Consider the following 113,779-nt stretch of genomic DNA (forward strand, 5'->3'; position numbering starts at 1 on the left):
GGTAACCCCCTGGCCTTCGGCCAGGGGGCTCGCGCCTTCGGCCCTTCGCAGGTGCGTACGGCGAACTCCCGTGCTTCGCACGGGAGTTGCGGGCCTCCGGCCCGCCGGGGTCGGTGGGCGGGGTGGGGGCCGAGGGCTGGCGCCCTCGGCGTGGCCGGGTGAGGCGCTCCGCGCCCTGGGTGGTGTGTGGTGGCAACTCCTCCGCTGCGCTGCGGAGTTGGGGTGTTGCGGGAGTGGTGTTCGGGGGCTGGCGCCCCCGAGTTGGAGTGGGTGCGGGGGCGCTCCGCGCTCCCGTGGTTGGTGGGTGGTCAACTCCTCCGCTGCGCTCCGGAGTTGGGGGATGGAGGGCTGTTTGCTGTTGGGGTGTGTGGTGGCTTTGCTTGTTGGTCACGTGGTGTAACCGTGTTGGGGTGGTGATCTTGGAGTGCTCCGCACTCCTGCCAGGCGGTGTGAGTGCGGCCGGGTGATGTCATTTCAGGCTCGTTGGACAGAGATCCAGTTGGGGCGCGTGCTCGTGAAGTCGTGGCGGGGCGTACGGTGTCGAGACTTGCAAGTTACCGAGGGGTGAGGGCGGGATGCGTCGAGCGGCGGTATATCCGGTGACGATCGCTGCGGAGTGCGGGACGCAGGCCCGGCTGAAGGAGCTGCTGGAGGCTGAGAAGTCGCGGGCGGCGGTGCTGTCGTCAGCGCCTCAATGGGGGACGTACGGGCTGCCGAGGGGCGCGGCGGCGGGGGTTCGGGCGCGGTGGCGGAGGGAGCATCAGCGGCTGCGTGCGGAGGGGCTGTTGCTGGATACCGGGGACGTGCTGGTCGAGTTCGGGGTGCTCGAGGAGCTGCGGGCGCGCGGCTGGGATCGCGAGTGGCCGGCGGCGCCGGAGGACGCGTGGGATCAGGGGCGGTGGCCGGGCTCGAGGGACGGCGGTTTCCCGGATCGGGTTTCTGCCCGTCTGGGCGGGGGCCTGGTCGAGCGCACCGTCGCGGCATGCTGGGCGACGTCGTGCGAGGCGATCGCGGCGCTGCGCCGGTGGCGGGATGACAACCCCGGGATCACTCCGCCTCGCGTCCGCGTGGACGAGGCCGGCCGGGAGCAGCTCGTCGGGCCGCTCGCTGAGTACGAACGGCTCTCCGCCCGCGTCACCACCACTGGGGAGATCTGGCGCGCGGGCCTTGCCCGCGGCATCGCCCACGCCGAGCGTCTCGCCCGGGAGAACGCCGCAGGTCAGTAGAGGGACACCACGGGCTGACTGCGCTGGGAACGGGTTGACGGCCGTTTCCCTGCGTGCTGCTGGGCTTCTGGTGGGGCCTTCGGCCCGTCGCCGGACATGACGTGTCGGCGGCGCGGTCGTTGAACCGTGCGGAGCGCCTTTCGAGCTGGCCCCGGTGCGGCAGGCGAGGGCCGGCTTGTTCAGGACGATTCAGGAGCCGACGGCGGCCGCGGGGCAGCGGTCTGCTTGGTCATCAGGACGCGCGTCTTCGGAGAGTCGGCCGCATCCCCCCGCGTCCATCCCTGGCGCTCCCAGAAGCGCAGCGCGCCGTCCCCGCCGGGCTTGCCCGCGTCCACCAGCAGGTAGGCGCCGCGGTACCCGTGCCGCGCCAGCTCCCGCAGTACGAACTCCTCCAGCCGCGCCCCATGCCCTGCGCCCCGTACGTCGGGCCGGGTGGCCAGGTACATCAGGTAGACCGGCCAGGCCCGGCCGGCCGCCTGCCTGTAGCGCGTGCGGCGCAGGAACTTCGCGGCGGCCACCGCCGCCACCGTGCCGCCCTCGTCGAGCACCCACACCCCGTACTCCGCGTGAGCGTCACCGCTCTCCTCCTGCTCCTGCAGGTACTCGCCCCACCGGCTGGCGTTGTTCTCCTCCGGCCACTCCTGGCCGAGGAGTTCGAGCACGGACGGCAGATCGGCCGAGGTGGCCCGGCGTAGCACAGGGGCAGACATCCCGCCAGTATGAACGCCCCGCCCCGCACGGCGCGTTGGTCACCTCCGCGGCCGGCCGGCGGCGTTCCCGGGCATCGGCCGGTGTCACGCTGTCACGCCACACCGCCGACTCTCTCTCATCCTGCTTTTCCGCAGGTCAGGGCCCTTTCTCGCGGGGTGTGACAGGCAGCGTGACGCGCTGCGTGACAGCGGCCTCGCCGGGCTCGACATGCCCAGCCCGGCGAGGCGGTGCAGGTGAGCCGGGGTGTGAACGGTGGGGGCCGGCAGCCCGCCCCTGTCCGGCTCACAGGCAGACACAGCGCGAGCCAATCACCACATATTGACGCGTTAAATTTGACTCACGATCCCTAGGTGAGTAAATTAGTACATACATGCTGGCGCTGTCAGCCGGCCCTCATCACCTTCCGGAGGAGCACCTTGACTGACCTGCGCACCCTCGACCTCAAGGCCCTCAACTCGGCCACGAAGTACCCGCAGATCGACACGTACCACGAGATCGACCGCGGGCGTCTGCTCGAAAAGACCGTCGCTTTCAGCGGCGAGGTCTACCTGACCGAGAAGGTCGACGGCACGAACGCACGCATCATCGTCGCCCCGAACGGCGACTACGTCCTGGGCAACCGCGAGCACCTGCTGCATGCGCGGGGCGACTTCATCGCGAACCCGGCCGAAGGCATCGTCGACGCCCTGCGCGGCCTCGCCGGCCGGATCACCGCCCCCGAGGCGGGCCTGCGCGTGTACTACCTGGAGGTCTACGGGATGCACAGCGGCGGCAAGATCACCCGGGCCAGCGCCGAGTACACCGGCTCCCAGGCCGTCGGCTACCGCCTGTTCGACGCGGTGAGCATCGCCCCGGACGTGCTGACGCGGCCGGTCGAGGCGATCTCCGCCTGGCGTAAGAACGGCGGCCAGCGCTTCCACACCGAGCAGGAGCTCAGCGCCGCCGCCGAGCAGAACGCGGTCGCGCTCACCCCGCGTCTGGGAAGCCTCCCGTCCAGCGAACTGCCCACCGGCCTCAAGGAGATGCAGGACTTCCTTGCCGAGCGGCTGCCCGCGACCCGCGCTGCGCTCGACGACGGCGGCACCGGCCGCCCCGAGGGCATCGTGCTGCGCACGGCGGACCGCTCGGTGATCGCCAAGGCCCGCTTCGAGGACTACGCGCGCACCTTCAAGAGCCGCACCAAGCGGTGAACCCCCTCAGGCCCGGCCGCACCCCATGCGGCCGGGCCTGTCCCGTTTCCCTCACCCTCCACCCGCCCGACCGGCAGCACACGGCCGGAGACACCGACCGATCGGGGACCGCACCGTGACCACCCAGACCGCCGAAACTCTCGCCCGGCGTCTGTACGACGCGCTGGTCGTCGAAGCCCGCAGGAACGCCGCCTACTGGCCGGAGCACCAACTGCTCCGCCACGTCGACGCGATGCGCCCGGCCGAAGCCCTGGACGCCTTCGCCGGCCAACAGTTCATCAGCACGGACCTGCTCGCAGCCGTCACCGGCGTCCTGCGCCACCTCGCCCCCGCCGACTACGTGGACCAGGAGGAAGCGGCAGAGCTGTCCGAGCATGACTTCATGGAACTGCTCGCCTTCTCGGCCCGATGCGAGAGCGCGGACTTCTGCGACGTCCGCGCGGACGCCCCACCGAAGTTCGAGAGCCCAGGTCTCCAGACGCTCGCCCAGCGACCGAGCGGGCTGGAGGAGCTGCTCGACCGGCACGAGGAGGCCATCAGCGCCTTCTTCAGGCAGCCCGACGCCTCCGAGCGTCTCAGCGCCCACACCGAGGCGTAGCCAGGCCCGCGCGGCAACGCTCAACTGGAGGCGTCTGCCCGTGAGTCCGACGCCAGCGCCGCAGGCCGGCAGGGGGACACCACGGGCGGCACGCGGGCGGCCTCCGCCCGGCCCGGCAGGCGGCGGAGGAACCCGCCCGCACCGATGAGCCGACCCAAGGCAACGCGACACGTTTAATTTGCACATAAGCCGCATAGTGTGTAAATTATCTATTAGCGGCACGGGGCAGCAGCCCGGCGATCCCACAGCACCGAGGAGCGGACCTATGCCGACCGACCAGACTCCCCTGGACACCAACGGCCACGACCTCCTGCCCCGGCGCGCCGACACCGTGGAGGTCCTCATCGGGGCCAGGAGCGGGGAGCCGATCGTGATCGGCGCCCGCTTCAGCTGCGCCAGCTGCGACCAGATGCCGACGTACGTCCTGCGCGAGGGCACCGTGCACGTCCAGGACCCGTGCCCCTACCCGATGGGCATCACCACTGAGACCACCCTCGACGTGCCCTCCGGGAAGCTGATCGTCACCGACGACCTGCGCGACGTCTACAACGTCGACTTCGAAGCGGGCGCCGACTACGGGACCGCCCTCGGTAAGAAGCAGGTCATCGAGGCGATGGCGGCCCTCGGATGCGCCTTCGGCATCGTGAGCAACACCGGTCCCGGCCTATACCGCGACGGGGCCGACAGCTACGTCATCGCCGCTCCGGTCCGCGACGACAACGACGTCCCCTCCCTGCCCGACGAGGCGCGCCTGGCACGGATCAGCACCGAGCTGTGGGCGTACTCGATCGCCGACTTCGAGGACTGGAAGGCCAAGGGCGGCCACCCGGGACAGAAGCGGCTCGGCAGGTACACGGTCGTCGACGTCACCCCGGGCACCTACAAGTTCACCTTCCACGGCGGCGAGCGCCGCTTCGACCACCACGCCGCCGACACCGTGGTCTTCGCGCACATCGAGCGCTTCTCCCCCGCCTCCTGACGAGCAGCACCCGCCCCCGGGGGCGGCCCCGCAGGCCGCCCCACCCCGCCCCCTCCACTCGGAAGGCTCCGCCCCATGTCCACCGCTCCCGCCGCTCCGAGCGGCCCGTTCAGCGTCATCGTCACCAAGCCCGGCCACGACACCGTCCGCGTCGGCCCGTTCACCGAGCTGGGGAGGGCCCAGGGGTTCGCCTACGTCCTCGACCACGGTGTCCGCGGCATAGGCGCCCCCGCCGGCACCCGCTTCGACGTCGCCGCCTACGACCCGCATCTGCCCCACCTCTGCGTCCCCGCCGACGACGCGGCCGGCCTCGCCCGGCAGATGAGTGCCGAGCCCGGCCGCGGCGGACCGGCCGGCTTCCCGGACCTGTTCACCCGCCTCGTCGCCGACCGCTGCTGGGAGGACGCCGCCCGGGCCTGGCTCGACGCCCTCGCCCACCCGGCCCCGGCCGCCGGGGCCGGGCCGGACACCGGCGAACAGCCGCCCGCCGCGAAGACGTTCACCGTCTTCGGGATCATCGGCCACCACGGCGCCACGACCTCGCTCGACGTCGCCGGCGTCGTCGCCGGCGAGAGCACCCGGGTCGACCTCTACGACCGGCCCTGGGCCTTCACCGACACCAAGGGCCGCTTCAGCGTCACCGTCCGGGCCGCCACCTGGCAGGACGCCGAGGAACAGGCCGTCGAAGGCGTCGAGTCCGGCGCTCTGCGCGAGCCCTGGCGCTGACCTGGTGCCCGGGCGCGCCGCCGGGCCGTCGGCTCCGGATCCCGGGCGGCGCGGCTACCGGCCGGGCCGGCGGCGGAAGGCGTCCAGCATCGCCGCGCGGGCCTGGTCGCTGGCCGCGAGGTGCGCGGGCGAGGCCAGGTACGCCTGCAGCTCGTCGAAGTCACGGCGCCGTTTCTCGGCCCACCGGCGGCGGAAGGCGGCCCGCTCCGGGCCCGCCGCACGCCGGACGGCCTCCTCGGCGACCTGGCCGTCCGGCGCCTCCCGGGCGTGCTCCAGCTCCACCGCCGCCAGGACCCGCTGGCCGTCCGTACGGTTCTCCAGCCACAGCACCAGCCCGGGATGCTCGGCGAACATCAGGCGCAGCCGCTCCCGGCCCGGCGCAACCGTGGCGAGCCGCACGAGCCCCGCCGGGAACACCGCCCGGGCGGGCGGCAGATGCAGCGACGGCACCGTCTGCCCGGCCAGCCCGAGCGCGGCCTCCACCGCTGCGGCCTCACCCTCCACACCGTCCTCTTCCCGCTCCCCCACGCCCGTTCCCCGCCCTTCGGTGACCACCGTCCTGACCAGCACCGCAGCCTAACCAGCCATCAGACGGCGGCCGCCCGCCGAACCTCACAGCCGCGCCCGTCCAGCCACGGGGCGGCCCTCCCCCGACAGCAACCCGGAGGTCCTCCATGTCCCTGTTCCCCCAGGCCGAGATCGACGCCGCGCGCCGGCGGGAGGCCGAGCGCGACGCGTCCCTGCGCGCCGCCACCGCCGGCGAGGTGCGCACCTGGCTCGCCGGCCAGGACGACGTCGCCGACGCCGTGATCCACCCCGGCACCCCCGCCGCCGTCGCGGTACGGCTGGCGGGCGGCCCTCTGATCGCCGTCACCATCTCCACCGACGACGTCCCCCCGGCCCCTGCCGCCCCCGGCACCGCGGTGCACCAGGCGCTCGCCGAGCGGATCAGCACCTGGCTCGCCGGCGAGGCCGGTATCGCCCGGGCCCGGACCGTTCCTGGCACCACCACCGCCGGCGTCGAGCTCGTCGACGGCACCGAGTTCACCATCACCGTCAGTCCCCGCGCCTGAACCCGCCACCGCCTGCCCGGGCGCAGCAGGACCGGCGGGCAGGGCGAGCGGTCAGCCGGCCGGCTCCGTGTCCCCGGGCCCGGGCGGCCCCTCCTCGGCGGCGGGCGCGAGGTGCTCGGCCACCAGCCGCTGCAGCGCCTCGAAGACGGCGTCGGCCCGCCGGCTGCGCGGGCTGCCGAAGTCCTCCCGCCGGGCCATCAGCAACAGATGCCAGTGCGCGCCGGTCATCCGCATCCGGGCGGCCGCCCTTACCGCGCCCAGCAGCCGCCGGCCGTCCGGCTTCGCCAGCGCCCCCTGCACCGGCGTCACCAGCTGGTGCGCGGGCATCCGAAGGCTCTGGCGCCACGCGAGCGGCACCTCGCCCCACGCCGGATCGTCCGCCCCCGGTAGCAGCACGCCCTGCGCGGCGCCGGTCTCCGCCCGCACCGGCGGCGCGCTGCCGGCCGCCGCAGGGCCGGCACGCCCCGCGCGGGCGACCGGCTCCGCGGGCTCAGTCTCGCGCCCGGCGGGCTCCCCCAGGCCGTCCGGCTCGGCGGCGCACCCGCCGCCCCGCAGGTGAGCGGCCAGCCCTGCCGCCGTCCCGGCGTACGCGCACCCCGCGCACCGCGCCCAATCCGCCTTCGCTACCGCCTCCTCGACGACCGAGCGCTCCGGCCCGAAGCCCGCCGCCACCAGCCGCTGCGGCAGGCTCAAGCCTTCGACGGCCCGCAGCGCCGCGGCCGCCGTGATGTCGTGCCCGCGCACGAACCAGCGGCCGATCTCCGCCTCTCCCCCGCACCCGCAGAAGCAGTCTCCGGTCGGCACCAGCCGCGATTTCCTCGTCACCGTCACGCCCCGGGACGGTAGCCGCACGGCCCAGCGCAGGTCAGCGAATCCGCACCGCCGACCACAACCGACCGAAAGAGACCACCTCTCGATCACGCATGACCAGCACGTCCTCATCGCGTGAGTGCTCTGCGCGTCAGAACAGCACGACAGGCCAGCATGTCCGAACAGCGCGCTGTCGTAGCGCGCTTGCACGGCCTGACCTGCTGCCTCGGCTGCTGGGCGTGCTGCAGGCCGCGGAGTAACCGCGCGCCCGGCCCGCGCGAGGACATGTCGTCCTCGTACAGCCGGATGACGCCCCACGCCCTGGAGCCGGGATCGCTGATCCGCCCCACCCGGTGCCCTGGTCTGCGCGCCCATACACGGAGGCCTTCAGCGCCCCCGCCTCGTCCCGGCCCGGCTTGGGCCGGGTTCTGGCGGTCGCTCCTCACGGCCGGACGGCGCAGGCCCCGGACGGGCCGACGTCACGTTGTCACGCACCGCCGCCGACACTGCCTCATTCCGTCTTTTCTGCAGGTCACAGCCGTTTTCGCTGGGGTGTGACAGGCGGCGTGACGCGCGGCGTGACAGCGGCCGTGACACTCCGGGGCGCCGACCGGTGAGGGGACACCACGCCACCGGTTCCCCGGGCCAGAACCATGCTCGCGCCCGCCGGCGGCGGACCCTGTCCACAGGTCACCACGCCGAGCCTGCGCCCATGTTCACCACCACTCAGGGCGCGCACGCCCTCTTCGCGGACCTGACCGAGAACGCCGGCCTCCCCCTCGCCCATGCGGAACTCCGGCGCTCCCCCCGGTTCCAGCAGCACGACCATGTCTTCTTCGGAGACCTCGCCCTTCGCCGCTACAAGCACAACAACCGCTGGGGGTTCGACGACCGCGACGTCCGCCGCGTCGGCCAGCTGCTGGCGGACATGGCGGTGGACTTCGACGACGTCGTCGAAGTCCGCTTCCCCGCCTACCCCGAGCTGCTGAACGGGACCATCCTCAACTGGCGGCACCAGGTGGCGACCTGGATGTACCACCTGGCCCGGAAGCAGCAGACGGAGGAGGACTGGGGTTTGGACAGCTGGAAGGTGATCGGTGCGAACGGCCTGCCCGGCACCCTGACATGGGAGATGTTCGTCGCGGTCGGCAACCAGCCCATCGTCGCCGGCACGCTGCCCCTGCAGATGCTGAGGTGGTCCGGGCAGAGCTGGCTCGCGCCCCGCTCCTACGTGCAGATGATGGACCGCTGGCAGGAGCGGGAGGCGGAGATGACCGCGACGTTCCGGACCTGCTGCTCCTGCGGCGCGCAGAGCCCGGGCTGGGGCCAGTGGCGTACCCCGACACCGGCGGGCTACGTCACCCGCTGCCCCGAGTGCTCCGCCGCGGCATTCCCGGCCTACACCGGCCAGCTCGACGGCGTGCTGTACGACTCCCCCCGCCAGCGCCGTGTGTCGCCCCGGGACTACCTGTGCCGGCTGTGCGGACTCATGCAAGCGTCGGTCTGGGACCACTGCCACACAGAAGGACACGGCTTCGTGCGCGGCCCGTTGTGCATGAGCTGCAACACCAGCGAGGGAGTGGGCTTCGCGGACAGGTTCCTGCGCGAGGGAGGTGCGGAGTACCTGCTGCAGTGCCGCGGCTGCCGCGAAGAGCGGACCCTTGCCTCCCGGTTCCACGCCGGCGTGGTGCACCTGCATGTGGAGAGCAGCCAGCGGCACGGGCGCTGCCGGCAGCAGCCGTCGGTGCGCGCCCTGGACGACGAGCCCGGCGTGTACCGGTACGCGCTGCGGTGTGCCTCTCACACGCCGGTACGGCAGTGGACAGTCGCCGTCACCGCCGAGGAAGCGGTCTCGCTCGTCGGCGCCTTCGTCGACGGCGTGCTCGCCGAGATGCGCCGCGGCACCGAAGGCCTCAGCGCGTAGGCACCACAGCCGTTGACCGGGCGCCCCCGGCAGCAGGGGCGGCGCCCGGCGTGGCCGGCCCTCGCCCGCTTCCAGGTCCTGGCCCGCGCCTGCGTGCAGGACCTGAAGTCGACGTCGGCATCGTGCTCCTGGTCGGCCGGCCCTCGCTCGGGGTGCGGACGTGGGGCACGAGGGTGCTGTGATTCAGCATCGTGCGGACCGCCGGAAAAGCGGAAAGGCCAGGCATCCGGATGCCTGGCCATCGCCTCTGTCGCATGAAGGACAGAAAGCACTCCCGCGGACTGTTTGCAGATCGTGCACCGCAGTGACAGCAACCCAGGGGCTACAGACCCCACATTACACGACTTTCCGAGATCATCAAGTTTTACGCGTCACAATCGGTTGGGGTCTTGCTCCGTCCGGTCGGACCGCAGGAACTGGCCGTGCCGCAGGGCTGGTTGTACGCGGCCGCCCCGGGACCCTCACAGCAAGGAGGGGGACACCACGGGCTGACGGCTCGTGGTGCCGGGCACCGGCCGCCGGTTGGAGCGGGTCCGGGGCGCGGTAAGCAGCAGCGGGCGCCTCGCCGGAGCGGGAGACGACTACACAGGCGGGACGGTTCGCGGAATGACGGCGCGGCGCACCATCGCCTCCAGCAGTGCCTGGGCCCGGTGCCGGCCGTTGATGCGAGGCGGGCCACCGCGAACTCCTCGAACACCAGCTGTTCTTCCCGCTCCTCGGGACACGGTCCTCCGCGACCGGGGGTGCCGGCTACAGGCCCGGCCGACAAGCCGGTGCAGCGCGGCTGTGCAGCAAGAGGTGGTGCAGCACGCTGCCCGGGCGGGCATCCCCGGCAGGCTGTGCAGCGCCCTCCGCCCACCGTGCCCCCGTGCTGCAGCAGCACGGGGAAGAAGCCCACGGGGGCAGCAGGGCGTGCAGCGGACGAAGAAGTTCCGGAGCAGCACGCGCATGCAGCATCGGCGGGCAGCACGGCATCACCACCCGCAGCAGCACGCCCCCGGGAGAAGCCGCCGCTGCATCTGAGGGTGATCACTCCCGCGCGGACCTGGTTCGCTGCGCGGTTCTCGCCCGGGCGGGCCAGCCGGCCTCAAGCGGCCGGCCTCGAAGGGTTCGACGACCGGGTCCGGGCGTAAGTACCTCGCGGTGGCCGCCGCGCCCGTCGAACCGTCCGGCTCGCCGGCGCGCTCCGCCGCGGCAGGCGCTTGAGCCTGCCGGGCGTACGGCTTTCCCCTCGCCTGCATGTCACGCTGTCACGCCTGAGCCGTCGGCGCGCCGGGAGGATCTATCCGCGCAGGTCAGACGCTAGTTCTGTCGAGCGTGACAGGCACCGTGACGGGTGAGTGTGACGCAGGGCGTGACAACAGGAACCGGTCCTGGAGGCGGGGACAGCACCACACCCCCGACAGGCCCCCGGCCGGCGTGACGGCGAGCGCCGTACGCAGGCCGGCAGTCCTCGAGCACCCACGCGCCCGCAGATCCGCCGGCTGGGCCCGTGCCGCCTGGCGAGCCGGTCGGCGGCCGCCACCCGGACGCGGCCGGGAAGCAGGCTGCAGCGGTACCGGCGAGCAGCAGGCGCTGTCGACAGCCGGCGGACAGCAGCGGGTTGCCGCACGAACTTGTGCAGCAGCAGCCGGGCTTCAGACGTCCGTGCAGCGGCACGCGAAGGCAGCGCGGCAGCATGCAGCAGCGGACCGGCCGGCTCGTGCAGCCGCTTCACCCCGCCGCGGCCGCTGCACACCCTCCTCCAGTGCAGCGGCCCGGGCGGTCGGAAGCAGCGCTGCAGCAGGCGGGACGACCCCGGGGAGGACGAGGTGCAGCAGCGAGTGCCGGGCGAACGCGGCCGTGCCATCCGCCTCCGTCGGCAAGACGTCCGCACCGGACCGCGGGCGCTCCCCCTCGGCAAAGAGTCGGCCGCTAAGCGGCTGGAGTGCCCGCGGCCCTGGTTTCACCCGCAGTCCAGGAGAGCCGCTTCCCCACGGTAGGCCGCGCCGGGCCAGGAGGTCATGCCCGCGGCGGAAGCGGGACAGAACTGCGGGAAACCGCCCGCCCCCGGCTCCGGTTCGGATCGCGCGCCGGCCATCGCCGACTCCCGGGCCGCGGCCTCCGGCCACCCGGGGCGGCCGTACCCGAGACCGGGCATCGCCGCTGGAACGCTGCCGCGCCCGCTCAGTCCGAGGCGGGCGAGAGCGGAACGGCTGGCCGGCACCGACCACTTGCCGCGCCCAAGGGGTCGGCGCGCGCCGGCCGTGTCACGTTGTCACGCCTTCGGGCCGCCATCCCCACGGATGCACATCTGCCCAGGTCAGAGCAGAAATCCGGTGAGTGTCACGGGGGGCGTGACGGGGAGTTGTGACGACGGCCGTGACACCCTGCACGCAGGGACACCACCAACTGGCCGGCCAGCCGGGCCTGTTCTCCCGAGGCCGGAGCGGAGGGCGGTGGGGCCCGGAAAGGGCAGTGGCGGCCGAGGCACCAAGACCTGGCGGGTCCGGCCGCCGGACGGGCCGGCCGCGGCTGAGTCGCCGGACCGGCCGGACCGGCCGGACAACTCCTGGACAACTCCGGACAACTCCCGGCGGTGTACGTGTGCAGGCCGAGGAGCCGCGCCAGCAGGCCGAATCCGCCCGCCCGACGCGACGAGGAAGGCATCGCCCGCCGGCGACAGACCGCACGGGCCGGCAGCCCGTTCACGGACGTGGCCCAGAAGCGCCGGACGCCAGAGCCTTGTGGCCCCGTTGGCCGACTCCTGCAGCACGCTGCACCCCCTTCACACTGTCCGCGGCCGCGCTGCACACCCGGCGGGCCGTCTCGGCGTGCGCAAGCAGCGCTGCAGCCGGGCCGCGGTACCGGCCGCTGCACGAGGCGCCCGGGAGCAGCGGGTGAAGCAGCACGCTGTCGGCGCCGTCGGCTACGGTGATGCCCTAGGCGAACTGAACGCCCATCCCGCTGTCGCGCGCCCACGCCGCGTGAGTCCCGGGAGAAGGTCCTTCGGGATCCAGATCTTCTGAACAGGCCGATCCTCTTCTTCCTTCACCGGCCGATGGCGTGGGCACGATGGCCGGCTTCAAGGAGACGATCGTGACCAGGCGCGACACCACCCAGCAGCGAGCCAGGGAGCTCCAGCAGGCTGAGGGAATCGGCTATCACGAAGCCCTGAACCGCGTGCGTGACGGCGAGCACCCCGGGCCGGAGAGCCGCCCCGGTGTCGTCCTGACCGACTCCACCCTCATCGCCATCGAGTCGGGCGACAACATGCGCTGCAACGCCTGCTACAAGACCGTGGAGCAGTGGGCGCTGCACCTGATCGACGTGACGTCTGACGGCGCCTTCATCCTCTGTCCCTCGTGTGCGAAGGCGATCGCAGACGCCGTCGCCCACATCCCGGCGACCCCTGCACCAGACCGCGAACCCTCGTACCGGATCCCGCTCCCTGCGGCGTCCGCACCTGATCAGGTCGTGGCCTACCTCTCGCCAAACCGTGTCCATCTGCTGTGCCCACGCCACAGCCCCACGGCTCCGAGCGACTATCTGCCCGTCACCCCCGGAGACCTGGAAAACCTGTTCCGCCCCGGTGGGGGCGGGCGCCACTGCAGTGTCTGCAACCTCGACGTGCTGCCCGCCTGACCCTCTTCGCACGGGTACCCCTCGGCGGCCGGCAGCCAGCCGGATCTCGCGGTCCGTACGCGCCGCTGGAAGTGAGCAGCCGGCGGCCGAAACGGCAGGGGACACCACCCGCCCGGCGGCGCAGGCGCTGGTGCGCAGGAACGCTGAGGGACCGGGACCGGGTGACGGCAGCTGGCCCGCAACTCCCCGCGAGGGCCTGCGCGGGAGAGGACCTGTCCGTACGGCGGGCCGGCCGACGCTTCAGGCTCGGGAGGCGTCGGCCGACGCCTCCCTGCGCCCGGGCCGGGGATGACGCGGCCGGAACGGGGCGCGCCCCGGCCGGTCAGTTGGTGAGGAGGTGGATGTGCGGGTGCAGGGTGCTGCCGGGTGGCGTACCGGACGTGCCTGATACCGCAAGCACGACGGGAGCGAGCGGCGGCCGCCCAAGCCGGTCGGGGCGTACGACGCCGACGTCGCCGGCCGGGAGAGCCGTCGCTCCGGACTCCGCCAGGCCATGAACGGATGCTGGCTGCTCCCGCCCGGCTGTGAGTCGGGCGGGAGCAGTGCGGTCCCCTCCGGTTTTCCTCAGCACAAGGGGCCCGCGGTGCCTTCCAGACAAGGAAGGTGCGATGCGTCCCTCATGATGCCCCAGCCATGCACGGGACGAGCACGATTGCGCGCACCGCCGACCAGTCGCGCACGCACGTCCGGGGGTGCCGTGGCCGGGCGCCTGGTCACGGCCGTTGACCCGATCCGCGCGGAGCCGATCCGGACGCCTCGCTGGACATCGGCAGCGGCCGGCGCAGCAACACCGCGGCGTTGACCGCCTCGTGCCGGGCCCCCTCCACGGGGAAGATCAGCGGATGCTGGGGAACGGGCGGGCGGTCCGAGCGAGTGCACGTGGTCGGCCGGCCCCAGCCGCTCCCCCGTCCGCCGGGCGCGGTAGGCCGTCCCGGCGTAACCCCGCCCGGGGCCGTACCGCCGCGGTGCCGTCGCCGTGGCCAGGACCGGGGGTGTGGGGGCCGAGCCGTCAGACCACCTCGGATCCGACGGCGTTGCGGTTCATCTCGTCACCCACCGGGCCGGTACGGGCGGGCCCGGGCGCCCGCTCAGCGGGTGAGGAGGTAGAGGTGGGTGTGCAGGGTGCTGCCGGTGGCGTAACGGACGTAGGCGCGACCGCCGAGCCGGTGGAACGTGATGCCCGCGCTGGCACGCCTCGTGCGGACGCCCTGCAGGGTGGCGCGCAGGTCGGCCAGGCGGAGGGGATCGGGGCGCACGTCCTTCCGGGGGACGCCCTGCTCGTTCCCGAGGAAGGCCTGCGCGCGGCCGAGGCTGACCGCGTACATGACCGCGCCAGACGCCGGGCGCAGCACCAGGTCGCGGATCTGCTCCGGGGTGGCGCACGCGGTCCCGGGCAGCTGCGTGTTCACCGGCGGCAGGAAGGGCACGAACAGCCACTCGCCCTGGCCCCCCAGGGCCGCTCGCACCTGGTCGTCGGTCCGCGTGCCGGTTTCCGGGGCAAGGGGGAACTGCTCCCACAGGCCCGGCGTACGCAGGCCTCGCCGCCAGGTGGCGCCCTGCGGGGACCGGACACTGTCCCCGTCCACGAACCGCAGCGGCTGCACCTTCGGAGCGGTGACCGTGCCGGCGCCGGTCTCAGTCTCGGTCATCACAAGCTCCCTCGGTCGCAACCATCCCAACACCGGCAAAATTACCCAAACCATGCGCTAATGTCAAATTATACGAGCCGCAATAGTTGCAGTTCGGGACTGCGGACGGACGGCTCCAATGCTCCGGCGACGCGGCCGCCGCTCGGCTGGCACCGCCGAAAGGGAGCGGACCTGCGGGGCATCGCGGTGAACACCGCCGAATATCAGCGAACATGGCCGAACACTGCCGAACAGCCGTTCGTCCGGGCTGACCGGTCTCCGGCCCGCCGGCAGGGGCCGGAGACCGGGACACGGCCGACGGGGCGCACGGAAGAGCGGTGTTGCCGCAGCCGCAACACCGCGCTCTCGCCGGCGCAGGGAGCCTGAGCGGGCAGGCGCGCGGAACGGACCGGCACCGCAGACCGGCCCGCGCCGCGGGCGCTACACCTCCGCTGGGGTAAATCCGCGCCCGGCTGCGGCCGATGACGTAGGCTGGGCGCACCGACGCGGGGTGGAGCAGCTCGGTAGCTCGCTGGGCTCATAACCCAGAGGTCGCATGGTTCAAATCCTGCCCCCGCTACTGAACATCCGGCCCCCTCCGACTTGTCGGAGGGGGCCGGAGTCGTCTGCGCCAGCGTGAGGATCGCCGAGCTGGACTGCGCGGTGCGGAACAGCGTCATCCCGGTCCACAGCGGCAGCCGGCACGCAGATGGGCGCGCGTCAGCCGGTGGTGTCTGGGTCGGTGCCAGTGGTGTCGGCGAAGTCGTCGATCAGACGGCGCAGTTCACCGGTGCGGCCTTCGGCATGGGCCTCGAATGCCGCGCGCAGGAACGCCTCCCGCCGCACCTGGGCCGGCCAGTCGGGTTCGGGCCAGGCGGCGATCGACGCCCGCAGCAGCGCGGCGAGCTGGCGCACGGCATCCTCGCCGCGGGCGTGGAGGGTGAACTCGTACCCCTGTCCGTCGGCCGGCGCGGAGGTGAGCCGCACTCCGGGGTAGGCCCGCTGCATCCGCTCGTCCGTCGGCGTCTTCGACCACCGGATCGCCTCGGCAACACTGTTCGGCTTCCCCTCGACGGCTTCCAGCGCCAGGCCCCACAGGTTCACGAAGTCGGCCGTCTCGGCAGGACCCGGGGCGGAACGCAGCGCGGCGCAGGGGACCGTTTCACCGGAACCGGTGAACTCGACGACCGCGGCGCGCATGCCCCGCACCCGCCGGTGGGCCGCCTCGATCAGACCGGGCAGCTCGGGGACCAGGCCGACGACGTCGCTACCGGTGGCCTCTCCAAGACCGTGGGTGTGCCGCAGGGGCGCGACGAGGTCTGCAACGAGTCGGGCGTGAGGGGTCAGGGCGATCACGGATGTCTCCAGGGTGAGCCGGGCACGTCCGGCAAAGGCGCACAGCGGGCGGATGGTCGTTGCAAGTCAGAAGGGGGACACCACGGGCTTCCGGTGCGCCTCAAGGAGCGACCCGCGTGACCGGCGGGCGGGGTCAGATGACGACGCGGCCGAACAACAGCCAGGCGGGCATGAGTTCGTCGGCGGTCACCGGGAGAGCATCGGCCGGTGAGATCCGTCTGATCAGGGCTGAATGGGCACCGCTACACGCCGACCGGGAACGAACCCTCTGGCGTGCTGATGCGGCTTCCCAGAACCATCCGAGCAAAAGCAGGGACCGTCAGCCTCGACCCAGAGGTGCTCAATCTCAATGAGGGCCAGCAATGCACTACAGGCATAAGCATCGCCGACCGGCAACTCACGCTCGGCAGCCTGGAGTTCGTACTGGGCCTCCACAATCTCCGGATTCTTGATCAGCATGGATGCCCCCTTCCGTGGTGGTCGGTGCGGGTCAGCGGCTGCGCAGGGAGCGCGGGAGCTCGCGGCGCCCGGCGTCGGTGATGCGGAAGAACACGCCTTCCCCGGCCTTGCGGACGTCTTCGACAAGCCCGGCGCGGGCGAGGCCTTCCAGATGCCGCACGGTCGTCGAGGTGTTGCGCGAGTACCAGCCGCAGCCGGGCCACCACTCGCCCCCGTTGCGGGAGGCCAGCGACTGAAGAACGTCGTACTGGGCGGTGCCGATGGCGCGGCCGGTCGCGCCCCGGGTGTACTGCCGTTGCATGGTCTTGCCGAAGCCCATGGAAACCCAGCGGGTCCCGCCGGGCGCGATGTACACCGCCCAGTACCAGCCGCAGCCGGGGCAGATGACCGTGTCGCCGGCCTCGACGCCGCGCCGGCCTTTCTGGCAGCACGGGGTCCTGACCCAGTTCGAGCCGCCCCACAGCTGGGTGCACGAGCAGGCGATGGTGAATCCCTTGCGTCCGGTGGCCGCGCCGTGGTCCTCGTAGCAGTGTCCGGCGGGCTGGAAATCGTGCAGCGTGGCGGCACGGCACTCGTCGGCGGCCCACCAGGACCGGTCGGCCACGACGAGCCGGGCGAGCTCACCGTGGCGGCGCTCGGTGCCGGTGACGCGGTCCAATCTGCCGTCGCCGCGGACGATGAACGTTCCCGGGGTGATCGCGTGCGGGACCATAGCGTCGGGTTCCTTTCAGCGGGGGTGAGGGATGCGGCGGACCTGCCGGTCTGAGGGCTCACCTGGCGGTTCCGGCTTGGTGGTGGTGAAGGTCGATGGCTTCCTCGGTGGAGGCCGCGGTGAAGCCGCACGACCGGGCGGACGCGGTGAGCGCCGGCTCCAGGGCTGCGGGATGGGGAGGGGCCGCCGGAACAGCCCGGTACGAAAGGCGCGGCGGTCGGATGCCGAGCCGTCGGGGTGGTGGATTACGGCGGCAGTCAACAGGACGGTGTGGCACCGCCGAGCGGTGTCGCCGCAGCCGCGACACAACCGGGGCGAAGGCGGCTTCGACCGGCACATGCGCGGGCAGCCGGAGGCAGGGCAGACCTGAGGCCGGATCACGGACACCACCGTGCCCACGCGGTGGGGGCGACCAGCCCAGCCAGCCGCCCCAAGCGCCCGTCGGCTACTCCGTCACCCGCAGCGAGCGTATGAAGGCGACCTGCTCTTCCGCGATGAGGGGGTCCAGGGTGCCTGCCCTCATCTGGGCGCGTACACCGTCGACCAGGTCCCGCTCGTCTTGCGCCGTAAAGCCGAACCTCTGGGCGAGGTCCTCCATCAGGCCCCGTACGCTCTGGTCCATCGCCCGCTTGGCCTTTATCTCCTTGAGCCACTGCTCAACTTCCAGGCCCACCTGCTCCTTGGTCACGCCAGCCCCTCCCTCATGTCGCGCACAGCCCCACAACCAGTAACCCGTAATTTACACTACTCGTGCCGTCGTGTCACATTTTACGAGTCATTGACGCGGCGAACACGGACCGGGGCCCGGCCGCCGCTGCCGCCGGTCCCCTCCGCGCGCACGGCACCGGACTCGGTCACCGCGGCACCCCGGCCAGCGCGCCGCGGCAAGCCATCGGCGGGACGCGGGCGTTCCGATCGGCGGGGATGCCTGGGCGGATCGGCCCCTCCTCGCCGTAGGGCTTCAGCGGGCAGAGCGGCCACCGGAAAGCCTCCGGCTCGGCGTCATCGGGGTGGGCCCGCACGTGACGGCCCGCAGCACGGGCCTGGCCGGGACGGTGATTCTGAGGCATCACCGCAGGCCCGGTGGGGGACACCACGGGCGTCCCGGGATGTCCCAAGGGCCGTGCCGACGGCCGGGGATCAGATGACGACGCGGCCGAACAGCAGCCAGGCGGGCGCGGATCCGCCGGTGGTCAACGGGAGCGCGCCGGCCGGTGAGGCCGTGTCGTAGCCGTGGAGCCTCATCAACTCGCCGGCGCGCAGCGAGGCTTCGCGTTCGGGGCGGGGCGGCTCGTCGAAGAGCTCGACCTCGGTCTTGCTGTAGACGGTCCTGGCGTACGGGCTGGTGCCGTGCTCGCGGGCCGCGTCGTCGCGGGCCCGCTCGAATGCGGCCTGCAGGGCCTTCGGCCCGGGTATGGAAGGAGCCGACTCCCATGAGCTGCCTCTCGCTTTGCCGGTGGGGGACGGAACAGGGCCGGTCGGCGCCGGTCGTCAACGGCGGGGCTCGCGCGCGGGTGGGCGGGCGAGGCCTTCGACGGTCGAGCGCGGCCGAGCCGCACCGTGCCGCGGGTGCCGCGGGTCAGACGACGGCGAGGGCGTCCTTGTGGGCCTTCAGCGCTGCGCGTACGACGGTGCCGAGGACGTCCCGCCCCGCGCCGGACAGCCACTCGGCGATGGTGGTCCCTTCCGGGGATTCCGACAGGGTGCGGGTGAGCACGCCTGCGTGGATGTACGGCTCGCCCGCGCCGTCACAGTCGGCCGTGTAGGTGCCGATCCCGGGCACGTGAGCGACGTACTCGCCGCCGGTGCTGCCGTAGGGGTCCTGCCACGCCTCGAAGACCGCAGTCGGTGCGGCGGCCCGGAGGTTGTCGACGAGCTCGGCGTTCGCGCCGAGTACGGCCTCCCGCTTTCCGTAGCAGTGACCCAGGTCGAGGGAGGTGGGCGTGGAGCCGCTGCCCCAGTCGGAGGTCATCTCCCCCTCGCCGAGGACGTCGAGGATCCGGGCGCGGTCCTCGTCGCAGGCGGCGTAGACGATCATCTGGAGGTCGGCGGTGTCGGGCATGGAGGTTCCTTCACTTCCGGTGGAGGTGGAACAGGGGTGCGTGGTCGGTGCCGGTCGTGCACGGCCGAGCCGGCCGGGACCCCGGGCCCGTAGAGCAGCCGAGACCTGCGGGCGCGGCGCGCAGATTTTCGTCCTGCGCGAGGCGCCCGGCCGGCTTCGCCCGCGTCCGGGGCCGGCACGCGGATGCCGGCTGACATTTGCTCGTGCGCGGCGCCGGTGACGGCGTGGGACGGTCAGGGCGGACTTCCCGGCTCTGCGCCGGGCGGGCCGTGAGCGTGACACCGTCCTGGTGCCCGCGAAGCTCATCCGGGTGCTCGCCGCGCAGAACGTCGCCGGCCCGAGTGCCCTGGCGTAGCGGGTCAGTGGGAAGGCGGCGCGGCCCGGAACGCCTTGACGACGCCCCGATGCTGCTCCTGGGTCGCGTTGGCGCCGGTGATGACCTCGGTGCCGCCCCAGCCGTAGCGGTAGGTGATGCGGGCCAGGCAGCGGCATTCATGGTCGAGTTCGACCATGTACTCGTAGCCGCCGTGCCAGACCTCCGTGTGATGGCCCAGATTGGTCGTCACCCAGTAGGCACTGGCAGCCGCGGCAGCGAAGACGGCAGCACGGGTATCGAGGTCGTCGATGGTGACCATGGGGTTCTTCTCCGGGGTGGAGGACCGGCGCCCGCGCGGGGTGAGGCGCTGGGACGCGGGACGGCGGAAGCCTGCGAAGTAGACGGTGCACGGGGGCAGTTGCCCGGGCGGGGCGCCGATGCGGCCGCGGTCAGGGCCAGCTGCCCGGCTCCGCGCCGAGCGCGCAGGCCGTGAGCGTGACGCCGTCCTGGTGCCCGACGAACAGCACATCCGGATGCTCGCCGAGCAGGACGTCGCAGGGGTCTCCCTCCACGCCTGACTGCCTCACCACGACCGTCAGGGTCACGTACTCGTCGCCCACGGCCTCCGCCGGCGCGGTGGTGCGGTCGTCGGAGCGCGGGGCGCAGTACGGGCGCAGCAGCCGTATGCCGAATCCCTTGGTGGGATCGCCGGAGTCCCAGTCCCAGTGCTGGGGGAATCCGGACGGCGCCAGGATGAGGCAAGGGGCGCCCCCTTCCTCGTCCCGGTCGGGGTCGATCAGGTCGTCCGGCAGCAGGTCGAACACCCCTCCGGCTGCCCTCAGTCGGCGCATCGCGTGCAGGAGCGCCCAGGCCTCCTCTCCGTTCGTTCCTCCCACGATGGTGGTGAGACCGGCGAGGACGGCTGTTGCCGCCGGGTCACCGAAGTCGGTGAGGACGCGCCCGTCGGCGCCGCGGATGCTGTCGAGGAAGAGGTTGTCGTCGAGGTCAGCGTCGAGATCGGAGTCCGTCCTGAACACGAGGTACGCGGCGGACGGAACCCGTGCGGTGAGGGCGTCCGCGACGGCGCGGGCGAACCCGCGGGCGGTCTCCTGCTGGGACTGGACGGCGGCCGTCCACTGCTCCAGCGTGGCTGCGGGCAGGGCGGATTCGGACATGATCCTCAGCTCCTTGACGGGTCGTCGGGCTGCCTGGCCTCGAACGGCGGGCGGACCCGTTCAGCGCCGGCTCCAGCGGCTATGGGGTGGTGAACTGCCGGGCACCTCAGGCGTTCAGCGACGGTGGTCACTCTGTGGGGCCCAGTCGGCCGGGCGCTGCGCGAAGTACGTGCAGACCGGCCCCGCGTCGTCGAAGGTCACGGTCACGCTTTTGGGGTCCTTGTCGATGTACACCGGCTGCTCCGCGTAGGCGCTGCGGATGTCCTCCTCGGTAAGAGGGTTCTCGGTGCGCAGATCGGCTCGGCTGACACCGAACACGCTCACGCGGACATACAGGTACTCCATGACTGCCTCCAGGGCCGGACGTGGCAAGAGTTCGAGTGATGCGGGGCGGGCAGGGCGGAAGGCGCCGGTCAGTAGTCCCAGATCGGCCCGTAGTGGTGGTGATGGAGGTCGATGGCCTCCTTGATGTCGGCCTCGGTGAAGCCGCACTTCTCGGCGGAGAGTTCGCCTGCGTAGAAGTCGAGGACGATGTCCAGCAGGACAGTCAGCAGGTCGTGGAGGTCGGTAGGCGCCAGGGTCAGGGTGTGGCGGGCGCTGCCGGGGAACAGCTGCGGGGTGATGAGGTGGGCCAGGCGGTGCCAGTACGGGTCCCATCGGTCCAGGAGGTCGGCGCAGGCGTGGCGGGCGATCGCGGTGGGGAGCGTGACGATCGGCGCGGCGAGCATCGCGTTCGGCCGGTTGCGGTAGCGGGCCACGGGGCGCTCCTTCGGGTATGTCCGGGCCGGGGGTGCCGGCCAGGCTGGCGGCAGCCGGCTTCCTCCGAGACGTGAACGTCCCGGAGGAAGCCAGGGGTTGGGCGATCGCGCCCCGGCAGGGGCCATCGCCTCTGTGCACCGGGATCGGCGCGACAGCGGCTCATCAGGCGGACGTACGAGGGGGACACACCGCCGAAGCGGTTTCACTCGTCCTCGTCGTCCTCGTCGTCCTCCTCAGCCCTCCAGGCGGCGAGTGCCTCCTCCACGGCCTCCTCGCCGTCGGCGGCCTCGAACGTGCCGCAGTAGCGCGACCAGTTCGCTTCCGTGGGCAGGGGCGTCCACTGGTCGTCACGCATGACGACGTCCCGCAGACAGGCGACGATGATCCACTCATCGACTTCGTCGTGCTTGAGGGCGACGACCGTGAACCGTGTTTCCCCTGTCGTTTCCCCCCGCCAGCGGCGCAACTGCGCGTGGCTGACGATGTGGTGGGAGCCCCACCCGGTCCTCACAAGCGCGCCGGAGCGGATCATGGACTGGATCAGCTTGCGGTAGCGGTCCGCGGTGCGCAGGCGCTCGATGTCCTTGTACCGCCACGCCTCGCCGGGCCGGACGGACCGGTAGAGGGCGACGATCAGCTCCCGGATCGTCAGGGGGTCCTCGGAACGGTCCAGCACGTCGAGCACTGCCTGCCGGTCCAGCGGTGGGTGGACCGGGGCCAGGGAGGAAGTCGGCTCGGTGACGGGCTCGGTGATGTCCAAGGGGACCTCCTCGGTCAGAGCACGGCGCAGGCAGGCGTTCGCTGCGGCTCGGCTCGGCGGGTGTCTACGGACCGGGCTCACGCGTGACGGCGGGCATCTCGGTCCGGGGCGGCGCCACACGGCGCCGGTGGGTGGCAGGGGTGACAGGAATCGAACCTGCGGCATCCGGCTTTGGAGACCGGCGCTCTGAACCTCTGAGCTACACCCCCACGGTGAAGTGGGTGATGGACGTGCGGGACGCAACCCCCGCTCTTCCCCACACGGGGAGTGCGCTTACACCAACGTCCCAAGCAGGGCGTCCCCCACTCTTCAACCCGACCGGGGATCAGCCGGTCGGGCCCGTACACGTGCCGGTGTGCGCCCTCTCAACGGGGCAGCGCCTCTGGAGGGGCGCACACCAGCACTTCGCGATCCGAGGGGAATTGAACCCCTTACCTTCCCCTTGCTGAGGGGACGCTCTACCGATTGAGCTACGGACCTGCCTGGCAACGCGGATCGGCCGCTCCTTGCTGCCCGGCATCAGCGGGTTCGATCGCCCCCGCTGATAGCTATAGTTTACCACTGATTAAGCACTGAGCGCAAACTTTACGAGTCGTGAGTGGTGAGAATTTCACGGCCGGCGCAGCTTCGCGGCATCACTCCCGACCGGCCGCCGATCCTCTCCCCAGCACTCCCCCGATTGCGTCTTGCAAGATACAAAATAGCTGGTCAGAGGCCATGTTGAAGTTGCGCAGCGCGGTGTGCGAGGAGTACGGTCCCAGGGCATCAGCGCCCTGCGGGCGCCAACTCCGGTGAAGGCGGTGGGATGTGACGCAGCAGCAGAAGGCCCCGGGCAGCGGGGCGTTGGCGGAGGCGGCCGGTGCTGCGAGGGTGCCGGGCGCGGCTGGCGCGCGGACCGCCGCGAAGGCGGGCAGGTCGGCGGTGGTCAACCGCGGGCAGCTGGCGGCCGAGCTCGGTGTCGAGCCGTGGATGGTCACCCGCGGCCAGGAACTCGGGATCGTCCCCGAGTGCACCAGTTCCCGCGGCTGGAGCCGTGAGGCGGCCGACCAGGTCGCCGGCCGCGTGGAGGAGCTGCGCGAGGCGATCGCCGACCGCCAGGGCCTGGGCGCCTACCGGCTCGCCGAGGAGATCCTCACCAAGGTGACCGCTCTCGCTGTCACCGCCGCCGACGTCGCCCCACTGGCCGAGCGCGGGCACCTGCGCGTCGTCGGCGACTACCACGGCCCCCTGTACTCGGTGAAGGACGCCCGCAGCCTGACACCCGCCGGACGTGAGGCGCTGGCCGCCGTCATCGGCGAGCGGCTTCAGGCGGAGGCGCGACGCGAGCAGGAGTGGAAGGCCTGGTGCGCGGTGAGCCTGCCGCCGTCCGAGGCCGCGCGGATCGGCTTCAGCCAGGCCGAGTTGGAGAAGGTCGCCCGTGAGGGCCGGATCACCGCCGGCCTGGGCGGCCGGTATCCGGTCGAGGGCCTGGACGCGCTCGCCGCCGACGAGGACCTGCGCGAACGCATCACCGGCGACAGGCTGCTGCGCTCCGACGAGGCGGCCGGCCTGCTTGAGATCCGCCCCAGCGACTGGACACTCGTGGTGAAGGCCGGCTGGATCACCCCCACGAGCACCGAGCAGGTCAAGGTCGGGCGGCGCCGGTGGATCGACGTGCCGTACTACACCCAGCGCGACGTCGAAGCACTGCGCGAGATGCCCGGCGTCGACTGGGAGGCGGTCCGCGCCGTACGGGCCGGACAGGTAAGCCCCCTGCGGGAGTTCATCTCCCGCGTCCCAGAGCGGGCCGAGACCGTCCACCAGTTCGCCGCCGCCCTCGCCGACCGCCACCAGGTCGACGTCTGGGCGCACTTCGACGACCTCACCGGCGCCTGGGAGCTCGACTGGAGCCACGACGAGCACGGCGGGCCGACCGCCGAGGACGTCGCCGCGCAGCTGCGCGGCGACCCGCTGGCCGGCCGCCACCACAGCGACATCCAGATCGGAGGCACCCGCTGGGGCTCCAGGGCCCGGTGGGCGCGGCCGCTGCTCGAAGACGGCGCCGCGGTCGTGCTGTGCACCCGGGCCGCTCCGGCGCCCGGCCCGGGCGGGGACACAGCCGGGGCGGAGCCGGGTGCGGAAGTGCTCGTGGAGGTCGCCGTCGTCGACGCCGCCACCGGCGCCGTCCTGCTCGACGCCGCCGTCGCCGGCCAGGACCCCAGCGCCGCGGCGGACCGGCCACGTTCGGGGGCGCGGGAGTGGGAGAAGGTGCTGCCCCGCCTGCGTGCCGTCACCCGCGGCCGGCTCATCGTCCCCGGAGACCCGGCCGGAGACCGCGCGCGCATCGCCGCGGCCACCGGACTGGCCGGCAGGCGGCTGATGCACCTCGGCGACCCGGACGCCTGGGCACTGGCCGCGGACGACAAGCCGATCACCTCGCGCACCGCGCGGCTGCCCGCCGCCGAGGCCTGCGCGTACGTACGCGACGAACTCCAGCGCCGCGCCCGCGGCCGCGGCCGCCACCACCCGCCCCGACCCAGCCGGCACGCGCGGGACTGAGCGGGTACCGGCCGGACCCGGGCCGCTGCGCCCCGGCCGCCGGCCCTCCCCCGCACTTCTTCGCGCGGGCGCCCTCAGCACCGCCCGCCGTGGGCGGGGACACCACAACCCGGGCCCGTCGTCACGGTGTTCACGCCCGACGTACGGACCGTTGCCCGACCCGCTCGGGCCTCACCCCCGACGAGGCGCACCAGACTGACCGCTTTCGTCCGCGAAGCGTCTCTCTGCTCACCGCCGTCCCTCCCCTGACACCACACCGGAGTCCCCCGTGCCTGACGCCACCACTCGTCCCGAACCGCGCGCCACCGCGTTCTTGCTGATCAAGATGACCGCCCATGGTGAGGCCGCTCACCGCCCCCAGGACGAACAGGGCTCTCCTCCCGCCGACTTCGAAATGTCCCGCGCCCTCACGGCCGCGCTGCAGGCCTGGCACACCGCCGGGACCCTCCGCGAGGACTCACTGCTGCTGACCGAATGGCTGGCGACCGAGTGGTGCGGCTACCGTCTCCAGCAACTCGGCCAGGACCAGGACCGGTTCGAGCGCTGGCTGCGCGACTTCGGTGACCAGGTCTGCGCGCAGCAGCGCCACGCGCACCCCGCCGGCCCGACCGCCATGGAGATCACGTCCGTCATCGCCGCCCGGTCCCAGACCACGGCCGCCGACCACCTGACCCGCCTCGCCGTTGCCTACCTCGGCTACCTCCGCCCCGGCCACGAGGTGCAGGACGCACGCGAGATCGCGCTGACCTTCGCCCTCTGGGCGGGTGAGGCCCTGTCCGCGCTCATGCACCACGACACCGAGAGGATCAGCGGCTACACAGCCGCGCGAACCCCCTGACACGACGAACCCGACACCGCGGCCCAGGCCGCCGACGCACGCAATCCTGATACAGCGGTGCGGAAACGGTGAGCGCCATCAAGCCCCGCCGTCCGGGTGCCGTGGCCTCTCCGGCCCGCCAAGAAGGCCCCTGCCAGCGGGAATCGACCCGCGGTCCACCCGCGCAAACATTGACGACTCGTTTTATTTGCCAATACTCCTGAATGTGTGTAAATTATAGATCAGTGAGGGGGTGCACATCACACCGCCGCCGACCACACGCCTCCAGGGGGATCTCATGAGCAACGTGAAGACGCTGAACGACATGCTGTCGACCGTCGCCGAGTGCGAGATCGGCTACTCCGGCTGCGAGGGGACCGCGATCGAGCGGGACGTCCACCCCACCGGCGTCGCCCTGGGCGAGCCGAACGACTGGCTCGAGGTCTGGTACTGCGGCTCCTGCGCGTGGGAGGCCGCGCGGGACTCCTGAGAGGCCGCCCGCCTCTGCGCGGGCAGCCCCCAGCGTCCAGCAGCCGAACCACCCCGTATCCCGCGCCAGGAGGAGCTGCCCCGATGATCACTGCCAGTCTGGAAGCGTTCCCGGTCGACGGCGACGACACCCTGCGGCTCATCTGCGCCGCCACGTTGACCACCGGCTACACGGCTGTCGGCGTCGTCGCCATCGAAGAGCCGTACCGCTACACCGCATGGTCGCTGGACAGACGGCGCGGGCCGGTCCGCTCCTGGTGGTCCGACGCGCTGAGCGACCTGCGCGCCCGCGGCACCAACCCACCGTGCTGCGGCTCCTGCCTGTGGGAGACCGCACGGTACTCCTGACGGGCCGCCCGCCCCGCGCGGGCAGCCCTCACCCGCCGCCGGGAGAACGTCAGCCCCTCCTGACGCGCCCGCCAACCGAATACCTCACCCGGCCGAACGGAGCCCACGATGGACACCACCCTCACGCCCGCCGGTCAGGCCATCTACCTGTCCGAGCTACCCACGGGCTCCCTCGTCACCCCGCACGACGCCGTCCAGATGCGCCAGACGGCGGTCGCCGAGCTGGGCTTCGACGGGATCCGCCGCGCCCAGCTGATCGCCGCCTCCCGCAACGCGGTCCTCATCCCCGACGGCCACGGCGACCGCCACCAGTGGGCGCGCACCGCCGCCCTGTTCGCCGACCCGCAGGGACTGCTGTGACCGACGAGCGCGTCGGCGACCTGCGCGCCCACGACGCCGACCCGAGGTAACCGCCCCGGCCCGTAGACCGCCGGTCGCCACCGGCTGACGGTGCCGCAGGCCGGCCACACCGCCCCATCCCCCCAACGAGACGGCGTTCACGGACACCCCCGAACGCTTCACTCCCGACGCCCAGGCCGTCGAGGAGACGCCGCCGCCCGCCCGACCACTGCCCGAAGCCCCGGGGCCCGCCCCGGCGCCCGGCCCCGCTCCACCGAGGAGACAGACCCCATGCCCGGCCTGAACACCGCGAAGAAGGGCGCCCCGCACGCCCTGGCCGACGCCTCCGCCCGCATCCCCGACACCGACGTCGCCGTGTCCCTGTTCATCCCCGAGCTGGACGGCGACACCTTCACCCGCGAGGAACTGGACGACTACCGCTGGTACAAGCTCGAGGCCGACGCGGAGAACGGCTGGCTCCGGGCCGCGGAGACCAACGACCAGTACGCCTGGGAGGAGGAGCAGGACCGGAGGCGGGCCGCGCTCTTCGGCGGCTTCTGATCACCGCTGAGGGCGGCCATCCGGCCGCCGCTGCCCGTCGGACACCCCTCAGCGCCCCGATCCGCGCGGTACCGCTGGCGCAGGCCGTCGGGGGCGTTGCGGGTGGAGTCGCGCGAGGCGGCCCGGCTCCGGCGCGGCTCGACCCGGTCAGCCCCCGACCCCGCTCGACTGCAACCCCCTCCATAACCAACCATTCCAGCTCGCTTAATTTGCACATTCTCCGAATCTTGTGTAAATTATGGATTGCAGCAAGGGGGTGCACACCGCACCGCCGCCGACCACACGCCTCCAGGGGGATCTCATGAGCAACGTGAAGACGCTGAACGACATGCTGTCGACCGTCGCCGAGTGCGAGATCAACTACCCCGGCTGCGAGGGCGAGGCGACCGAGCGGGACGAGCACCCCACCGCCGTGGGGCTCGGCGAGCCCTCGGACGAGGTCTGGAGCTGCAGCTCCTGCGCGTGGGAGGCCCTGCGGGACTCCTGAGCTGCCCGCCCCGGGCGGGCAGCCCCGGCGGCACAGCGCCGCCGGGCTCAGACCAGCAGCTCTTCCCTCGCCAAGGGCTTCCCGCCTTCGCTGAGGTCGTGGACATCCTGAAGAAGGAAAGAGGCAGACCATGACACGCCAGACGGCCGTCCCGTTCGACCACATCAGCCTCCGCCCGACGTACTTCACGCTCGGCGATCTGGTGCACCGGATGGAAGACCGCATGATCGACCTGAACCCGCCCTACCAGCGGGGTGACGTCTGGACCGAGGACCAGCGCATGGCCCTCGTCCAGTCCTGGCTGCGCGGGCTGCCTCCCGGCGTCGTCATCCTCTCCGATCGCACCAACCCCGCCTGGGTGAAGGCGCACGGCGGCGAGGACGTCTACGAGACCGGCGAAGCCCTGTGGGCGTGCGTGGACGGGAAGCAGCGCCTCACCACCGCCCTGATGTGGCGTCACAACGAGTTCGCCATCCCGGCCTCGTGGCTCGATGCCGATCTCGTTGCTGCCACCGAGGACACCGAGGACGGCCCCTACGTCCGGTTCCGCGGCCTGTCCGACGCAGGCCAACGGTTCATGGACCGCTACTGCTCGCTGCTGATCGCCGAGGCCAAGGAATGCGCGACCGTGGAGGAGGAAGCGGCGCTGTATCTGCTCGTCAACGGCGGCGGCACCCCGCAGACCGACGAAACGATGGCGAACGCCGCCCGCGTCGCCGCGACCTGACCAGCCCGCCCCGGGCTGGTCGACGCCGACTGCCAGGCCTTCTCCCTATTCGCAAGGCCCAGACGCCCCCCTGCCACCGGAGGATCCGAAGTGCCGTTCACGCGTGCCACCGACAGCGACCTCTCCCACCTGCCGAACATGCAGCAAGCCGCCCTTCACCTGGCCGCCGACCTGCTCGCCTCGGTCGGCTGGGCGCCGCGCAGTATGGGCTGGCCCCGCGTGACGGACGGCCCTCTGCGCATCACGCAGGCCGTGGCCGAGGTGATCGGCCACACCAACGGGGAGACTCCCGAGGGCACCCCCGGACTGGTCAGCACCGGCGCGCTCGCAGCTCTCCTCGACGAGCTCGGGACCGACAGCCCGCACGGGCTGTGGGACTGGGAAGAGCAGCCCCACCGAACGCAGAGCGACGTCATCGCCCTCCTGCGCTCCGCTGCAACTTCGGCCTCTCAGCAGCATGGACGCCGTCCCCGGACGCCCGCAGCGAGCCCGCGCCCGACCTCGGCGGGACACCCGATTCACCCTGGCCAGGGGACCACCACCCCGACCCCCGGCAGCGGCCGCATCGACCAGCGGCCCGAAGAGAGCTACCCCCTGCCCGCACGCGGCCCGATGCATGGCCTCGTGGTCCGCTACACCACCGCTCTCAACACCGGCCACGCCGACATCGGCAGCCTGCCTGAGATCACCGGCGAGAACGCCGTGGCCCACGCCATCGTCGCCGCCATCCACGACACCGTCGCGCGGAACCTCCCCGGCCACGACTGGCAGACCGTCCTGGCATATCTGCTCATGCCCGGAATGAAGACCCAGGCCAGGAACTACTACCTGCAGGCTTGCGACAACGGCGAGACCGAAGACGCAGCGGCCCGGCACGCCACCGCCGAACTCATCAAGATCTACCGCACTCGGCACAACCTCTGACCCCCGCCGCGCAGCCAGCCCTTCCAACGCCGGGCACGCGGCACGTCGGCTGCGGGCCACCAGCGCGCGGACGGTGTCGGCGGCCCGACGGCCAGGCGACGACGGCGCCGGCCGACCTGCACACGGTGCGCGCGTCCAGGCGCGGAGACTTCGATCCCCCGGGCCGCCGGCCAGAGCGCCCGCGTACCGCCTAAGGGAACCATGCGGGATAAAGGCTCGTTAAATTGACACAACTTGAGCTGATGTGTAAATTATAGATGTCGCCTCACCTCAGGGAGCCCCCGGATGAAGTCCCAGTACCTTGACGAGTCCCCCCTCGACATCCTCAAGGGCATCCTCGCCTTCTTCGCCGTTCCCGCCTTCCTGTGCACTCTCGGCGTCCTCGTCGAATGGCTCTCCAGCCTCCAGTGAGCGGCCCCGCCACGCCGCCTCGTGTGTCCTCCGGGACGGCGGCGAAGCCCGGGCCCTCATTCACCGGACTCCCCCGCTGAACTGCCGTACCAGCGAGGCCACCTGCGGCAACGGCCCGGCTACGGCAGGACCGGCATGGCCACCCACGAACGCGGTGCCGAGGCCGAACACGGCAGGGCCGCCGTCATCGACCAGGACCTCGCACACCCCCCGCCCCCGCTACCGGAGTCTCCAGCCATGATCAGCGCTCGTATCGGCACCACGGACTGGCACCTCACCGCGATCCGCAGCAGCAAGGAAGGGCAGCGCTGCGATCACTGCCCGCGTCGGCTCAAGCACCTGTACGACGTGACCAACCCCGTCACCGGCCAGGCGCTCACCGTGGGCCGCGGCTGCTGCAAGAAGATCACCGGATGGACGCTGTCCGCAGCCCAGGCGGCCCAGCTCCTGCGCCACGCCGCCGAGCAGGCCCGCCAGGCCGTCGTGTGGGCGCAGTTCACCGACGCCTACCCCGAGGGCGCCCGAACCGTCGAGCAGGACAGCGAGCAGTGGCGCCCGGCCTGGCCCGGCCAGGCCAATCTGGCCGCCCACTTCCGCTGGCAGGTCAGCCGCGGCGCCATCAGCCGCGCCGCCTGGGGCCAGCGACTCGCCGTCTACCTGCGCGACCACCGCCCCCAGCCGACCGGCTGACCCGCAATCCCCACCCGCCGGGCGCCGCTACGGTGCCCGGCCTCAGCAGGCCGAGCAATAGCTGTCAGCACAGGTCAGACCAGGCTGTCGGCCGTCACGGCGCCCCGCCGGCAGAGGGGACACCACGAGGCGCGGCCGCCGCCGGCTCGGCCTGGCCGGGTGACCGTCGCCGCGCAGGGCCCGCGCCGAGAGGCCGGGGGTGAACTCCCGCGACGGCCCCGCTCGCCAGCCGGGCGTAGACCGGGGCGGCGGTGCTGCCCACGACGGCCTTGCCGGGACGGCGCCCCTGCGTCTCCAGCCCGCGGTCGCCGACGAGCCGAGCGCTGTCCGGCCGGCCCCGCGCCCCGGGCTGAACCCCCAGCGCACCGCGGAGGAAAGCAGGAGGGCGGGCTCGCACCGGGCGGCCGACTTCCACAGCGCTGGCCGCCGAGCATGCCCGAATCCCACCGGCAGCCACGAGCGCCAAGAACCAGCGCCGCCTCACCTGTTCAGGAAACGGTCACCCGGGCCGCTCGCCGAGAGGAGCTCCCTCTGTGTTCACCCGTATGAGAAGCCTGTGGCGCCGGCCGGGCGCGCGGCGTGACCGGCCGGCTGCCGCCTCTGCCTCGCCCGCCGCGGAATGCCCGGGGCTGCCGGACGGACTGGATGAGGCCGGCGCAGGCGGCATCCGGCAGCCGACGGTCGCGGGCACGCTGGACGAACTGCCCGAGCGACGGCGGGAGACGATGCTGTGGCGGCGAGCGCTCACCCACTCCTACGAAGACGTCGAAGACCTCCTGCGTCTGCCCGACCACCGCCGGCCCTGCACAGAGGGGCACCGGCCCCGCCCCGGCAACTGGACCGGCGCCCGTGCGGTCCGCGGCGACGACGGCCTCTTCCATCTCCGCCTCGGTGAGCGGATGGCGTGCGGCGTGCTGCACACGCACGCCGGCCGTGCCCGCGTCCTCCACGTGCAGCACTTGTATGTCCATCCCGACGGGCGGACCGGCGGTTACTTCCCCGACCCCCACGGTCCGATCCGCCCCAACACCGCCGGGCACCTGGCGGTCGCGGACGGCCTGGAGATACGCGACCGGCGCTGGGAGGCCGCCCTCGGCGACGACTCCGTCGCCGACCTCGCCGCCATCCCGCGCGCCGAACGCTGCCCGGCCCGCCTCGACTTCGGGCAGTGGCCGACCCCCATCACCCCGGGCACCGCCAAGGGCCGGCTGCGGCGCCGGCTCGTCGAGACCCTCGGCCCGCTCTGCGCCGGCTGTAGCGACGCCTGGGGCAACTACATCGACCACGACCACTTCACCGGACTGGTCCGCGGGCTGCTCTGCCAACCGTGCAACTCCTCCATCGACGGCTGCCCCCACCTGTCCGGCTGCCCCTGGGCCGACTACCTCGACAACCCGCCCGCCGCGCACCTGCAGCTGCTCCACCCCGACCGTGCCCAGGACCGCCGCCGCGACGCCCGCAAGATCGCCTTCACCGGCCTCGACCCCTACACCGCCTGATCCCCGCCCACAGCCACGAGGGCGGGGCCAACCGCCGTACGCCGCCCGGCCGGACGGATGGCGACCGCGCCACCATCCCCACACCGGGCCGCCACCCCGAACGGGGCGCGGCGCTCTCCCCGTGGGAGTCCGCGGCAGCCGTTACGATGGCGGTGCATCATCGGGCAACCGCGCCGCGCCCGGTCCGCAACCTCGACGCCCACACCGTCGGAGGGGACCGCAGACGTCTGAGACTCGCGCGAGCATCTTCGCCATGGCCTCCTTCACCTTGGACCGGCCGGCGCGTGTGGGGCAGCAGGCCGACAAGGGACGTGAGACGCCATGACCCATCGCCGCAACAGGCAGTTCGCCCGCGCCGTGCGCGAGTACCAGCGCGAGAACCCCGGCACCACCCTGGAGCAGGCCCGCGCGGCCGTCACCGCCCGCGCCTCCCAGCAGCAGGGCACGCCGGCCCGGATCCCGTCCGCTCCCCTGCCCCGGCCCGGGGAGACGCTGCCCGGCTACATCCAGCGTGTCGCGGCCGCTGCCGGCACCCACCGCCACCGGGCCATGGAACTCCTCGGACTTGAGCCCGGCGCCTCCGCCACCCAGCGCCTGGCCGACCTCGCCGACGGCCTGCCCGACGACACCGTGAACGCCTTGTGCGCGGCCACCGGCATGTCCCGCGCCCAGGCCCGCGCCCTCACCATCCCGCCCGCCACCATCGGCACGGCCGCAGCCGCCGCCTACGAGGCCCTGCGGCGCACCTCCGAGGAAGTCCTGAACAGCAAGACGATCCGACGCGGCGGCGAGGGCAAGACCCGCACGAGCTCCAGCCTGGCCCTGGCCCTGGCCCTCCGCGACCCGCGAGTGCGCCTGATCGACATCGACGCTCCGCCCTCGCGCGTGGACACCGATCCTCAACGCGACCTCGACTGGCCCGGCCCGGCGCCCTCCCCCTGGATCCTGCTCGACACCCCCTGGCCGGCCGACGGCCGCCCCCTGCCCGCCGACCCCGCCCTGTTCGAGGCGCTCGAGACGGCCCTCAGCAGCGACCACCACTCCGACGCGGCTGCGACGCCGGACGCATAACCCGGCGGCCGGGCAAGGCGGTCCGCGGCGCCACGCTGCAGTCCGTCACCGCCGGCCCACCCGGGCGCCACGGCATCCGGGCGGGCCGATGGAAACCGGCTGCGCGGCCGGTTTCCGGGCCACGCCGGCATACAGCGAGACCTGCCGGTCGGTGACCAGGCCCGGACCGGCCGCGGGTTGGGGACACCACCGGTGCGCCGTGACGAGACCGGGACCGGCAAGGTCGAGGCCGCGGAAGAACCGGAGCACCTCGGCCCTGGACCGGGGCTGCAGCGCGATGCCCCGCCGCCCGTAGGCACCGGCGACCGCCTCCCACGCGTGCGGGGCGAAGTCACCGGTGCAGCGCGTCAGGCTCAGATACGAGTCCGGGACCAGCCGCTCCAGCAGCCGGCCCACGACGGCGTACGGATCCAGGTCCTCGGGGATGAACGGCAGCAGGTCGTGCAGGCACAGGGCCACCGGCCGGCCGAAGTCGACGCTCCCGGTCCGCTCGACCGCGGCCAGCACGCCGCGCGTCGGCCTCCACGCAGCGGACGGTCCCCTCCGCGCTGCCGTACAGCAGCTCGTCGGCGTAGACGAGGACGATGGGGTCGTTGTCGACGTAGACGACCGTCGCATCGGGCGCGACGGCCTGGACCACGTCGTGCAGATGCGGAGCCAGCGGGAGTCCTGCGCCCACGTCGATGAACTGCCGCACCCCCTGCTGCGCCAGATACCGCACCGCGCGGTGTGTGAAGGCGCGGTTGGTCCGGGCGGCCACCTCGATCGCGGGAAACGCCTCGACCACGGCGCGGGCCGCCTCACGGTCCACGGCGTAACTGGTCTTCCCGCCGAGGTAGTAGTCGTACATCCGCGCGCAGTGGGCCCGGTCCTGCCCCAACGCCGGCCCGGCGGCCAACTCCTCCGAGGGCTCCGCCCATTCACCCACAACGCATCCCCTTCGCCGGCATGCGCCTGACCGTAGACGGCCCGCCGCTTCCCGGCACGCGTCTGCGTCCCCGCTCGCGGCTTCCCGCTGGTCAGCAGGACACGGTGGGTAGCCTGCCCGCCTGCAATTGCAGCGCGCCGAGGCGGCCAAGGTCTCGGCGCCAGGATCAGCCACTGCGGCGCCGCCCTGTACCCACCCCGGCGCCGGCCGCCGGACTCCCCCGAGCCGAGCCGGCCGCCCCTGCTTCGCCCGTCTCCCGGGCCGCAGATCTCTGTCCACAGGACGTCCGGGTGACGCTGCCAGGACGATCACGCTGCGGTGCTGGCGACTGGACACCGTCGGCTTCGGTGGATTTCCGCGCGGGTGGTCGTACGGCAGTCATCAAGTACTGGAGGTGCGCCAGCGTGTGTCAGTCGAAGGCACGAGGGGGGCGGCGGTGTCTGAATCACAAGAGGTTGCAGCAGTTGGGGGCGGCCGACCTCGCGCCCCAGTCCGTGGCCGGCAGGCCGGATGCCGTGGCAGGGGGCAGTTCGGCGGGTGAGTTGTACGACGCTCACGGGCGTGCGGTCGCCGGCCCTGTTGTCGCGCGCGTCAAGGCCGTTCGGGCTGCGGAGCCCGCCATCACCGGGGATGTTTTGGAGTCGCTTCCTGCGGGGACGCGGGCCGATGGCCTGGAGTACCGGATGAAGTCACCCCAGTCGCTGGCTCGGAAGGTCGCGGACCGGCACTCGGCCAATCCCTGGCATTCCCCCGCCGAGCACCTGGCGCAGATGACCGATGTCGTGCGGTACACGATGGTCAGCCGCACGCCGCGCACGGTGTTCAGCGACGCCGAGAAGCTGGCCAGTTCGCTGCAGGAACGCGGGTGGACCGTCACGCAGGCGGACCACTCCTACACCGAGGGCGCCATGTACAAGGGCGTGCACTTCCTGGCCCGCCATCCCAGCGGGGAGACGGTTGAACTGCAGGCTCATTCCGAGGAGTCGATGCGGGTCAAGGCGCTCAACCACGTCGACTACGAGGTGCTGCGCGACCCCAAGCGGCCGACGGAGGAGCGGCTCGCCGCACGCAGGCAGATGCACGAGCGTTCGGCGGCGCTGGAGACCCCGCGGGGACTCGGCAGGAAGGCGACGCTGGCCGGCGTGCCGGTCATGGTCAAGCAGCGGTGACGGCACACGTTGCACCCACCACCCATCTAAGATAAACTTAGATTGCCTAAGATGATTGTGTGAGTTGACTGACGAAGGAGGTCAGCTGTGGTCGGAGACAACCTGATGCTGGTGCGCGAGGACGACCAGGACCTGTGGGTGGCGGTGGAGCGGCACGGCCGCATCTACGTCTATGACCCCGCACGCGGCGAGTTCCGCTACCACCGGTACCTGTCGAGCGACTGGCTCGACCCCGGCAGTTCGATGGCGTACGTGCCGCTGGACGAGCACACCGCGCGCGAGCTGGTGGCGGCCGGCGAGGTCGGCCGCCTACCGCAGGCCGACGACCCGAACCCGCCGGAGGACGCCTCGCAGGTTCTCGCCCTGGACATGGTCCTGCCCGAGGGACAGCCGCCCTCGGCGCGGGACGTGCGCCAGGCACGCATCCGTAACCTGCAATCGGCTCCCCCGGGAACCTGGGTGACCCTGCGAGAACTCCCGCAGGACAAGCGCACCACCGCCGACGTGTGGGCCTCGGACATCCGCACCGGCAAGAACCGGTCCTACCGCGGCCTCGGCCCCCTCGAGGTCCGTGTCGAGCGCAGCGCCCACTCCCCCGACGAACTCGTCGTCATCGCCCGCCGCGTGTCGGACTAGCCGCCGCGGGCGTAACCGCGCCGACCACGCAACCGGCGCACCACACACCACCGTTAGGACAAGCCCGATGACCACCATCACACTCGCCGAGGTCGAGCACCTGGTCGAGACTGCCCACGCCGATCAGACCGACAAGACCGGCGCCCCCTACATCGGCCACGTGCGGGCCGTAGCCGCCGCGCTGGCGCCCTTTGGCCCCGAACTGCAGATGGCCGGCCTGCTCCACGACACCCTGGAAGACACCAGCCTGACCGCCGGCCAGCTCCGCGCCGCAGGCGTGCCCGACCGCGTCGTAGACATCGTCGAGGCCGTCACCAACCAGCCCGGAACCTCCTACCAGGACAAGATCCGCCGCATCACCGCCGACCCCGACGCCACCCTCGTCAAGATCGCCGACAACGCCGACAACAGCCGACCCGACCGCGCCGCCCTGCTGCCCGCTGTCACACGCGACCGGCTCACGGCCAAGTACCGCACCGCCCGCACCACCCTGTGGGCCGCCGCAGACCCCGCAGACATCCGCACCATCATCACCATCGCCAACCCCTCCCTCACCAGCGAACTCACCAGCGGCTGACCCAGGCCGCCCCGTCGCCCGGACACCAGCCCAACCCACGACGCGCACACCGAGCACCCCTGCCCGACTCGCCGCACCATCTCCACACCGGAGCGGTACGGGCCGCGGTCCCGCCACGCCCGGACCGCCACCACGGGCAGACCGTGATCCCGCACTTGCGCTCTGCGCCACGTGCTCGCCGACGTCGAACGCGGCCACCGCGGCATCGAGGACCAGCGGGCCAGCCTCTCCCGCCTCCTGGCCGCCGGCGCCGCGTGCAACGGCCGGCCCCCGCTGCCAGCGCCGGGCGTCCCCGGTTGGGTCGGCGTCGGCCCCGGCTGTGGCACGGACACCACTATGGCGACGGCGACGGACACCCCGGCCCCGGGATGCCACGCCCAGCACCTCGCAGGTGCCCACACCGGCGTACCCGGCGCAGCAGAGTGCCGTTCGGCGCAGCCGGTTGGTGGGCGGTGTGGCGGCGGGGGCGTTGCGGGTGGAGTCGCACGAGGTGGCCCGGCTCCGGCGCGGCTTGACCCGGTCAGCCCCCGACCCTGCTCGACCTTGCGACGTTGGCGTCTTCCCCGGCGGCCAGGCTGGTCCCGCCGCCACCGATCAGCAGCGTACGGGCGGCCGGCTCAGGGGCGCCTACCGAGGGTGGGCAGCCCGGCTGAGGTGGCCCGCAGGCTCCGGCCGCGGCGGGCGGCACGGCCGTCCTTGAGGATCCGGCGGGCCCGGGCGCGCCACGCTTGCGCTTCTTCCGGGTGGCCGGCCTCGCGGTGTATCGCGGCGACGCGCAGCGCGGCGGCGCGGGTCCGGGCGGCCAGGGTCTCGGCGACGGGGGCCAGGGGGCCTTCTATCCGAACTGCCTCGGGTGCTCCTCGCAGGCACAGCACGAGGCGCCGGTCCGGCTCGGTGCCGCCGAGGTCCCGCACGTACACCCGGGCCCGGTTCAGGCCGGTGGCGATCTCGGCGAGGCGCTCCAGTTCCGGCCACGTGCACGGCAGGAGGACGTCTTCCAGCACGACGCGCGGGGCCGGCCGCCAGGACGCCGCCCGCGGGCTCCGGTCCTCGCGGCGTACCCATACGCCGATCACCGGCCAGGGCCCGCCGGTCAGCGCCGGGTGGCGGATCTCGTCCTGGGTCACCTGTTCCTCCGCGCCGCTCGGATCGCCTCACCGCAGTATCCGCCGGGTCCCGCCCTCCGCGCCGAGCTTGGCGAACACCCGCCGCCCGGAGGGACGTAGGGGTGTTGCAGCTCCCCCTGCAACACCCGACGGTGCGGAGTGAGACGTCGCTGGCGGGCCGGCCAGGAGCTGAGGGGTTCGGCGCCCCGCGTGGGCGCGCGTCGCCGGCTGCCGGGCGGAAGCCGTACGGGCCGAGTGCCGTGACGGCCTTCGGTCGGTGCCTGCCCGGGCGCGGCCGGGCGGTTCCTGTCGGGCTCGCGGGTGGCGCTTATGCAGGTGAGAGGGGGGACACCGCAGTGCGGTGTGCGTAGTCACTCAGGCCCGGCAGATCGGGCCGCAGCTCGGCGACCTGTCTGGTCAGCGTGCGGACCGAGGGCCGGCGGGCCTCCAGAGGGGCGGCGAGTTCGACGAGGCGCAGCTGGGCGAAGGCGCCGGCTGCATCGCCGGCGTCAAGGAGGGCGCGGGCGGTGTCGGTGGCGGCGCGGGCGCGGCGTTCGGCGGTGGGCAGCTGGGCGGGGCGCAGCCGGCGGGCATGGGCGAGGGCGGTGTCGACGTCGCCGAGGCGGCGGTGGATCCCGATCCGGTACAGGGCGCACTGGCCGGCGGTCAGCTCCCGGGGGCGGCTGGCAGCGGTGTTCGGGTGGCGGGCGAGGCGGGCGGCTGTCTGTTCGGCCTGGTCTGCGAAGTCGCGCGCGGTGGAGGGCTGTTGGGCCTGGGCCGCGGTGTAGGCGGCGGTGAGCTCCACCATGCCCGCAGCGTCGAGCTCGGCGGCCGTGGGCCGGGAGCCGGCCGTCAGGTGGGTGCGCGCCTCTTCCAGCAGCTGCAGGGCCCCAGCCGTTCGGCCGGTCCGGCGCAGCGGGGTCGCGGCCGCGCGGGCGGCGGCTGCGAGCACCACCGGGTTGCCGGAGCGGCGGGCCGCGGCGCCAGCTCGTTCCGCGTAGACGCCGGCGGCCTCGGTACGGCCGTGCTTGACGGCGAGTTGGGAGGCCAGGACCCACACGTCAGCGGCCCGGGCGGCGCCGGCCGGGCCCTGCTCCATGCTGTGGGCGGCGCCGACCAGGAGCTGCGGCAGCACCTCGTCGAGCCGGGCGTAGGCGCCGGCGGCGAACAGCCGGCGGCCCGCGGCGCCGGGGTCGGCGGACAACCGCGGCGCCGGGGTCGCCCACGCCGGCACCGGGCCGACGAAGACGCCCGCCCCCAGCGCAACTCCCGCCGCCAGCACACTCCGTCGCTCCACACCCGGCCCCTTCCCCTGGATGCCGCTGGCGAGCAGCCGCGGCCTCGTCATGACGCTACGGCCGGGCGGGCCGGCCGGACAGGGCGCACGAGCCGGCCGTGCGCGCGCCGTCACGGCCCGGGATCCCCGCCTGAGCGGGCGTCGGTCCCCTGGTGTGGCACCGGTACCAGGGAGGCGACCCGGTCGTCGAGCGGCACTGGCTGCCTCGCTGAGAGAAAGGGGGGACCGGGCCCCGAACTCGACCAGGGCTGTCGAATATTGACGTGGTGGAAAGCAGCAACGTCACGGTCCGGCAGGTGCTGAAGGTATGGCGTTCGGAATCGAGCGGCGCGCCGCGGATTGCCGTGAAGCGCCTGCGATACCGGGCGGTCGGCAACGACTGGGGACACTCGGGGGGCGGTGGCCGCGGCACCCTGCGGATCAGCGAGCCGGGCGTGAATGCCGACGAGTGCGCGGTGGTGGCCGGCCCTCCGGCCCGGTCTACGGGCCGGACGCCATCGAGGGCGTGACGTTCACTCGGCGCCGGACCCGGGTGAAGGGGACCTGGGTCAACGAGCACCTCCCCCCGCGGCCCGGCCAAACCCCCGTCTACGCGGTGGACCCGCAGTTGGCCCGGACCACCACGGACGCCATCTGACCGCCCTGCGTCCTCGACCGGCCCAGCAGCAGGTGCGGGCGGCGTCGAACCCGCCGGCGCCCAGTGCCCGGCGCGCCTGCCGCGCGAGGGCGGTAGGGAAGCCGGGCGGCGGCCGGGCTACGGCTCGTCGACGTGGTGCAGGACGACGGTGCGCCGTACGCCGGCCTCCAGCATGGCCTGGGCCCGGTGCTGGCCGTTGATGTAGCCGGTGCCGCTGGAGGGCTGGATCGCGTCCCCCGTGTTGAACAGGGTGGCCAGCGCCTCGGTCTCCCACCCGGTGGCGCCGGCCGCGGTCGCGTGGGCGGTGGCGAACTCCTCCATGTCGTCGGCCTCCACGGACTGCGCGCGGGCCCGCTGGAGGACCTCAAGCGCCATCGCGTTGACCGTGTGCCAGTCGCCGCCGTGGTACCAGCAGCAGGCACGGGCCCCGCGGCGCGGCAGGATCTGACGCATCCAGCGCCGCCACCAGGGCACCCCGGCCGGCATGCATGCCGGCTCGCGGAACGGACGCGGCCGGGCGAAACGGGCCACCGCGAACTCGGCGAACACCAGCCGTGGTTCCGGCTCGGCGGGGCGCGGCACGTAGCCGGCGCCGCGGTCCGTGGCGACGGTTGCGCCGATCAGATCCTGCAGCTCCTCATCGGTGATCACCGACCACTTCGGGCCCCGTGGGCAGTAGCGGTCGGCGCCGGTGAACACCACGCGCCTGAAGCGGGTTTCCTGGCGGGAGCGCTCCGCCCAGATCTGCCGCTCCACCCACACCGGCGGCAGGTCCTGGTCAGGGCAGTGCCGCTCCCACACCGCGCCCGCGAACCTCTCCGCCCCGTTCATCAGGCTCATGCCCTCTGCGAGGGCGATCTGGGTCGCCACCGCGACCGGGCGCGCCCCGTCAGCGGTGAACAGCTGCAGCCGGAACGTCCCCGGCAGCCCGGGGGCGGTGAACATGTGGTCGTCCACGCTCAGCCGGCGCGGAGCCCGCAGGGCGTGCAGCTCGTCCTGGCCGTGGGGGTGCGGCGCCGGCTCGGGGGCCGGGCCGGCGGGGTGGTCGTCGGTCATCCCCCGATCATTCCCGACCCCGCCGCGGGGCGGGGTCGGTCAGCCGGCCGCCGTCGTCTGCGCCAGGTCCACCTCGCCGGCCTCGACCAGGGCCCGGCGCAGTTGTTCCGTCTCGGCGGGGCGCTCGGCCTCGGGCAGTGCTGCGGTGGCCTGGAGCAGGGTGCGGGCGTGCCGGCGGACGTCGGCGTCGTACAGGGGGCCGGGGGCGGGGCGGGTGAGCAGGTGCGCGGCCAGGAGCAGGGCGTCGGGGCTGCGTGGGTGGCCGGCGGCGCGTGCGGCGACCTTGTCGGCATTGTCCTGGGCGGGGGTGTGCTCGGCGCTGCGCCGGGCCAGGGGCAGCCATACCTCGTCGGTGAGGGCGGAGAGGGTGAACCAGCCGGCACCAGCGAGCGCTCCGGGCGGAAGGTCGGCCTCCAGCGCCGCCGTCCACCACGCGCGCGCGATGTCCTCGGGGGCTGGGGCGGCCGGGTCCGGCCCGGTGTCGCCGGCACGCGGGCGTCCCTGCAAGGGAAAGGCGAGCGGCAGGAACAGATGGGAGACGGCCGCGGGGCCGTCCGGGCCGGCAGCCAACTCGCGCCAGGTGTCCGCGGGGTCGCCGAGCAGGTTGGCCGGCTCCTCCAGCAGGAGAGCGAATGCGACGCGGGAAGCCGCGCCGTACACGTTCGCGCGCACCGCGGCCAGGAGTTGGCCGCGGTCCAGGGCGGCGAGCAGCAGCGGATCAGACCTTCCCCGGTCCAGCCACGCGGCGGCCGGTGAGGGGCGTTGGGGGTCGAGGGCGTACAGCTCGGGGTGGGCGGCGGTGAAGGCGGTGGCGCGGCGGTGCAGGAGTGGCAGGTGCGCGCCGATCACGGAGGCGACCGCCTCGTCGCCACTGCGGGCGGCCAGGACGTCGGCGACGAGGCGGAGAACGTCGCCGGGCATCTGGCCGTCCTTGATGGCCTGGCCGGCGGCGTAGTCGAGCAGGCAGTCCAGCGCGAGCACCGCCGGGTGGGTGTCCAGCAGGCCCGCGGGCAGCTCCTCCTCTTCCCCGCCGGCCTTGTCGTCGGCCGGGCCGGCTGTGTTGGGAGCGGACGTTGCCGGGCTGGACGCGGGCGGCGGCGGGGCGGCGGGCCGGGTGAGGGGCTCGGCGAGGCCGCGCAAGCGGTCCAGGACAGCCGGCAGGTCACCGTCGAGGTCGCCACCGGTGCGCCACACGACGCTCAGCAGACCGGACCACGCCCGGCCGGCGAACTCCGCCGCGTCGGGGACATGAGGGCTGGCGGGGGCGGGCAGGGCGCGGCTGAGGGTGAGAGCGGCGAGGACGGCCTCGGCCGGGCCGGTGGGGAAGGCGTCAGGGTGGCGCGCGGCGGTCGCGGTGGCGGCGAGGTAGAACGCGCAGAGCTCCGGCAGGGCCAGGGCGGCGAGGACCTGGGGGACGTCGGCGGTCCAGGCGGCCGGGTTGGCCCGCACGAGGCGCTGCAGCACGCGGGCGTAGCCGTCGGCGCCCGCGTCCGGGGCACCGGCGAGGGCGGCGGCGGCCGCGAGCGGGCCGGCTGCGGCAGCCAGCTCCAAAAGGTCCTCCAAGGCGACGACGGTGTCATGGCGCGAGTGCGGGCGGGCGGCGGTACGCGGGTCCGGCGGACCGGTCGGCTTCAGCCGGTGCAGCGCGGCGAGCAGCGGGGCGAAGTCGGTGAGCAGCGGCGCGGGCAGGACCGGCGACCAGTTCCACACCCGCAGCCAGGAGGCGAGCGGCTCGATCCGGCCGCTGGACTGGTCGGGGTCGGCGTCTGCAGTCAGGGTCTGGTCGATCTCGTCGGCGGCAGGGGCCGGGCCGAGTGCCGCGCGTGCCCGCTGGTCCAGGCCGGCCCGCTCGGGCGGGCAGGTGTCCAGTACGAGGGCGGCCAGCCGGGCGCCTTCCGGTGTCGGGCGGCCGGCCAGCAGCCGCACGGTGGCCTCGACCGCCCGCTCCCACCACTCCCCCGCGCCCGCGGAGTCGGTGTCGGCGGCGGGCGGGTGTGCGGCCAGGTGGGCGGCGAGCACCCGGTCGTGCAGGTGCGCATCCGCGGCGGTGATCCGCGGCCACGCCCGCATCCGCTCGGCAAGGGGGACACCGGCCGCGGCGTCCGCTGCGGCGAGGTCGAGGACCGCCCGGGCCAGGAGCGGGCCCATGTCGAGGACCGGGCCCAGAAAGACTCTGGCGTCCAGGACGCGGACCTCGTCCAGGTCGACGTACGGGTGCCAGGGGTTCTTGACGGGCGCCTCGATGTCGCGGCGCAGGAGGCCCGCCAGCGCGTACCGGGCCGGGCGGGCCCAGCGGAACGGCCCGCCGGCGGCGCCGTGGACGGTCACCACCAGTTCCCGCAGCAGGCCCGTGATGTCGTGTTCGGGCAGGCGGGCGGCCCACTCCCGCTGAAGCACCTCGGTCAGCTCGGGGAGCGGCTCGTGGTTGGCGCGTGCGCGCCGGCGCGCGGTCTCGAAGGCCAGGTAGCCGGCGTGGCCGATGTCGACGGTGTCCTTCAGCAGCTCCTCGACGACGAACAGCCAGTCCCCGTCCCGTGCGGCCATCGGGAGATTGCCCGCCCAGCTGGCCGCCATCCGGCGCGACAGGCTCGCCTCCTCGTCCGGCGCCTGGGCCGGGGACGAGGCGGTGACGTATGGGAGCAGCAGCCGGACGCCGGCGGGGGCGAGGACGCCGGCGTCGGCCAGGCGCAGCAGCGCACCGAGGGCATACGGGCCGGCGGCGACGAGCTGGACGGCGTGGCCGGCCAGCCACGGCCGGGCAGCCTGCGGGGCGACGGCGGCCAGGTGCTCGAGGAACGGGGCAGCCGGCCAGACGCCGGCCGCCTCGTCGGCCAGGAGCAGGTGCGGCGCGTGCTCGTTCAGGACCTCGAGCCAGGCGGCGGCCGGGCCGGAGCGGAAGAAGTACGCCTCGGCGCGCGGGTCCGCCCAGCCGGCCAGCTCCCGCGCCTCCTTCTCACCCGGGTCGGTGAGCGCGGCCAGCTCGAGAACCCGTGCGGCGCGGCCGGGCAGCGGCACCAGCAATTCCCGTGCCGCCGCGAGGACTTCCGCGTACAGCGAGGCGGCGCGGGCGGGGTCGGCGGCGTTGCCGTGAAGGGTGCCGGAGGTCTTCCCGTACACCTCGCCCCACACGTCCAGGGCCCGCTCCTGGGCGCTGCCGAGCACGACGCCCATCAGGCGCTCGGCGATCCCCGCCGCCCGGGTCCGGTGGTAGCCGCCCGGCCGCTGCAGCTGCCCGCGCAGCACCTCGGCCGCCTCCCGCACCCGCGCTCTCCCCGCGCGGCCGGCGCCGTCCGGGCCCGCACCGTCGGCGGCGTCCGTCTCCCCGTCCGGCACCGGGCAGGCCAGGGCAGCGGCAGACTCGTTTGTCGCGGGCGCGGCGGCCGGAGCGTCGGACGCGCCGGCGGTGCCGGGGGCGGGGAGGTCGTCGACCGCGGCCAGCAGTCCGGCGGCCGCCGATTTCAGTCCCACCGCAACCGGGGCGCCCGGCAGGCTCAGCAGGGCGTCCGCGGCGCCCCGCAGGCACGACTCCGCGACTTCGGCCGGCCGCTGGAGGAAGCCGCCGGTCAGGATCCGGCGCGCGTCCCGCAGCAGCCCCAGCGCCCGCACGCCCGGTGCGCCCTGCGCGGTCAGGGCGGCGGCCAGGACCTCGTCGACCTCGGGCAGTTCGTCCCCGCCGGCCGGCGGCATCTCATGGCTCACCGGTGCACCGTAGAGCCCGGCGGGCGGCGTCCGGGCCGGAACCGCGCAGCCCGCCGGTGGGGAGAGGCGGAGCGGGCCCGACAGCGGCACGGACTGGTGTAGTAAAGAGATTCGCGACGGAGCTGGGGTCAGGGGGATCGGCGTGACTGGCAGTCCTCGCCCGCCCACACCTCGCCCTCCCGGTATCTCCTTCCATCTGTCCCGTGCCCTTGTCCGCGAAAATCAGCTCACCCCGGACGAGCAGGCGGCACGGGACAGCGTTGCGCCCGCTCCAGCGCCCGGTGTGCCAGCGATACCTGATGTGGCCGCAGGTAAGACGCCGGGTGAGCAGGTGGCCGTATACGAGCCCCTGTTGCGCCGGGCCGGCTGGCGGGTGGATATCTTCAGCCACCCTCTGCGCGGCCGCCTCGAGGCCTTCCACTCCTCCGGCGCAGCAGTGATGATCACCGTGGATCGCCGCAGGCACAAAAGGGACCGCAACAGGGGCAACCTGTACGTGCTGTTTGCCCCGGGGTCCGGGCAGTGGCAACGCACCCCCATCGCGGCTTTGGAGCACTTCGCCGTCCACCGCACACTTCCCCCAGGAGTTCGCCACCGGCCCGTAGACAGCAAGTGCTGCTGCGGAAAGGGCTGTTACCCGACCCTGGCCGCGGCATCGGCCGTTCTCAACGAAGCGGCACCGAAGCGAGGACGCCGACGGCGCGAGCATCGCTGCTACCGCTGTGAGGCTGACGACCGGGTGTGGCACCTCACGAGCAAGCTCGCCGGTTATGTCCGGCCGGTCCCACTCGCGGACGCATACTCCCGCAAAACGTCCCGCTGAAACAGCTTGCGCAAGAGCATCTGGTGCCGGACGTCCAGCTGCACCCGCGAGACGTCGGTGAGCGGTGCACACGAGCCCGACACAGTCAAGGCGACGCCGATCGGACAGCCAACCCCGGGACGGCCGCTACCGTGGCCGGGTGGACACCCCCAACGGCCGGCACGTGCAGAGCCCGGCGCGCGAGGCCGCCGAACTGGCGTGGGAAGCGGCGGCCGCCCGCATCCACGACGCCAACCTCGCCCGGCTGCGCCAGGAAGACGCGGACGCCGACCGGCTCTTCCCGCCCGGGCCGGCCTTCACCGACGGCCTGGTCGACGACGACGTCATGGGCCGCCTCGGCAAGGCGCTGGAGGCGTACGGCGAGGCCAAGAACGCGGCGGGCCGGGTGGACCTGTTCATGCGGCTGTTCGCCGGCGCCGGCGACGACGAAGTCCCGTACACCGGGTAGCAGCAGCGGCCCTTCAGCGCGGGGTGCAGCACGCAGCAGTACACGGGCGGGTGGTCTGCCAGGCGGGTGCCGACTCGACGCACGGCCCGTGGTGTTGCGCAGCCCGCAACACCCGCTCGGGAACCGCGGTCCAGGGCCGTATGCCGTCGGCGTGCTGAGAGGGGCGTTGCGGTGCGCGGCGTCGGGCCAAGGTGTTCAACGGGCGGGCGGACAACCCCCGAACAACTCTGGATAACCCCCTCACCAGCGGCGATGTGCGGCGGGGCGAGGCCTGCGCGTGCTGGGAACGGCCCGGTCCCGCCGGCGGTCGTGGAGCCGACACGGAAGGCGGCCGCGGCCGCGGCCGGACCGGTGACAGCTCCGACGAGCTCGGCAGGGCTCCGCGAGGACGGGTTGCGGTACGTCCGGGCGGGCCCGCCGCCTGTCACGCCCAGCTCGCGAACGTGCAGGTCAGAAGCGGGACACCACAGGCAGCCGGACGCAGACCCGACAGGTGCTGCTGGCCGGGGGCAGTCTTCGCCGGACAGAATCGGACGGCGTCGGACAACTGCGGACGGCGCCCCCGACGCGCCGGTCCGGGCCCTCACTCGCCGATCCGGCGCGGCGGATGACCGGCGGCGGTGCGAGCCGTCCGGTGCGAGGCAAGATGCGAGCGCGGCACTGTGCGGAGCCGACGGCAGGCCGTACGCCAACCGATGAGAGTGACCGGGCCTGCTGCCCCGTGCCGGGCGTGGCGCGGGGCAGCACGTCCGGCCGCGTGTGTCAGGCCGCCGGGCGGACGGCGAGGTCGGCGGCGGTACGCGCGAAGCGGACTGTCTCCTGAAGGGTGAACATGCAGTCGGCGTCGGTCAGTTCGTCCTCGTCGGGGATGCCGGCGGCTTCCCGCATCGTGCGCAGGGCCGCCGCCGCGACGACGGCGACCGGGGCGGTCGTGGTGTACACCCGATCCCACATCCTCGGCTCGGTGAGCCATCCGTCGGCCCGCACCCCGTAGATCGCGGGATTGCAGATGTGGCTGGCGCCGACGAGCCGGTCCAGGACGTCCGCGGCCGCGCGCAGCAGGTCCGCGCTCACTTCTTCCTCGGCGGCCGTCTCCAGCACCGAGTACACGACCTGGACGAGGGGGGCGTCGTGCAGCGTGACCTCGCCGGCGGCGTGCTCGTGCAGAGCGGCGACGCGGCGCGCGCGGGCGGCGGAATTGACGGGCATCCGGCGCAGGGTCTGCTTCAGCCCGCTGTCCTTCAGCGCCCAGGCCAGGGCCTCGTCCACGAGGCGGGCGGCTTTCTCCCCGTCGGCGCCCAGGTCGGTGCGCAGGTGGGCGGCGAGCCGGCGGGCGGGCTCGGCGTGGACGGGCTCCCTGGGGACGGACCGCGGGCGGGTCTCCTCGCGCAGCAGCTCGGTGTACTTGCCCTTGGCGCCGGTGGTCTTCTGCACGGCGCGGGCGCGCTGGCCGGCGCGGGACTGGTTGCGTGGCATGACGTCTCTCTCCGGGCACCCCGCGCCTGCCCGCAGTCGTGCGGGTGGGTGTCGCGGGCCCGGGTGGGGACCTTGGCCGTCTGAGCTGTCCCGGCGCGGGCGGGGATGCAGCGGCGGCGGTAGGCGGTGCGCGTCCTGCCGGTCGGCATCGTAGCGGAAACGGCAGGCCTTCCCGCGCGCCCCTCGCACCCGCCGACGGCACGGCGCGCGCCCGCGGCGCTGTGCCGTCGGCGTCGGGCCAGGCGGGACCGTCGGCGCGCGCGGGGTACGGGGAGCGATCGCGGCCAGCAGCAGACCACCCCGCGTCCACTCCCCCGGGTGGCGCCGCCAACTCGTTCCATTGTCCGGCCGGATCGCCCAGGAAGGCGGGGTCGGGCAGGCGCGCGGCCGCCACGTGGAAGGCGGGCGCTGGACCCGCGGACGACGCCGGCTCCCCCGCGATGCTGTTTGGTCTCTGTGGCCCGGGCGGCGCGTTCGAGGGAGTGTCTGCCGCCGGACGGGAGGGCTGCGGGAGCGGTGCCCCGACCGGTACGGCGGCGCGGCTGGTGGTGTGCGAGAGGACCGGCTCCGTGGTGGCAGCCGGTCCTCGTGTCCGCGGGCACGCGTCACCGTGACGTGCGGAAGTGATCCCTGTCGCGTCGGTTTGCGGCCAGTAGCGGGTCAGGGAACCCGGGGGTCGGTGCTGCGTCGGGGCCCGGACCATCCGGTCCGGGCCCCGACGCCGCGCCGACGACCGGGTTGTGACGCAGCATCATCACCCGGCGGGCTGCGGGCAAGGCAGGCTGGAACGTCCGCGGACCAGCGCCTGCGGAGCGCGGTGGACAAGGTGCTGGTGGTGGTGGGCGGGGACACCAGGCGCTCGTAGGCGTCGGCCGGAGGCGTACCTGAAACGTCCGCGGACCAGCAAACACGCAATTGGGATCTGTGGGGCTTTTAGGGCGCGCGGGGTGGGGGCGGGACGTGCCATCCTCTTCCGCACCGGCGGAGGGCAGCCGTCAACTGCCGTCCGGCACACCGGTTTTTGCGGCCAGTAGCACCCCGTCACCCGGCCGCCGGACTCCGTTCGCGGGCCGGCGCCCCGGGGCCCACCCGTCAGGGAGGATCCACCGTCGTGTCCACGTACCACTCCGGCGCGCCCGCGCCCCAGCCCGAGCCCCAGCCCTCGCGTGCCGTAGTTCGTCCGCTCACCACCGCGCAGATCTGCGGCATCACGGTCTTCCCGCTCCTGGGCGCCGGTCTCGCGCTCGCCGGTATGCCGGTCAGCGATGTGCTCACCCTGCTCGCGGGGTGCGGCGCGATCGGGGCGGCCACCATCGCCGCCGCCGGCGGAGGACGGCGTCTGCTCACCGCGCTCGCCGCCACGGCCGTCCGCGCGGCCGCCGGCGCCGACAGCGGCAAGTAGGAGGTGGCTTCGATGACTTCACCGACTCCGTCCCCGCGTGCCGGCCGCTCCGTACGCCGTACCGGCCGGCGCCACAGGCACCTCATCGCCCTCCTGGCCGCGCTCAAGGACGGCAGCGGGCTCTCCTTCGCCCAGCTGGCCGCCCGTACCGCCGAACTCGAGGACACCGGCGCCGTCTCTGCGAGCACCCTCAAGCGCGCGGTGGACCCGCGCACCGTGCCCCAGGAGCACGTCGTGGCCGCCTTCGTCCGGGCCTGCGGCGCCGCCGTCGAGGACGAGCGCGACGTGCTGAAGGTGTGGCGGGGCGCCCGCGCCGAGGAACGCGGCATCCTCGCCGCGCTGCAGGCTCCTTCCGTGTCCGCCATCCGCACCCACGCCGACTTCCGGGCCGCCCTCGTCGCCGCCTACGAACGTGCCGGCGCCCCGCCCCTGCGCGTCCTGCAGGACCGCGCCGGCACCGAGGAGGCCGACGGTGAGCTGCTGCTGCCGCTGACCACCGCCTGGCGCATCACCCGCCGCGAGGGCCTGGGTCCCGCCAACTGGACCCAGTGCGAGGCCTTCCTGCGCGGCTGCGGGATCCATCCCCGCCGTATGGGGCCCTGGCAGGACGCGTGGGCGCGCACCCGAACGCTTCCGCGGGCCGAGCTCGGCCCCACGGCCGCCGAGGAACGGCGGGCTGCCCGGTGGACCCGCCGGGTCTACCTGAGTCCGCCCGCCGTCCCGGCGGGCGACGGCGCCGGGATCATCCCGCTGCACTCGGCGGAGGGCACGCACGCCCACACCGACGGTCGGCACGGCGAGCGGCAGGCCAGCGGGGCCCAGGCCGCCGCCCGCGTGTTCGACCGCCTCGCCGTCGCCGACCAGCACACCGTCCTCGCCGCCGGTCTCACGCACCTCCTGGGCACCCAGGCCCGCCGCAACGGCGCCGCCCCCGACACCGGCATCGACGCAATCGCTGTCGGCGACGACGGAACTCTCCACGTGCTCCAGTGCAAGCACCTCACCGACCCGCCTCCGCCCGGCGCCCGCGGCGTCAAGCCTCCTGCCCGGCCGCGTCCGCCCGCACCGTCCGGCCGCGCCCGCCGCAACCGGGAGCTCCAGCCCGCCTGAGCCCGGGGCGAGGAGACCACCAGCATCCCGTCGCGGCCACCACGAAGTCGGCCGCACCGTACGGGCGGTCTCGGCGGCCGCAGAGCGCGCGGCGCTGCCGGGCTCGGCCGCAGATGGTCGGGGCGGTCCCGGTAGCGGTCGGCGAACGCGCGCCGGGGCTGGGTGCGCACGACCTGCTCGGCGACGAGGCCGGGTCAAGGGCCGCGGCCGGTCCGGACCGTGAGCAGGACCTCGCCCTTGGCTCGCGCGCCGGGCCCGGGCGCGCCCGCCTCGGTAACCTCTCGTCGCCCGGCCTCGGCAAGGAGGCGGGCCGCGACGCACAGCCAGATCGGGCCGCCATCGCGGGAGGAGGCAAGGGGGACATCACAACTCGGGCGCGCCGACGTCATATTCAGGAGAGGCATCCGACTCCGGAGTACCGGGCACAGTGCAGACCCGGGGCCCTACCGCGCGGCGCAGCGGCCTTCGCCGCTCGGCGAACTCCCCGCCGTGGGCCGGGGCCCGCTTCGCGTACGGCGGGCCGGCCGGTTGCCGTCAGCCGGTCCGTCCCTCTTCGGTGCCGTCCGCGTACGCCGTGGCGTACGACAGCTCGCCCGGGTTGTCGGCCCACGCCAGCACACGGCGGGCGCGCTCACGCCACCCCGGCATAGCCTTCACCCGGTCACCCCACCGGCTACGGCCCTCCGCACACACGGTGCAGAGCAACCGGCCGTGCACCTCCCACACCTCCGGATCGGCGGTGAAGCACACCGGACAGCACCCCTCGAACCAGGCCGGGGGGTGACACGGCTTGACCATCCTCAGCAGGGCCGTGATGATCACGTGGCCGCAGTACGCGCACTCGATCCCGTACAGCGCGTTGCGCTCGCAGCGCGGGCAGTGCTCACCGGCCGGGACCTCCGCCGGAGCGTCAGCAGGACCCGAAGTCACGGCCGCGGCAGGCTCGTCGGTGTCGGCAGGCTCTGCCGGAAGGCCGGTCGGCGCATAACCGCCCTCCGCCTCCCATCCCTCGATCGGGTCGCCGGCCGTGGTCACCACGTCGAACAGACCGTCCGCCGCGCACTGCGGGGCGATCACCTCGGCATCGGCGTTCCCGTGCGCAGTGGCCACGAAGGCGTGCGCGTGCTTGCGGCCGTGGAGGAGCGGCAGGCACACCGCCTCGTCACGCCGTGCCCGGCGGCCGTCGACCGTGGCCACCACGACCGCCGAGGTCTCGCCCCGGCCGCCGTTCCAGTTCCCGGACTGCACGCGGTTCGCCCACACCTGGCCGGTGTACGACACTCCGTTCACGGTCCATGCCAGCATCGCGCCCGGGGCGTAGCCGGCCGGGCCGAATTTCTTGAACTCCTGCGGCTCGCCCGCCCACATGTCCAGCGGGTGCTTGTCCCACTGCGGGGTGCCTTCACCGCGCTTGGCTACTTCCCCCGCCAGCTCCCGCGCCCGTTCGGCAAAGCCGTTCCTGGCTCCCTGGTGCGCGTCGTCCGGCACTGTGGGCAGGGTGTACGCCAGACGGCCGTCCACCGATTCGATGCGCATCCGAGCGCCGTTCGCGCTCACGTACGCGCGCCCGGTGCCGTCCGCGCCGATCAGCCGGCGCGCGTTGTGCGGGGTGCCCTCCGGCGCCGTCTCCGGCGTCTGTGCCGCAGCCCCGGGGACACTCCGCTCCCGCCTCCCGGTCCGGGCGGTGGCCTGCTCCGGGAACAGCTCGGGGGCGGTCGTCGAAACGGTCATCACAGCAAGTCCTTCCAAGAGGCCGGTCTCAGGCCCGGTACGGGTCGGCGGTGCGCAGGCAGTCGCCGGCGAGAGGCCGGCGCTCCCCGCCATGGGCCGGAGCCCGCGGGTTTCCCTGCTTCCCCAAGACGCCGAGCGGTCCCGGCTCGGGGGCGGGGCCGTACAGCCCGTCGGCGGGATGGCAGACCGACCGGGCGGGTGCGGCAGAACGACGGCGCGGTGGGTAAGAGGCAGAAGCAGGGGGCGGGCACGTCGACGGCGGCGCAGGCCATCGTCGACAGGGAGAGCCGATGCGGCGGACTGCGGTCGGCATCGGGGCAGTGATCCCGGGCCGACGGGGCCAGGTCACCGTGCCCTCCTGGCCCGGGCGGACTCTGGCGCCCGGGCGCGGTCGGCCTGGTCGGCCTGTCAGATCTGCGGGGCGTGCGCGACCAGCGCCTCGGGCAGGTGGCGGGCCTGGGTGTAGAGGCCCTCCAGCCCGGAGGGAGCGATCAAGCCCCACGTGAAGGTGTCCGCGTCGGCGTGGAACCGACCGTGCTTGGGGTGGGGGCGCAGAATGCCCACGCCGTAGACCTCCAGAGAGCCCTTGATGAGCTGACTCGTCTGCGCGTCGGTGAGGCCCGGCCCGTACATCTTGTCGAACTGCTCATCGGCGACGACGGCGAGCACGGGGCTGAGGTCGTCTTCGTCGCGGCCGAGGAAGCTGCGCTGATGGGCGATGTCCGCCAGCGCGTCGGCACGGCTGTCACGGGTGTTGACGTAGCGGACGCGGTCACGGTGGTCCGGGACCTCGTCGGTGTCATGCAGCCATGCCTCGAACAGGAAGGACCCGCCGGTGCCGACACCCGCGTGACGCCGCCGTACGAAACCGTAGGGCTCGCCGTCAACGGAAACGGGGTGCCGCGCGGTGCACACCTCACACGTGACGCCCACATGACGCAGGAACCGCTGCAGGCGGGGAAAGCGGGCGAAACGCGAACCGCAGTTGCAGCAGGTAGACACGACCCAGCTGGAAAAGACGCCGACCGTGTCGTGGTTGCAGCGCGGACACGCGTACGTCGCGCCACGGGCCCAGTCGATCACCCTCGCGTCATGGTCCATGGAAACCCTCCTGCGCCTCAACGAATCCGGAAGCCTGCCCGACCCCCGCCCAACAAGACATAATTTACACACACTCGCCACTTTGAGTCAAATTAAACGAGTCGTTGATGTGTGGGCGAGTGTAATCACCCCGGCCGCTGCCCCAACCGGCACGGACAGCCCGCCTCCAGTGCGTGGTCGCTCACCGGACAAGGCCGCCGTCCCGGGCCGGTCAGGGGGACACCACAACTCCGGTGCGCTGAGGCGGTGTTCAGGCGGAGACATCCGGCTCGGGAGGACGGGGGGCACGGCGCATCCCCGTCAGGGCCCGGGCCCGGTACAGGAGTTCCGGAAGAGCGAGCTGACGAAGCCCGGCACCCGCGGCCGGCCGCTCGGCCAGGCCGGTGAGGGCGCACCCGGTCACCGCCTGTACGTGCTCACTCCGGGGCCGGGGAGGGCGTACGGTCCGCCGCCCCACCGCGGGGCCGGGCAGGGGGTCAAGCGGCCGGGCAGAGAGGGCAGTCCGCGTCGGTCTCGTCGAGGTCGGCGCAGACCACGCACTCCTGCTCGCCCGGCTTCGCGGGCCCCACGCCGGTCAAGTCGAGTCCGCACAATGACCGGTTTGGATCGCAGCAGTGCACATGGGTGACGGCATCGCTCGGCGGCGCCGTTGCCGCCACGGGAGCGGGAACCGGTGCCGGGGCTGCGGACCGGGAACGGGCACGCACGCCCACGGTCCGGGGGATCTCGCCGACAGCTGCCGGGAACAGGGACGTCATGAGCGGGCAGAGTAGTGCCGCCGGACGCTCCGTGACCGGCGTTCCGGGCCCATGCCCTCTGGTAGTGGGCGGCCTCCGCCGGAACCAGCCGGCCGGGCGCCGCGGGGCCAGACGGCCACGCAGGCGCCATCGCACAACGGCCGGGCGCAGCAACGCCCCTGAGGCCAGTTCACGGAACCGGCAGAGTGTCACCCGTTCGAGGGATGACCTCCTGGACGAGGTACGGGGCCCGCGAGACGCTCTGGCGAACGGCCGGGCCCGCAAGCGGAGGCGTCATTGACCATCACCGGACACAGCCACCCACCAGCCGATCCCCAACGGCACCCGATCCCGCCGCCGCCCATGCGGACCGCGGCCGCCGAACAGGACGTCGACCACGAACTGATCGCCCTGCTGTATGCCGCGGCCCGGGAGCGCTGCGTACCGTGTCAGGACGTGTGGCTCGACCGTCTCGCGCCGGACGCGACCAGCACGGCCAGCCTCGGCCGGTGGGCGGGCGAGGCTCTGATGGAAACGTACGGGACCATCCCCGACGAGGCCGACGACGAGGGGCCGCTCAGCGAGATGTTCAGGCTCTACCTCGGCGAAGACACCTACGCCCGCGGTTACGAAGCGGTGCTCACGCCGTGCCTGGAGATGAGCGCGGCCGAGCGTCGCGCGGCGGCCGGGAAAGCGATCGGCATCCTCGCCGAACTCGCCCAGGACTGACCACCCCACCCCGGCCGGCGAATGACGTCGCACGGCGGGCCACCAACTGGGGACACCGCAGAGCCCGGACCGAGGCACGCCCGAATCGGCGAGCAGCAGGCCCGGGCGGCTACGGCGTACAGGCCCCGGCGCGCATGGGTGGCGGCCGGGCGCCGGGCATCCACGGCCGTGCCGGCGCGGCTGTGTCCCGCATGCGCGGCAACGCCGCCGGGCGCGGCCACACGGTCATCGCTGTCTCCTCGTCGCTGGCCGCGCTGGCCGCCCTGGTGCTGGGCCCGCGACGCGAGCGGTTGTGGGGCGCCATGCTGGCAGTGCAGATGGCGCCCGGTCAGACCGGAGGTCACCGTCACGTGTTCGCAGCGGGACGGTGCGGGGTGCCGAAGTCCTGGTCGGTGAACGTCCCGAGCAGAGGCTCGGCAGCGACCCGACGGGCGTAGGGGTCGCCGCACACGGGGCCGGACTCACTGTCGGGAGTGACCCAGACGCCGGTCCACCGCGGGTGGCGGTCGGTGATGGGCTGGCCGCAGTCCGCGCAGAGCACGGTCGGGACACCGTGCTTGCGCAGGAGGCTGGCAAGTCCGGTCCGCTGGAGTTCGGGGACGCGGTCGTAGTAGTGGAGCCAGCCGGACATGGTCTGCGAGCTGTTCCATGCGGCGGTATCGCGGGTGTCCTCCCAGGTGGTGTCCGGGCCGACCGGGTGGAGAAGACGCCACCCGAACACCGGCATGCCCGGCCCGTGCGGTTCCGGCTCCTCGCGGAAGGACTGCAGAACAGCGGCGGTGTAGTCAGGACGAACCTCGCGGATCTCAGCCTCAAGGACCGGCCGGACCACCGTGTGAAGGTCATCCAGTGCGGCGAGCGCTCCGGTCTCAAGCAGCTCCCGGCCCTGCTCCCCCGCCTGGTGCCAGGCGCACAGCAGGAGTTCCTCGAGAGGGCCACCGACGAAAACGGCCTGTTCGACGGCGGCGGTGCCGTCATCGGTCATCAGGACACGGTGGCGCATCGTCGATCCGTCGATGCTGCCCGTCCACTCCACGCGCTCGCCGGCCTGTACGGCCTTCACCGCGTCGATAGGAGCGGGGAACCGTTCGGCGAGGGCATCGGGCATGTCGATGTCCTCCTCCGGGGCGTCGTCCCAGTCCACCAGCTCCAGGTCTGCGGGCTGGGCTGGAGCGGTCCGGACCAGGGTTCGCTTCTGGGGGGCCTTGCGGTCCTTCTTGCGCTTCTTCGGCATCGTCGTCAGTCTCCTTCACCTTTTCATGCCCCTCGATCCTTGCAGTCGACGCCTCAGGCCTCGATCACCCGCCCTGGCGGCAACAGCCCGCTGCTTGTGGTCACGCCGTGCGCTCCAACGCGACCGCTGCGCCCTCGCGTTGTCCCGCAGCGGTGCTGTCCTGCCGGGCCGTGGTGCCGGGAAACGCCGAACCGCCCGAGTCGGTGGATGAGGTCGACGCGGGCGGTTCGGGTGGCAGGGCGGACCCTGCACACGCGGCTCGTGGTGTGGGAAAACACGAGCCGGTCCCGAGCCCCTCCCCGGGGGCGGGGTGGGGCTCGGAGTACGGCAGCCCCGGGAACGGGGCTGGTGATCTGGGCCCGCCCCGGAGGGGGATTTCCAGGGCGGGCTGGTGCTCCTACGAGGATTCGAACCTCGATCTCCGGATCCGTAGTCCGGTGTCCTATCCGTTGAACGACAGAAGCCGAAATGCGCAGCGTGCGGTTGCGTACCCCCGGCGGGATTTGAACCCGCGGTCTCCCCGTTGAAAGCAGGGCGAGATAGGCCGGACTACTCCACGAGGGTGTGGACCTCAACTCAAGGTGGGACCAGCGGGTTCCTTGCCTCCGGGCTGCATGGGAGGCAAGGACCGTGCGGGCGGCGCTCTTGGGGAGTACCGGGCCCAGAGCCATCACAGGCCTGCCGCCGGGCGTCCGCGCGAAGCGGGTCCCGGGGCCGCAGCGGCCTGTCAGAGGGTGTTCTGAGCCCGGACAGCAACCCCTTCGGGGCGAGCCGGCCGTGCCGTGCCGCACACGGCGATCCCCCGGAAAGGGGGACGGAATGGTGCGGCGCTTCGCTGCCCGCCGCGCAAGCGGCCGGGCAGCAGGTCTGATGTTGCGTACCCCCGGCGGGATTTGAACCCGCGGTCTCCCCACTGAGAACGGGGCGAGATAAGCCGAGCTACTCCACAGGGGCGTGGGGGCGTGGATGCCGGGTGGGGATCGGATCAGGTAGACCCCTCAGGGCCAGTACGTCACCTTCCCCGCCCGGCAGCACGTGACTTCCGGAGCCGCTGCCGTGGCCGGGGACCGGATCAGGCTGGCCCGCAGGCCAGTACGTCACCTTCACCGACCCGGCAGCGGGTCACTTCCGAACCCCTCCCCAGGAGCCCGGAAGCCGGTGCGGCGGGATGCGGATCCGCTGGGGAAACTTCACCTCCCCCGCCAACACCTCTAGATTACTACACCCCTTCATTGTGCGCAAGTTTTACGAGTCGTGCCATAAGGAGGCTGCTTGTGCGGGTGGCCTGGTGGCTGCCGGTCGGGCGCGGGGCGAGCGCGCGTTCGCCTGGGCGCCATGCCCGCTCCAGGCCGTGGCCGGAACGCGGCCGCCCTGAACGCCGAGCGCAGCCGCGCCGGCCCCGGCGAGCCGCTACCGCCCGGGCGGGATCAGTCCCCCGACAGCGGTGCGCTCCCCGCGCAGGCGGACCCGCAGCGGAACGCCCCCTTGACGCCCCTCGCGCGCCGGACCGGTCGCGGGGACACCACAACCCGGGCCTGCCGTCGCGGTGTTCAGGCGAGGCATTTGACGGTGGAGCCCCGGGCGCACAGCGCGGACCCAGGGCGCTACGGCAGCCCGTTCCCGGCGGGCGGGCACCCGGCGCCGGCGAACCCCCCGGCTCAGGCGTGCGAGCGATGGCGGCCGGGGCATCACGGGGAGGCATGGCGTACGGCCACGGGCAGCACCCCGGCGCTCGGCCGGAGGCAATGCGATGCCGACGCCGTCCATGCCTCATCACACACTCACGCTTTATTGACTCGCTTAGTTTGCACATCCTGACGAATATGTGTAAACTATTGCATAGTTGGTCGGACACACCCAGGAGGAACCCGTGAAGCGCAGCGTTCGCCGCCACATCGAGCACGCCGTCAACAGCACGTGGGGCAAGAACCCCAAGAGGCGTGCCGGGATGGTCGGTGCGCTGCTGCTCTTCCCCGACGACGCGTTCGCCGACGCGCCCACCTGGCACCCGGGTGAGGGCTTCGAGAACTGCACCGGCTACTCCTGGCTGCGTTCCAACGGCGACGGCACCGCGACCGCCGTGGTCGCGGGAGTCGGCCCCAAGGAACTCCCCGCCCACGACGGCGGCGTGTGGACCGAGGAGGAGGTCTGGACCGTCACCGCGCCCGAGGAGCGGCTGCTGAATGTCTCCTCCCTGTGGGACAAGCCGCACCGCATCTCCTGGATGTTCAACGAGCCGGACGCGCAGATCCACCGCGAGCCCTACGCCACCCACCCCGTCGCGGCCGTCGACGACTACTGGGAGCACTTCGACAACACCTGGGGTTTCACCCCGTTCACCCTGGAATGCGGGCGCAACCCCCTCGGCGACGGCCGCCGCTGGCTGCTGCTCACCTCCGAGCCGGGCTGGGACAACATCCCCGACGAACGCGACCTGCTGAACGTCACCCACACCCTCGCCGCGCTCTTCAACGCCGAAGTCCGCATCTACCCCTACGACCCCGCCAACCGCCGCGTGAAGGGCCCCATCAACATGCAGATCTTCCACGGCCCCCTCGCCCTCAACCCCATCAAAGACGCCCTCACCACCCACACCACCCCCGAACACCCCTAACCCTCGGGGCCGGACACGGGCCCGGCCAGGGCCGGCAGGCGGGGCCCGGAGCCGGGGCCGGCCCGGAGCGGTCGGTGTACGCGACCACGCAGAACGGCCTCGTCCTGCTGGCCGGCGCCCCCGACCGGGCTGATGCACAACGCTGGCTCGATGAATCCGGACGCGTCGGCCTCATCGCCCCAAGCTCCGGGCGCACCCCCTGACCCACGAACCGATGGCGAACACCGCCCAGGAAGGCACCCCATGCACACACCCGCCACCACCCTGGCCGACCACATCGCGCGCACCCGCGCCAGTCTGCTGGCCGAGTGGGACGGAAACGCCCGCTACTACCCCTTCGTCACGGACGGCATCGCGCACGACGTCCTGCTCTACTGCGCCCTCACCGGCACCACCGTCCCCGCTGGCGTGCTCACCGACAAGGACACCGTGGCGCACTTCGTCGAGGCCGTCCGCCAGGCCTGACCCCCACACGGCCAACCGCCCCTGGAGCACTTCACGCCGCCAGGGAGACACGACCAGGCGGCGCCCTTCAAGTGCGCGGCCTCCAGACCGTCCACCGGCAATGCGCCCGCCGCCCACACCCTCATCACAGGAGATGCCTCTTGCCCACAACCATCCCCCAGTCCTTCGACGCCGCGCTGGCTCCTCTCGACGACAGCATCGACGCCCTCCTCCGGGCCGAGCCCGACAACTGCCAGGAGAACGGCCACCTGTACGAACCGTGCGTCGGCCACGGCTGCACCGACAATGACTGCCGCATCCGCACATGCGCCCACTGCGGGGACGAAGAAGAGTGCTGATCCCCTCTCCGCCCTGCCAGCCCAGTTAGCGCTCAGGAACCGCACTTCACAAACGGAGCACACCATGACCGCCACCTCGAACCCCGCCCCCGACACCCTCTGGCAGGACCTCGCCGACGCGCTCAACGCCCTTGTCTCAGTAGGACGGTTCCCCGCCTTCCACAACCTCTACGGAACCGACAACGACTGGCAGCACCAGCCCTACGTCACCAGCTCCCACGCCAACGCCCCACGGGTCGTCTACGACCTCACCACCGGGACCTACACCGTGACCACCCGCGCACGCACCCTCAGCGGCGAACACACCCGCCGCAAGCGCCGCAGCCGCCGATGATGACGAGCAGGTACCCCCGTGCAGGACCTCTGCATCGTTGGCCCCCTAGCGCAAAACGGCACCTACCAGGGCGACCAACAGACGAGCCCCGGCCAGCACCCGCCAGACGGCCAGTGACTTCTGCTTAGTGACTGCCTACTTTCGTGGTTGAGGAACAGGTTTTCAGGCGCCCCGGCGGTCGACGGACACCATCACGCTGCGGACGTCCGGACCGATCGGCAGGGCAGCAAGCGCGGCACGGACACGCTCGCGGGAGGCTTCGAGCTGTTCACGGCTCGCCTGCCCCGGGGCAAGGCCGCCCATCCAGTCGGGATTCCCGCCAAGAGTGATACGAGTGACGTTCTCAGGGTCGCGTCCGTGGCGGAAGTACACGTTGTCCAGGCCCATGGCGCCCTGCGGCTGGTAGACGGGAAAGCGCACCAAGGTGACCGGGCAGCCCGGAAGGTGCAGCGCCGCAGTTTCGGCCACCGCCTCCCGCAACTCGCGCGGCTGACGGCGCGCAGCGATGGCTCTGTACTGCCGTACGACGCTCACAGAACGGCGCGGGTGGACTGCGAAGGCCCGAGTGAACTTGGCCGATGTCACGCTCCAGAAGGCGGCTTCTGCACTCCAGCGGGCCGGATGCCAGGCAGGCTTGAGGATCCCCGACCTGACGCCGGCCCGCACCTTCCGGCGCAGACGACCGACTGCGCGCGGGACAAGACCGGACGCGCCGAGGGCGTGGGATCCAACCGCCAGGGCTGCGGCGGACGCGATCAGGGTCGGAACAGCAACAGTCAACGTGGCCATGGTCAGCGAGGTCTCCGAAGGTCGACGGAAAGCGGCAGATCGGTAAAGGTGAACCGGCGTCACTGGCTTGCAGCAGCCGGCCAAGCCAGAACAGGACTCTCAGAGGGTGGCGCGGTGGTGTTGGGCAGCAGCCACGAGGAGGGCGGCCACACAGCCGGGGTCCCGGGTCCCGATATCCCGGGTGGACAGCGGCCACTCATCCCGCTCGAACGGACTCTCGCCATCCTCGGGTTCACGCAGGTAGTGCAGGCTTGCCGCGACCTCGGAGGGATCGTGGGAGCCTTCACCTCGGTGGACAAGCCCAGCGCTGGCCCAGTACCCACCCCGCGGGTCTCCCTCCCAGCTCAGCGAGGGCAGGGACTGACCGGGAGGGATGCGACATCGGAGTCCGCGGACAGACCCAGCCCTCTCGAACAGAGCGACGGCAAAGTCACGCTCCCACTGGCGCATCTGCTTCCGGATCGGGTCACTCGGCCTGCTGGTGATCATGAGATGTCCCCTGGATGGGTGGGTGTTGGAGTATCCGACGGAACCGTCCATGCAAGGCGCTCTCAGCGCGGCAGCTCGCACCACCGGTAGAGGCCACCGCGTGCCGCGGTGAACACGCCCTCGGTAGGTGCGGTCACCGGATCCGTGGCGTCGGCGGACGGAGCCCGACCAGCTCCGGCCGGGAGGCCCGGCACTGTGGTGGCACCCGCGAGGAAGCGGTACTTGCCGGAGTCGCGGAGCACCTCCAGCTCCTGGCGGCTCAGCGAGGGCTTCCTGCTCTGGTCGCGGGTTCCGCCTCCGACGATCCGCCCGTCCGGGGCGACCAGGTGCCAGGAGGCTGCCGCCGCGTCGACGGGCGCCACACACAGAGGCGAGGAGATGTCGAGGCTGCCGTCGGCGGTGCGGAACACCGCGACCACGCGCTTGCGGGTTTCCTCCGGGCTGTCCCCGACGAACATCTCCACCACGCTCAGCGCCCACCCTTCCAGGCGAGTGACCAGGCCGGGCCCGCCGTCGTAGACGAAGAGCACGTCGCCCGGGACGTAGTGCGGAGCCGCGTCGGCCAGTGCAGTGCCATGGGTCTCGGAGGCCACGGGCACTCCCTTCCGTTCGTTGAGGGGACTTGGAGCGGGCCAGCAGGCCTGGAGCCTCGTCCAGGGATCTCCGCCCCGCCGGACACTGCTGACTTGATGAGGCGGGTGCTGTCACTTGGCACCAGGACAGGCACTGCCGATGCCGCTGCGGGAAAGTCAGGACCGGTAGGAGCGAACCCGCACGATGCTCGGTGCGATTACGTTGCAGCCGGGGCAGAAGTGGCCGGGCCGACTGGAGTGGGTTTCGATCCGGGTGCCGCTGAACGAGCAGAACCAGTAGTCCTCGCCATCCAGGTCGGTTGCGCGAACGGCCTTGATCGTCTGAGCTGCCGTCGGCGCGGGGATGTTGAGCGCGGGGATGTTGGCGGAACTCGTCACAGCGTCCTCCAAAGTACGGAACGGGATTGGAACGGGTCGGCTGGCCCTGCCGGACAGCCCTTGACCTGCATTGGGAGACAGGTCACGGAAGGTCACTTGTTCATCAGGCAGCGGGCCGGGGTCTTGCTCGCGGGCGCGAACGTGTAGACCTCGCACGGACCCGCGATCCAGGACCATCCGGAAGCAACCAGCAGGGTGAGAGCGATGAAGCCGAAGGCCGCAGACCGCATGATCGTTCCTCCAGAACGTAAGGCGAGAGGGGAGTGGAGAGAGCATCACCGCCCTCGTGACTCATAATTTACACATCATGCACTTCGATGTCAATTATACGAGTCGGTACCGCATCCAGCCTTCCGGCCCCGCTGGCGCGTGAACTCGCGCAACTGGACCGCTGCGGCGTTCATCACCTGCGCAATGCCGGCTGTGCCGACCACTGCACTGTCGGCCCTTGCCGCGGGTAGGACGCTCGCTCCGCAGCAGGAACCCGTGAGCAATTCCCCCGCTTGATGACTCGCTAAATTTGCAAGTATGTGAGTCCATGTGTAAATTAGTGGTTGCTGGGAGTGCAGGAACCGCCACCGAAGCAGGGAGATGGACATGAGCGCAGCTACCGGTCAGGCCGGTGACACCTTCCAGGCCGCCTACACCTCCGGGGACCGAGAAGTCACCGTCGTTCGCAATGTGCACGCCGGCGTCTCCGGCCCGTTCGGCGACTACCCGGCGGATGACCTGGAAGGCGCCGAGCGCGCCTTGTTCGACGCCGGTTACCTAGTCACCTCCGAGTGGGGCGAACTGACGGTCAACGGCGACCGGTGGTGCTTCCTGACGGTCATGGCATGACCGGCCGGCCCGGCCCTCTTGGGGTCGGGCCGGCCCTCACTCGGAATTGCGCCCTCGCTCAATACCGAAACAGCGATGCGCCACAACGACTACTGCCCCTCCGGTGCATGACGACAGGAGACAGACGACATGACCGTGATCCCTGAAACCGGCGATGCCCTCAATCTGTTGACCGAGCTCTTCAGCGGTGTTCACTCGGACGCGGATACGCTCGACGCTGCCCCCACCGAGCCTCCCTCCACCGCACCCGCCCTCCTTCAGGCGCTGCCCAACTGCTTCACCGCGCCACGCCCGGCGATGTCCCGGATCGGCAACGTGTGGCACTTCGCCGCCATGGGCACGGCCTACCGCGCTATTCAGGTGAGCGCGAAGAAGTGGGAAGCGCACACCCTCACAGGCGACGTGATCGCCGAGGCCAGCACCCGCGCGGGCGTCGGTGCGGCGGTAGTGACGTCGGTCGGGGCCGACCGCGCTCCGAAGAGTCCGGCCGTCCGCCACCGGGAGGCGATGGCGGGCCTTCGGCTGTACGTAACGGGGGAAAACCACGAACTCGCGCTGGCCTCTGTGAAGTGGGGGCAGTACGCCGAGTTGTGCGTGAAGTGCGGTGGCAACGGGACGATCAACGCCTACCAGCATGTTCAGGGTGGCGTCTGCTTCGCCTGTGCGGGTGAGGGCACCGTCGGCGCCTTCTACACCGAGCCGGAAGCCGTCGCTGCGGTATTCCGGATGGACTGCGACTACCGCGCCAAGGCCGACCGCGACGCCATCAAGTGGGCGCGGCAGTCCCACAACCTTCAGACCTTCTACGCCGCGCACCCCGACATCGCCGCCTGGATGACCGGCGGGAACCTCGCCGCTTCCGACTTCGGTCTGTCCCTGCGCGACCAGATCGCCCGCGGCCGGGATGCCACCGACCGCCAGCTCGAAGCAGCCCGTGAAGCCGCCGCTCGCGAAGCACAGCGCAAGGCGCAGGCCGAACGCGCCGACGCCGCTCGGCTCGCCGGGGTGAAGGCGGCTCGGCCTGCGGGCGCCAAGGGAGAGAGAGTAACCGTGACCGGCACCGTGACCCGTGCCTGGACCTATTACACCGGCCCCGACTGGGCCCGCAGGGCCAAGCGTGGTGTCGTGGTCGATGACGGCCGGGGCGTTGCAGTGATCATGTTCACGAGCACGGCGTCTGCGTTCGACCTTTCGACCGACGACATGGTCACCGTCACCGCGACCGTGAAGGACCCCGCCAACCGCAACCCGGACACCGGAGCTATCCAGACCCTCCTCAAGTCCCCCAAGTTCGCCAAGATCTGACCGGTACAGCGACACGGCGGCAGCCCCTCGCTGGAGTGTTCGCCGCACACCGGGACCGGGAGTGGGAGTTCTTAACGACCACTTGCTCTACTCCGCCGGCAGCTCGCCGAAATTGCGAGCACCTTCGTGATGCGCTGGCTCCGCGGGAAGGGCATCGCCATCGCCGCGAACGCCGAGACGACCACCCCCATGCTGCGCCGTCTGCTCGCCGCCTTACTCAGCGATTGACCACCCCCCTAAAGGCAACCCTTATGGCGCGTATAATTTGCCATATTGCATCAGGGTGTGTAAATTAGCGTTCGAAGCAAGGGGGTGCACACCACACCGTCGCCGAAGGTCACGCGGGACTGCTGACGCCACCCTCCCCGCGCGGGCAGCCCCACCGGCGGCGGAACTTCACCCCCGTCGACTCCCCGCGGGACTCGACGTGCGCACTCCCACGCGTCACCCCCTCGCCAGCCTCGAACGGAGCCGCACATGATCCATACCGACCGCATCGACCACATCACCGCCCACGGCACCGGCCGGCTCCCCCGCACAATCCGCCTCACCGACGACGGAGTCATCTCCGTCCACGCCGGAGACGGCGCCTGGTGCAGCCCGCGCCCCCGCGCGCGCATGGTCCACGAGGGCGGCCTGGGCACCGCCCCCGCCGACTACCCCGGCCCGTACACCGCCTTGGAGGTGTACGTCGTCGCCCCAGTGACGGTGCCCGCCGACTGGGCGCCGTACAGCGACGACGACGACCCGCAGGCCGGCTTGTTCTGCACGGTTCCTGCGGAGATGGTGCGGGCCCTGGTCGTCGAGCACGGCGGGGAGCACGTCGCCCAGGACACCGAGGACGACATGTGGAAGGCGCTCGCCGAGTCCTTCCTCCCATCCCGTTCCTGACCGGACGTACCCCGGCCCAGCCGCCCAGCGGCTCGTGCCCCACCCAGGACGCCCGCTTCACGCCACCGAACCATCAGGAGCCTCACGTGAGCCGCCATACCGACCACCCGCTCGAGCACCACAACCTGCGTACCTCGGACCGCGTAGCCCGCGAGCTCCCGTCCTCCACCGGGGACACCACGCCCCCGCAGCCCGGGGACCCGATCACGGGCACCAACCCGGGTCGCGCCGTCCTCCCCGACGGCACCACCCCGTCCTCCGGGCAGTCCGGCGAGCAGGTCCTCGCCGCCACGATGCGGGCTGCGATCCGCGACAGCCACCTCGACATCGTCCTGTGGCCCGACAGCTTCGAGGTCACCGGCCCGTACGACGCCCAGATCGCCCTCGTCAAGGGCCGCTTCCCCACCGTGGCCGACCTCGCCGGCTTCCTCGGCATCGCCGAGTCGGACATCACCGACGCCCGCTGACCCGCCCGCACAAGGGGAAGACCGTGACCACCTCCCAGCGCCCCCGACGCCCGCAGCGCAAACTCACCGCCGCCGAACACGACGTCGTGGCCGGCGTGCAGACGTTGCACCTGCACCGCATGCTGCACCTCGGCCTCATCGACCCGGTGCCCAACCCGTCGCCGATGAGCGAGGAAGAGGGCGCCTGGGTCCGCGAGCATGTGTGGCCGTCGTACTTGCATCGGATTGATGACGGTTACGCCTGGGGTTTTTGGCGGTGGTCCCTCTGTGAGAGGGGCACGTGCTGGAACTGCCTCGCGGGGCGCTGCGACGGGTGCCTGCACCGGCAGAAGGGCCGCCCCGACGCCTGCGACAACGCCGAGACGGTGCACAACCACCTGGGACGGAACGTCGCCACCCTTATTCCTGCGCCCCGGCGGCGAACCCTGCGTGTGGTGGTGCCGCTGCCCCTGCCCGAAGGACGGCACCCCGCCCGCCCGCCCCGAACGCGCCCCCATGAAGCCATCCCCCAACCCGTCCTTGGACGCCCCCATGAAGCCATCCCCCAACCCGTCCCATGACGCCGCCGCACTCGGCCACCCCTTCCTTCCCGGCCTGGAGTAGCAGTGGGACGTGAAAGCCAGAACCGATGAGGGAGACAGCACCCATGCAGAACGAAGCATCCACGGAGCCGCCTGCCACGACGTACACCGTGTGGCACCGCGTCTCCATCGGCGGGGACTGGGTCGGCCTTGCGGTTCAGCACCTGACCAAGGAGCAGGCCTACGACAAGGCCGGCGCCCTGATGACTACTGGCAGCAAGAACGTGATGGTCCTTGCCGAGAGCAACGGTGTCGCGAACACCCCGAGCAACTGGCAGATGCTGGAGATGAACACCTTCGGCGTGTTCATCGACACGCCGCAGATCAAAGCCTCCATCGCCAAGGCCCGCGCCGCAGGAACGAACACCTCGGCTCACGCTGACCTACGAGTCCTTGTCGCAGCTGCGAACCAGACCACCCGCCCGGACGAGATCGACCGTGCGGTGCGCCGCCTGGCCCTGCCGCAGGACTGACAACGCGTCCCCGAAGGCCTGGCCGCCAGGCCACCCGTCCGCCCTCTCCCCCTCCAGTCGCCAGCAGTCGCCCCAGGTGGGCGAGAACGCGCCCCACTCGACGAAGGAGTACCCCCATGATCCCCGTCACCTGCGTCGAGGACGCTCCGCCCGCTTCAGGCGGGGAGCGTCTCATCGACGACACCACGTACGGCCTCGTCTACCGCCAGGGCGAGGGCGAGTGGCAGCACTTGCGCACACCCGCCGTAATCCGCGACGAGGACGAGGCCGCCGACATCATTGCGGACCTGGAAGCCCTCTCCATCTCCACGGGTGTGGAGTACCGGATGATCAAGATCCGCCACACCGCGACCGTCCTGTCGCCCACCATCCCGGCGCCTTCAGACGTCGAGCCCGGGCCCGTGGCCGCGCGGAAGCTGCGTTCCGGAGACCGGGTGATCCTGCGCGGTGCCGAACGTCTCGTATGGAAGGCCGTGTACCAGCGAGTCGGTCACTCTCTGCGGATCCACACCGTCCCGCCTGCCGGCCAGAACCCCGACTACTACGGGTTCACGTTGATCCCCGGTGAGGTCGTCGAACTGGTTGAACGGGGTCCAGCAGTGGACGTCAATGGCCAGCCCCTCACCGACTCCTGACGTCCAGACCGTTCGTCGTGCACAGCTGCGGGGCGGCCGGACTTCGCTGCCACCATATGGGCTGACACAGGCCGCCACGGCGTTGCGGATGCGCACTTCCTGCTCGGTCGGGCAGCGTGTCGCGGCGGCTGTGTATGTTCCGCCAGGCAGCGGGGAGCACGTGAAGACGGCTTGCCCGTTGACATTCATCTGTGCCCGCGTGAGGCCCCGGACAACGGCGCTGGCTGCTCAGGGTGGTGTGGCGATTCCGTCTTGGGCAGCGGGAAGCCGGCGCGCTCCAGGGCGCCGACGAGGTCGTCGGGCCCGAGGGCGCGGCCGTTGGTCACGTCGTGGTGCCAAGAGGCGACGACCTGCAGAGCGTCTTGGAGTGGGTTGGTGGTGAGTGCTGGCTCGTACGTATCGCTGAAGACCTCGGCAGGGACGACGTCGAAACGGCCTGCCTCCAGCACGATCCAGTCGTTGCAGTAGGCGGTCTTTCGCCCTGTGGGCGTCTCGACGTCGACATAGGGGTTGGCGAAGGCGCCGCCCGACAGGCCTCCGCACCACGCGGCGAGCTGGCGGGCCGTTTTGGCGTCAGGACTCCCAAGAACCTGGCGGGCCTCGACCAAGGCGAGCTTGTGGCGGTAGAAGGTGGCGGTCATGGGCACTCCAAGCGGCGGGAAATCGAGGTGAGGACCAGCAGGTCAGCCGGTGGCTGCGGACGCTGCTCGCGGTGGAACGTGCGGCTTCGGTGTCGCCGTCCCAACCGTGTTCGAGGCCTGAGCGGTCGGCGACGCGGGCTATGCGGGGCTCTTGGACCGCGGAAAGACCGGGTCCCCGGGGCGGGTCAGACTTCCGGGCGGGTAAGGGGTGGCCCCGGAGATTCCGGCGAACTCCACCCGCGCCATGCGCTCGCCGCTGGGGCCGTCGCTGAAGCCGATCACCACGCCGGTCCGGGTGAATGGCGCGCCAGTCGCCCCGTAGACGGTGTGACAGGCGGCTACACCTTCAGCCCATCCTCCGGCGGTCTCGGCACTGCGGACATGTTCGCGCTCGGCAGGGTAGAGCTGCGTGGGGACACAGGTCCTCTGCCCGGAGAAGTAGGGGAATCGGACGCTCACTTCACGACGCCGTTCCGCGATGTGCGTCCGCGTCTCGGTGACACGACCGGTGCGGGTGTCGGTGATTCCGTCGGTTCCGATGACGTCGGTACTCACCAGGTCACCCGGCCGCCATACGACGGCACTGTCATCTGAGGTGGGCGCGGGGAGCGACGCGGGTGCCTGGCCGGTCTCGGCCGCCGTGCATGCGGCGCAGCCCAGGTGCGTGTCCACCTGGTAGAGGGGCCCGCTGGAGGCGCATGCGGGTAGGGGGTCTCGCTGGCCACCAGTCGGGCAGTGCGCTCGGCGACGAGGGCGCCAAGAGCGATGTGGGCAGGGCTCATGAGCATCACGAACGGGCCCGGTTCCCCGAACTGGGTTCCGGTGATCACCATGTGCCCGTTGTGGAGGCGGGTGACGGTTCGCAGCGTCACGGTGCGGACGTATCCGGCCGGGTAGTGCTCTCCCGTGCCGGGGTAGGTGTCAAGGGCACCAGCCGGAGGACGTACCTCGCGGTATCCCTCTCGTTCGATCTCCTCCCAGGACACCAGGCGCCATCCGCCGGGGGCCTTGCCGATCAGTGAACGGTTCCGCTCCGTCTCGACGGCGACGATGGCGCGTACATCCACCATGGCGACGAGCCGTTCGGCAGCCTCGTACTTGCGGGTGTGGTCGGTGGAACCCGAGTCGCCCGTCCCCTGGCCCCGCCAGCGACGCGAGCCAAGGGACATCTTCCACACGTGGTCGGCTGGATCGGTAGCGCCGTCCACGTGGACGGCGGTTCGAGCGTCGGCCCCGGTTGCGCCGTAGTAGCGGTGGGCGAGGGGGCGTGCCGTGGCGGTCAAAGTAAGGCCTTCCGCGTCGTGGTCGATAGGTGAGGCGCGCGTGGGGCGGTGCGGCTACCGCTGAGCGGTGTACTCGTCCGCGGATACGGCGGCCGCGTAGGGCACGACCCACAGGTGCAGTTCGGCCAGCTTCGTGAGCGCTGCGACGCGGCCGTGCCGGTCGGAGGCGGTGTCCAGTTCGCGGACGGCCTGGCCGATGCGGTCGCGGAGGGCGCTCCCCTGATGGTCGATCTGGGGACTGTCCGTCATCAGGGCGGGCAACTCCGGTACTCGGCGGGTGATGTGGGAGGTCACGTAGAGGAAAAGGCAGTCCGAGATGCCCGCCTGAGGGGTGTCCGAGGCGGCGAGCATGGCCTGCATCAAGGCGAGGCCGGCGGTGCCGGGGATGGTGTTCGTGACGGTGACGCCGTCGATGACCGGCGGCGCATCGGTCTCGAAAGACTCGGCCGCCGTGTGGAGGTGAGCGACGAGCTCCATCAGGGTCTTGCTGTGTGGATTCGAAGCGGCCCGGCTGCGGATGACCTCGGCGAGGTCGCGGGCGCGGGCTGCGGCAAGGGAGGTGCGGGCTGTGGCGATCACAGAGGTCGGCGTGGTCACAGTTCGGCTCCCCTGATAGCGAGGCGGGGAACGACTATCCCCAATATCTATTTTACACACTATTACCATCAGTGTCAATTTTACGAGTCGAACTGCCAATGGGCCATCTGAGGTGAAGTCACCTCGGCGCGAGCCGCCATAGCCTGACGAGAGTCAAACCCGACAGGGGCCCACCCCCGCCTCGCCGCCGCCGATGGCTATTGGATGCGAGATTCGCCGCGCCACCCGCCGACGTCACCCACTCCCGGTCTCCGGGCGGTCCGCGCGACGCAGCCGTGCAGCGCCCCATGCCCGACCTCCGAGTCGGGCGATTGAAGGCCCCTGGTATTGCATCGTATAGCTTGCCTAAATTTCACAGGATGAGTAAATTTACTCCGCAAGGGCCTCCCGGTTCCAATCTCCAGTGATCTACGCATAGAGGAGCTCTCCGATGTCGGACCAGCACAGGAAGCCGGTTGTCGGCCTGCCCGAGTGGCAAAGCCGGTCCGGGCGGCAGCAGATCGCGCCGGACCGTTGGGGGAAGGACCACTGGGGCCTGCTGGCCTTCGTCGAAACGTGCGAGGTCGACTGCCACGGACTCATCGACTGGGACCGGGTCACGCTCTCACGAACGAACTGGCCGATGCTTTGGGCGGCGCGGAACCCATGGACCCTGGGCGTTGCCGGGGACGCCGCCGACTCATTCGGCGTTCGACTGTGAGATGTCGCGAATCAGCCTGTGACCCTCTTCGGCCACTGCGCGGCCGATGCTCTGATGGACCTGGTTGAGAGCGGCCTGGTCACGATCGAGATGCCGCAGACGGACGAGGACGGCCAGTACTACCTCAAGCCGGACGGTCGCCGCCTTGAGGGTGCGGAGCACCCGCGCCCCGGATTCACCAGCGGAGCGGTCGAATGGCAGTTGATGCCGTGGGCTCGCTTCCGTCTGACCGAGCGGGGTAGAACTCTCGCCAACGAGCTGCGTGCTCACAAGGCTGCCGGCGGCAACTTCGCCACCTTCCAGCCCGCCCTGGAGAGTTCAGCCATGCTGTTCCGCCCGTGAAGGGCTGAGGGGGCATCGGCCGCTAGCGGCGCCGCCGCATCCCCGCCCAGTAGTGTGCGTGAACCCGCGCGGGGACTGCGGCGATCGACACGAACAGCCGCCGAGCACTGGCTTGGCGGCTGTTCGTGTCGCGCGGGGAGGGGTGCCGCACGGGTCAGGATTGGGCAAGCGTCGCCTGGTGCTTGCGGTCGATCTTCTCAACACGCTCGACGAGGGCCTTGACCGTACGGCGGACGTCCGCGACCACGTCCCGCAGGACCTCCTCCAGTGCGGCGCGCATCATGTAGCCGTCGCGCTCGTTGGCGCCCGCACTGGCTTCGCCGACCTCAACGCCCTCCAGACGCACGGTGCCGGTGATGACCACGTCGTAGCGGTGAAGGTTGAGAGTGTCGCAGTACAGCACGTCGTCGACTGTGGCCCGGCGGACGTGGACGTCGACGTCGTAACCCTCGTGCACGAAGCGGGCGTTGCCGTCGAGGTCGAGGCGGAACCCGGGGTCGACGTAGCCGCCGTTGAGCTGGGTCAGGTTCACGGGGTGGTCCTCCAGACAGGGGATGGGTCGCGGGAACTCGGGTTAGCCGGGGCGGACGGCAGTGACCTTCCGCCCGGGAGTGGTTCAGGCGTCCGTGTACGGGCGGAAGCGGTCAAGGGCTTCTTTGCCCGGGCGCTCGCAGGGGGCGAGCCCGTCCGGGTTCTCACCCCAGCCGGGCGCGGCGATCTCGCCGGTGACGCCGTCACGCGGCGTCCGCACTCTCGAGGCCACCCTCAAGCGATTAACTATAATTTACACACTTTGTGATCATGTATCAAGTTATGCGATACCTGCTCGATGTTTCAGTCTGCGGCGTGACCGCTCCGCCCGACTCCTTCACGCCTCTTCCCGTGTCGTCCAGGGGAACTCGTCGGCATATCGGTCGACGAACGCCCGGTATGCATTGATGACGCCCTGGCCGTCGCTCCCCTGGCGTCGCCCGCGCGGGGACGCCAGGTCATCTTCCGGCACGAGGACATGCCGCAGCGTCCTGCGAGGGCTTGTCACGCCGTCGGCGCTGATCTCGTCCCGCTCCTCGTGCTCGACCTGGCGGTGCTCGCCCGAAGCCTCCCGCACGTAGAGCGGATTACCGCGCCGGTCGTGCCCGATCCTCTCGGCGACGGCCATGAACACCGGATAGTCCGCGGGGCCGTGCCGCTGCTCGCGGTGCTTCTCGCCCTCGGTCTTCCTCCGCAGAACCAGAGCGCTGGTGAGGACGTTGACGCCCGCACCAACGAGGAATGTCTCGGCGGGCAGTTCGACGCTGGCCATGAGCCAGCACTCGTCGAGGATGTAGCGGCGCAGCGCCTCGTCGTCGGGGCCGGGGTTGGACAGCAGGCCGTTGGGCAGCACCAGGCCGATGCGGCCTCCGGGGCGTACCCATTCGATGGCTTTCTGGACGAAGAGCCGTTCGGGGGCGACGGAGGAGGCCGGCGTGCCGCGCTTGAGGGTGCCGTCCTTCTCCCGGCTCCAGCTGAAGGCGACGCTCGGCACGGAGGTCGGTGATGTGCCGGTGCGGAACGGCTCCAGGATCGGTCCGGTCACGGCGATGTCGGTGCCGAAGGGCGGGTTGGTGAGCAGGACATCGACGGTTCCGGGTCCGATGCGCTCGAGATGGCTTCGGGCGGCGCCCGCTCCGGGCAGGGTTCCGCTGGGGAAGGCGAGTGAGTCCATGTGGAAGGTGTTGGCCCGGCTGCCGGTCAGCATCGTCACGCCGATCCCGGCGGCTCTGGTCAGGGCCGAGTCGAGGTCCGCGCCGAAGAGCCGGGTCTCGGTGTACTTACGGAGACTGAGGCCGGCCAGCCGGGAACTCTCGTACGCTCGCCGCGGTCCCTGGTTGCGTGCGAGGTGGGCGAGGGTCTCGTGCAGGAACCCGCCGGTTCCACAGCAGGGATCGAGGACCGTCTCGTCAGGGCTGGGATCGGTTATCTCTACCAGGAGCCGGACCACACTGGGGGGTGTGAAGTACTGGCCGCGGTCGCCGTGCAGCGGATCACCGAACAGCTCCTGGTGGACGCTCCAGAGGGTGTCCGGAGATGTGCCGTGGAGGTCGTAGGAGGCCAGTTCACCGATGACGAAGGCGAGGGCACGATCACTGAGGACGAGTTGGTCGTCCTGGCCGAACAGTCCGTGTGAGGCGGGGCCCTGCTTGGCGTCCTCGAAGAGGTCTCTCAGCCGCGCTGCGACCGTCGAGGCCTCGACGGGGTCTGGGGACACCATGGCCGGCCGTCCGTTGTCGGGGCCGAAGCGGGTCGGCCCCTTGCCCCCTCGGACCTGGCGCTCGTCGTGGAGCTTGGCGAACAGCACATACAGCAGCTGCCAGTAGGCCACGTCGTTGGAATGTCCCTCGTTGGCGTGGAGGAAGGTGCGGCAGCGGCGGACGGCAAGCCTGAGCATCGTCTCGGTCGCAGGCGACGCCATGGAGCCGGGTGCGGCCGCCGGGAAGGAGGATGGAGCGATTGCGTCGGCCCGTGGCCAGCTCGTCAGAGGCTGGAACACGTCTTGGGAGCCGGGGCGGAGGCTACGGCCGATGAAGTACAGGTCTTCGCCGTCCGTCCACATGCCGCAACTGCAGGCGGGGCCGGCTGCCTCCATCAGCTGCGCCACGTCGCCGGTGTGCTCCGCCGCCTGGGCATGAGGGCGGATCTTGAATGCGGAACGGCTCTTCCTGGGCCGAACCGCCGTGACGACGACGCGGCGTATGTACTCCTGTTCGTGCGGCCGGCCGTGCTCGAAAACGGCGATGCCCGCGCGGCGGCGCAGCGGCCGTCCGCCTGCCGGGTTCGCTATCAGGAGGGGGTAGTCGGCTGCCATGTCCCGGGGGTCGATTCCGTACTGCTCGGCGAGCGCTCGCGCGATCTGCTGGCGTAGGGACTCGGGCTCGGTGAGCCGGACAACGGCCGTTCCTCCGATGTAGTCGAAGACCTGGTCCTCCCCGAGTTCGTGGAGCGCCGGGCTCTGCCGGGCTGGGAGATGCGTGGGCCCGGCCGCCGGGCCAGGCGGGGTCCTGGCGGACGATGCGGGTGTTGCGGGCCCGTGGGATGGGTGGGTCATGTCCTCACTCCTGCAATCGTGAACGGGGCGGTTGGTGGGCCGATGGCCGGCCGAGGCCGCTGCCGGGCTGTCGACCTGTGCGGTTCAGAGGGCGCTGAGGCGGACCGCGTGAGCCACGACGGCGGCGGCAGCGCTGTCGTCCGGGGGGACGTCCCACAGGACGCGGGCGGTGGATGCGGGGTAGTCCCGCGACCGATCGCGGTGCATCACGGTGTGGCCTTCGTCCTGCGCGAATCGGAGCAGGGGCACGCCGGGGAGGCTCTCGGGGAGCGGCAAGGCCGTTCGCGGCGTCGTGTGCGAGGTCGGTGGAGCGACAAGGTCAGCGGCGAACAGTTCGAGATGGCGTGTGCTGTGGGCGCAAGCGCCGTGGCAGGTCAGGGCGGCCAGGCGCCTGCCATCCGGCCCGGAGTACAGCTCGTGCCGCATGATGGTGCCGCGGCGCTCGTCGACCGAGATCGCGTCGGACGTCACCCGGTCACGGACCACCCAAAACGTCTCGCCCCTGCCCTCAGTCCAACGCCAGCTGATCCGTACCGAGCGGGCAGTGAGGAGCTCCTCCCATCCGGTCGTGGCAACGGGCTGACCATCCCTCCATCGGGACAGCTCCACTGTGCTGCGCCCGTATGCGGGGTCTGCGAAGAGCAACCCGTCCGTGAGCGGCCGGGGCGCGGAGCGGGCCAGGAGCACGGACTCGTCTGCCGGCCAGTCGAGGCCTCCGGTGCGGGCAAGACGGCGCTGCTGGACAGGGCAGGTCGAGCAGACGTCTGGGCCGCCTTCCGGGCAACTCTCGTAGCTGCCCCAGCGCTGGCGGCCGGTCAGCGCCTCGGCGAGAGCAGTGTGATTCATCGGCCGCCACCCGCACTGAGGAAGCTGCTCGAAGTGGGCGTTCGGGGTGATGCGGGTCCAGCCCTGCCCGTCGGGGCCTGCTGGCCCGTAACTGGGCGGCCTCAGGAACGCAGGCACGTGGGGATCCTCCGGGTTTCGGATTCCAGGCGGCCGCCAAGCGGCAGGCAGCTGTCGCTGTGAGGGGACACCAGCGGGGTGTTGGGGTGTTGCCAGGCGAGGTCCTCCGGCGGTGTGAGCCCGCGCAGGAGTACTCGACGTGGTTCGGGTGTGCATGCTCCGGCGCGAGGAGGACGCTCCCGGCCGTGGCAAGGGAGGCGAGGTGTCCGTGCGGACCGCCCACACGGCCTCAGGTCGCGAAGGGGGCAGTTGTCCAGCAGCCGGGGATTGAGCGGCCCCGCGCGGCGTGCGAACGAGCACGGGGCCGCCGGCTCCGCCGAGGTGTCTCAGCGGGCCCCATGACCATATGGCCCGGGGTGGCCGGGATGAGCCGACGCCACCGGGCCCGCCCCGGGGTGACACCCCGTTGGAGGCCTGCCGACGATGATGACCCCGCCGACGGGTGGCGCAGCCGCGTCCGGTCCTCCCCTGGCGTCATCGCCGCGGGACGGGATCCGCCGCGCGACAGAATCGTCCGGAGCGGGTACAGCGGCATTGCATCGGCCGCCCCTCAGCGTGCTGCGGTGGCGGCCCTGTGCAGGTTCGCGGCATGCAGTTCGGCGCAGTAGCGGCAGATGAGTTCCCACAGACGGAGAGACAGTCCGGGCAGCACGGAGTTGAGCTCCTGCGCGGCCTCGTGGACCGCCTTCTCCGCCCTGCTGTCGATCGCCTCGCTCAGCACCGGGCGCGTCAGGCAGCGCGCGGCCGCCATCATGCGCTCGTGGGCCGACCGCGCGATCGTCTCCAGCCGGAAGGGGCTCGTCGCAGTGAACAGGTACTGCTTGGGGGCCGGGTCAAAGGCGGTGAACCTGCCGATGGCGTGGAACTGGGAACGCACCTGGACCATGTAGAGGACCGCGGTGGTCCAGACGGCCGAGTTGTCCTCTCCCGTGAGCTGCGCGAAGTGGGCCATGGCCTTCTCGGCATGCTTCTCGGCCAGTGTGAGGCGGTCCTCGTCATCACGCAGGCGGAACTCTTCAAGCGCGTCAGCTGCCTTGAAGACCAGGACGTGTGCGCTGAAGGCGTAGCCCTGCAGGTTCTTCCGGCTGAAGACGCTGACACCGGTTTCGTCGGCTATCCGGGAAGCGCCGGCTGCCGCGGAGTTCTCCTCTTGGGCATCCGCGCCGACCAGACGGGCCGCGCCGTCCAGACCGCCTTCGGGTTCGCACTTGCTGTGGGTCACGTGTCTCCCTTTGATCCGGGGCCGCACCTTGGCGGCGTACTTGCGGGCAGTCAGCAAGGGCTGCGGCCACCAGTAACCAGGGCGGTTCGCAACATAGGCCCGCAAGCGAGCTTGTTGAGCACCGCCAGCAAGTCAGGCCGAGCGGGAACGGCGACCCCGGATGCATAATTTACGCATAGTCCGGTACGTGGTCAAGTTATACGAGTGTCAATCACCTCTCGACGCGCCAAACTTGCATGTACGAGAACAGCTGTGTAAATTATTGCTCCGATCGCTTCCCGGCACCCCAGAGGCGTCCAAGCGGATCGTCGAACTCATCGGCGTCTTGCTGCCGATCGCCCACCCCGGGCTCCGGGTTGAGCGGCTTCCACGCCTTCTCGTCGACCAGCAGGAATCCCACCCGCTGCCCGATGGATACGACATGTGAAAGCCCCCGGGGACACGGCCGCCCGGGCATCCGGTTCCCTGGCGGTGGCTGGCATGACCCAACCGCCGTGCCAGCAAGGAGAGATGGTCCGCCTCGGTCTGCCGCTGAACGACGAGCTGGTCACGCGGTTGCGTCGCGGGCTAGCCCGTGTCAGCTGTGGCGCAGAGCCCGCCACCGTCCGGCCCTGTTGTCCGACCCGTCCAGACCCGGAACGTTGAGGAGGAAACTGAGGATGTCCGCGTACACAACGGCAAGGGCCGATCGCACTGGCGCGCCCGAGCGGGTGACGGTCGACCATGTGCGTGCCCTGACCACGCTGTCCGACCGCTCGGCGCTGGTACGGAACTGGGCCGTCGGCGGGAAACTCGTCGTCGTCACGCCGGATGAGGCAGCCGAAGGCGTCTTCCAGGGCAGGTACTCCCTGCTGTGCACGCGGTCGGCTCTCCTCGACGCAGGGCTGACGGAGTCCTTCCGCGCCGGCCGCCTGATCGGGCCGGTTGTGGAGGTCTGCACCCGGGAGGCCGCCGCGATTGACGTCGGCCGCGACACCTGGACTACCGGGGGGTGCCTCAAGGCCGGGTGCACCGGGCGCGAGGCCGAACAGCTCGCAGAGCAGACGCGGGCGCACCTCGCTGTGCTGCCGTCATGCCCGCAGCACAGAGCGCGCTCGGCACCCAGGACATCGATCAGACGCCCCAGACCAGACCTTAATCAAGGTTAATTGACTCGTTAATTTGACCTTTCACTCCTGAATGTGTATATTATTGATTGTGAGCAGCGCGCGGCTGCTCCCCCCCCACCAGCGAGGAGGCCTTCCATGGACCAGCGCGCCACGGCACAGCAGGCGGAGATCCGGAACCTCGCGACCTCGATCACCGGGGAGCAGTTCCGGGAGCTGATCGAAGAGATCCTGACGACGACCGCCGACGCGCAGGGCGGGCCGGACGTGACCTCCTACGGGGTCGACGGCTCCGATTCGCGCGAGGCGGTCGACGCCAAGTACGCCGGCCGGAGCGAGACAGCCGGAGAGGTCGACGGCACCATCCTGCACGTGCTCCGCCGGTTCGCCGCGGAGCGCGAGCAGAGGAAGCCGTGATGTCCAGCCGTGCACGGCGCCGCAGCAGGCGCCTCGGCCTGAAGAAGGGGTTCCGGCGAGAGGCCGGGCCCACGCCGCGCCACCGCATCCGCGGGCGGCGCGAGGGTGAGCCCAGCCCTCCGACCCGGCGCTCCTTCGACGGCCCAGGAGCCGTCCATGAGTGCCCGAAGCCTGCACCGACTCGTACCGAACTGGGGAGATTTTCATGAGCAGCTGGTTCCTTCTCGCCGCGCCCGGCGACGCCCGCGACATCAGCTTCACACGGCACTCTCTGCACGAACCCGCCAAGGGAATCCGGGCCTACACCGTGAAAGTCGGCGAGGAGGCGTGGGGCTTCGTGTACTCCTCCGACAACGAGAAGTGGAGCGGCTGGCACGCGTGTTCCTACAACACTCCCCAGTACGCCACTGTCGAGGAGGCGATGCAGGCGCTGCGTCCCGACCCGAACCCCACGGACTATAAGTCGGAGAAGTCCCTCCAGATGGTGAAGGGCTTCCGCAGCCGCCGGGCGGCTGCGACGTACATCGTCAAGCACTGGGGCTACTGGGAGTCGAACTGAAGCACTCCCAGGAAGTCTCTCCACCGTAAGGGCCCTGATGGCCCGGGCGCTCCGTGGCCCGAGGGCGCCAGCGCAGAGCGCCAGTTGGGCGCTCGTTCGCGTACTCCCACCCGCAGGTCTCACCCGGGGACACCACCCCACTGCCATGAAGGATGACGTCATGTCCCCGGTCTCTGCATTCCCTGTCTCCGGCCCGCTCCTTGAGGCCTACACCGAGCTGCGCCTGCCTGACGGGACAGCGGTCGAGCGCCTCGCCGATGACCCGCACGGAACCGTCGGCTGGACGGTCCATCCCTGCGCGTGCTCGGTGTGCCTCGCGGCAACGTGGGCCGGCCAGCCTGCGTCACGCTACGAACTGAGGGCGATCGGCGAGGACGGGCCGTCGAAGACGATGGTTCACGTCCAGTACGCCGCGGTCGTCCCGCTGCCCGGCTGTGACGAGATCCTGGAGACGCGCCCCGTCCTGGCGACCTCGACGGCTACCGCCGCCCACCTGCGCCGCCAGCTGCGGCAGGCCTTCCCGGGAGTGCGGTTCAGGGTGCGGCACGGCCGGGGCGCCCAGCGGGCCCAGTTCACCGTGCGGTGGACGGGCGGACCCTCCCGCACGGAGGTCAGCGTGGTCGCGGCACCGCTTCTCGCCGACTACACCGAGGGGCGCCGTCGGCCCGCTCCGATCACGGTCTCCCGCTTCGGTACCGCACGCCAGGGCGTGCCGGTCGTCACCACCCTCAACCTCCAACGCATATGACTCGTTTAATTTGACTCATGGCTCAGTGTTGTGTAAATTAGTGATTGTTCGGGAGCGGGAAGCCCCGGACGACCCACCACGATCACCGCACCGAGGAGTCGGCATGCCTGAGGCCATCACGCTCGACGGAACGTACGAACTCCGCCTGGAGGACCCGGACTCCTACGTCGTCGACACCAGGCGCCAGGTGACGGGCAGCGAGGTCCTGGAGGTCCGGCGCTCCCTCCTCACCGAGGAAGCCCCCCGCCACGCGGCGAACTGGAAGTTCGCCGGGTACCGGGCCGAGGCGTACGAGGTGAAGGTTTTCGACGTCACCGGCGAGTGGCCGGTGCGGGTGCACGTGCGGTTCTGACCGCCGCCCCGCCGCGCCCCTCAAGGGCGCGGCGGGCGACCTCAGCGGCCGAGACGGCCGCCTTCACCGCCTCCCTACGGATCCGGAGACCTTCCTGATGAGCTGCCACGCCCGCCCCCGCTCCCTCGCCCACCGCTGGTGCATCCCCCTGACGTATGTCGCAGTTCTCCTCGGCCTGCTCCCTGCCCTGTTCGGCGGGGCCACCGCAGTCATGCTGCTGACGCTGGCCGTCTTCGCCGGGCTGGGTCTGCTCATGGTCGCGGCGGCGATGCTGGGCGGCCGCAACCCGCGCCGTCCCGCTCGCCCGTCGCACCGTTCCGCTGCGAGGTTCACCGACGCCCTAATCATCCTGGTCGGGTCGGGCCTGCTGATCGGCGCGCTCGCCGGGAACGGCAGCACGCCGCCGCCCGTCACCTCGACGGCCGGGTCCTCCCTCGTGTGGGTCCTGCTCATCCTGTGCGTGGTGCACCACATCGTGCACCGCTGCACCCGTCGACGTACGCGCCGCTACTGACTCGCACCGTGGGGCCGGACGCTCCGGCCCCACTCCCGAACCGGCAGCCTGCGCCCGCATCGTCGTGCGCCTCCCCACCCCCCGAATCTCGCCCGCCCGAGGCCAGGAGCAACCACCGTGACCGCCTCCGAGCCTCGGTACACCGTCGCCTGGAAGCTGGACGACTGCGGCGAGACCTACGGGTTCGAGAGCAGCGAGGCCTACCCCGCAGCCCGGGCCGGAGCGCGCCGGGCCGAACTCGCGGCAGGCGACGCATACGACATCGAGTTGATTCCCGCACCGCCGGTATGCCGCGCCTGCGGCTCCGGCCTCACCGTCCGCACCACCGCCCGGCCGCCACGCCGCCACGACGGTCCGTGCCCCCCGGAGTGCGAGCGTTCCGCCGTCCTGTGCCCTCGCTGCCGCACCCTGCGCACGCTCTGACGCACCGTCCGTGCACCTGATGCAACCGCACCCCCACGAAGCCCCCCGGGAGCACTCACACATGACCAACACAACGCTCGTCGTTCACGGGCTCGCCTACGAGCGCGTCACGGATTTACGCACTCTCGCCCAGGGCGACTGGCTGCGCCACACCCGGCCGCTGCACGGCACCGACACCATCACCGCACACCTGACCGTACTGAAACCATTCGGCGAGCACGAGAGCCCTGACGGCGTGCTGTGCCACGTATCCGGCCGTGGCCTGCACCGGACGACCCTGCTGCTGGAGACGGCGCACGTCGTCGCCGGGCAGGTGTGGCGGGCCACCGAGCAGCCTCAGCACGGCATTCCCGGCTCCTGGTGCGACGGCCTCGACGACAACGGCGATCCGTGCGGCCGTTCGCTCCACCACCAAGGCGACTGCCGCCACTGAACCCCGAGGAGGGACCGCTGTGGGCAAGGGAAAGCCTCGCACCAGCCACGCCGCCGCCCAGGCTCGCAAGACCGTCCTGGACGCCCTGCAGGCGGGCAAGCCCGTCCCTGAGGCGGAGGCCCGCGCCATGGTCGACCTGCTCGTACGCGAGACGCGGCAGGTCGGCTACAGCGACGGCTACGACCAGGGGAGTTGTGACGCCACCTACGACACCTGACCCACACTGGCACCCTAAGGACTCGTATAATTTGACTCATGCTCCACGAGTGTGTAAATTAAAGATCGTTGGGCGGCGGAACCGCCCGGATCGCCAGTTAGAGGGGACCTTGCACATGCGCATGCACACCGACACCATCGTCCGCGCCATCCCCGGCTACCTCGCGCTGCGCCTGGCCCCGGGCACCCGCGTCCTCTACACCGGCACCCGCGCGGAGGGACACGGCGAGGGCACGGTCCACCCGTGCTCCTGCAAGCGCTGCTTCCTCGGCGCCCTGCTCGGCGAGCCCGCCACCCGGTACGAGGTCCGCACGGCCGACCACACGATCACGCACGTCCGCCACACCTCGGTCCAGCCGCTGGTGGGCGAGACCGAGCTCAACTACGCCTCCATTCGCCTGTCGACCAAGGCCACCGCGGCGGCTCTGCGGCAGCGTCTGCGCGCCGCGTTCCCCGGCGTGAAGTTCTCCGTGCGCTGCGGTCGCGACAAGACGCGCGACGAGATCACCGTGAGCTGGACCGGAGGCCCTCGGGGCACCGCGGTCGCCACCGTCACCGCGCCGTTCCTGGCCCGCTACGGCAATTCCGAGGAGCGCCGCCCCGCCTGGATGTCGGTCACCATCGGCGGCCGCGTCCACTCGGGCGAGCCGAACGCCTCCGCCATCCGCCTCCACCACACCCCCGCCGGGCACTGAGACCCCCTGCCCGGAACCGGCCCGGCGGCCGATTCTCCTGATCCGCCGCCGGGCCTGCCCAGACACCCGACGCGAAGGAGCCCAGTGGGCAACCACCAACACGTGCACGTGGACACGCGCGCGCTGGACGTCGACGGGCTCGCCGGCCTCGGTGCCCTGCGCCTGGACGACGTGATCCGTCTCAACGAACCCGCACTCGGCATGACCGCAGGCCACTGGCGTGCAGGCTTCCGGCAGTGCACCCCGAACGGCCAGGCCGTCGAACTGCGCCAGATCAGCGATGCGGAGGCTGGCGCGTACGCGTTCGCCGGTAACACCGTCCGCAGTGCCCGCGTCAGCCCCTCATGGGCGAGCCCTTTCGGTCTGGAACTTGAGGGCATGCGGCTGTCCGACCTGCGCGCCGCGCTGGAGAACCTCAAGGACATGCCCGACGACGCCTTGGTGGTCATCACCTCGGCGACGCACCCCTGGGAGGGACGCCACTCCCCCGCCGAGACGGGTCTGTCGACCGGCCGGTACGTGCCCAACCCGACGGGCGGCGGTTACGGCGACATCTACTACGACGAGTTCGCCGACCGTCCCGACGAAGACGTGCCCGCCGACGCCGTAGCTGCGGTCTTCCTCAGCCCCACGAACTAGCCCCGCTGCCCCGGGCCCGGCGCCGATCGCCGGGCCGGGCCGACGTCAGAAAGGCCGCGCCATCACGGACTCGCAGCCCAACGCCGCCCCGTCACCCCATGACCACCGCAGCGGACCCCCCGGCCTTACCGTCCGCTCCGTATTCCGGGACCGGGTGGCCATCGTCCGCTTCCACCCCTCGATTACCGGACACGACACCGAACTGACCACTGATCTCGCTGCAGAGGTGTCCCTGCACTTCCGCATACCGCTCACCTTCGTCGCGTACTTCCACTGCCCCGACGGAACTCACGGGGAGCTGCGGGACTTCCACTGCAAGCAAGCCGCGCATCTCGCATCCGTGCGCGCGGTGCGCGACCTCGTCGCCGAGCACGTCGTGGCCGTCCGTGATGAACACGCCGACAAGCTTCAGGCGGTGATCGCCGCCGGGCGTGAGGTAGCCGCCGCGCGCGTCCTGCAGCACGTCCTGCGGGCCCGTGCGGACCGCGCCGCGGCGGACTCCGCCGAGCAGCAGGCCCTCGCCTCCTTGGGCGCGCTCGGTATCACCGAGGAACGCGCAGCGCTGGTGTCCGAGCAGTTGCGCGAGGTCTCCCGCCTGCCATTCGCGCTCTGACGCCGCTGTCCCCGGGAAGCCAAGCCGCCCCGCCTGCCGCCCATTTCCCTCGCCCTCCGGCAGGACCACGAGAAAGGAACCCGCCTCCAATGACCGTGCTCTACCCCCGAACCCCTGCCGCGATCGCCACCCAGAGCCGGATGGCCCTCGGCTCGTTCGCTGCCGTCCTCGTTGTCCCCGAGTGCACCCGCGCGCTCGCCGGACACCTCGCTGACATGTGCACTTACGCGCACGCCGCCATCAACCAGGACGCCGGACCGCAGTGGCAGGCCGTGACGGCCGACCTGTATGCGGCCATCAACGCCCTGCAGGCCGAGGCTGCGGACCCCATCCAGGAGCATGCGGACCTCGTGTCACAAGCCGCCGAGGCCATCGCCCACTTCGAGCGGACCGCCGGCGTTGCCGCGCCCGGCGCAGCCGGTGTTCCCTCCTTCTCGGTCGCCGACGTCACCCGTGCCGCCGTCCGCGAGCTCGGGTCCGGCTGGCGCATCGCCTCGGTCAGCCAGTGGAGCGCCGGAGGCGTCCTGGTGGGCCCGGATGACCGCCGCTACGCCGTCGGCGTCGGCACGGATGACGCCCTCTACGTGTCGGAGGACGTCAACGGCCGGGCCCTGGACCCGGTGCCGCTGCTCACCGTCAGGGCTGAGGACGGGCTCGGGCGGGTGACCCGTGCGGTCGCGGACACCGTCCGGCCGCCGTACCACGCGGTGCCCTCCTGATACCGACGGCTGTTGCCGTACCCCCCGCCCGCAGGAGCCTGCCCGGCCTGCGGGCTTCAGACGTTTGTGCCGCCGGACGTCTTCGGGTCCGGTTCCGGATCCGCGAGGGCCTGCCGGTCGACCGACTCGTCCAGTGGGCTGACCGTCGGCCGCAAGGGCCGGCAGCCGCGCTCGACGATCGCGTCGATCGCCGAGCGCTTCCATACGATGCCGACGTCGCTGCCCTCGGTGATGCGGCCGCTGTAGGCGCCCACCAGGTCCCAGACGGGGCCCGTCCTGCGCTCTCCATCGGCCGCCAGGTAGGTGGTGTGCGCGTCGGCGTAGAAGACCACCGGCGAACCGGACTGTCCGGGACGTGCACGGCAGTCGATGAGCGTGCTGGGCAGGTCCTCCCAGTCGATTCCCGGGGGCCAGGCGACTGTTCCCCTGGTCCATACGCCGATGGAGGCGCTCGCCCGGAACGGATCGAAGCCCAACGGGTAGCCGATGACGAAGAGTTCGGTGGTCAGGTCCAGACGCGCGCATGCCGGGCCGGCCACCGAGTAGGCGATCAGGTCGAGGGCTTCCTCCAGCTCCGAGCGCAGCGGGTAGGCGACGACGTCGACCTTCCCTCCGTGTTCGGGGTGCTCCAGCCACTCGGGCCGGCCGTCCTCGTCGCCGAGTTCCAGCACCAGGGCCGTCCACCGCAACGCCGGCCCGGCCATCTGCACGAGAACGCGGAGCGCGCTGATGTTGGCGCCACTGGGCTGATCACCGTTCTTGCTGTTCCGCCCGGTCACCACATGGCGGTTGGTGATCAGGAACGGTTCTCCTGCCCGGTTGCGCACGACGAACGCGGTCGCGGCCCGTCCACGCTCGACCGTGCCCATGGGCGTGAGCGGCTGCACGTACAGCGAGGCAAGCGCGGGCACCTCCAACACTCGGCGCGAGCCGCTGCTCAGGCCGTCGTCAAGACCGCGGTGGGAAGCATCCGTCGTCATGGCCAGAGGATAGGGGGCCGCGTCACAAGGACTGAGCGCTCACCCCCGCCCTCGGCCGTTCCCGAAGACAACAAGGGAGCCATTTCACTTCCTTTCCGCCTCGTAAAACTTGCAATTATTGCACCATCTTGTGTAATTTACATTATCCGGAGGGGTCGCCTTCCTCAGGCCCGCGGAGCAGCCGCCCGCGGATCATTCCGCCGACCATGTGCGACACGTCAGGAGCCCCAGATGAACCGACCGCCGAGCGAACGCTTCAGCCCTGAGATCGACGACTACGGCTTCTACGCCGAACACATCGCCTTCGTGAACGGACGAGACGGCACGACGCGTATCTACACGGGCGTGAAGGTGCGTGAGCAGATCGATCAGATGACCTACACCGACGGCGGTGAGGACTGGATGTACACGAGCATCACCCAGGACCCCGCCACCCGAGTCATCACCGGGACCACCACGACGAGCCCGTCCACCGACGCCCATCACACGGCGACCTGGGTACCTATCACCGCCGAACAGAAGGACGCCTTCCAGAAGGCACGGGCCGCCGAGTGGCAGAGGTTGTGGGAGACCTTGGCGTCCGTCGGGGCCTGAGCCCACGGGCCTTCGGCGCGGGTGCTGACCCAACGCCCGCACCCGCGGCAGGAGTCATCATCTCGGCCGCCACCGGCACTCACCACGCGAGGAAGTCCATGGAGGCACCCCACGGCCCGCATCACGCTGAACCCCCGACGCGTCGCCGCGCTCCAACTCATCGCCGACCATGGCGCCACGCTCATCGTCATCCGTGTCGGCGTGGGCGGCCGCCGCGTGGTCAGCCACGACGGAACCCGCATCCGCACCGATGTCTACGACACGCTCGCCGCCGCGGGACTTCTCCTGCGCGACACCAGCACCGGCCTGGAGCAGGGGCAGGCCGTCAGCCTCACCAAGGCCGGCCGCGTTGCACTCCGTGAAGCACAGCAGACGGCATCCCACGCCGAGACGGCCACGGACGACACCCCTACCGAAAGGCCCGCCTGAGCAACGTCGCCGACGAGGCGGCACCAGCTCCCCCTCGCCCAGCCTGCCAGTCGGAGCCGGGGACACCGCACCGTGTAGTCCAGCACCCTGCGTCCGCATCTCCCGGCGAGGCCTGTGGACTCCCGCCGGCACGACGGTGCCAACAACAACTCCAGGCCGTGCGGCATCGGTTCGTCAGTCCGTTCGGAAGCACCCCACGACGACTTCCCAATCATATTGACCCGCATAATTTGACTCTACTGGCATCGTTGTGTAAATTATAGATATGAGGGTGCGCGGCACCCCGCCACCGGCAACCACGAGCAGAGGAGTCCGCCATGGGGTACACGCACCGCTTCGCTTTCGCTCCGCAGGCACCGTCCTTCCGGACCGTCCGGCTTCAGCTGGCGCTCGACGCCGGCGCGATCGTCAGGCTGGTCGAAAGGACCCAGGAGATCCGGATCGCGGGCGGCTCGGGCGCGGGAGCGCCTCGCATCAGCGAGGACGCGATCGTCTTCAACGGCCTCGCCGAACTCGACCAGGAGTACGAGACCTTCGCGATCGACATGGACGCCCGGCAGCCGGGCGTCGTCACGTCGTTCTGCAAGACCGGATCCACCTCGGGCAGGCCGTATGACATCGCGGTCACTGCGGTCCTTCTGCGGGCTCACACGCTGGCGCCCCGCGCCTTCGCCATCGACAGCGATGGCCGCTGGGACGAGGACTGGGTCTACGCCCGCGCCATCCACAAGATGCTGTTCGCCGATCCGGGCATGCAGTGTCCCTTCACCCCGAGCCTGACCGTGCCGGAGCCTCTGTCCGCTCCGATGTAGCCGGCCTGCCGGGCGCCCGCGCGGCGTCCGGCAGCCCTCCCCCCGTCAACTCCGAAGGAAGCAGGCCATGTCCGTCACCTTCCACGCCGCTCTGGCCGTTCCCGTCGGCTACGTGGTTACCTGCGGCTGCACCGAGGCAACGGCGCTCGCCGCGCCCTACGACACCTACGAGGCGGCGTGCGGCGCCGTGCAGCAGCTGAATGCGCTGCCCGAGCGGGCCCCGCTGCCGGGCTGCGCGATGCCCGAGACGTGCCCGGACTACCGGCTGAACGTGTACGAGCTCGACCCGGACGGGGAGCCGCCGGTGGTGAACGTGTCGAACATCAACGCCACCCGGCTGCTGCCGCTGCTGGGACTGTCCCACCAGGCGGACGACACCGTCGGCGAGCTGACCGCATCCGGTGTCCTGGAGGCGCCCGGCGAGCAGGACGGCGAAAGTCAGGGCACGGTCATCCCGATCTGCGTGGTCGACGCCTCCGGGCAGCTGCCCGCCGAGCAGTTCCTCGGCCGCGTCCTGCTCGCCCTCGCGCTGACCCCCGACGACACGGGCACGGACGGCTACGAGCAGGGCCGCACCTACTACGGCGGCCGGCCCGCCGGCTACCTCCAGCGGCGCCTGCTCGAGTTGCACGACCTCGCCCTGTGGTGCGCCGCGCACGGCCGCGACGTGGTGTGGGGGTGACGGGCATGACGTTCCGGCTCAACGAGCGGCGACGCCGCGTCCTTCGGGACGCAGCCGCCCGGGGCGGAAGGTTCCACCCGATGCTGGTCACTGGCGAGGACCTCACCGCCTTCGAGGAACTCGGCCTGGCCCACACGGTCGACGACTGCGGCCACGCCCACGGCGCCCCGGATCCTGGCGGAGCCCACCGCTCGCACCCCCACACCCCACGGCTGAACGACGCCGGGTTCGCAGCGGCCACGACTGCCGGCGGCGCGCTCCTGGTCCCGACCACCCCCTCCGGGCGCCCGCTGCCCCCGCTGGCCGTACGGCCCAGCACCGCCGCCACGCCCGCCATTGAGCTTCAGACAGGAGATGTGTAAATTAATGGATACTCTGATCGGCGGTGACACCGCCGTCTCGATCCGTACGACCACCCCCTACCGCCCCCGGAGCGTTCCCATGGCCCACCCGAGCGTCGAGCAGGTTGAGGAGGCGTTCGCCAAACTGCCGCCGGAAGTCACCGGGGTGCAGATCGCCGCAGCGACCGGACGCACCACGATCACCAACTGGGTGGTGAACTACGACGACTTCCCGCCGGTGGTCCGCTCGGAAGGCCGCGCCGAGTACCGCAACCGCGACAAGGTGCTTGAGTGGTACGTCAGCAAGCCGCTCTCCCAGGGCAACCGCCGCGGACCGCGAGATGTGACGGCGGCCGCCCTCGCCGCCCGGCCGTCGGAGCTGTTCCTCACGGCGGCGGCGATCGGCAACACTCTGGGCATCACCCGCCGCGCCGTCTACAAGTACAACGACCACTACGGCGCCGACTCGGCCGACCCGTTCCCCGCGCCGAACGCCGACGGCCGGCGCTCCTGGAGTGCGGTTCGCGCCTGGCTGCTGCGCCACAAGGACCCGCTCCCGCAGCCCGGCCCCGAGGGTCAGCGTGACTGGCCGCTGGTGCAGGCCTGGCTGCTGCGGCACCACACGCCCAAGTCCCAGATCAAGGACGGGGTCGTCCTCGACGAGCTGGGTGTCACCTGGGGCCAGCGGGACGTCATCGAGCGAGCCCGTCTCGCCCGGGCTGCGGACGAGACGATCGACGCAGCGTGGCTCGCGCGGGAGCTGGAACTGGAGGGCCCGGAGCAGGCCGAGCGGCTCCTGGACGGCGAGTCGCTGCGGCCCTCCGCCGAGTCCCGGATGGACATCCCGGCCCTCGCCAGTGCGCTGGACACCACGGTCGCGACGGTGAAGCGCTTCATCAGCACCCGCACACCGGACACCAGTGACGACCCGTTCCCCGCCGCGGACGACCTCGGCAACCGCGACGTCCACGAGGTGGAGGCCTGGTTCCGGCGCAACCAGGTCGGGCCGTACCGGCCCAAGGCCCCGGCCCCGCGCAGGGCCCAGGAGCGCCGCGCCGCACTGCGAGAGGCCGCGCAGCGGGAGGCCGAGCGCGCAGGGCAGGCTTAGGCCTCCCGGCTAAGGGCTGCTGCCTGCCCGCGAGGCCGTGATGTGCCGTGCCAGCAGCGCGGGGCACGGCACATCAGCACCGAGCCGGGCGAGGTCCCGTGAACGTTCCCTGAGCAGGAGATCATGAACAAGTCCGACGAGACGGCTGAGTACGGAGTCGCCGTGCAGAAAGACGAAGTGGCCGACGAGCAGGTCATCGCACGGACCCGTGATCGTGCGCAGGCCGTAGAAGCGCTCGGCCGCGTGCCATACAGCCGCAGGGTCCTGGTGCGGCGCACCGCCGGTGGGTGGGTCGCCGCAGGCTAGCGAACCTCGGAACGCAACCGTGCAAGAAGAGCGGCCCGCCGGCCTGGTCGGCGGGCCGCTCTTCGCGTAGTGGGACGCACCACCGTGTGGCCCGGGGACACCACACCCGACGTCGTGGGCCGCGCGTTCCTGCCCAGCACATCAGGCTTCTGCGGCGAGAAGGTCCCCCGCCAAAGCGTGGCGGACGCCCGGGCTCTCAGTCTCGCGATGAGTCCAAGGAGCGTGCGTGGGAGCGTCGTCCGCAGCTCCGGACGACGCGTGCGACGGCCGCGGATCGCTGCAACGGGCTCCGCCCGCCGCCGGGGATCACTACCTTGGTGAAATGCAGGGAGATGGATCGGACGGGGCAGCGCGGGCCGCAGCGTCACCGGGGCTCGGCGAGGCTGCTGACGTCCTCGACGACGAGCAGCTTCGGCGCATCACCTCAACACATCGTGGATTCACCTACCAGCATCTGTACGCGGTCGGGTGTCTGCTGCGGCGGCGGGAGGCCGAGGCGCGGCTGCTGCGGGTGGAGCGCGACGAGGACATCGAGGTCGTCTTCGCCGACCGGCACCTGTACGTACAGGTCAAGACCCGTCTCGACAGCCTGACCTGGAGTGACGTGCAGGGGGCGGTCGAGCAGTTCGCCCGCATCCGGGACGAGCACACCGCGGGCCGGCGCGCCGGCACTCCGTGGCTGGTCGTGGTCACGAACGCCGACCTGGGACCGGATCTCCTAGCCAGAACCGGCCGAGTGTCCTGGCCTGCGGATGTCTCTCTCATGGGGCCCGGCAGGCCGCACCCGGCGGAGACGTGGCTGCCGGAGCCGGGCCGCGACCTCGCCGCCATGCTCGCGGGGTGCATCGAAGAGGCCGAGCGGGTCCCGTTCGGGTCGCTGAGCGCCGCGACGCTGGTGTTGAAACTGGCCGCCCGGGTGCAGTACGCGTGCACCGGCGCGCACGGCCAGGAGTTCTCCGTCGCCGAACTGCCGACGTTGTACGAGCAGTTCGTCGAGGAGCTGCAGGCGTTCCCACAGCTGCCCGCCGTCTACCGGCCGCACGACGGGGAGCCGGAGCTCGCCAGCGATGCCCCGGTGCGGCTGGTGGTCGGGTTCTCCGGGGCCGGCAAGACCACGTGGGCGGCGCACGCCGCCGCGCAGTGCCCGCACCCGGTCACCTACTTCGACGCCGCGGGCATGCCGTCCGCCTCCGCACCCGGCGCTCTTGCCCGGCAGCTGGCCGCCCGGCATCTGAGCAGACCGGAGGCCGAAACCCTCCCGCACGCCGACGGTATCGACGTGCTGCGCGCCGTCCACGCCCGGCTGGCTGAGGCCGGGACCGTCATCGCCATCGTGATCGACAACGTCCACCGGCTCGACGCCGACGGGGTGCGAGTGATGGCCCAGGCGCTGCCGACCGCCCGGCTGATCCTGCTGGGCCAGCCCCGGCCCGAGCAGATCCCCCTCGCCGCCCACCTCGGCATCACTGCCGAGGAGCTGGAAGGCTGGAGCACCGACACCATCGCGGGGCTCTTCAACTCCGAAGGCTGCACCCTGGACTACGGCACCGGGCAGCGCATCCGCTCCCTCACCGCCGGCCTGCCGCTGTACGTGCTCAACTCCGCGCAGCTGACCCGCACCGCCTACGCCGGGGACGGGACTGCCTTCTGTGACGCTGTGCAGGCCCAGACGCATACCAACGCCACCGCCCAGGAGTTGATCCTGGAGGAGGCTTTCGGTCTGCTGGGGCCGCGGACCCGCACGCTGGCCGCGGTCCTGGCGGTCGCGGAGGTCCCTCTCACCGCCGGCGAGCTGCAGCAGGTCGCGCAGGCTGGCGGCGAGCGTCCCGCGCACGCGGCCAGGGCTGTACGCGACCTGGCCGCCCACGGGTTCACACAGGACTTCGCCGACGGCCGGGTCACTCTGCACGACGCGGTGCGCCCCGTGGCCTCGTCCGTCGCGGACGACCTGCCCGACGACAGCGTCCGCCAGGTGCGTGAGGCGCTCCTGCCGGTACTCGAAGGCAAACGCGGCGTGGCGCCGTTCGGCCGCTGGATGCGCCTGCTGACCGAGACGGGCCGTGTCGAGAGGCTGATCGATCTCACGTCGGAGGAAGGCTTCTTCGAGGCCGGCTACCCCCTCGAAATCCGCCCAGTGGTCGCGGACGCCGCCGAGGACCCGGCCAGGGACACCGCTCTGCGGTTCGAAGCCCGCAACACGCTGGCCACCTGGGCCTACTACGACGGCGACTGGGAGGCCTGCGCCCGCCACGTGAGCGCCTTGGAACAGCTCGTCACGACCGGCGACAGCGGCATCGGCCCGCGCGAGCGAGCGTTGCTGGCCACCCGCCAGTTCCTTCTCTACGGCCACGCCCGGGACGTGCTGCGCCTGACAGCGGCGTTCAACACGGTCATGACGCAGGTGGAGCGCGGATCGGCGGAGCACCGGGCGCTGCGCTACTCCTTCGCCCAAGCCCTCTATCACGCAGGCGAGTTCGCCCAAGCTGACGTCGTGGCCTCCCAGGCCGCCGACGCGTACCGCGGGCACCTGGGCCTCAGCCTCGATGAACTCAACGGGCCCACCCCCGCGCTGCAGGAACGGCTCTACGCCAGCGAGTCACCCGACGACTTCAAGCGGCTCGCCGACTGCTACTCCCTGTCCGTCAGGTGCCGCCGCCGCCAGGGGATCGTCAGCGGTCCCCAGACAGTCGCGGCCGTTCCCGCGGCGAAGCTCTATTTGATCAGCGGCGCCTGGCGCCAGGCCGTCGACTCCGGCCAAGAGGTCGTCGACATCTTGCTGAACACCGGCAAGGCGCAGCAGGCCCTGAACATCCTCGAGCGGCAACTCCTGCCCGTCGCCCAGGAGTACAACCTGCCCGACCTGATGATCGGCCTGCGGTCCCATCACGCGATCGTCCTCGCGCACGCCGGCGACGTCACAGCAGCCCTCGCGGAGATCGACAGTCTCTCCGGCTACGAGCCCACCCCGGACCAAGCCGCGGACATCCGCCGCCAGAGGGCCATCATCCAAGGACTCGCCGCACGACAAAAGCCGCCGACGTCCTGACCGATGGGCGAGGGCGCCCTGTACGACCAGTCACAGCGGTGGGGGGACTCAGCGAAGCCGCGCACAGAGACGGTCGGGGCGAGGGGGGTGATCGGCGTACTCGCCCTCCTCGTGCCGCCGGAGCACCGGCCGTTCGTCAAGGGCGGTGTGGGCGGTCCTTCTGCCAGCGGCGGGCCGCGTCGACCGCCAGCCAGACCGTGCACCCGAGCGTCACACCCATGCCCGCGTAGGCCAGAACGTCATTGCCGGCCGCCCGGGCCCCGAATGCTCCGAGGAGAGCGAGTACGCCGATCACCACCAGGGCGATGGTCGTGCGCGGCCGTGCCGCCTCCTGCTGCTGTTCGGTGTGTCTGGTCACCTGCATGTCCTCCGTGTTGAGCGTCGGGAGCCCGGGCCGAGTCTGCCGTACCGGTGCGGCAGGGAGGCCGTGTCTACCTCTCAACCCAACCCCTCCTCTATTGTGACTCGTATAGTTTGACAGTAACGATGGAAGTGTGTAAAGTATTGAATGTGAGAGGGGGTCGGACGGGACCTCCTCGGAACCCAAGGAGTACGCCCGTGACCTTCGCTCTTGAGACCCCCGCCGCCGACACCGCCCGCCTCGCCCCCGGCCGCCCCAACGCCTGGAGCATCATCGGCGCCGACGTGTCGGCCGCGAAGTCGGCCCGCGAGGCCCTCGACATGGGGCACATGCGCGGCTGGAACGTTCGCCTGTGGAACGACACGCAGGTCACCCACGTCGACGAGAGCGGTGTCACGACTCTGAAGATGGATGACACCCGTGCCGTTGTCCGCACCAACCCGCTCGACGGCAAGGCCGAGTACATGGGCGGCGTCGGCAAGAAGTACACGCCGGTCCAGATCGAGGACCACGAGGACATCCTCGACATGCTCCGCACGGAGAGCGGCGCGACCTTCCACAAGGCCGGCGTCTATGGGAAGAACGGCAGCCGGTACTTCATCTCGATGACTCTGCCGAGCGTCGTCCGCATCGGCGGCGTCGACGACCACCAGATGCACCTGACGCTCTTCGGCAGCCACAACGGCCGCTCGTCGAACTCCTTCCACATCGGTCCCACCCGCGCGGACTGCGGCAACATGCAGCGGCTCATCATCAAGGGCGCGGAGCACAGCTACTCCATCCCCCACACCGCCTCCGCCCCGGTCAAGCTCGCCGAGGTGCACGCGGCCCTCGACACCCTCCTCGACTGGCAGAACGCGTTCGAGCGCGAGGCCGAGCGCCTGCTGAACACCCCCCTCACCCTCGGCCAGTTCGAGACGGTCGCCCACCGGGTCTTCGAGACCCCGGCCATGCCCGGCAAGACGCAGCAGAAGAACATCGCCGCTCGCATGGCCACGCTGCGCACGCTGTTCGAGGTCGCCGCGACCCAGGAGAACATCCGGGGCACCGCGTGGGCGGGCTGGAACGCCATCGGCGAGTACCTGGACCACTTCGGCCGGTCGAACGTCTCGCTCCGCGCCGCCAACTCCCTGTCCGACTCCGGCTCCATCACCAAGCGCAAGACCGTCGCCTACCAGGAGCTGCTCGGGCTCGCCGCCTGATGCAGCCCCTGTCCGGGGGCCGCGAGGCCCCCGGACCTGGGCTGACCCGGGCCCACTGCCCTCGGCAGCGGGCCGGGTCAGCGACCGAAGCGACCGAGACCAGGAGAAAACATGGAGCCCGAAGCGGATACGGATGCCGCCCGGCACGGCCACGGCGTCAGCGACTACGACGGCGGGCTCTTCGTCCACATCGCGGCCGGGCCGTGGGAGATCCGCTGGTATCCCGGAAACCCCGGCAGCCTGTGGTCCGAGGACCGCGCCGGGGCGTGGATCACCAGCGCTTCGGCCCGCTGCGGCCGGGGACTGACCTGGAAGATCTCCCCGCCCGCGCCCGGGGGTACTCGACCGTGCCCGCACTGCCCGCTGAGCGCGGCACAGCTCGGCGCCCGGGTCACCCGTGTACGCGGCTGACCGTCCCCCTCATGCACTGCGGCCCGCCATGACATGCGGAACCAGCCGGGACACCAGCCGAAATCCCGGTCCGGCGCGGCCCCGTCACAGAGCCCCGCCCGATTGCGCAGAGGCTGCTTCCCGGCCGCCTTCCGTCACACGCCGGCGGTTGTCCCGCTCCTGTGACCGCCGGTCGGTGCTGGTCCCGTCCCCGGCACCGGCACGGCCGCCTGGCCCCGGACCGCTCCCCCGAAGGATGCGGTCCGGGGCCAGGGAGGCACGGCGCCCCCGACTGCGTGCGCCGCTCCTCCCTCGCTCAGTACCGACCACACGGCCGCCGCCGTGTGCCTGTGAAAGGACCTCCTCTATGACGGCATCGACGGCTTCGCCCGTCCACCTGGTCACCGTCGAATCCACCACATGCGGCCCGTACGCCGCCCTCGCCCCCGCTGGTTTCGGGCCGTACGACCGGCTGCTGTTCACGCGCGAGGGCGCGCAGCAGATCGTCGACGATCTCCACCGCCACGCGGGCGGGGTCACCACGACGTGGGAAGGCGAAAGCCTCCACCTCAGCTGGGAACCGGGCAGCGACAGGCCGCGAGGCTCCGAGCTCGTGAAGCCGGACGCCCGGGGCCGCTACGCGGTCGGCGGCCTGTGGCCGTGGACGTCCTGGGAGGACCAGAGCGCGCGCTCCGCCCGCCAGGCCGCCTTCGCCCGCGGTGTGCGGGAGTCGTTCACGGCCGCATCCGCGTCCCTGCCGGGCGAGCTGGCTCCGCACTACGGCCGCGGACGCTCCCAGGCGTACCGGCTCACGCTGCTCCCTCTGGTCTCCAGTGCCCCGGCGGGCTGCGGACAGTGGTGACGATGCCCGGTAACCCACGCGCGCCCCGCGAGCGGACGCCGGAGACTCCCGACCCCACCAGTCCGGTACTTCAGCGGGCCCGGCGCGGCGACATCGCCGTCCTCGAACGCCGCCGGAAAGCCGCCTACATCAACGTGAGCGACCAGCCCGAGCGCGAGGACGCCGAGTACACCGTCACGGTGGTCGCCTCGGTGACCCGCGAAGGGGCCGTCAAGGCCATCCGTGATCTGCGGTGGAACGACGAGGCGGAGCCCAGGCCGCTCGGACGCATCGCCGGCCTGGAGAAGGTCTACGTCCTCCCGCAGGCGCAGGTCGATATGGCCGCCGCCCTCGCAGCGGCACGCGCGCACACCTACCCCGGCAGCGACGATCCGCGTCCCTTCAGCTCGATGGACGACGTGCGCGCCGCACTCAACCCTCACCGCACCCCGGCCCGCAGGAAGGACGCATCGCGATGACGAACACCCCCGGCCCGGCGAACGCGCTGGATCACGCTCCGGGGCCTTCCGCGGGCGTGGGACCGACCGACGCGGCAGCGCTCCCGCAGTGCCACCACGTCATCGCGCACTGGGTCACCGACAAGGACCTCGAACAGATCAACGCGGCCATCGACTACGCCCGCGAGATCGGAGACACGGCGGCGCTGCCGCTGCTGCTGGCCCAGCTGACCCTGCCGTGCCAGGCGCGTGAGGACTACCGGGCCCAGCAGAACCAGGAAGGATCATGACCGAGACCCGTCCCGCTCTCTCCCAGCTCACCGAGCCGTGTCCGGCCCCGCCGGACGGCTGCGGCTCGCCTGCCGGTCAGCTGTGCACCAGTCACAATGGCACCCGCGTGCGGCACCACGACGTCCACCGGGCGCGCATCAAGGCGTGGGAGACCTCCCGGATAGAGGCCAGTCCGGCCGCCCGGCTGGTCGCTGAGGCAGCGGCATCCAAGAGCGTGCGGCATGGCTCCCACGTCGCGGACCTACTCGCCACCAGCGGCTACAGCGACGAGGCCGTCCGCCTGCGGGAGGCCGTCTCCGCACGTCACGGCCACCTGTCCGTCAAGCAGGCCCTCCAGCTCCTCATCGAGGACAGCCCGGCAAGCGGCCAGGGCCGCCATGACGGTGGGCCCAGCGAAGGAGGTCGTGGGTGAGCGCGCACGAACTGCCGAAGGCGGATGACCCCGGGCACCGCCGTGCATCCATCGATCTGGCCGCGACCGGATCGCGCAGTCCCCATGCCGAAGACCTGGCCCGTGAGGACGTCGAACGGGTCGCGGCGCACTTCGAGGCCGCAGCGTTCAGGCTCACGGCGAGCGGCTGGCAGTTCCAGTGCCCCGTCTGCCAGGGCTGGGACTTCGGCCCGGTGGAGCCCGTCGACCGCCTCGTGTGCATCTGGCTGCACGGCGGACGGCTGCCGGGCGGCATCCTCGGCGGCGGCGTGTGCATGACCTGCGAACACATCACCAGCCCGCAATCGGTCGACGTCGAACCGCGCGACTGACCCGCCCCCGTGGCGGGACTCCCCCTTCTCCCTATGGCCGGTGCGGCCCGCTGTCGGCGGTCCGCCCGCTGTCAGACCCTGACGAGAGGATCACCCCATGACCACTGCACTCGCCGCTCCCCTGGCCGACGTGACGGAGTACAACTCCGCCATCGACACGGCTCTGTCCGCTGCCGCCGCGTACTACGGCGACGGGGACACCACGCTCGACGACGCCTCCTACGACGCCCTCGTCGTCCGCATCGCCGACTTCGAGCGTGTCCACCCCGAGCACACCCGCGCCGACTCCCCGACCGGCAAGGTCGGCGGCGGTGCCGCCCCGGTCGGCGACGTGCCGCACACGGTGCCGATGCTGTCCCTCGACAACGTCTTCGGCGAGGAGGACCTGCTGAAGTGGGGCGCGTCGGTGGCCCGGCGTCTGGACGCCGCCGTCACCGGCGGGTACACGTCCGAGCCGAAGCTGGACGGCGCGGCGGTCGCTGGCCGGTACGTCAACGGCCGCCTGGTCAAGCTCGTCGGCCGCGGCGACGGCAGCCACGGCGAGGACCTCTCGCACGCCATCGGCACCATCGTCGGCCTGCCCGAACAGCTCAGCGTGGACGCCACGTTCGAGGTCCGCGGCGAAGTGCTCCTGACCCGGGCTCAGTTTGAGCAGGCCAACGAGATCCGCGCGGCCCACAACGCCAAGCCGTTCGCCAACGCCCGCAACGGCACGGCGGGCACCCTGCGTGCCAAGGACCGCCCCTACGTCATCGAGACGACGTTCTTCGCCTACGGCGCGGTCACCCTGGACGTGGACTTCCTGCGCGGGGACACCCACGAGGAGGTGATGGCGCAGATCGCCGCGCTCGGAATCCAGACCACCGCGGCCACCGACGTCGGCCTGCGCGTGTACGGGACGCTTCAGGAGGTTCAGGCACGGGTCGAGGAGATCGAGCGTCTGCGCGCCGATCTGCCGTTCGGGATCGACGGTGTGGTCGTCAAGCTGAACTCGTTCGCCGAGCAGGCCACGGCCGGGTTCGCCACCCGCCACCCGCACTGGGCCACCGCCTACAAGCTCAAGCCGGTCGAGCGGCAGACGAAGCTCCTCAGCGTGGAGTGGAACGTGGGACGCACTCGCATCATCGCGCCGCGCGCCGTGCTGGAGCCGGTCGAGGTCGACGGCAGCACCGTCGAGTACGCCACGCTCCATAACCCCTCGTTCATCCTGAAGAGCGGCATGATGATCGGGGACACCGTCACTGTCTTCAAGGCCGGCGATGTGATTCCGAGGGTCGAAGCGCCGGTGGTAGCGGCCCGCACCGGCAGTGAGACGCCGATCGTCTTCCCGGAGGTCTGCCCGACCTGCAAGGGCACGATCGACAAGTCCGGCGAGCGGTGGGAGTGCGCCGATCCGGCCAGCTCCTGTGGCCTGCTGGCCTCGCTGGAGTACGCGGTCGCGCGCGAGAAGTTCGACATCGACGGTCTCGGGACCACCTTCCTGAAGGCACTCGTCGCCAGCGGCGCGGTCGCTGATGTGGGTGACCTGTTCCGTCTCACCCGCGAGCAGCTGGCCGAGGCCGCCCGCAGCGAGAAGCGGGCCGACACGCTGCTGGCGCAGATCGAACAGGCCAAGAAGCAGCCCCTCAGCCGTGTCTTCTGCGGGCTGGGAATCGTGCGGACCGGGCGTACTCTGGCGCGGCAAATCGCCCGGCACTTCGGCACGATGGAGGCGATCCGCGCCGCCAGTGTGAAAGAGCTCGCGGCGGTGCCGAAGCTGCCCCCGGCGAACGCCCCGAAGATCGCCGCCCACATCGCCGCCATGGGTCCGGTGATCGACAAGCTCGTCGAGGCCGGGGTGAACATGGAAGAGCCGCAGACCGCGAACTCCTCGGGCCCCAAGCCGCTCACGGGTGAGACCGTCGTGGTCACCGGGGGCATGACCGGCCCGCTGGCCGGGCGCAACCGCGACCAGATGCGGGAGCTGATCGAGAACGCGGGCGGTACCTCCAGCAGCAGCGTCTCCAGGAAGACGACGATCCTCGTCGCGGGCGAAGGTGCCGGGTCGAAGGTCGCCAAGGCGCAGGGCCTGGGCACGACGATCCTCACCGAGCAGGAGTTCGCCGACCGGATCTCTGACGTCCTCGCCTGACCCCCCCTCACGCCGATGCGGCGGACAGGCTCTGCCTGTCCGCCGCATCGCCCGTTCGCGTCCCGGGCGCACGGAGGAACTGACCTGCTTCCGCCCGCCCCCGGATCACCGGCGTGCTCGCCGCTCTGCTCGGTCCGACTCGGTACCGCCGAGCCTGAGTTGCAGGAGTTCAACCTCTGTCCACAGCCGTGCCCTCGCACGATCCCCGCATCGTCCGACATCGGCCGCACCGACGGTGTGGCCCGGGGAGAGGGGTACGCAGGGTGTGCAGGTCCAAAGCGAAGGGCGGTCGGCGGTGTGCGTCTTCGCACCCGGCCGTACGGGCCGCAGCGCGGGCCGTCTCACCGCAGCTGGGGCGGGATGCGACGGCAGCTGGCGAGGATCATCCCGCGTCCGCCGCGTATGCGCAGGCGGAGGCATGGGCTCAGCAGGCGCACGAGGCGGCGCAGGCCGGCGATGACGCCTCCGCCCGGGAGTGCGCGGCGAACGCCCAGGAGTGTGCCCAGGCCACGCGGGCTCTGCTCGCCGACCGCGACGCGGACGCGGACTATCCGGGCGGACAGAAGGCGGACGTCACCGCGCTTGAGGAAGGACGCGCCGCTCACGCCCTCGCTGATGCAGCTGGGGCCGGTCACTCGCCCGTCGTACCGCGCAGCGACGGCGGTTACACCGTTGCCTGGGACCAGGAGGGCTTCGCCGGTGCCGCCACCGTCTACCCCGGCGACGAGGACGATGGTCATCCGTATACCCGGCTGGCGTTCACGAACCTCGATGAGGACCGTTACCAGGCACTCGCCAACTCGCCGTGGCCGTACCGCACCGAGGACGGCGCCGTTGTCTATGACCGGGTGCCCGCCTACCAGGCCGAGCAGATCGTCGAAGCGGCGCGCACCGGCGAGCCGGGCAAACCGTGGCGCCGGCATGGCCTGACGGCCGCCGTCTCCCGGGCAGCGCTGCCCGAGGACGAGGCCGAGGAACTCGAGGACGAGTCGTACTCCTGGTCGCAGCAGATCACCGACAAGGAAGAGGCGTACGTCAACGAGTTCACGGCCGAGCACTTCGAAGAGATCAACAGCCATCTGTACAACGGCAAGTCCCCCGACGAAGAGGTCGAGGGAATGGGCGTCCCGCTGGGGGAGGTCTGCACCCATCTGGACTCCGCCATCGACCGGGCGCCGGAACCGGATCAGCCGCACATCATCTACCGCGGCTACAAACCACCCCGCGACGTCATCAAGTCTGACCGGGTCCTGGAGTGGGTGAAGGACAACTTCAAGGTCGGCGGGGTCTACCGGGACGACTCCTACATGTCCTTCTCCCACTGCCCCGAGTACGCCGCCAGCTTCAGCCCCAACAAGTGGTTCGACTCCAAGACCGACAGGGGCGAAGCCTCGCACGGCGTGGTCTTCGAAGCGGTCACCAGCCGGGGCGCAGCGGTCGCGGCCGTCTCCCAGTACGACAACGAGGAACGCGAGCGGTTGTTGAAGCGGGGCTCCACGTTCCACGTCGTCGGCATCCAGGAGAACGTCCGCATTGCCGGCGCCAACAAGGTCGTGGTCCAGCTCGCCGATGTCCACGACGTGCCGCGCTTTTGACCGTCGCCGGGCCGCTGTCCACAGGCCCGCCGCCTGAAGATCACCTCGTCGTCAAAGTCGCCTCCGTGCAGCCGCACGGGGAGGAAGGAGCGCGCGGGATGTGCAGGTCGCAGACCAAGGGGGGACGGCGGTGTGCGTCCTCGCATCCGGCGATGCGAGCCGCCAAGCGCGCCGCCTCCCGGCAGCTGGGCGCCAGCGTCACCCAGACGCCCGACGGGCATCCCGCCAAGGACGCCTACGCCGGTGCCCAGGAGTGGGCGGCCAAGACCAAGGAAGCCGTCGAGGCCGGGGACGACGACCGCGCGAAGATGTTCGCCGACAACGCGAAGAAGTGCGCCGCTGCCACCCGCACGCTGCTGCGCGGCCGCGAGCCGAAGGACGCCTACCCTGACCCGGGCGACCCGGATGTCGTGAATGCCGCTCCCCCGCCGCGTCCGCCCGAGGAGGCCCGCGCTGCGCAAGCGTTGGCCGGGGCGGCCGGTATCGGCGGCCGGGCCCGGCTTCTGCCCCGGCGCCAGGACGGCGGGCAGAGTGCCGCGTGGAACGACAAGGACTTCGCCGGCTCGGCCACGGTGTATCCGGCGACCGACGACGAGCCGGGCTACGCGCGCGTGGTCCTCCGCCGTCTCGACAAGGACCGCTACGAAGCGCTGGCCAACTCGCCCTGGCCGTACCGGACCGAGAACGGGCAGGTCATCTACGACCGGGTCCCTGTCGACCACGCCGAGCAGATCATCCACGCCGCCTCCCGGCGGCGCCCGGCCAAACCGTGGGAACGGCACGGGCTGTCTGACGCTCCCACCCGGGTCAAGTTGGACAACGAGATTGCAGCGCGTCTGGAGCCCGAGTCGAAGGCCTGGGTGGACAAACTCAATGATCAGCAGCAGTCGTGGGCCAAGGCCTACACCCTTGAGGCGTACGAGGACATCAACAGGCACCTGTACCAGGGGAAAAGCCTGGACGAGCCAGCAACTCACCTGTCGGTGCCGATGCGGGAAGTCACCGGTCACCTGGACTCGGCGATCGCAGCCGCCGGCGAGTCGGAGAGCCCGCACCACACCTTCCGCGGCTTCACGCCTCCCGAGGACGTCCGCAAGAACAACCAGGTGGCCTCCTGGGTCCGGGGGAACTTCCCGGTCGGCGGCCGCTATCGCGACGACTCCTACATGTCCGTCTCCCACTGCCCCGCCGTGGCCGCGAACTTCACCGAGCTCTACTGGGAGGACGCGAATTCGGGACAGAGCGGCAAGGCGGACTACGGCGTCATCTTCGAAACGGTCACCCGGCGCGGAGCAGCGGTGGCCGAGCTCTCCTGGTTCGACAACGCGGAACGTGAGCGGCTGGTGCCGCGCGGGACGGAGTGGGTGGTCGTCGGCGTCCACGAAGACGTGAACGTCGCGGGCAAGAGGTGCATGCTGGTCCAGATGTGCGACACCAACGACGCACCACGCTACTGACGCCGCCCTGGCCGCGCGTCGTCACAGGCGTCACACCGGCGCCGCACGCCAGTTGAACAGGGGAAGCGGGGCCGTCAACCGTCCTCTTTTCACGCTTCGCCGCCATCGGTGACCTGGCGTTCGTTCACCACGGGCGGCAGTCACCCTGCGCGTGCCCGCTCCGGGGCGCCTGGTCGAGAGTTGCGTACCGTCGCCTTGGCTCGGCGCCACATCACGCTCCGGACCAAGTCGTGGACCATCAGCCGGCCCGGCGGTCTCTGGACCGGCTCGTCGCTTCACACATGGCCATGCCCGGCGCGTACCCGTCAGCGACGTGACCGGCGCGCGAGGGATCTGTGTCTCCGGCCAAGGGCCGGGATACGGGGGCGGAATCCCCGTTGCGCGGCCCTGGATCTGCGCGTGGAGACGAAGAGCGGCCTCTGTCCACAGGCCCGGAATCCCAAGATCGCCTCGTCATCGAGCGTCGCCATGGCGCGGACAGGAAGAGGGGAGTTCGCGGGATGTGCAGGGCCAAAACGAAGGGGGGACGGCGGTGTGCGTCGTCGCATCCGGCAATGCGCGTCGCCAAGCGGGCCGCGTCCGGGCAGTTGGGCGCCAGCGTCACCCAGGCATCTGACGGGCATCCCGCCAAGGACGCCTACAGCAGTGCGCAGGAGTGGGCGGCGAAGACGAAAGAAGCCGTCGAGGCCGGGGACGACGACCGGGCGAAGATGTTCGCCGGCAATGCGAAGAAGTGCGCGGCGGCGGCGCGGACGCTGCTTCGGGGGCGCGAGCCGAAGGACGCCTACCCCGATCCCGGCGACCCGGCGATCGTGAATGCCGCTCCCCCGCCGCGTCCGCCCGAGGAGGCGCGCGCTGCGCAAGCGCTGGCCGGGGCGGCCGGTATCGGCGGCAGGGCCCGGCTGCTGCCGGCACGGGAGGACGGCGGGCAGAGTGCCGCGTGGAACGACAAGGACTTCGCCGGCTCGGCCACGGTGTATCCGGCGACCGACGACGAGCCGGGCTACGCGCGGGTGGTCTTCCACCGCCTGGACGAGGACCAGTATCAGGCGCTGGCCGACTCGCCCTGGCCGTACCGGACCGAGAACGGGCAGGTCATCTACGACCAGGTCCCGGTCGACCACGCCGAGCAGATCATCCACGCCGCCTCCCGGCGGCGCCCGGCCAAACCGTGGGAAGAGCACGGGCTGAGCAGTGACAGCCACCGCGCCACCCTCGACAGCGAGGAGGCCGCCAAGCTGTGGCCCGAGTCCCAGTCCTGGGCAGGAAATCTCAGCAACCCCCAGAAGAACTGGTTCACCAAGTACACGAACACCGCGTACAAGTCGATCAACCAGCACCTTTACGAGGGCAAGACGGTGGAGGAGCCTGCCGCCGGCCTCAAGGTGAAGATGAAGACGGTCACCAAGCATCTCGACGCGGGCATCGAGGCCGCGGGCGTATCGGAGACCCCGCACCGCGTCTACCGGGGATTCACTCCTCCGACGGAGGTCCGCAAGAACAACCAGGTGTCCTCATGGGTGCGGGAGAACTTCGTGGTGGGTGGCCGGTACCGCGACGACTCCTACATGTCCGTCTCCCACTGCCCTTCGATCGCTTCCGGGTTCTCCCGCCGCAACTGGAGCGACTACAGCTCGGGCAAGTACGAGTCCGGCCAGGCAGATCACGGCGTTGTGTTCGAGGCGGTGACCCGGCGCGGAGCTCCGCTGGCGTCCGTGTCCCGGTTCAACAACTTCGAACGTGAGCGGCTGATGCCCCGCAACACGGACTGGGTGGTGGTCGGCGTCCACGAGGACGTCGTCGTCGGCGGCAAGAAGGTCATGCTCGTGCAGCTGTGTGACGCGCAGGACAGCCGTCGCTACTGATCGCAGATCCGCAGATGCCGTGGCGTGTGACCGGCTCCGACAGCACGCCTACGCCCCACTGCAGCGCGGCCCCGCTCTAGACCGGACCGCGCCTGCGGGACCCCCTCATTCGCTCTCCTGGAGGATCGACGTGCCCACCCAGCAGACCCCCGTGCAGATGCACGACCGGCAGGCAGACGAGCTCATCGCGGACTTCGCGGCCCTGCCCGCCCATACGTCGGGGGAACGCGCGCGCGTGGTCCGGCGTCTCCTCGCCCTCCCCACGGCACAGACGACGCTCGCCTGGCTGTCCAAGGACCCCGCGCGGCGTGGCCTGGTTTTCGACATCGCGCACGTGGACGTCGAAGATCAGTTGGAGGGGGCGTGGGTCTGCGTGGCGGAGGGTTGGATGCTACTGATCCGCCCGTCATGGCAGGAACGCGCCCAGTTCTGTTCCGACCTCGCCTGGTTCGCATGCCAACACGGCAGCAGCGTGCTGAAGCAGGTCACCGTTGGCCAGGCCCTGTCCACGCTCGGCGCGCCAGAAGTCCTCCGCACGCGGCGATGCCTGTACGCGACAGCCCTGAGGTACGACTTCCGCTGCCGGGCGCTGGAAGCCTTCTTCACCGCGCACCCCTCTCCGCCGGACGAGTTGGACCCCTTCAGCCGAGCCCTGCACGCCTTCGCTCTTCTCGGGCAGTCCAACACGGCCGGCCTCGAGTTGATCGACCCGATCCTTCGCGACGCCCGGCACGATGCCAAGGTCGCGCACACGCTGCTTCACGGTGTGTGGCTGGGCGACGGTCTGCCGGACCAGCCTCGCCTGCTCCTCGACCTGTTGGCCGGCCCGGCATTCGGTGCGCGCCCGGACCCGCTGGCGCTCTTTCGCAAGACGCAGGCGCTGCGTCGTCTGGGGCGCTTCGAGGAGACCCTGCACGCTATCGACGACGCCTTCGAATCGCTGCCGGCGGACGTCGACCCGGCTGTCCACAGTGACCTCGTACGTGAGCGTGTCCTGGTCACTGTCGCACGTGACTTGGCCACCGGCTGCTCGGGCGATGCGCGGGACGCGCTCGTCAGCAGGCCTCACGGCTGAGACTTCCCGCCGCTTCTTCACCTTCTGGCTTCGCGCCGATGCCGCACACAGGCCCCATGTTCAACACCTGCGGTCCGCCCCACGCCTTGGCGGCAGGCGCAGGCAGCAGTCGGCACCCCGCGCGGCAAGCGGGTGGTGCCGACGGATCTGCGTGATCAGCGCGCGTCGTGCCCGGCCGTGGGCGACAATCGCTCCTTCGGGCGTGGTGCCCGGCAGGCACGACGCACGGGGCGGGGCGATGGAGGACGTACGGGAGCTGCTGGCCGAGTACGGTCAGTGCCACGGTGACGAGGTGCCGGAGCAGGACCGGCACCACCTCCTGGTCGATGTGGTGGCGGCCCTGATCCGGCGCACCGACGCCGAGGCGACGGTGGACTACCGCTCGCAGGACGCGCCGGCCGTGTTCTTCGAACTCGACGGACGCGACTACGCGATCACCGTGACTGCGGCCTCAGGCACCGATGCGGCCGAGTCGGCCAGGGCGGCGGTGCAGGCCCTCGAACAGCGGGACCTGGGCCCTGGGGTGCGGTGGATCCTGGTGTTCGCGAGGACTGCGGGCGGTGCGGTGGACGATGCCCTTCGCGCAGTCATGGGCGCACGGGGCGTGCTGCTCGACCAGGATCATCTGGAGGCCGCCGTGTGCGCCCTCGCCCCGCTCGCGACACTGATCCGGTCGGCCTTCCGCACGCCGCGGCCGCCCTACACCCCGTTGCACGAACTCCTGCTGCAGGAACCGGCGGAGCCTGCCCCGGCTCTGTGTGTGCCGGCGCGGCCGTCCGGAGCCGTCACCGTGCCGGACCGTACGGAACCGGGCATCGAGGCCTCCGTGGTCCTGGCCGGAGAGGACTGGCCGCTGACGCCGAGCGGGCTTGCCTGGGAGTCCGCCGAGCGGGCGCTGATCACCACTGAGGCGGGGCTCGCCGAAGTGGATCTGCGGCGCGGCGGGGTGCGGTGGCGGCTGCCGCTGCCCGGCGTGCACGGCGCCGCCGTGGTTCTGCCGGACGGAGCCGTGTGCGTGCCGTGCGGGCCTGCGGTGGTGATGTGGCACGGCGGCGAACTGCGGGCGGTGGGCGGCGGGTTCGAGGCGAATGCGAACCTGCTGCTGGGCCCCGACGCGAGCGTGTGGGTTCTGTCGGGGTCCGGAGCGACGTTGGGCACCGGCACCGGCTCGACCCTGGCGCTCACCCGCCTCGGTGATGAGGTCGGCGATCAGCAGCGTTTCTCCATCGCCTTCGACGCGGCGGTACGGTCGGCCGGCTGGCTTGACGGGCGGCGCTTCTTCCTCGCCGCCAGCGGACACAGCGCCGTCGTCGACCTCGCCGTCGGCACGAGCGCCGGCGAGCGGGAAGAATGGCCGCTGACGCCGGTTTCCTACCCGGGGCACGTCGCGTGTACGGGCACTGACACGGTCCTGGTGGCCGGGCGGGCCGGATCCGGAATCGGCGTCGAACTGCACACCGTCAACGCGGCGTCCCGCACGAGCGAGGCGGTCGCCGAGGTACAGCTCGGAGAGGTACTGGGCCTCGCCCAGACCCCGGCGGGCGGACCCGCGTACCTGCTGGGTGCGTTGCCGACGAACGACATCGGGGCCGTCCACCCCGTGCTGATGAAGATCACCGGACACGCCCCGGACGCCACTGCCCCGGTCGACGAGCAGCAGGCGCCAGCTCCCGCCGCCGATCAGTACGCCGCGGTGCGCCAGTTGGCCCGCGGCGTGAAGAAAGACTACGCCCTCGAGAAGTTTCCGATGCCGGGCGGTAAGGGCGGTATGGGCGTCGTCCACGAGGCCCGGCACAAGACGGCAGACGTGGTCGTCGCGTTCAAAAAGCCGCTGTCGCTGCGGGAGAGGCTGACGGCGCGGATGATGCGCGAGATCGAGGTCGCCCAGAAGCTCGGGGGGAACCGCCACGTCATGCCGGTCCTCGACTCGTGTCCCCGGGCCGAGTGGTTCGTCATGCCGTTGGCCCAGAACACGGCCGAGCGCCTCCAGCCCCAGCTGAAGGGCGACGCCCAGGAACTGCGGGCCCTGGTGGAGGCGGTCGCGGCCGCCCTGGCCGACGCCCATCGTCTGGATTACCTGCACCGGGACATCAAGCCCGCCAACATCCTGCATCTCGACGGCCGTTGGGTTCTCGGTGACTGGGGCATCGTGCGCCGCCCCCGCGGGCAGACGACCAACCCCAAACGCACCGGCACGACGATCGGCACGGCCGAGTTCGCTGCCCCCGAGTTGTCCGTCGATCCTCACAACGCCAAGGCCGCGAGCGACATCTACAGCCTGGGAAAGGTCATCGCCTGGCTTCTGACGGGCATCGACCCGCAGCCGAACGTGGTCCAGCTGCCGTCCGGACCTTGGCGTGGCGTTGTCAGGCAGTGCACCTTCCATGCTCCGTCACTCCGGCCGCAGACCATCGCTGAATTCCTCGACCTGGTGGAGCGGGAGACCTCTCCCACCTTCGACCTGCCCATCGCGCGGGCCCAGCAGCTCGCGGCCGCCGCCCAGGAGGGGGACACCGACGCGGCCGGTCGGCTGCTCGCGCTCGCCGCCGACAACGGCGACGACTACGAGTTGTACCTGGACGTCCTGCCGGGCCTGGAGATGGACGTCACCGGGCCACTCGTCCTGGCCAACCCCGAGCAGGCCCTCACGCTGGTCCGGGCGATGGCCGGACACGTCCACGGCGACGGCACCGGCTGGCCGCACTACAACGAATGCAAGAGAGCCATCGCGTGGCTGCGCGGCGTCGCCCGCCAGGCGGCCCAGGAAGAGGAGTGGGATCTGCTGGAGGAGGCGGCCCGCGGCATGTGCACCTGGGACGCGGCGTCCAACGAGTTCGACCAGCAGAACGCCACCCGGGATTGGCTGCGCCGGCTGCGCGGTCAGGCCGCTCAGATCCTCGCTGGGGTACTGCGAGAACACCCTGGCAGCGCGCGGTTCTACTACGAACTGGCCGGTGAGCGAGCCGTGGACTTGAGCATCCGCAGCGCCATCAGATCCGCGACCAGCAACTGAGCCTGCGGCCGACCGGCGCGAGTGCCCGAGCGGGTGTCCGCACCGGTCGGCCGCAGGCCGATTGCCCCGACACGAAGCGCGTATGAGGCAGGCCCAGTCCCTCAGTTCCGTCCGGTTCCACGCGGCTGCGCACCAGGCCTTGTAAAGACGTGATCCCGGTTGTCTGGGCGGGAGGGCCGTCCGCAGGTCGGGACGACGGACAGGTCGTCGCCGGTCGTGCCGCGCGTCCCCTCATGGAGTCGGCGTAGTCGCCTGGAGCCCCCACTCGTCCTCTTCCGGTGGGGCGGGGCGCGCCTGTGAGCGGGCTCGGCCTTTGTCCACAGGCCCGCCCGTTGAAGATCCCTTCGTCGCTCATCTCGAGCGGCCCCGCCTCACGCGGGTGCGACGGAGGGAGCGGGCGCGGTGTGCAGGGCGATAGGCAAGGGCGGCAGGCGCTGTACCTCGTCGCATCCGGCGGTCCGGGCGGCGCGGCGCGCTGCCGTCCGCACGGCCGAGGGCCTGAGCGGGCTCGGCGCGGAGCACCCCGCCCGGGATGCGTTGAAGCACGCGGAGCAGTGGGCGGCCAAGACGAAGGAGGCGGCCGAGAGCGGCGACGATGCCAAGGCCGGGCAGTACGCGGAGAACGCCAAGAAGTGCGCGGAGGCCGCCCGCACGATCGCCGACGGGCAGCCGGGGAGCTACCCGAACTCCGCGGACCCGCGCCACGCTTACGCCCTGGGTCCGATGCCGGCCAAGCCCGAACCGGAGGCTCCCACTCCCAGCGGGTGGCAGGCACCGCCGATGCCGGAGTTCCCCGAGCATGTGCGGGCGGCTTCGGCGCTCGCCGCGGCGAGCGGGGCCGGCGGCGCCGCAACGTTCATCCCGCGCCAGGACGGCGGCCAGACCGTCGCCTGGGGCGGGGCCGACTTCGCCGGCTCGGCCACCGTGTATGCGGGCACAGACGATGAACCGCCCTACGCGCGGGTGGTGTTCAACCACCTGGACCAGGACCGGTACGAGGCTCTGGCGAACTCGCCGTGGCCCTACCGGGTGGAGCACGGGCAGGTCATCTACGACCGTGTCCCTGCCGACCACGCCGAGCAGATCATCAAGGCCGCGGCCACGCGGCAGGCGTGCCGCCCCTGGGAGCGGCACGGGCTGACCAACTCCCCCGTCCGTGAGCAGCTCGACAGGGACCGTGCCGGCGCGCTCGTGCCCGAGTCCAAGGCGTGGGCTGCGCGGCTGAGCAAGGATCAGCGCCATTGGACGCAGACGTACACGACGTCGAAGCACAAGGCGATCAACGAGCACCTCTACAAGGGCCGTGATATCGATCAGCCTGCGGAGCGGATGGACGAGCCGATGCGCGAGGTCGTCGGGAACATCAACAGCGCGATCGACTCGGCCGGCCGCTCGGAGAGGCCGCATCACACCTTCCGCGGGTTCACGCCGCCGCTCGAGGTCCGCAAGTCCAACCAGGTCGCCGCCTGGGCACGGGCGAACTTCCCCGCCGGCAGCCGTTACCGGGACGCCTCGTTCATGTCGTCCTCGCACTGCCCGCACGTCGCCGCCCACGAGGTCTTCTCCCGATCGGACTGGGAGGACGACAACAACCAGCGCGGGCGCGCCGATCACGCCGTGGTGTTCGAGCTGGTATCGCGGCGCGGTGCGGCCGTGGGCGAGATCTCGATGGCTGGAAACCTTGAGCGGGAACGGCTGCACCGCGCGGGCTCGTCGTGGGTGTCGGTCGGGGTGCACGAAAACGTCCAGATCAACGGCCGCAACTGCGTGGTCGTGCAGCTGGTCGACACCGAGGAGGTCCGCCGCTACTAGTGATCGTTCATAAAACTTGCCAAATATTAGTTTTATGAGTAGGATGGAGTTAAGGGTGCACCGCGCCCTGATCCCGAATCGCTCATGACCCGATTTCCCACGGAGGCAGACCATGACTGACCAGCCCACCACCCCCACGTCCCGGATGACGGACCAGCCCGCGCCCCGGCCCGTCGGCCCGCTCCCCCAGTCGGGCGACCGGCCCACCTTCGACGAGCTGCAGCAGCAGGCGAACGACGTCGACTACTCCCCGCTCGCCGCGCACCTCAACGACGAGACACGCAGCGCGCTGGGCCTCGCGCCGGCGCCGGCCCCGGTGACAGTCGACCGGGAGCTCGCCGAGCGCATCCGCACACACTTCCTCGACCACACCGAGCTCATCGCGGACCTGCCGGACAACGTCCGCGACCTGATCGCTCTTTGAGTCGGCGCCGGACCACCGCGGTTCCGGCGCCGGCCAGGCTGCTCCCGCGTCCATCGCCCGCAGCGCCGATCTCACAGACGCGCCCCAGCCCAGTGCTTCACGCCCGCCTTCGCGGGTCAAGTTGGCACTTGCCAGCTCACCTACCGCTGTGCATGAGGTTGCTCAAGCGCCGCCTGCCCTCCTGGGACCGCCGCTCGACCCGACTGCACCCCTCATCCCCCTCGCGAGAGCGCCCTTTCAGCGGATGACAGCGAGACGCAGCGCGGTTGCCGCGCACCCACTTCACACTCGCCTCTCCAGCTCACTGGTGGCAGCCGGCGGAGCCGCGGCCTATCGGCTGCTGTTGCTCGCGTCCGGCGTACCTCCCGCACTCTGCCCCTCCTGGCGGGCATCGCGGGACACCAGTTGCGCCTCCTGGCCAAGCTCACGACGCGCGGGCTCCTAGTCACCGCGCCCACCCGCGTGGATCGTCGCCAGCAACCTGAAGAGGCCGCCTTTGGGCCTCCCCGTCCAGCACAGGGCCCAGTCCACCCGCTCGCCCCTCCCCCCACCGCCCGAAGAGAGAACCTGATGACTCGCCGCGCCGACCAGTACAGGTACAGCGTGTATGTGGAGTTCGACGTCCCCAATCCCTCTCCCGACGTCTTCGCCTCGCTGCACGAGAAGCTGAGCTCCTATGACCCCGCCGCAGGTCCCGCCGAGAATGGCAACCTTTCGGTGCGGATGTTCATCGACGCTGACAATCCCATAGACGCTGCCGCCCGTGGAGTCGAGTACGCCCAGGCCGCGGCCGTAAAGCAGCAGATCCCGCCGACCTCCGTCGTCGGGTTCGCGGTGATGACGTACGAGGAGTTCAACCGGCAGCTCCGCCAGCCGTCCCTACCCAAGCTCGCCGGCCGCGCGGAGGCGTCTGAGATCCTCGGCATCTCAGGAACCCGGGTGCGACAGCTTCTCGACGACGGCTCCCTGGCCAACTGCCTCGTCCAGGAGCTCGCCGCTGGCCCGGTGTTCCTCGCAGACCGATTGCACGCATTCCGAGAGCACGAACACGATGCCGGCAGTGGCCGGCGTCGGGCCGACCTGCCCCTCTCAGCCCGCGAGCGCGCCATGCTCGAAGTCTTCGCAGCGGCCGCGTCCAGCGCTGAAGCCCCCTCATCCAGCTCGGACCACGTGCACGCGTCCGGCGCGATTGAGGAAGGCCTACCGAACGGAAAGCTGAGGGTGCACCTCGGCCCGGACGACTCCCCCGTCGCCAAGGCGGTCCAACAGCTGATCAGCCACCGGCTGATCACCACCCGGCATCTGTACAGCACCGAGATCCCTCCTGGCCATCTCGAGGACGTGGTCGTCAGCGTAACCGGGAAGGGCCACCGGCACGCCAACCTCTCTGCCTCAGCCGTCGAAGCGCCCTCATAGTGGTTCGCACGCAGCCGAGCAGCAAGCCACCACCGGGCCGTCATTTCAACGGCCGTCCGTATCTCCGCCGGCGATCCCGAGATTCCTTCCCTCTACTGAGAGCGGGATGCGGCGTCAGCGCACTGCCCACAGCGACCCAGGCACCACCCGCAGTGCGGCTCTGAACTGCAATATCCCCTCTCGACTGCAACCAACGTTGCAACGAAGAGTGCTACGCAACATGCATCGAGAGGTGCATCCACCTATGCTGCGAGGCGGTCTCGACCGTCGAGGTGGAGCGAAATCCTGCAACGATCTCTGCAACATCAACAACAACGCTGCAACCACTCCCGCAACCTCTGACGCAACCAACGCTAGCTCCAGTAATGTCACCAACTTGATATCCAGCAGAAGGACGATGTGTCCAACTATCTGTGAAACGACGCTTTAACCCAACGCTCGCGCGAGTCAGCGTTCCCGCTTCTCAGCTAACTTTTTCTCTGACTTTCTAACCAAGTGCGTTATGAATGGGGTTACTAACTGAACAACGCTCAGACCATCTTGCTGAGCTCATGTCGATCTATTCATCTGCCCTGCTTTCTGTAGAGCGGATTACGGATCGATCCTCTTAACTATGGGACGAAGTGCGAAGCAACCTACAAAACGAACTAGTACACGCCGCAGCCATCTAACGATTTCTCAGTGCTTCGTCGGAACTTGCCAACGATCTTTCGCGCTTCCTCACAACCTTACGTATCTCAGATCTAGCAATTGAACCTGCGAACACCCAATGACCCGAACTGCGGACGCAGCCTGCCAACTGACTACGTTAGGACCGAACGAATGATGTTCCGCTCGACCGAATCATCAATCGTGCCCGCGACCTACGAGCCGCACTTCGGGCGCTGCTGCGGAGCTGTCCAGCTGTCCCTCGGCTCACCCAGCGGACCACCCGTCGACCCGACACCCCTCGTGGCCTGCGAAAGGACCATCCACACACGGCACAAGCGGTCGTGCCCGCGACCTACGAGCCGCACTTCGGGCGCTGCTGCGGAGCTGTCCAGCTGTCCCTCGGCTCACCCAGCGGACCACCCGTCGACCCGACACCCCTCGTGGCCTGCGAAAGGACCATCCACACACGGCACAAGCCGCCCTCCCGACCAGAGCACCAGCCAGTCAGGCGACCTTCCACCCATCCGACACTCCGCACAGAACGCCACCCGTCGACCCGACACCCCTCGTGGCCTGCGAAAGGACCATCCACACACGGCACAAGCGGTCGTGCCCGCGACCTACGAGCCGCACTTCGGGCGCTGCTGCGGAGCTGTCCAGCTGTCCCTCGGCTCACCCAGCGGACCACCCGTCGACCCGACACCCCTCGTGGCCTGCGAAAGGACCATCCACACACGGCACAAGCCGCCCTCCCGACCAGAGCACCAGCCAGTCAGGCGACCTTCCACCCATCCGACACTCCGCACAGAACGCCACCCGTCGACCCGACACCCCTCGTGGCCTGCGAAAGGACCATCCACACACGGCACAAGCCGCCCTCCCGACCAGAGCACCAGCCACGCATAGCGCGACCGCCTGATCTCGGGCCCAACTCAGCTAGGCAGAAGGCCCTGTGACCGCGTGTCGGCGCAGCAAGCCACGACCTCCCTCCTGCGTGACTTCGTACGCCAGTTCCATTTCCCTTTGGCAGTTCGCACGGCACATCCCACGCAGCTCGCCCGTGTTGATGGCGAGTCCTCGAACGAAGAACCCGCCGCCCTGTTATCGTCAGGCGCGAATATCCGGTGTCACTAGAGCATCTTGCGGTCACGAGCTGGGGCCAGAAGCCTCAAAGCTGGTGAATTAGCCCAAATCGGCTCCCGTTGGCAGGTCTGCCTTCGGCCGCTTGCTCTGGTGACAGCCACCTTAGAAGCAGGGGAGAGGTGTCTGAGCGATGAAGGTTTTTGCTTTCGCGACCCAGAAGGGAGGGGTAGGCAAGACAAGCTCGACTGTCAACTTCGCTGGCTCGCTCGCTCTGGCAGGAGGCCGCGTCCTCGTAGTCGATCTCGACCCGCAGTCGCAAGCCGGCGCCGCCTTGGGCGTCAACCTAATCGGCGAGGAACAGCTGGCGCGCTCCCTCGGCTGGGCCCTCCAGGCCCGCTTGCAGGGAATGAAACTGCCGCTGGAAGGGATCTGGTTCGACAGAAGCGAGCTTCTGCAGGAGTTCGGCGGGCAAGGCTCGCTCCATCTGCTCGCCAGCGAAGAGTCGACAATGACCGCTGCCCAGGACTTGATCCACAAGAAGGGGTTCCAGTCCACACCCATCCTGCGGCGCATGCTCCTCGAGCTCTCAGAGCACTTCGACTTCGTCGTAATCGACACACCTCCGGCTGTCTCGTCGCTGTCAGCGACAGCTCTCGCCGCGGCCGACTACGTGATCACTGTCTGCATCCCGGAGTACCCAGCTCTGAAGGGCGCTGCTGCAACTCGTGGCACGGTCCGCTACGTGCGTGAGCGAACGAACGGCGAGTGCGAGCCCCAGTACCTCGGGGTCGTCCTCAACCGCTCCAATCCTCCTTCCAAGTGGAAGGCGCAAGAGATCAACATCAGGAATGGCACGCTGGACGCTGACCTGATGCCCTTCCAGCGTGACGTCCGCACCGACAACCGCATCAGCGACTCGTTCGCCTTCGGAGTCCCGGCGGTCATCCGCTACGCCAGCCACGCCCCGGGCAAGATCTATGCGGAGCTAATGCAACAGGTTCTCTCCCGCACGGCCCAGCCCTCTGAGAAGTGGGAGCTCCCGGAGCGGATTGAGGCAGTCGAGGACGCCGAGGTTGTCGGATGAGTCCTTCCAACAACAAGGACAGCGAGAACACTGGCTCCAACGGTGGGAAGAAGAGTGCGGGGACCGGAGCTCGGGGTAGGGGATCGCGTCGGACACCACCCTCACACTTCAATCCGGGTCTTGTTCAGGGCCTAATCGCAGGTGCTGATGACGTAGCAGGACGCTCATTCATCGGCGGCGGGGGACCGGTCTCGACTTCGCCTGTCGAGACTCCTCCCTCTGCCGATCCGACACCACCGTCAACGCCCTCCCCAGCAGACACGCAGCAAGCCACTCCCGCAGTAGCTGCGAGCCCCGAGCCCGCCCCATCGCTTCCGGCTCAGGCAACAAACGAACACTCAACCGATGACACCCCTGTCGCCACTTCCCAAGCTGCGCCAGGAGGCACACCCGTTGAAGAGCCGCAGAGCGACGAGCCTGCGCCTGCTCGTAAGGCAGCCCACACCGTCGAGTCTGATGTTGAGGAGATCGGTGACGGCCCCTCGCATGGGCCCGAGCACGTAGCCGAGCCCCCTCCCGCGGACCCGTCAAAGTCGCCGGCTGAGCGAGGCCGGTCAGAGGACGAACCGGCCAAGACAGAAGGTACGGCTCCAGAGCAGGTTGACCACGCGTCAACTCAGGTGGAAGAGAGCGCATCTGACGTCGCCAGTGTTGCCGATGGAAAATCAACCAAGGGTGGCCGTCGACGTCAGAACGCTGCTCACTCGGCGCTCCTCGACAGCTTCAAAGACGCGCGCCTGAACTCGAAGTTGTGGCAGGGCTGGGGCTTCCGCATCTATCCCGACACCCTCGCTGCCCTCAAGCAGCGCATGAACGCCGATCGCCGATCTACGGGGCTCAAGCTCGCTATTGGCCACTACGTGGATGCCGCGCTCAGATCAGCACCCGAAGACGTCGATGCGATGATCAAGATCGCCGACGCGTACGACGATGAACGCGTGTTCGACAACGAGACGACTAGGCCGTCGACCTACCGCGTCGGCGTCACCGCGTACGGCATTGCCTCGAACCTGAAGGTCACCATGGACGAGGTAGACGCGTCTCGCCGTGGCGCTGCGTTCGTCTCGGCCGCGCTCCAGAAGCTCCTGGACGGGCTCGAGGCTGGGGGAGCGCTCGCCCTTCCGCCTCGCGGATCGAGGTAGCACACCTCCTACAGAAGCCCCAGCCCATCCCGATGGGCTGGGGCTTCTGCCGCTGCCCAACCTGCAACGATCTCTGCAACTTCT

The 113,779-nt window shown here is 71.1% G+C and carries 117 protein-coding genes, 6 tRNA genes and 2 pseudogenes; 83 read left to right on the top strand and 42 right to left on the bottom strand.

Annotation, left to right across the window (positions count from 1 at the left end; genetic code table 11):
- Positions 1–599: 599 nt before the first annotated feature.
- A complete protein-coding gene (locus OG440_RS37855; protein ID WP_406011582.1) occupies positions 600–1,226 on the top strand; it encodes a hypothetical protein in 627 nt (208 codons plus the stop codon).
- A 179-nt stretch (positions 1,227–1,405) separates the two neighbouring features.
- Here OG440_RS37855 and OG440_RS37860 read toward each other — a convergent pair whose 3' ends face one another.
- Positions 1,406–1,936, bottom strand: a complete 531-nt coding sequence (locus tag OG440_RS37860) for a GNAT family N-acetyltransferase (protein ID WP_331752623.1) — start codon at positions 1,934–1,936, stop codon at positions 1,406–1,408.
- Positions 1,937–2,353: 417 nt separating this feature from the next.
- On the opposite strand from OG440_RS37860, the gene OG440_RS37865 reads away from it, so the two are divergent.
- From OG440_RS37865 to OG440_RS37880, 4 genes are all read left to right on the top strand, one after another.
- Positions 2,354–3,127 carry an RNA ligase family protein gene (locus tag OG440_RS37865; RefSeq protein ID WP_331752625.1) on the top strand — a complete coding sequence of 258 codons (774 nt, stop codon included), beginning with the start codon at positions 2,354–2,356 and terminating at the stop codon, positions 3,125–3,127.
- A gap of 115 nt (positions 3,128–3,242) precedes the next feature.
- Positions 3,243–3,725, top strand: a complete 483-nt coding sequence (locus OG440_RS37870; RefSeq protein ID WP_331752627.1) for a hypothetical protein — start codon at positions 3,243–3,245, stop codon at positions 3,723–3,725.
- 265 nt (positions 3,726–3,990) lie between these two features.
- Positions 3,991–4,704, top strand: coding sequence for a hypothetical protein (locus OG440_RS37875; protein WP_331752629.1), 714 nt, complete (start codon positions 3,991–3,993; stop codon positions 4,702–4,704).
- Positions 4,705–4,779: 75 nt separating this feature from the next.
- Complete coding sequence (locus tag OG440_RS37880; protein ID WP_331752631.1) at positions 4,780–5,430, top strand: hypothetical protein; 651 nt, start codon at positions 4,780–4,782, stop codon at positions 5,428–5,430.
- 54 nt (positions 5,431–5,484) lie between these two features.
- Here OG440_RS37880 and OG440_RS37885 read toward each other — a convergent pair whose 3' ends face one another.
- Positions 5,485–5,958, bottom strand: coding sequence for a hypothetical protein (locus OG440_RS37885; RefSeq protein ID WP_406011583.1), 474 nt, complete (start codon positions 5,956–5,958; stop codon positions 5,485–5,487).
- Between the two features lie 146 nt (positions 5,959–6,104).
- Between OG440_RS37885 and OG440_RS37890 the strand changes: the two genes are divergently transcribed.
- Positions 6,105–6,503: a hypothetical protein gene (locus OG440_RS37890; RefSeq protein WP_331752635.1), complete on the top strand. Its 399-nt coding sequence runs from the start codon at positions 6,105–6,107 to the stop codon at positions 6,501–6,503.
- Between the two features lie 51 nt (positions 6,504–6,554).
- Here OG440_RS37890 and OG440_RS37895 read toward each other — a convergent pair whose 3' ends face one another.
- Positions 6,555–7,307, bottom strand: a complete 753-nt coding sequence (locus OG440_RS37895) for a hypothetical protein (protein WP_331752637.1) — start codon at positions 7,305–7,307, stop codon at positions 6,555–6,557.
- Positions 7,308–8,025: 718 nt separating this feature from the next.
- Between OG440_RS37895 and OG440_RS37900 the strand changes: the two genes are divergently transcribed.
- Complete coding sequence (locus OG440_RS37900) at positions 8,026–9,237, top strand: endonuclease domain-containing protein (protein ID WP_331752639.1); 1,212 nt, start codon at positions 8,026–8,028, stop codon at positions 9,235–9,237.
- Positions 9,238–12,315: 3,078 nt separating this feature from the next.
- Positions 12,316–12,861, top strand: coding sequence for a hypothetical protein (locus OG440_RS37905; RefSeq protein ID WP_331752641.1), 546 nt, complete (start codon positions 12,316–12,318; stop codon positions 12,859–12,861).
- A gap of 1,088 nt (positions 12,862–13,949) precedes the next feature.
- Here the strand turns inward: OG440_RS37905 and OG440_RS37910 are convergent.
- The gene (locus tag OG440_RS37910) at positions 13,950–14,510 is read right to left on the bottom strand and encodes a hypothetical protein (RefSeq protein WP_331752643.1); all 561 of its coding nucleotides are present in this window, start codon (positions 14,508–14,510) and stop codon (positions 13,950–13,952) included.
- 484 nt (positions 14,511–14,994) lie between these two features.
- Here OG440_RS37910 and OG440_RS37915 point away from each other — a divergent pair.
- Positions 14,995–15,069: transfer RNA gene (locus OG440_RS37915), tRNA-Met, on the top strand.
- A 140-nt stretch (positions 15,070–15,209) separates the two neighbouring features.
- Here the strand turns inward: OG440_RS37915 and OG440_RS37920 are convergent.
- The 12 genes from OG440_RS37920 to OG440_RS37975 all read right to left on the bottom strand — a co-directional run bounded on the left by OG440_RS37920 (position 15,210) and on the right by OG440_RS37975 (position 22,570).
- Entirely contained in the window at positions 15,210–15,845 is a 636-nt protein-coding gene (locus tag OG440_RS37920) for a hypothetical protein (RefSeq protein ID WP_331752645.1), read from the bottom strand.
- Between the two features lie 222 nt (positions 15,846–16,067).
- On the bottom strand, positions 16,068–16,304 hold the full coding sequence (locus OG440_RS37925) for a hypothetical protein (RefSeq protein WP_331752647.1): 237 nt from the start codon (positions 16,302–16,304) through the stop codon (positions 16,068–16,070).
- A 31-nt stretch (positions 16,305–16,335) separates the two neighbouring features.
- Positions 16,336–17,016, bottom strand: a complete 681-nt coding sequence (locus OG440_RS37930) for a hypothetical protein (protein WP_331752649.1) — start codon at positions 17,014–17,016, stop codon at positions 16,336–16,338.
- A 445-nt stretch (positions 17,017–17,461) separates the two neighbouring features.
- Positions 17,462–17,704 carry a hypothetical protein gene (locus OG440_RS37935; RefSeq protein WP_331752651.1) on the bottom strand — a complete coding sequence of 81 codons (243 nt, stop codon included), beginning with the start codon at positions 17,702–17,704 and terminating at the stop codon, positions 17,462–17,464.
- 891 nt (positions 17,705–18,595) lie between these two features.
- Positions 18,596–19,078 carry a hypothetical protein gene (locus OG440_RS37940; RefSeq protein ID WP_331752652.1) on the bottom strand — a complete coding sequence of 161 codons (483 nt, stop codon included), beginning with the start codon at positions 19,076–19,078 and terminating at the stop codon, positions 18,596–18,598.
- 359 nt (positions 19,079–19,437) lie between these two features.
- Positions 19,438–19,713, bottom strand: a complete 276-nt coding sequence (locus tag OG440_RS37945; protein WP_331752653.1) for a hypothetical protein — start codon at positions 19,711–19,713, stop codon at positions 19,438–19,440.
- Between the two features lie 130 nt (positions 19,714–19,843).
- The gene (locus tag OG440_RS37950; RefSeq protein WP_331752654.1) at positions 19,844–20,569 is read right to left on the bottom strand and encodes a hypothetical protein; all 726 of its coding nucleotides are present in this window, start codon (positions 20,567–20,569) and stop codon (positions 19,844–19,846) included.
- Positions 20,570–20,683: 114 nt separating this feature from the next.
- Entirely contained in the window at positions 20,684–20,914 is a 231-nt protein-coding gene (locus tag OG440_RS37955) for a hypothetical protein (protein ID WP_331752655.1), read from the bottom strand.
- A 68-nt stretch (positions 20,915–20,982) separates the two neighbouring features.
- Complete coding sequence (locus tag OG440_RS37960; protein WP_331752656.1) at positions 20,983–21,327, bottom strand: hypothetical protein; 345 nt, start codon at positions 21,325–21,327, stop codon at positions 20,983–20,985.
- A gap of 203 nt (positions 21,328–21,530) precedes the next feature.
- Positions 21,531–22,088, bottom strand: coding sequence for a hypothetical protein (locus tag OG440_RS37965; protein ID WP_331752657.1), 558 nt, complete (start codon positions 22,086–22,088; stop codon positions 21,531–21,533).
- 132 nt (positions 22,089–22,220) lie between these two features.
- A tRNA-Trp gene (locus OG440_RS37970) sits at positions 22,221–22,297 on the bottom strand.
- Positions 22,298–22,494: 197 nt separating this feature from the next.
- Positions 22,495–22,570, bottom strand: a tRNA-Ala gene (locus OG440_RS37975).
- A gap of 325 nt (positions 22,571–22,895) precedes the next feature.
- Between OG440_RS37975 and OG440_RS37980 the strand changes: the two genes are divergently transcribed.
- From OG440_RS37980 to OG440_RS38040, 13 genes are all read left to right on the top strand, one after another.
- Complete coding sequence (locus OG440_RS37980; protein WP_331752658.1) at positions 22,896–24,626, top strand: hypothetical protein; 1,731 nt, start codon at positions 22,896–22,898, stop codon at positions 24,624–24,626.
- A gap of 268 nt (positions 24,627–24,894) precedes the next feature.
- On the top strand, positions 24,895–25,464 hold the full coding sequence (locus OG440_RS37985) for a hypothetical protein (protein WP_331752659.1): 570 nt from the start codon (positions 24,895–24,897) through the stop codon (positions 25,462–25,464).
- A 277-nt stretch (positions 25,465–25,741) separates the two neighbouring features.
- Positions 25,742–25,933, top strand: coding sequence for a hypothetical protein (locus OG440_RS37990; protein ID WP_331752660.1), 192 nt, complete (start codon positions 25,742–25,744; stop codon positions 25,931–25,933).
- Positions 25,934–26,016: 83 nt separating this feature from the next.
- Positions 26,017–26,280, top strand: coding sequence for a hypothetical protein (locus tag OG440_RS37995; RefSeq protein ID WP_331752661.1), 264 nt, complete (start codon positions 26,017–26,019; stop codon positions 26,278–26,280).
- Positions 26,281–26,388: 108 nt separating this feature from the next.
- The gene (locus OG440_RS38000) at positions 26,389–26,640 is read left to right on the top strand and encodes a hypothetical protein (protein ID WP_331752662.1); all 252 of its coding nucleotides are present in this window, start codon (positions 26,389–26,391) and stop codon (positions 26,638–26,640) included.
- A gap of 270 nt (positions 26,641–26,910) precedes the next feature.
- Positions 26,911–27,180: a hypothetical protein gene (locus OG440_RS38005; protein ID WP_331752663.1), complete on the top strand. Its 270-nt coding sequence runs from the start codon at positions 26,911–26,913 to the stop codon at positions 27,178–27,180.
- Positions 27,181–27,481: 301 nt separating this feature from the next.
- Complete coding sequence (locus OG440_RS38010; protein ID WP_331752664.1) at positions 27,482–27,667, top strand: hypothetical protein; 186 nt, start codon at positions 27,482–27,484, stop codon at positions 27,665–27,667.
- 130 nt (positions 27,668–27,797) lie between these two features.
- Positions 27,798–28,394 carry a DUF262 domain-containing protein gene (locus OG440_RS38015; RefSeq protein WP_331752665.1) on the top strand — a complete coding sequence of 199 codons (597 nt, stop codon included), beginning with the start codon at positions 27,798–27,800 and terminating at the stop codon, positions 28,392–28,394.
- 90 nt (positions 28,395–28,484) lie between these two features.
- Entirely contained in the window at positions 28,485–29,318 is an 834-nt protein-coding gene (locus OG440_RS38020) for a hypothetical protein (protein ID WP_331752666.1), read from the top strand.
- 285 nt (positions 29,319–29,603) lie between these two features.
- Entirely contained in the window at positions 29,604–29,729 is a 126-nt protein-coding gene (locus tag OG440_RS38025; RefSeq protein WP_331752667.1) for a hypothetical protein, read from the top strand.
- A gap of 135 nt (positions 29,730–29,864) precedes the next feature.
- Positions 29,865–30,419 carry a hypothetical protein gene (locus OG440_RS38030; protein WP_331752668.1) on the top strand — a complete coding sequence of 185 codons (555 nt, stop codon included), beginning with the start codon at positions 29,865–29,867 and terminating at the stop codon, positions 30,417–30,419.
- A 533-nt stretch (positions 30,420–30,952) separates the two neighbouring features.
- Positions 30,953–31,918, top strand: a complete 966-nt coding sequence (locus OG440_RS38035; RefSeq protein WP_406011584.1) for an endonuclease domain-containing protein — start codon at positions 30,953–30,955, stop codon at positions 31,916–31,918.
- A gap of 321 nt (positions 31,919–32,239) precedes the next feature.
- Positions 32,240–32,989, top strand: a complete 750-nt coding sequence (locus OG440_RS38040) for a TniQ family protein (RefSeq protein WP_331752670.1) — start codon at positions 32,240–32,242, stop codon at positions 32,987–32,989.
- Positions 32,990–33,034: 45 nt separating this feature from the next.
- Here OG440_RS38040 and OG440_RS38045 read toward each other — a convergent pair.
- A pseudogene (locus tag OG440_RS38045) lies at positions 33,035–33,839 on the bottom strand (SAM-dependent methyltransferase).
- A gap of 761 nt (positions 33,840–34,600) precedes the next feature.
- On the opposite strand from OG440_RS38045, the gene OG440_RS38050 reads away from it, so the two are divergent.
- The 3 genes from OG440_RS38050 to OG440_RS38060 all read left to right on the top strand — a co-directional run bounded on the left by OG440_RS38050 (position 34,601) and on the right by OG440_RS38060 (position 36,299).
- Positions 34,601–35,086: a hypothetical protein gene (locus OG440_RS38050; protein ID WP_406011585.1), complete on the top strand. Its 486-nt coding sequence runs from the start codon at positions 34,601–34,603 to the stop codon at positions 35,084–35,086.
- A gap of 87 nt (positions 35,087–35,173) precedes the next feature.
- Entirely contained in the window at positions 35,174–35,722 is a 549-nt protein-coding gene (locus tag OG440_RS38055) for a hypothetical protein (RefSeq protein ID WP_331752673.1), read from the top strand.
- Positions 35,723–35,789: 67 nt separating this feature from the next.
- On the top strand, positions 35,790–36,299 hold the full coding sequence (locus OG440_RS38060) for an HD domain-containing protein (protein ID WP_331752674.1): 510 nt from the start codon (positions 35,790–35,792) through the stop codon (positions 36,297–36,299).
- A 617-nt stretch (positions 36,300–36,916) separates the two neighbouring features.
- Here OG440_RS38060 and OG440_RS38065 read toward each other — a convergent pair.
- Entirely contained in the window at positions 36,917–37,426 is a 510-nt protein-coding gene (locus OG440_RS38065; protein WP_331752675.1) for a hypothetical protein, read from the bottom strand.
- 307 nt (positions 37,427–37,733) lie between these two features.
- Complete coding sequence (locus tag OG440_RS38070; protein WP_331752676.1) at positions 37,734–38,753, bottom strand: transcriptional regulator; 1,020 nt, start codon at positions 38,751–38,753, stop codon at positions 37,734–37,736.
- Positions 38,754–38,965: 212 nt separating this feature from the next.
- Here OG440_RS38070 and OG440_RS38075 point away from each other — a divergent pair, with 212 nt between their 5' ends.
- Both OG440_RS38075 and OG440_RS38080 read left to right on the top strand, forming a co-directional pair.
- Positions 38,966–39,211 carry a hypothetical protein gene (locus OG440_RS38075; RefSeq protein ID WP_406011586.1) on the top strand — a complete coding sequence of 82 codons (246 nt, stop codon included), beginning with the start codon at positions 38,966–38,968 and terminating at the stop codon, positions 39,209–39,211.
- The gene (locus OG440_RS38080) at positions 39,208–39,339 is read left to right on the top strand and encodes a hypothetical protein (protein ID WP_331752677.1); all 132 of its coding nucleotides are present in this window, start codon (positions 39,208–39,210) and stop codon (positions 39,337–39,339) included. Before OG440_RS38075 ends, OG440_RS38080 begins: the two co-directional genes overlap by 4 nt.
- Before the next feature lie 117 nt (positions 39,340–39,456).
- On the opposite strand, the gene OG440_RS38085 is transcribed toward OG440_RS38080, so the two are convergent.
- Both OG440_RS38085 and OG440_RS38090 read right to left on the bottom strand, forming a co-directional pair.
- Positions 39,457–40,395 carry a hypothetical protein gene (locus OG440_RS38085; protein WP_331752678.1) on the bottom strand — a complete coding sequence of 313 codons (939 nt, stop codon included), beginning with the start codon at positions 40,393–40,395 and terminating at the stop codon, positions 39,457–39,459.
- Between the two features lie 39 nt (positions 40,396–40,434).
- Positions 40,435–44,094, bottom strand: coding sequence for a hypothetical protein (locus tag OG440_RS38090; protein WP_331752679.1), 3,660 nt, complete (start codon positions 44,092–44,094; stop codon positions 40,435–40,437).
- Positions 44,095–45,056: 962 nt separating this feature from the next.
- Here OG440_RS38090 and OG440_RS38095 point away from each other — a divergent pair.
- Positions 45,057–45,365, top strand: coding sequence for a hypothetical protein (locus tag OG440_RS38095; RefSeq protein ID WP_331752681.1), 309 nt, complete (start codon positions 45,057–45,059; stop codon positions 45,363–45,365).
- A 762-nt stretch (positions 45,366–46,127) separates the two neighbouring features.
- Here the strand turns inward: OG440_RS38095 and OG440_RS38100 are convergent.
- Positions 46,128–46,841, bottom strand: coding sequence for a hypothetical protein (locus OG440_RS38100; protein WP_331752682.1), 714 nt, complete (start codon positions 46,839–46,841; stop codon positions 46,128–46,130).
- Between the two features lie 1,111 nt (positions 46,842–47,952).
- On the opposite strand from OG440_RS38100, the gene OG440_RS38105 reads away from it, so the two are divergent.
- The gene (locus OG440_RS38105; protein ID WP_331752683.1) at positions 47,953–48,243 is read left to right on the top strand and encodes a hypothetical protein; all 291 of its coding nucleotides are present in this window, start codon (positions 47,953–47,955) and stop codon (positions 48,241–48,243) included.
- A 12-nt stretch (positions 48,244–48,255) separates the two neighbouring features.
- Positions 48,256–49,353, top strand: coding sequence for a helix-turn-helix domain-containing protein (locus tag OG440_RS38110; RefSeq protein ID WP_331752684.1), 1,098 nt, complete (start codon positions 48,256–48,258; stop codon positions 49,351–49,353).
- Between the two features lie 534 nt (positions 49,354–49,887).
- Here the strand turns inward: OG440_RS38110 and OG440_RS38115 are convergent.
- Both OG440_RS38115 and OG440_RS38120 read right to left on the bottom strand, forming a co-directional pair.
- Positions 49,888–51,084 (bottom strand): hypothetical protein, encoded by a 1,197-nt coding sequence (locus OG440_RS38115; protein ID WP_331752685.1) that lies wholly within the window; start codon positions 51,082–51,084, stop codon positions 49,888–49,890.
- A gap of 408 nt (positions 51,085–51,492) precedes the next feature.
- Positions 51,493–52,185 carry a hypothetical protein gene (locus tag OG440_RS38120; protein ID WP_331752686.1) on the bottom strand — a complete coding sequence of 231 codons (693 nt, stop codon included), beginning with the start codon at positions 52,183–52,185 and terminating at the stop codon, positions 51,493–51,495.
- Positions 52,186–53,219: 1,034 nt separating this feature from the next.
- Here OG440_RS38120 and OG440_RS38125 point away from each other — a divergent pair.
- Complete coding sequence (locus OG440_RS38125) at positions 53,220–53,651, top strand: hypothetical protein (protein ID WP_331752688.1); 432 nt, start codon at positions 53,220–53,222, stop codon at positions 53,649–53,651.
- A gap of 346 nt (positions 53,652–53,997) precedes the next feature.
- On the opposite strand, the gene OG440_RS38130 is transcribed toward OG440_RS38125, so the two are convergent.
- From OG440_RS38130 to OG440_RS38145, 4 genes are all read right to left on the bottom strand, one after another.
- Positions 53,998–54,885 carry a hypothetical protein gene (locus OG440_RS38130; RefSeq protein WP_331752689.1) on the bottom strand — a complete coding sequence of 296 codons (888 nt, stop codon included), beginning with the start codon at positions 54,883–54,885 and terminating at the stop codon, positions 53,998–54,000.
- Between the two features lie 389 nt (positions 54,886–55,274).
- A tRNA-Arg gene (locus OG440_RS38135) sits at positions 55,275–55,349 on the bottom strand.
- Positions 55,350–55,373: 24 nt separating this feature from the next.
- Positions 55,374–55,449 (bottom strand) — tRNA-Glu (locus OG440_RS38140).
- Between the two features lie 314 nt (positions 55,450–55,763).
- Positions 55,764–55,839, bottom strand: a tRNA-Glu gene (locus OG440_RS38145).
- 916 nt (positions 55,840–56,755) lie between these two features.
- Here OG440_RS38145 and OG440_RS38150 point away from each other — a divergent pair.
- From OG440_RS38150 to OG440_RS38165, 4 genes are all read left to right on the top strand, one after another.
- The gene (locus OG440_RS38150) at positions 56,756–57,499 is read left to right on the top strand and encodes a hypothetical protein (protein WP_331752690.1); all 744 of its coding nucleotides are present in this window, start codon (positions 56,756–56,758) and stop codon (positions 57,497–57,499) included.
- Between the two features lie 243 nt (positions 57,500–57,742).
- Positions 57,743–57,964, top strand: coding sequence for a hypothetical protein (locus OG440_RS38155; protein ID WP_331752691.1), 222 nt, complete (start codon positions 57,743–57,745; stop codon positions 57,962–57,964).
- A gap of 140 nt (positions 57,965–58,104) precedes the next feature.
- Positions 58,105–58,302, top strand: a complete 198-nt coding sequence (locus OG440_RS38160; RefSeq protein ID WP_331752692.1) for a hypothetical protein — start codon at positions 58,105–58,107, stop codon at positions 58,300–58,302.
- Positions 58,303–58,366: 64 nt separating this feature from the next.
- Positions 58,367–58,636, top strand: coding sequence for a hypothetical protein (locus OG440_RS38165; protein WP_331752693.1), 270 nt, complete (start codon positions 58,367–58,369; stop codon positions 58,634–58,636).
- Between the two features lie 162 nt (positions 58,637–58,798).
- Here the strand turns inward: OG440_RS38165 and OG440_RS38170 are convergent, their stop codons facing one another.
- From OG440_RS38170 to OG440_RS38185, 4 genes are all read right to left on the bottom strand, one after another.
- Complete coding sequence (locus OG440_RS38170; RefSeq protein WP_331752694.1) at positions 58,799–59,425, bottom strand: hypothetical protein; 627 nt, start codon at positions 59,423–59,425, stop codon at positions 58,799–58,801.
- Between the two features lie 551 nt (positions 59,426–59,976).
- Positions 59,977–60,507, bottom strand: a complete 531-nt coding sequence (locus tag OG440_RS38175) for a hypothetical protein (protein ID WP_331752696.1) — start codon at positions 60,505–60,507, stop codon at positions 59,977–59,979.
- A 156-nt stretch (positions 60,508–60,663) separates the two neighbouring features.
- Positions 60,664–60,885 carry a hypothetical protein gene (locus OG440_RS38180; RefSeq protein ID WP_331752697.1) on the bottom strand — a complete coding sequence of 74 codons (222 nt, stop codon included), beginning with the start codon at positions 60,883–60,885 and terminating at the stop codon, positions 60,664–60,666.
- A 92-nt stretch (positions 60,886–60,977) separates the two neighbouring features.
- On the bottom strand, positions 60,978–61,115 hold the full coding sequence (locus tag OG440_RS38185; protein ID WP_331752698.1) for a hypothetical protein: 138 nt from the start codon (positions 61,113–61,115) through the stop codon (positions 60,978–60,980).
- A 367-nt stretch (positions 61,116–61,482) separates the two neighbouring features.
- Between OG440_RS38185 and OG440_RS38190 the strand changes: the two genes are divergently transcribed.
- From OG440_RS38190 to OG440_RS38220, 7 genes and pseudogenes are all read left to right on the top strand, one after another.
- The gene (locus OG440_RS38190; protein ID WP_331752699.1) at positions 61,483–61,725 is read left to right on the top strand and encodes a hypothetical protein; all 243 of its coding nucleotides are present in this window, start codon (positions 61,483–61,485) and stop codon (positions 61,723–61,725) included.
- Between the two features lie 129 nt (positions 61,726–61,854).
- Complete coding sequence (locus OG440_RS38195; RefSeq protein WP_331752700.1) at positions 61,855–63,030, top strand: hypothetical protein; 1,176 nt, start codon at positions 61,855–61,857, stop codon at positions 63,028–63,030.
- Between the two features lie 477 nt (positions 63,031–63,507).
- Positions 63,508–63,921, top strand: coding sequence for a hypothetical protein (locus OG440_RS38200; protein WP_331752701.1), 414 nt, complete (start codon positions 63,508–63,510; stop codon positions 63,919–63,921).
- Between the two features lie 86 nt (positions 63,922–64,007).
- Complete coding sequence (locus OG440_RS38205; protein ID WP_331752702.1) at positions 64,008–64,388, top strand: hypothetical protein; 381 nt, start codon at positions 64,008–64,010, stop codon at positions 64,386–64,388.
- Positions 64,389–64,552: 164 nt separating this feature from the next.
- A pseudogene (locus OG440_RS38210) lies at positions 64,553–64,991 on the top strand (DUF6248 family natural product biosynthesis protein).
- A gap of 43 nt (positions 64,992–65,034) precedes the next feature.
- A complete protein-coding gene (locus OG440_RS38215; protein WP_331752706.1) occupies positions 65,035–65,442 on the top strand; it encodes a hypothetical protein in 408 nt (135 codons plus the stop codon).
- Between the two features lie 116 nt (positions 65,443–65,558).
- Positions 65,559–66,077, top strand: coding sequence for a hypothetical protein (locus tag OG440_RS38220; RefSeq protein ID WP_331752708.1), 519 nt, complete (start codon positions 65,559–65,561; stop codon positions 66,075–66,077).
- 185 nt (positions 66,078–66,262) lie between these two features.
- Here OG440_RS38220 and OG440_RS38225 read toward each other — a convergent pair whose 3' ends face one another.
- From OG440_RS38225 to OG440_RS38235, 3 genes are all read right to left on the bottom strand, one after another.
- On the bottom strand, positions 66,263–66,718 hold the full coding sequence (locus OG440_RS38225; RefSeq protein ID WP_331752710.1) for a hypothetical protein: 456 nt from the start codon (positions 66,716–66,718) through the stop codon (positions 66,263–66,265).
- A gap of 551 nt (positions 66,719–67,269) precedes the next feature.
- Positions 67,270–68,001, bottom strand: coding sequence for a hypothetical protein (locus OG440_RS38230; RefSeq protein ID WP_331752713.1), 732 nt, complete (start codon positions 67,999–68,001; stop codon positions 67,270–67,272).
- Between the two features lie 54 nt (positions 68,002–68,055).
- On the bottom strand, positions 68,056–68,598 hold the full coding sequence (locus tag OG440_RS38235; protein WP_331752715.1) for a hypothetical protein: 543 nt from the start codon (positions 68,596–68,598) through the stop codon (positions 68,056–68,058).
- 430 nt (positions 68,599–69,028) lie between these two features.
- Between OG440_RS38235 and OG440_RS38240 the strand changes: the two genes are divergently transcribed.
- Both OG440_RS38240 and OG440_RS38245 read left to right on the top strand, forming a co-directional pair.
- Positions 69,029–69,298, top strand: a complete 270-nt coding sequence (locus tag OG440_RS38240; protein ID WP_331752717.1) for a hypothetical protein — start codon at positions 69,029–69,031, stop codon at positions 69,296–69,298.
- Positions 69,299–69,352: 54 nt separating this feature from the next.
- Positions 69,353–69,640, top strand: a complete 288-nt coding sequence (locus OG440_RS38245) for a hypothetical protein (protein WP_406011587.1) — start codon at positions 69,353–69,355, stop codon at positions 69,638–69,640.
- A 154-nt stretch (positions 69,641–69,794) separates the two neighbouring features.
- Here OG440_RS38245 and OG440_RS38250 read toward each other — a convergent pair whose 3' ends face one another.
- The 5 genes from OG440_RS38250 to OG440_RS38270 all read right to left on the bottom strand — a co-directional run bounded on the left by OG440_RS38250 (position 69,795) and on the right by OG440_RS38270 (position 74,910).
- A complete protein-coding gene (locus tag OG440_RS38250; RefSeq protein ID WP_331752721.1) occupies positions 69,795–70,172 on the bottom strand; it encodes a hypothetical protein in 378 nt (125 codons plus the stop codon).
- Positions 70,173–70,256: 84 nt separating this feature from the next.
- Entirely contained in the window at positions 70,257–70,409 is a 153-nt protein-coding gene (locus OG440_RS38255; RefSeq protein ID WP_406011588.1) for a hypothetical protein, read from the bottom strand.
- A 99-nt stretch (positions 70,410–70,508) separates the two neighbouring features.
- Positions 70,509–72,725, bottom strand: coding sequence for an N-6 DNA methylase (locus tag OG440_RS38260; protein WP_331752724.1), 2,217 nt, complete (start codon positions 72,723–72,725; stop codon positions 70,509–70,511).
- A gap of 84 nt (positions 72,726–72,809) precedes the next feature.
- Positions 72,810–72,974: a hypothetical protein gene (locus OG440_RS38265; RefSeq protein ID WP_406011589.1), complete on the bottom strand. Its 165-nt coding sequence runs from the start codon at positions 72,972–72,974 to the stop codon at positions 72,810–72,812.
- Between the two features lie 1,264 nt (positions 72,975–74,238).
- Positions 74,239–74,910 carry a hypothetical protein gene (locus tag OG440_RS38270; protein WP_331752729.1) on the bottom strand — a complete coding sequence of 224 codons (672 nt, stop codon included), beginning with the start codon at positions 74,908–74,910 and terminating at the stop codon, positions 74,239–74,241.
- A gap of 659 nt (positions 74,911–75,569) precedes the next feature.
- Here OG440_RS38270 and OG440_RS38275 point away from each other — a divergent pair.
- From OG440_RS38275 to OG440_RS38335, 13 genes are all read left to right on the top strand, one after another.
- Positions 75,570–76,058 (top strand): hypothetical protein, encoded by a 489-nt coding sequence (locus tag OG440_RS38275; protein ID WP_331752732.1) that lies wholly within the window; start codon positions 75,570–75,572, stop codon positions 76,056–76,058.
- A gap of 96 nt (positions 76,059–76,154) precedes the next feature.
- Positions 76,155–76,433 carry a hypothetical protein gene (locus OG440_RS38280; protein ID WP_331752734.1) on the top strand — a complete coding sequence of 93 codons (279 nt, stop codon included), beginning with the start codon at positions 76,155–76,157 and terminating at the stop codon, positions 76,431–76,433.
- A 205-nt stretch (positions 76,434–76,638) separates the two neighbouring features.
- Positions 76,639–76,992: a hypothetical protein gene (locus tag OG440_RS38285; RefSeq protein WP_331752736.1), complete on the top strand. Its 354-nt coding sequence runs from the start codon at positions 76,639–76,641 to the stop codon at positions 76,990–76,992.
- 160 nt (positions 76,993–77,152) lie between these two features.
- Positions 77,153–77,740, top strand: coding sequence for an LPD29 domain-containing protein (locus OG440_RS38290; RefSeq protein WP_331752738.1), 588 nt, complete (start codon positions 77,153–77,155; stop codon positions 77,738–77,740).
- Between the two features lie 103 nt (positions 77,741–77,843).
- Complete coding sequence (locus OG440_RS38295; protein ID WP_331752740.1) at positions 77,844–78,092, top strand: hypothetical protein; 249 nt, start codon at positions 77,844–77,846, stop codon at positions 78,090–78,092.
- A gap of 97 nt (positions 78,093–78,189) precedes the next feature.
- A complete protein-coding gene (locus tag OG440_RS38300) occupies positions 78,190–78,606 on the top strand; it encodes a hypothetical protein (protein WP_331752742.1) in 417 nt (138 codons plus the stop codon).
- A 117-nt stretch (positions 78,607–78,723) separates the two neighbouring features.
- A complete protein-coding gene (locus OG440_RS38305) occupies positions 78,724–79,029 on the top strand; it encodes a hypothetical protein (protein WP_331752744.1) in 306 nt (101 codons plus the stop codon).
- Between the two features lie 61 nt (positions 79,030–79,090).
- Positions 79,091–79,462, top strand: a complete 372-nt coding sequence (locus OG440_RS38310) for a hypothetical protein (protein WP_331752746.1) — start codon at positions 79,091–79,093, stop codon at positions 79,460–79,462.
- Between the two features lie 19 nt (positions 79,463–79,481).
- Entirely contained in the window at positions 79,482–79,679 is a 198-nt protein-coding gene (locus OG440_RS38315) for a hypothetical protein (RefSeq protein ID WP_331752748.1), read from the top strand.
- 115 nt (positions 79,680–79,794) lie between these two features.
- Positions 79,795–80,373 (top strand): LPD29 domain-containing protein, encoded by a 579-nt coding sequence (locus OG440_RS38320; protein ID WP_331752750.1) that lies wholly within the window; start codon positions 79,795–79,797, stop codon positions 80,371–80,373.
- 84 nt (positions 80,374–80,457) lie between these two features.
- A complete protein-coding gene (locus tag OG440_RS38325) occupies positions 80,458–81,012 on the top strand; it encodes a hypothetical protein (protein ID WP_331752752.1) in 555 nt (184 codons plus the stop codon).
- A gap of 154 nt (positions 81,013–81,166) precedes the next feature.
- Complete coding sequence (locus tag OG440_RS38330) at positions 81,167–81,625, top strand: hypothetical protein (protein ID WP_331752753.1); 459 nt, start codon at positions 81,167–81,169, stop codon at positions 81,623–81,625.
- Between the two features lie 89 nt (positions 81,626–81,714).
- Positions 81,715–82,344, top strand: a complete 630-nt coding sequence (locus OG440_RS38335) for a hypothetical protein (protein ID WP_331752754.1) — start codon at positions 81,715–81,717, stop codon at positions 82,342–82,344.
- A 56-nt stretch (positions 82,345–82,400) separates the two neighbouring features.
- Here the strand turns inward: OG440_RS38335 and OG440_RS38340 are convergent, their stop codons facing one another.
- Entirely contained in the window at positions 82,401–83,324 is a 924-nt protein-coding gene (locus tag OG440_RS38340) for a trypsin-like peptidase domain-containing protein (RefSeq protein ID WP_331752757.1), read from the bottom strand.
- Positions 83,325–83,555: 231 nt separating this feature from the next.
- Between OG440_RS38340 and OG440_RS38345 the strand changes: the two genes are divergently transcribed.
- From OG440_RS38345 to OG440_RS38380, 8 genes are all read left to right on the top strand, one after another.
- Positions 83,556–83,918: a hypothetical protein gene (locus tag OG440_RS38345; RefSeq protein WP_331752759.1), complete on the top strand. Its 363-nt coding sequence runs from the start codon at positions 83,556–83,558 to the stop codon at positions 83,916–83,918.
- 201 nt (positions 83,919–84,119) lie between these two features.
- Positions 84,120–84,347 carry a hypothetical protein gene (locus OG440_RS38350; RefSeq protein WP_406011590.1) on the top strand — a complete coding sequence of 76 codons (228 nt, stop codon included), beginning with the start codon at positions 84,120–84,122 and terminating at the stop codon, positions 84,345–84,347.
- Positions 84,348–84,664: 317 nt separating this feature from the next.
- Positions 84,665–85,159 (top strand): hypothetical protein, encoded by a 495-nt coding sequence (locus OG440_RS38355; protein ID WP_331752763.1) that lies wholly within the window; start codon positions 84,665–84,667, stop codon positions 85,157–85,159.
- A 67-nt stretch (positions 85,160–85,226) separates the two neighbouring features.
- A complete protein-coding gene (locus OG440_RS38360) occupies positions 85,227–85,841 on the top strand; it encodes a hypothetical protein (protein ID WP_331752765.1) in 615 nt (204 codons plus the stop codon).
- An 80-nt stretch (positions 85,842–85,921) separates the two neighbouring features.
- Positions 85,922–86,203, top strand: a complete 282-nt coding sequence (locus tag OG440_RS38365; RefSeq protein ID WP_406011591.1) for a hypothetical protein — start codon at positions 85,922–85,924, stop codon at positions 86,201–86,203.
- Positions 86,204–86,207: 4 nt separating this feature from the next.
- Positions 86,208–87,290 (top strand): hypothetical protein, encoded by a 1,083-nt coding sequence (locus tag OG440_RS38370; protein ID WP_331752769.1) that lies wholly within the window; start codon positions 86,208–86,210, stop codon positions 87,288–87,290.
- Positions 87,291–87,413: 123 nt separating this feature from the next.
- Entirely contained in the window at positions 87,414–87,596 is a 183-nt protein-coding gene (locus tag OG440_RS38375) for a hypothetical protein (RefSeq protein ID WP_331752771.1), read from the top strand.
- 322 nt (positions 87,597–87,918) lie between these two features.
- Positions 87,919–90,642: an ATP-binding protein gene (locus OG440_RS38380; RefSeq protein WP_331752773.1), complete on the top strand. Its 2,724-nt coding sequence runs from the start codon at positions 87,919–87,921 to the stop codon at positions 90,640–90,642.
- A gap of 136 nt (positions 90,643–90,778) precedes the next feature.
- Here the strand turns inward: OG440_RS38380 and OG440_RS38385 are convergent, their stop codons facing one another.
- The gene (locus OG440_RS38385; RefSeq protein WP_406011592.1) at positions 90,779–91,000 is read right to left on the bottom strand and encodes a hypothetical protein; all 222 of its coding nucleotides are present in this window, start codon (positions 90,998–91,000) and stop codon (positions 90,779–90,781) included.
- Between the two features lie 200 nt (positions 91,001–91,200).
- Here OG440_RS38385 and OG440_RS38390 point away from each other — a divergent pair, with 200 nt between their 5' ends.
- The 18 genes from OG440_RS38390 (at position 91,201) to OG440_RS38475 (ending at position 113,695) form a co-directional block, all read left to right on the top strand.
- Positions 91,201–92,205 (top strand): DUF932 domain-containing protein, encoded by a 1,005-nt coding sequence (locus OG440_RS38390; RefSeq protein WP_331752777.1) that lies wholly within the window; start codon positions 91,201–91,203, stop codon positions 92,203–92,205.
- 111 nt (positions 92,206–92,316) lie between these two features.
- Entirely contained in the window at positions 92,317–92,616 is a 300-nt protein-coding gene (locus OG440_RS38395; RefSeq protein ID WP_331752779.1) for a hypothetical protein, read from the top strand.
- A 346-nt stretch (positions 92,617–92,962) separates the two neighbouring features.
- Complete coding sequence (locus OG440_RS38400; protein ID WP_331752781.1) at positions 92,963–93,457, top strand: hypothetical protein; 495 nt, start codon at positions 92,963–92,965, stop codon at positions 93,455–93,457.
- Positions 93,458–93,459: 2 nt separating this feature from the next.
- Positions 93,460–93,915: a hypothetical protein gene (locus OG440_RS38405; RefSeq protein ID WP_331752783.1), complete on the top strand. Its 456-nt coding sequence runs from the start codon at positions 93,460–93,462 to the stop codon at positions 93,913–93,915.
- Positions 93,912–94,184 carry a hypothetical protein gene (locus tag OG440_RS38410; RefSeq protein WP_331752785.1) on the top strand — a complete coding sequence of 91 codons (273 nt, stop codon included), beginning with the start codon at positions 93,912–93,914 and terminating at the stop codon, positions 94,182–94,184. Before OG440_RS38405 ends, OG440_RS38410 begins: the two co-directional genes overlap by 4 nt.
- Positions 94,181–94,597, top strand: coding sequence for a hypothetical protein (locus OG440_RS38415; protein ID WP_331752787.1), 417 nt, complete (start codon positions 94,181–94,183; stop codon positions 94,595–94,597). The genes OG440_RS38410 and OG440_RS38415 overlap by 4 nt, the downstream gene beginning before the upstream one ends.
- Entirely contained in the window at positions 94,594–94,947 is a 354-nt protein-coding gene (locus OG440_RS38420; RefSeq protein WP_331752789.1) for a hypothetical protein, read from the top strand. The genes OG440_RS38415 and OG440_RS38420 overlap by 4 nt, the downstream gene beginning before the upstream one ends.
- A gap of 97 nt (positions 94,948–95,044) precedes the next feature.
- Positions 95,045–97,078: an NAD-dependent DNA ligase LigA gene (ligA, locus tag OG440_RS38425; RefSeq protein ID WP_331752791.1), complete on the top strand. Its 2,034-nt coding sequence runs from the start codon at positions 95,045–95,047 to the stop codon at positions 97,076–97,078.
- A 263-nt stretch (positions 97,079–97,341) separates the two neighbouring features.
- Positions 97,342–98,673, top strand: a complete 1,332-nt coding sequence (locus tag OG440_RS38430) for an ADP-ribosyltransferase (protein WP_331752793.1) — start codon at positions 97,342–97,344, stop codon at positions 98,671–98,673.
- 152 nt (positions 98,674–98,825) lie between these two features.
- Positions 98,826–100,130 carry an ADP-ribosyltransferase gene (locus OG440_RS38435; RefSeq protein WP_406011593.1) on the top strand — a complete coding sequence of 435 codons (1,305 nt, stop codon included), beginning with the start codon at positions 98,826–98,828 and terminating at the stop codon, positions 100,128–100,130.
- 554 nt (positions 100,131–100,684) lie between these two features.
- A complete protein-coding gene (locus tag OG440_RS38440) occupies positions 100,685–101,995 on the top strand; it encodes an ADP-ribosyltransferase (RefSeq protein WP_406011594.1) in 1,311 nt (436 codons plus the stop codon).
- A gap of 130 nt (positions 101,996–102,125) precedes the next feature.
- Positions 102,126–103,070 (top strand): hypothetical protein, encoded by a 945-nt coding sequence (locus tag OG440_RS38445; protein ID WP_331752799.1) that lies wholly within the window; start codon positions 102,126–102,128, stop codon positions 103,068–103,070.
- Between the two features lie 238 nt (positions 103,071–103,308).
- Positions 103,309–106,083 carry a protein kinase domain-containing protein gene (locus OG440_RS38450; protein WP_331752801.1) on the top strand — a complete coding sequence of 925 codons (2,775 nt, stop codon included), beginning with the start codon at positions 103,309–103,311 and terminating at the stop codon, positions 106,081–106,083.
- Between the two features lie 402 nt (positions 106,084–106,485).
- A complete protein-coding gene (locus OG440_RS38455) occupies positions 106,486–107,895 on the top strand; it encodes a hypothetical protein (RefSeq protein ID WP_331752803.1) in 1,410 nt (469 codons plus the stop codon).
- A gap of 112 nt (positions 107,896–108,007) precedes the next feature.
- On the top strand, positions 108,008–108,319 hold the full coding sequence (locus OG440_RS38460) for a hypothetical protein (RefSeq protein WP_331752805.1): 312 nt from the start codon (positions 108,008–108,010) through the stop codon (positions 108,317–108,319).
- Between the two features lie 570 nt (positions 108,320–108,889).
- Complete coding sequence (locus OG440_RS38465; RefSeq protein WP_331752807.1) at positions 108,890–109,735, top strand: hypothetical protein; 846 nt, start codon at positions 108,890–108,892, stop codon at positions 109,733–109,735.
- A 1,924-nt stretch (positions 109,736–111,659) separates the two neighbouring features.
- Positions 111,660–112,553, top strand: coding sequence for a ParA family protein (locus OG440_RS38470; RefSeq protein ID WP_331752809.1), 894 nt, complete (start codon positions 111,660–111,662; stop codon positions 112,551–112,553).
- A gap of 620 nt (positions 112,554–113,173) precedes the next feature.
- Positions 113,174–113,695, top strand: coding sequence for a hypothetical protein (locus OG440_RS38475; RefSeq protein WP_331752811.1), 522 nt, complete (start codon positions 113,174–113,176; stop codon positions 113,693–113,695).
- Positions 113,696–113,779 lie beyond the last annotated feature (84 nt).

The sequence above is a fragment of the Streptomyces sp. NBC_00637 genome (assembly GCF_045161545.1).
Classification (GTDB): Bacteria; Actinomycetota; Actinomycetes; order Streptomycetales; family Streptomycetaceae; genus Streptomyces.

Bases quoted from the DNA above. Each gene is read 5' to 3' on its own strand.
- OG440_RS37860 (WP_331752623.1), bottom strand. From the start codon at position 1,936: ATGTCTGCCCCTGTGCTACGCCGGGCCACCTCGGCCGATCTGCCGTCC.
- OG440_RS37875 (WP_331752629.1), top strand. From the start codon at position 3,991: ATGCCGACCGACCAGACTCCCCTGGACACCAACGGCCACGACCTCCTG.
- OG440_RS37880 (WP_331752631.1), top strand. From the start codon at position 4,780: ATGTCCACCGCTCCCGCCGCTCCGAGCGGCCCGTTCAGCGTCATCGTC.
- OG440_RS37890 (WP_331752635.1), top strand. From the start codon at position 6,105: ATGTCCCTGTTCCCCCAGGCCGAGATCGACGCCGCGCGCCGGCGGGAG.
- OG440_RS37900 (WP_331752639.1), top strand. From the start codon at position 8,026: ATGTTCACCACCACTCAGGGCGCGCACGCCCTCTTCGCGGACCTGACC.
- OG440_RS37910 (WP_331752643.1), bottom strand. From the start codon at position 14,510: ATGACCGAGACTGAGACCGGCGCCGGCACGGTCACCGCTCCGAAGGTG.
- OG440_RS37925 (WP_331752647.1), bottom strand. From the start codon at position 16,304: ATGCTGATCAAGAATCCGGAGATTGTGGAGGCCCAGTACGAACTCCAG.
- OG440_RS37930 (WP_331752649.1), bottom strand. From the start codon at position 17,016: ATGGTCCCGCACGCGATCACCCCGGGAACGTTCATCGTCCGCGGCGAC.
- OG440_RS37940 (WP_331752652.1), bottom strand. From the start codon at position 19,078: ATGCCCGACACCGCCGACCTCCAGATGATCGTCTACGCCGCCTGCGAC.
- OG440_RS37945 (WP_331752653.1), bottom strand. From the start codon at position 19,713: ATGGTCACCATCGACGACCTCGATACCCGTGCTGCCGTCTTCGCTGCC.
- OG440_RS37950 (WP_331752654.1), bottom strand. From the start codon at position 20,569: ATGTCCGAATCCGCCCTGCCCGCAGCCACGCTGGAGCAGTGGACGGCC.
- OG440_RS37955 (WP_331752655.1), bottom strand. From the start codon at position 20,914: ATGGAGTACCTGTATGTCCGCGTGAGCGTGTTCGGTGTCAGCCGAGCC.
- OG440_RS37990 (WP_331752660.1), top strand. From the start codon at position 25,742: ATGAGCAACGTGAAGACGCTGAACGACATGCTGTCGACCGTCGCCGAG.
- OG440_RS37995 (WP_331752661.1), top strand. From the start codon at position 26,017: ATGATCACTGCCAGTCTGGAAGCGTTCCCGGTCGACGGCGACGACACC.
- OG440_RS38000 (WP_331752662.1), top strand. From the start codon at position 26,389: ATGGACACCACCCTCACGCCCGCCGGTCAGGCCATCTACCTGTCCGAG.
- OG440_RS38005 (WP_331752663.1), top strand. From the start codon at position 26,911: ATGCCCGGCCTGAACACCGCGAAGAAGGGCGCCCCGCACGCCCTGGCC.
- OG440_RS38010 (WP_331752664.1), top strand. From the start codon at position 27,482: ATGAGCAACGTGAAGACGCTGAACGACATGCTGTCGACCGTCGCCGAG.
- OG440_RS38015 (WP_331752665.1), top strand. From the start codon at position 27,798: ATGACACGCCAGACGGCCGTCCCGTTCGACCACATCAGCCTCCGCCCG.
- OG440_RS38025 (WP_331752667.1), top strand. From the start codon at position 29,604: ATGAAGTCCCAGTACCTTGACGAGTCCCCCCTCGACATCCTCAAGGGC.
- OG440_RS38030 (WP_331752668.1), top strand. From the start codon at position 29,865: ATGGCCACCCACGAACGCGGTGCCGAGGCCGAACACGGCAGGGCCGCC.
- OG440_RS38040 (WP_331752670.1), top strand. From the start codon at position 32,240: ATGACCCATCGCCGCAACAGGCAGTTCGCCCGCGCCGTGCGCGAGTAC.
- OG440_RS38050 (WP_406011585.1), top strand. From the start codon at position 34,601: ATGAAGTCACCCCAGTCGCTGGCTCGGAAGGTCGCGGACCGGCACTCG.
- OG440_RS38060 (WP_331752674.1), top strand. From the start codon at position 35,790: ATGACCACCATCACACTCGCCGAGGTCGAGCACCTGGTCGAGACTGCC.
- OG440_RS38070 (WP_331752676.1), bottom strand. From the start codon at position 38,753: ATGACGAGGCCGCGGCTGCTCGCCAGCGGCATCCAGGGGAAGGGGCCG.
- OG440_RS38085 (WP_331752678.1), bottom strand. From the start codon at position 40,395: ATGACCGACGACCACCCCGCCGGCCCGGCCCCCGAGCCGGCGCCGCAC.
- OG440_RS38100 (WP_331752682.1), bottom strand. From the start codon at position 46,841: ATGCCACGCAACCAGTCCCGCGCCGGCCAGCGCGCCCGCGCCGTGCAG.
- OG440_RS38110 (WP_331752684.1), top strand. From the start codon at position 48,256: ATGACTTCACCGACTCCGTCCCCGCGTGCCGGCCGCTCCGTACGCCGT.
- OG440_RS38115 (WP_331752685.1), bottom strand. From the start codon at position 51,084: ATGACCGTTTCGACGACCGCCCCCGAGCTGTTCCCGGAGCAGGCCACC.
- OG440_RS38120 (WP_331752686.1), bottom strand. From the start codon at position 52,185: ATGGACCATGACGCGAGGGTGATCGACTGGGCCCGTGGCGCGACGTAC.
- OG440_RS38130 (WP_331752689.1), bottom strand. From the start codon at position 54,885: ATGCCGAAGAAGCGCAAGAAGGACCGCAAGGCCCCCCAGAAGCGAACC.
- OG440_RS38155 (WP_331752691.1), top strand. From the start codon at position 57,743: ATGCACACACCCGCCACCACCCTGGCCGACCACATCGCGCGCACCCGC.
- OG440_RS38165 (WP_331752693.1), top strand. From the start codon at position 58,367: ATGACCGCCACCTCGAACCCCGCCCCCGACACCCTCTGGCAGGACCTC.
- OG440_RS38170 (WP_331752694.1), bottom strand. From the start codon at position 59,425: ATGGCCACGTTGACTGTTGCTGTTCCGACCCTGATCGCGTCCGCCGCA.
- OG440_RS38185 (WP_331752698.1), bottom strand. From the start codon at position 61,115: ATGCGGTCTGCGGCCTTCGGCTTCATCGCTCTCACCCTGCTGGTTGCT.
- OG440_RS38190 (WP_331752699.1), top strand. From the start codon at position 61,483: ATGAGCGCAGCTACCGGTCAGGCCGGTGACACCTTCCAGGCCGCCTAC.
- OG440_RS38195 (WP_331752700.1), top strand. From the start codon at position 61,855: ATGACCGTGATCCCTGAAACCGGCGATGCCCTCAATCTGTTGACCGAG.
- OG440_RS38200 (WP_331752701.1), top strand. From the start codon at position 63,508: ATGATCCATACCGACCGCATCGACCACATCACCGCCCACGGCACCGGC.
- OG440_RS38215 (WP_331752706.1), top strand. From the start codon at position 65,035: ATGCAGAACGAAGCATCCACGGAGCCGCCTGCCACGACGTACACCGTG.
- OG440_RS38220 (WP_331752708.1), top strand. From the start codon at position 65,559: ATGATCCCCGTCACCTGCGTCGAGGACGCTCCGCCCGCTTCAGGCGGG.
- OG440_RS38225 (WP_331752710.1), bottom strand. From the start codon at position 66,718: ATGACCGCCACCTTCTACCGCCACAAGCTCGCCTTGGTCGAGGCCCGC.
- OG440_RS38240 (WP_331752717.1), top strand. From the start codon at position 69,029: ATGTCGGACCAGCACAGGAAGCCGGTTGTCGGCCTGCCCGAGTGGCAA.
- OG440_RS38245 (WP_406011587.1), top strand. From the start codon at position 69,353: ATGGACCTGGTTGAGAGCGGCCTGGTCACGATCGAGATGCCGCAGACG.
- OG440_RS38260 (WP_331752724.1), bottom strand. From the start codon at position 72,725: ATGACCCACCCATCCCACGGGCCCGCAACACCCGCATCGTCCGCCAGG.
- OG440_RS38275 (WP_331752732.1), top strand. From the start codon at position 75,570: ATGTCCGCGTACACAACGGCAAGGGCCGATCGCACTGGCGCGCCCGAG.
- OG440_RS38280 (WP_331752734.1), top strand. From the start codon at position 76,155: ATGGACCAGCGCGCCACGGCACAGCAGGCGGAGATCCGGAACCTCGCG.
- OG440_RS38285 (WP_331752736.1), top strand. From the start codon at position 76,639: ATGAGCAGCTGGTTCCTTCTCGCCGCGCCCGGCGACGCCCGCGACATC.
- OG440_RS38290 (WP_331752738.1), top strand. From the start codon at position 77,153: ATGTCCCCGGTCTCTGCATTCCCTGTCTCCGGCCCGCTCCTTGAGGCC.
- OG440_RS38295 (WP_331752740.1), top strand. From the start codon at position 77,844: ATGCCTGAGGCCATCACGCTCGACGGAACGTACGAACTCCGCCTGGAG.
- OG440_RS38300 (WP_331752742.1), top strand. From the start codon at position 78,190: ATGAGCTGCCACGCCCGCCCCCGCTCCCTCGCCCACCGCTGGTGCATC.
- OG440_RS38310 (WP_331752746.1), top strand. From the start codon at position 79,091: ATGACCAACACAACGCTCGTCGTTCACGGGCTCGCCTACGAGCGCGTC.
- OG440_RS38320 (WP_331752750.1), top strand. From the start codon at position 79,795: ATGCGCATGCACACCGACACCATCGTCCGCGCCATCCCCGGCTACCTC.
- OG440_RS38335 (WP_331752754.1), top strand. From the start codon at position 81,715: ATGACCGTGCTCTACCCCCGAACCCCTGCCGCGATCGCCACCCAGAGC.
- OG440_RS38340 (WP_331752757.1), bottom strand. From the start codon at position 83,324: ATGACGACGGATGCTTCCCACCGCGGTCTTGACGACGGCCTGAGCAGC.
- OG440_RS38345 (WP_331752759.1), top strand. From the start codon at position 83,556: ATGAACCGACCGCCGAGCGAACGCTTCAGCCCTGAGATCGACGACTAC.
- OG440_RS38355 (WP_331752763.1), top strand. From the start codon at position 84,665: ATGGGGTACACGCACCGCTTCGCTTTCGCTCCGCAGGCACCGTCCTTC.
- OG440_RS38360 (WP_331752765.1), top strand. From the start codon at position 85,227: ATGTCCGTCACCTTCCACGCCGCTCTGGCCGTTCCCGTCGGCTACGTG.
- OG440_RS38365 (WP_406011591.1), top strand. From the start codon at position 85,922: ATGCTGGTCACTGGCGAGGACCTCACCGCCTTCGAGGAACTCGGCCTG.
- OG440_RS38370 (WP_331752769.1), top strand. From the start codon at position 86,208: ATGGATACTCTGATCGGCGGTGACACCGCCGTCTCGATCCGTACGACC.
- OG440_RS38375 (WP_331752771.1), top strand. From the start codon at position 87,414: ATGAACAAGTCCGACGAGACGGCTGAGTACGGAGTCGCCGTGCAGAAA.
- OG440_RS38380 (WP_331752773.1), top strand. From the start codon at position 87,919: ATGCAGGGAGATGGATCGGACGGGGCAGCGCGGGCCGCAGCGTCACCG.
- OG440_RS38395 (WP_331752779.1), top strand. From the start codon at position 92,317: ATGGAGCCCGAAGCGGATACGGATGCCGCCCGGCACGGCCACGGCGTC.
- OG440_RS38400 (WP_331752781.1), top strand. From the start codon at position 92,963: ATGACGGCATCGACGGCTTCGCCCGTCCACCTGGTCACCGTCGAATCC.
- OG440_RS38405 (WP_331752783.1), top strand. From the start codon at position 93,460: ATGCCCGGTAACCCACGCGCGCCCCGCGAGCGGACGCCGGAGACTCCC.
- OG440_RS38410 (WP_331752785.1), top strand. From the start codon at position 93,912: ATGACGAACACCCCCGGCCCGGCGAACGCGCTGGATCACGCTCCGGGG.
- OG440_RS38415 (WP_331752787.1), top strand. From the start codon at position 94,181: ATGACCGAGACCCGTCCCGCTCTCTCCCAGCTCACCGAGCCGTGTCCG.
- ligA (WP_331752791.1), top strand. From the start codon at position 95,045: ATGACCACTGCACTCGCCGCTCCCCTGGCCGACGTGACGGAGTACAAC.
- OG440_RS38435 (WP_406011593.1), top strand. From the start codon at position 98,826: ATGCGAGCCGCCAAGCGCGCCGCCTCCCGGCAGCTGGGCGCCAGCGTC.
- OG440_RS38440 (WP_406011594.1), top strand. From the start codon at position 100,685: ATGCGCGTCGCCAAGCGGGCCGCGTCCGGGCAGTTGGGCGCCAGCGTC.
- OG440_RS38450 (WP_331752801.1), top strand. From the start codon at position 103,309: ATGGAGGACGTACGGGAGCTGCTGGCCGAGTACGGTCAGTGCCACGGT.
- OG440_RS38460 (WP_331752805.1), top strand. From the start codon at position 108,008: ATGACTGACCAGCCCACCACCCCCACGTCCCGGATGACGGACCAGCCC.
- OG440_RS38465 (WP_331752807.1), top strand. From the start codon at position 108,890: ATGACTCGCCGCGCCGACCAGTACAGGTACAGCGTGTATGTGGAGTTC.
- OG440_RS38470 (WP_331752809.1), top strand. From the start codon at position 111,660: ATGAAGGTTTTTGCTTTCGCGACCCAGAAGGGAGGGGTAGGCAAGACA.